We start from the raw sequence: 115,343 nt of genomic DNA, 5'->3' as shown, positions 1-115,343 counted from the left end.
GGGCATCATTGGCGGCGTGGACAACGGCGTGCCAGGACTCGATGATCTTTTGGAACGTCTGCACGTTGTCGCGTTGCCGATGCGCGTGCGCTTCCGCGGCATCACGGTGCGGGAACTGGCGCTGATCGACGGGCCGGCCGGCTGGGGTGAGTTCGGGGCGTTCGTCGAATACGAGCCACCCGAGGCGGCGGCCTGGCTGGCCTCGGCGATCGAGGCCGCCTATCAACCTGCGCCTTCAGTTGTCCGCGACCGCGTTCCGATCAACGCCACCGTGCCCGCGGTGGCCGCCGCGCAGGTGCCCGAGGTGCTGGCCCGGTTTCCCGGGGCGCGCACCGCCAAGGTCAAGGTCGCCGAGCCCGGTCAGACGCTGTCCGACGACGTGGCCCGGGTCAATGCGGTGCGGGCGCAGATTCCGGTGGTGCGGGTCGACGCGAACGGTGGCTGGACCGTCGAGCAAGCGGTGGCCGCGGCCACCGCGCTCAGCGCCGACGGTGCGTTGGAGTACATCGAACAGCCCTGTGCCACAGTGGAAGAACTCGCCGAGCTGCGACGCCGGGTGCAGGTTCCGATCGCCGCCGACGAGTCCATCCGGAAGGCATCCGATCCCCTGCGGGTGGTGCGTCTCGGGGCCGCGGATGTCGCGGTGCTCAAGGTAGCCCCGTTGGGCGGAGTGTTCCCGATGCTGAAGATTGCCGCCGCGATCGACATCCCCATCGTGGTGTCGAGTGCGCTGGATTCGGCGGTCGGCATCGGCCGGGGTCTGCTGGCCGCGGCCGCGCTACCGCAACTCGGGCATGCCTGCGGGCTGGGCACCGGTGGGTTGTTCGTCGAGGATGTCGCCGAACCGCGGGTCCCGGTCGACGGCGCTCTACCCGTCACCCCGCTCACTCCGGATCCGGCGCGGTTGGCGGCATTGGCTGCCCCGGCGTCACGCCGACAATGGTGGATCGACCGCGTGCGTGGCTGCTACCCGCTGCTAGTGGGGTAGTCGCCTACGCTATCGGCGCGCGAGGCCCGGCGCCACGCTGGATGCATGTCTGCAATCCGTGTCGGCCTGTTGGATCCGATTCTCGCATCGCGGCCTGCGGTGGATTCATTCACCAGGGCAAGCTATTTGAGCGCAGTGGCGACCGGAATCGACTCGTTCTGGGTGCCCGATCACCTCAACGGTCTGTTTCCCCGTGCGTTGTGGCAGCCGAAGTACATCGGCGCGGCGAAGATCCTGCCGTCGGCCGATGCATATCTGGAGCCGTGGGCCATGCTCGGCAACCTTGCCGCGCGTAATCGGCTCGGGCGGTTGCGCTTCGGGGTGGGGGTGACCGACGCCGGTCGACGCAATCCGGCGGTGACCGCTCAGGCCGCCGCGACGATGAATCTGTTGACGAAGGGCCGCTTCATTCTCGGCATCGGGACCGGGGAACGTGAGGGCAATGAGCCGTACGGGGTGGACTGGTCCAAACCGGTGGCCCGTTTCGAAGAGGCCATGGCGACAATCCGGGTGCTGTGGGATTCCGAAGGCGAACTGGTGAACCGGGATTCACCGTACTTCCCCCTACGCAACGCTCTCTTCGATCTGCCCGCCTACCGCGGAAAGTGGCCGCAGATCTGGGTGGCCGCGCACGGACCCCGCATGCTGCGCGCGGTCGGCCGGTACGGCGACGGCTATTTCCCGGCGTTCCCACACACCCCGCAGGACTATGCCGATCGGTTGGCCGCGGTTCGGACGGCGGCATCGGATGCCGGCCGTGATCCCATGGCGATCACCCCCGCGGTCTGTCTGTCGGTGTTCACCGCCGCGAGCCGCAGTGAAGTGGACGAGGCGCTCGGCTCCGAAATCGCGCGGGCCGGCGCGCTGCTGGCCCCCGACGAGTTCTTTGCGCGTCACGGCGCGCAGCATCCGTTGGGTGTCGGCTTCGCGGGCGCGCAGGACGTGTTGCCCCAGGAGTGGGATGAGCAGACGGTGCTGTCGCACATCAAAGGCATCGACCGCGAGATCGTGCGGGATACGGGGTTGAACGGCACCCTCGCCGAGGTACTGGAACGGGCCGCGGAGTGGCGGGATTGCGGGGTCCGCTACATGGTCCTGATCAACAGCACGGTGCTGCGCCCGAGCCTGCGCCGGGGCATCGCGGCGCAGCGACTGTTCTACCGCATCGTCCGCGGCATCAAGAAGCTTTGAGCGGGACCTCTCCAGAAAAGTGGTACCGCCGGTGGTACCACTTGTCCAGGGCACATGCCATCCCGGCAAGACGTTGCGGAATTCCATCCGCCGAAGTCGGGGCACCACTCGGCGCGGTACGTGTACTCGGTCATGCCGTCGATCATTGCCGCGGCCGCCGACATGTCCTGATATGTGGGATGCATGGCGTAGACGCCATGGGCCTGGTGCTCAACACTGAAGAAGTGACGCGCAAGGTGGTGATCCTGGGCTACTCCGGCGTGCAGGCACTCGACGTCGCCGGGCCGTTCGACGTCTTCACCGGCGCCACGCTGGTCATGGGCAGCCAGGGGCGCACGGACGGATACTCCGTCACCCTCGTCTCGGCCGACGGCCACCCCGTCAGCACGCTGAGCGGATTGGAATTCGTCGCGCATCCTCTGCCCGATCCGTACGCGGAGATCGACACCGTCGTCATCCCCGGTGGCGTCGGGGCGGATACGGTCCGGCACAACCGGTCGGTCATGGACTGGATCAAAACCACGCGGGCGCGCCGCATCGTGAGCGTATGTACCGGCGCCTTCGTGATCGCCCAGGCCGGACTGCTCGACGGTTGCCCCGCCACCACCCACTGGGCTTCCGCGGGCCGGCTCGCCGCGGAATTCCCCGCGGTCACCGTCGATCCGGAACCGATCTTCGTACGTGGCTCAGAGCGGGTCTGGACGTCGGCCGGGGTCACCGCGGGCATCGACCTCGGATTGTCTTTGGTCGAAGACGATTACGGCACCGACGTCGCGCAGACCGTGGCCCGCTGGCTGGTGCTCTACCTGCGCAGGCCCGGTGGGCAGACCCAGTTCGCCGCGCCGGTGTGGATGCCCCGTGCCAGGCGCGAACCCATCCGGAACGTTCAGGAGATCATCGAGTCCGAACCCGGTGGGGCACACAGCATTGCCGAGCTGGCCCGGCGGGCCGCGATGAGTCCACGGCATTTCACCCGACTGTTCACCGACGAGATCGGGGAGGCTCCCGGCACGTATGTGGAACGGATCCGCACCGACGCCGCACGGCGGCAACTCGAGGAAACCGATGACACCGTGACCGCCATCGCTGCCCGCTGCGGATTCGGCACCGCCGAGACCATGCGCCGCAATTTCATTCGGCGACTGGGCATTTCACCTGATCAGTATCGAAAGACTTCTGCGCACGCGAGGAGCGGAAGTGCTCACGTCTAGAGGAGACATCATGCAAATCGCCATCGTGTTGTACCCCAGCTTCACCGCGCTGGATTTCATCGGCCCTTACGAGGTGTTGCGCAACCTGCCCGATGCCGAGGTCCGGTTCGTGTGGCATGAGCCCGGACCCGTCACCGCGGACTCCGGGGTACTGATGGTCGGCGCCACCCACTCGTTCGACGAGACTCCGTCGCCCGACGTCGTACTGGTGCCAGGGGGACCGGGCACGATGGCCGCGGCGCGCGATGAGAAGGCGCTCGATTGGCTCCGCCAGGTGTATCCCGGCACCACCTGGACCGTGTCGGTGTGCACCGGGTCGGTGCTGCTGGCAGCGGCCGGACTGCTCGACGGTAAACGCGCCACCTCGCACTGGTCGGCACTCAGCGCACTCAAGATGTTCGGCGTCACCCCCGTGAGCGACCAACGGATCGTGCGCGAAGGCAACGTGGTCACCGCGGCGGGCGTGTCGGCGGGCATCGACCTGGGCATCTGGCTGGCCGGGCAGATCGGCGGGGAAGCCAAGGCCAAGGCCATCCAGCTGCTGATCGAATACGACCCGCAGCCACCCTTCGACTCCGGGCACGCCTCCAAGGCCTCAGCCACCACCAAGGCCGGCGCAACGGCGCTGCTCAGCAGGGATGTGATGAAGCCCGAACCGTTGAAGGCGACGGTCGCGCTGGCCTGGGAACAGGGTCTGCGCAAGCTCCGCGGTCGCGGGAACGTCGCCGTCCAGTAGCGTCGGCCGGGTGAATCTGGCTTTCGACGACCGAGGAAAAGGCGACCCGGTGCTGTTCATCGCCGGTCGCGGCGGCGCCGGCCGCACCTGGCATCTGCACCAGGTGCCGGAGTTCCAGCGGGCCGGCTACCGCGTGATCACCTTCGACAACCGCGGGATCGGCGCCACCGAGAACGCGAGTGGCTTCACCACCGAGCAGGTGGTGACCGACACCGCCGCACTCATCGACAAGGTGGTCGGTGGGCCGGTCCGGGTCGTCGGGGTGTCGATGGGCTCGTTCATCGCCCAGGAGTTGATGGTGGCCCGGCCGGAACTGGTCACGCACGCGGTGCTGATGGCCACCCGGGGCCGCCACGACAAGGCTCGCGAGTTCTTCCACAACGCCGAACGGGCACTCATCGACGCCAATGTCACGCTGCCGCCGAGCTATGACGCGAAAATCCGTCTGCTGGAGAACTTCTCACCGAAGACACTCAACGACGACCGTGCTGTCGTCGACTGGGCGGAAATGTTCACCATGTGGCCCACCAAGGACACCCCGGGTTTGCGCAGCCAGCTCGCGGTGGCCCCGGAAGGCAACCGGCTGCCGGCATATCAGCACATCAAGGTCCCGGTACTGGTGATCGGCTTCGCCGACGACGTGGTGCTGCCGCCGCACCTGGGCCGTGAGGTGGCCGACGCCATTCCCACCGGGCGGTTCCTGGAGATACCCGACACCGGTCACCTGGGGTTCATCGAGAAACCGCAGGAAGTCAACGCCGCGATCCTCAAGTTCTTCGCTGAATAGGGCGACGAATAAGGTGGTGTGGTGAACCCATCGACGGCACAGGCCCGCGTCGTCGTCGACGAACTGATTCGCGGCGGTGTCCGCGACATCGTGCTGTGCCCGGGCTCGCGCAACGCGCCGTTGGCCTTCGCGCTGTCCGACGCCGACCGGGCCGGGCGTATCCGGCTGCATGTCCGCATCGATGAGCGCACCGCCGGTTACCTGGCGATCGGGCTGGCGGTGGCCGAGCGCGCCCCGGTCTGTATCGCGATGACCTCGGGCACCGCGGTCGCCAACCTGGGCCCCGCGGTGGTGGAGGCCAACTACGCCCGGGTGCCGCTGATCGTGCTGAGCGCCAACCGGCCCTATGAACTGCTCGGCACCGGGTCCAACCAGACCTTCGAACAGCTCGGCTATTTCGGCACCCAAGTGCGGGCGAACATCAGCCTCGGGCTGGCCCCCGAATTCAGCGGTGCCGCGCCCGTCGACCTGACCACACTCAACGCCCAGTGGCGCTCGGCGACGTGCCGGGTTCTGGTGGCCGCCACCGGCGCCCGCACCGCCAACGCCGGACCGGTGCAGTTCGACATCCCGCTTCGCGAGCCCCTCGTGCCCGATACGGCGGACGCGTCGTTCCCGCCGGGTCGCCCGGACGGCAAACCGTGGACCCACACCCCGCCGGTGACCTTCGACCAGCCCCTGGACATCGACCTCACCCCGGACACCGTCGTCATCGCCGGACACGGCGCCGGCGCGCATCCCAACCTGGCCGAGCTGCCCACGGTGGCCGAGCCGACCGCGCCGCCCGCGGCCAATCCGCTGCACCCGATGGCGCTGCGGCTGGTGCATCCGAAGCAGGTGATCATGCTGGGCCGCCCGACGCTGCACCGCCCGGTGTCCACGCTGCTGGCCGATCCGGCGGTGCCGGTGTACGCGCTCACCACCGGACCCCGCTGGCCGGATGTGTCGGGGAACTCGCAGGCCAACGGCACCCGGGCGGTCACCTCCGGCACACCGAACCCCGCCTGGTTGCAGCGCTGCGCCCAGGTGAACCGGCAGGCGGTGGCCGCGGTACGCCAGCAGCTCGCGGCCCACCCGTTGACCACCGGTCTGCACGTCGCCGCGGCGGTGGCCGACGCGCTGCGGCCCGGGGATCAGCTGGTGCTTGGCGCGTCGAACCCGGTGCGGGACGCCGCCCTGGTCGGGCTGGACCCGCAAGAAGTGAAGGTGCGCTCCAATCGTGGCGTCGCGGGCATCGACGGTACGGTGTCGACGGCGATCGGCGCGGCCCTCGCGCACACCGGTCGGACCATCGCGCTGATCGGCGACCTGACGTTCGTCCATGACAGCTCCGGGCTGCTGATCGGCCCCACCGAGCCGACGCCGCGCAGCCTGACCATCGTGGTGTCCAACGACAACGGCGGAGGCATCTTCGAACTGCTCGAGCAGGGCGATCCGCGGTTCTCCGACGTGTCGTCACGGGTCTTCGGCACCCCGCACGATGTGGACGTCGGCGCGCTGTGCCGGGCCTACCACGTGGAGAGCAGTCAGGTGGAGGTCGACGCGCTCGGTGCGGCCCTCGACGAACCCTTCGATGGCATGCGGGTGTTGGAGGTGAAGGCCGACCGGTCATCGCTGCGTGCTCTGCACGCATCGATCAAGGCCGCCCTGTGAAGGTGTCGGGCCTGGTCAACCGGTTGAAAGCGTGGGTGCAGCCTGTCCTGCCGCATCTCTACGGTGAGCCGGGGGAGAGCCGGTCCGAGCGCATCATCCGGCGCGTCCGGATCGGCATCGTGCTCGCCGCCTGCCTGGTGACGCTGCAGTCGGCACTGTTGGTGATGGGCGCGTGGCGCAATGACCGGCAGATCGAGCGCAACATGGGCGTGGCGGCCGCGGAGGTGCTCAGCGCCGGCCCACGACGCTCGACGATCGAGTTCGTGACGCCCGACCGCGTGACCTACCGTCCGGAGCTCGGGGTGCTGTATCCGTCCGAACTCGATACCGGGATGCGGATCTATGTCGAGTACGACAAGAACGACCCGGACCTGGTGCGGGTGCGGGACCGTAACGCCTCGCTGGCAATCGTTCCGGCCGGATCCATCGCGGTGGTGGGCTGGCTGGTGGCCGGTGTGGGGTTGGTCGGGTTGTCGCTGTTCCAGCGACGGCTCAATTCCTAGAACGCTTCATCAACTGCGACAGCCAGTCGTCGTCGATGTCCACCTGCTCGTCGTCGACCAGGTTGTAGATGGTCGGGGTGCCCACATCGAGAACGAACTCACGGAGCAGGTCGACATTCTGCTCCGACATCAGTTCCGCGTCGACGCCCTCGGTGCCCGCGGCGATCTTGTCGATCTGATCGGCGCCGACACCGCTTTCGCGCGCCATGTCGGCCAGCTCGTCATCGGTCGGTCCGGGTGAGCCCTCGGGCTGCTGGTGGCCCCACAGGTCCTCGACGAAAGCCTGGAACGCCGCACCTTTCGTGCCGTCGCCTGCGGCCAGGAACATGGCGTTGCTGACCCGGGCCGAATAGTCGGTGCCACGGTCGAGGAAGGTCAACGGGCGGTAGGTCACGGCGAGCTCGCCCTGACCGATGTAGTCACCCATCGCCGCCCCGAAATCCTCCTGCAGCCGGGCGCAGGCCGGGCACTGCGGCTCGGTGAACACCTCGATGCGGACCGCGGCATCCGGGTAGCCGATGAGGATCCCGGCGCCGTCCTCGGTGATCTCGCTGGGCGGTGGGGCGTGGTTCGCCTGGGCCGCGCCGTCGATCAGTCGGGTGCAGCCGCCGGTGGTCAGCGCTACCGCCGCCAACACCACGCCCAGGGTTCGCGATAACCGCATGTCGGCAACCCTAGTCGGGCGTATCAGGTTTTTGCGTGTCGTATCCCCGGCGGCAACCTAGTCGACAGCTGTGACTGGGAGCATCGTGACGTGCGCGTTGCAATCGTCGCAGAGTCGTTCCTCCCGAATGTCAACGGCGTCACCAACTCGGTGCTTCGGGTGCTCGAGCATCTCCGCCGCACCGGTCACGAAGCGCTCGTCATCGCGCCGGACACGCCGCGCCAGCAGCCCCCTGCCGAGCGGATATACGAGGGTATCCGTGTGCACCGGGTGCCCTCGCGGATGTTCCCGAAGGTCACGTCGCTGCCCCTGGGGGTGCCGCGGCCCCAGATGGTCCGGGTGCTGCGCGGATTCGCGCCCGACGTGGTGCATCTGGCATCCCCGGCGTTGCTGGGATACGGCGGGTTGCACGCGGCCCGTCACCTCGGTGTGCCGACCGTGGCGGTGTTCCAGACCGACGTGGCCGGTTTCGCCGAGAGTTACGGCATGGGCGTCGCATCGCGGGCGGCGTGGGCGTGGACGCGCCATCTGCACAGTCGCGCCGACCGCACCCTGGCGCCGTCCACGTCGGCGATGGAAAACCTTGCCGCCCATCATGTTCCACGGGTGTTTCGGTGGGGGCGTGGCGTCGACATCACGGGCTTCGCCCCGTCGGCCCGTGATGAGCGGTTGCGCGCGGCGTGGTCGCCGGCCGGTAAGTCGATCGTCGGTTTCGTCGGACGGCTGGCGCCGGAGAAGCATGTGGAACGCCTGGCTGCGCTGGGGCGACGCGAGGATTTGCAGCTCGTGGTCGTCGGTGACGGCATCGACCGTGCCAAGCTTGAATCAGTGTTGCCCTCAGCGGTTTTCACCGGAGAGTTGCACGGTCCGGCGCTGGCTGCCGCCTACGCGAGCATGGACGTGTTCGTCCACCCCGGTGAGCATGAGACGTTCTGCCAGGCAGTGCAGGAGGCGATGGCCTCGGGGGTGCCGGTGATTGCCCCGGACGCCGGTGGTCCGCGAGATCTGGTGAGCCCGTACCGCACCGGGCTGCTGCTCCCGGTCAACGAGTTCGAGGCCGGCCTGCCCGCGGCTGCCGAGCATCTGATCGCCGAGCGGCCCCGCTACGCACGTGCCGCCCGCCGCAGCGTGCTCAGTCGGACCTGGCCTGCCATCTGTGACGAGCTGATCGGCCACTACGAAGCGGTGCAGGGCCGGTACCGGCTCCAGGCGGCCTAGTTTTCCTGCGCGAGCAGACGCTGCGGTACCTCGGAATGCGCGTTCCACGGTACGTAACTGTCTGCTCGCCCGGGGAAAGTTACGGGTGTTGCGTCGCAAGCCAGGGGATCAGGCCACCGGCCAACACGTGTTGGACCTGGCGCTCGGACAGCCGGTGCCGCACCGGAAATGACGTGTCCCGGGTGGTGTTGCGGACCGTGATCGGTTCGCCGTCACCGAGTGCCCGGCGGAGCCCGGTGAGGGCCAGCACGTCGTCCTGCGCCACGGTGTCGTAGTCGGCGGCGTCGGCGAACTCCAGGGCCAGCACACCGAAGTTGGCGAGGTTCTGCCAGTGGATACGGGCGAACGACTTCGCGATGACCACCCGAAGCCCGAGGTGGCGTGGCGCGATGGCCGCGTGCTCACGAGAGGAGCCCTGCCCGTAGTTGTCACCGCCGACGATGATGTGGCCGGTCTCCGGCGCGGCCTGCGCGCGCTCGGGATACGACTCGTCGATCTGGGTGAAGCTGAACATCGCCAGCTTCGGAATGTTGGACCGGAACGGCAGGGCCCGTGCGCCCGCGGGGGAGATCTCGTCCGTGGAGATGTTGTCGCCCACCTTCAGCAGCACCGGGGCCTCGATGTCGTCGGGCAGCGGACTGAGTTCGGGCAGGCTGGAGATGTTGGGGCCCTTGACCATTTCGACTGCGCGGGCCTGTTCAGGCTCGAGCGGCGCGACCAGCATGGCGGTGTTGACGCTGTGCCGCGCGGGCAGATTCAGAGTCGGGTACGGAACGCCCTGGTCGTGCGCCCACTGTCGCGGGTCGGTGATGACGCCGGTGATGGCCGACGCCGCAGCAGTTTCCGGCGAGCACAGCCACACCGAATCTTCGCGGGTGCCCGAGCGGCCGGGGAAATTCCGTGGCATGGTGCGCAGCGAGTTACGACCCGTCGCCGGGGCCTGACCCATGCCGATACAGCCCATGCAGCCCGCTTGGTGGATCCGCGCGCCGTTGATCACCAGCTCGGTCGTCGCACCCATTTTCGTCAGGTCGGTCAGGATCTCGCGGGACGTCGGATTGACATCGAAACTAACCTCGGGCGCGCTCTGGCGACCACGCACCATCGCCGCCGCGATCGCGAAGTCCCGCAGGCCGGGGTTGGCGCTGGAGCCGATCACCACTTGCGCGACCGGTTCACCCGCCACCTCGGCCACCGGCACCACATTGCCCGGCGACGAGGGCTTGGCGATCAGGGGCTCGATCTGCGAGAGGTCGATGACCTCCTCGATGTCATAGTCGGCGCCCTCGTCGGCGACGAGCTCGATCCAGTCGTCGCCGCGCTCCTCGGCGATCAGGAAGTCCCGCACCACCTGGTCGCTGGGGAACACCGTTGTGGTGGCTCCGAGTTCGGCACCCATGTTCGCGATGACGTGGCGGTCCATCGCCGAAAGGCCGTCCAACCCTGGGCCGTAGTACTCCATGATCCGGTTGACGCCGCCCTTGACGTCGTGGCGGCGCAACATTTCGAGGATCACGTCCTTGGCCGAACACCATTGCGGCAGCGTGCCTTCCAGACGAATACCCCACACCTGTGGCATCCGTACGTGCAACGGCTCACCGGCGATGGCCAGGGCCACCTCCAAACCCCCGACGCCGATCGCCAACATGCCCAACGACCCGGCGGCCGGGGTATGCGAATCGGAACCCACCATGGTCTTGCCCGGGATGCCGAACCGCTGCATGTGCGTCGGATGTGAGACCCCGTTGCCCGGCTTGGAGAACCACAGGCCGAAGTGCTGCGCGGCGGTGCGCAGGTACTCGTGGTCCTCGGCGTTCTTCTCGTCGGTCTGCAACAGGTTGTGGTCGACGTATTGCACGCTCAGTTCGGTACGGGCGCGGTCGAGCCCGAGTGCCTCGAGCTCCTGCATGACCAACGTGCCTGTCGCATCCTGCGTCAACGTCTGGTCGATGTGGATGGCGATCTCGTCACCGGGTGTCATCGCCCCGGACACCAGATGCGAACCGATCAGCTTGTGGGTGACTGTCTCGGGCATGCCATGGGAGTTCCCCGGCTGGGATCCGGCAAACGCGTCTGCTACTTCTTGGTCTCCAGCGCGAACACCGGAATCATGCGGCCGTCGGTTTTCGCCTGGAAGCCGGCAATATGCGGAATTTCACGCAACAGTTCCGCCCACACCTGGTTTCGCTCCAATTCCGGCAACTCTCTTGCCGTCACTTCGTACGTCACCACCGCAGTCCCGGTGCCGACCTCAACCGTTGTTTCAGGCTCCGCCCGCAGATTGTGCACCCAGGCGGGGGTTTTGGGGTTTCCTCCGTCTGCGCCGATGACATACCAGCTACCTCTGAAGTCGAACCTGTACAGGGGGTTCACTCTGAGCTTGCCCGACCTTGCCCCTTTCGTGTGCAGAAGCAGGCCGGGCATCCCTGCGAACAACCCGCTCTTGATCACCCCGTTATTCGCCACGTACTGCTGAACAACATCGGCGTTGACCGTTGGCATCTCGTCAAGCCCAGTCTTGCTGAGCCGGCTGATTTCCTCGGCGTCGGCGCCCAGGCCCCATGCGCCGGCCGACGGCGCACCCTCTGCGGACACAGAATTCCCTTTTCGCTCAGAGTTGGGTCGGGCTCTCAGCCCTGGGCTTCGACCGAGACCGGCTGCCACTGTTCCCACGTCGCGAGCCGGCTCTCGTAGTCGGCCTTGGCCAGCTGCAGCGGCAGTTCACCGAAGAACACCCGCAGCGGTGGCTGCTCGGCGTCGACGATCTTGAGCACCGCGGCCGCCGACGCCTTCGGGTCGCCGGATTTTGCGGTGCGCTGGCTGCGGGCCCGCTGTGCGGCCTCGCGGGCCTCGTCGTAGTCCGATAGCGGTGTCGTGTGCCTGGACGAGGACCCGGCCCAGTCGGTGGAGAACCCGCCCGGCTCGATCAGCGTCACGTGGATACCCCACGGCGCCACTTCCTGCGCCAGCGATTGGGAAAGGCCTTCCAGCGCCCACTTCGAGGCGTGGTACATCCCCACCAGCGGGAATGCGGTGATGCCGCCGATCGAGGACACCTGCAGGATGTGCCCGCTGCGCTGCGCCCGCAGGAACGGCAGCGCGGCCTGGGTGACCCACAGTGCACCGAAGACGTTTGTTTCGATCTGATCGCGGGCGTCGGCCTCCGACAGCTCCTCGATGAACCCGAACTGTCCGTAGCCGGCGTTGTTGACCACGATGTCCAGCCGCCCGAACCGGTCGTGGGCCTGCTTGACCGCCGCGAAGTCGGCCTCCCGGTCGTTCACGTCCAACTGCAGCGGCAGCAGCGCGTCGCCGTACTTCTCGGCCAGGTCGGCCAGTGTCGCGGTGTCGCGTGCGGTGGCCGCCACCTTGTCTCCCCGTTCGAGGGCCGCGATCGCCCATTCCCGGCCGAAGCCACGTGACGCACCAGTGATGAACCAGACTTTTCCACTCATGTCGGGCTACAGCGAGTCGCGGGCCGTCCCCATTCCCGGATTACGGAAGTTCACAGGTAGCGTCGGCTGCGTGAGCCGAGCGAGCCTGGAGAAGAACCCCCACGAAGTCGCGTCGATGTTCGACGCCGTGGCCCGGCGTTACGACCTCACCAACACGGTGCTGTCGCTGGGGCAGGACCGGTTCTGGCGCCGTCAGACCAAGTCGGCCCTTGGCATCGGCCCGGGCGACACGGTGCTGGATCTGGCAGCGGGCACCGCGGTGTCGACGGTCGAGCTCGCGAGTTCGGGCGCGTGGTGTGTGGCGGCGGACTTCTCTGTCGGGATGCTCGCCGCGGGTGCCGGGCGGCCGGTGCCCAAGGTGGCCGGTGACGCCACCCGGCTGCCGTTCGCCGACGGCGTCTTCGATGCGGTCACCATCAGCTTCGGGCTGCGCAATGTCGTCGACCATGTGGAAGGCCTGCGGGAGATGGCGCGGGTGACGCGGCCGGGTGGGCGGCTGGTGGTGTGTGAGTTCTCGACGCCGACCAATCGACCGTTCGCGACGCTGTACAAGGAGTATCTGATGCAGGCGCTGCCGCGGATGGCGCGGACGGTGTCGAGCAATCCGGACGCGTATGTCTATCTTGCGGAGTCGATCCGGGCCTGGCCCGATCAGGCTGGGTTGGCAGCACAGATCGGCGCGGCCGGCTGGTCACAGGTGCGCTGGCGCAACCTGACCGGAGGCATCGTAGCGTTACACGCCGCGACCAAGCCGCTCTGAGCGGCCCGCCTGACCCTACGATGACCGGGTGAAGACGACCGGATCAGTGCCCGTGCTGGCGGTCGCGGGCCATCTCGGCGCGGGGAAGACGACACTGCTCAACCATCTCCTGCGTAACAGCCGCGGGGTGCGGATCGGCGCCCTGGTGAACGACTTCGGTGCGGTGAACATCGACGCGATGTTGATCGCAGGCCAGGTCGACGCGATGGCCTCGCTGTCCAACGGGTGCATCTGCTGTGCGGTGGACGCCGATGAGGCCGGCGAGATGCTCGGGACGCTGGCGGCGGTCAAGCCCCGGCTGGACCTCATCGTGGTGGAGGCCAGTGGGGTGGCCGAACCCGCGGCGCTGGCCCGCACCATCGCAACCGCCGACGACAAGCGGTTCCACTATGCGGGGCTGGTGCTGGTGATCGACGCAGTCGAATCCGGGCACGCCGACCTCGGTCACAGCGCACGGGTCGCCGATCTCGTCGTGCTCAACAAGGCCGACGAAGTCGGGCCGGCCGAACTGGACGCGGTGCGTGACAAGGTGGCCGCAATCAATCCACGAGTTCCCGTGCTGCCCACCGAGTTCGGCCGCCTCGACCCGACCCTGCTGATCGATCCGCCGCAGCGGGCCCCGCAGGCCGCGCAACTCAGCCTCGACGAAATGCTGTGGGACACCCACGATCACGATTCCCACGAGCATGCCACCTACCAGAGCGTCGAGTTCAGCTCCGAGGTTCCGGTGAATCCCCGCCGGCTGATGGGCTTCCTGCAGGACCGGCCTGCCGGGCTCTATCGGGCCAAGGGTTTCGTCGACTTCGGCGCGGCCGGGTCCGGCCGGAAGTTCGTGATGCAGTTGGTCGGTAGCTCGCTGCGGTTCGAGCGGCAGCGGTGGGACGCGGCCGAACCGCGCGGTACCACGCTGGTGCTGATCGGCACGGATATGTGCGCCGAGAGTGTGCGGGCCGCGTTGACCGAGTGCACGAGCCAGGACAAGCCCGACGACCAGGCGATGCTCGGGGTGCTGCGCTACGTCGTCTGATCGGGCGCGGAGCCGTTCAGGTGCTCGAGCAACCGCTGTTCGGCATGTTCGAGATGTTCGTCGCCCAATCGTGCTGCCCGCTGACCGTCTCCGTCGGTGATGGCCGCCAAAATTCCGGCGTGTTCGCGGTGGATGATCTCCGGGTCGAGTAGGTGACGGCTCTGCACCTGGGCCAGGCACAGTCGCATCTCGTTGATGAGCAGTTGGTGTGCCCGCTCCAGGTGCGGGCTGGCGAGGCCGCGCACCAACTCGGTGTGCAGACGGACGTCGGCTTCTACGACGGTGACCAGGTCTTCGCTGCCGGCGGCGCGGTGAAACGCCTCATGCGCCTCGCGGACTGCTTGGGGCAGTTCTCTTTTCCGCGCGAGTAGTTCGTAGGCGCGGCTCTCGAAGAATCGGCGCGCGTAGTACAGGTCCTGCACGTGTCCGATGTCGAGAACCGGAACCCGCGCGCTGCGGTGTGCGGTGCGTTTCAGCAGACCCTCAGCGACCAGATGCTCGATCGCGGCTTTGGCCGTCTGCCTCGCCACGCCGTAGTCGCTCGCGACTGCGGCCTCGGTCACCGGAACTCCGGCGGAGATGTCCTCGGTCAGGATCCGTTCGCGAAGTGAGGCGACGAGTGCCTCGCCCACCGACTGGGTGCTGAGCTCGATCGGCATAACCGACAGTCCTTCCGGCGGGGAGATCTCAGTGTATCCGCAGATTGTTCGGCAGACGGGCAACCCATTTTATCGTTGTGATAACTTGACGAACAATATCCAATGACGGAGGACACGTGAATTCCGACCGCGCCCGCATTGTGCTCGCGCCCGACAAGTTCAAGGGCAGCCTGACCGCCGACGAGGTGGTCGCGGCGATGACCCTCGGCTGCGCCGATGTGGGGCTGGATGCGCGATGCGTGTCGCTGCCAATCGCCGATGGCGGAGACGGAAGTGTCGAGGCGGCATTGCGGGCCGGCTGGACTGCGCGCGATCTGCCCACCGTCGATGCGTGGGGCCAACCGATCGAGGCCACGACGGCAATCCAGGGCGACCACGCGATCGTCGAGATCGCGTCGATCTGCGGGATGAGTGGCGTTCAGTTGACCCCCGAGCATGCGCTCACCGCCTCCAGCCACGGTGTGGGAGTGGTGATCCGGTCCCTGCTCGACGAGGGAATTCACCACATCATCGTGGGACTCGGTGGCAGCGCCACGACGGACGGTGGCGCAGGCATGCTCGCAGCGCTCGGCATGACGCTGCGAGACGCTGCGGGCAATCCCGTTGAACCGACCGGAATCAGGCTGCTGTCGCTGGCCGACGTCGATGCCACCGGCCTCGACCCCCGGCTGTCCTCCGCGCACCTGACCATGGCCTGTGATGTCGACACTCCCATGGTCGGAATCGACGGCTCAGCAGAGGTGTTCGCCCGGCAGAAGGGGGCCGACGACGATGGGATCCGGTTACTCTCAGCGTCTCTCGCGCACCTGGCGGCAGTCGTAGAACCGGCCGTCGACCGTGTCGGACTGCACCGCGCCCCCGGGTCCGGTGCGGCGGGAGGTCTGGCCTGGGCCGGCCTTGCGCTCGGCGCCGAACTGCGCTCGGGCGCAGACCTGTTCCTGGACATGCTTGGCGCGCGCGGACATATCGCCGGTGCCCGGCTGGTGTTGACCGGTGAGGGCAGCCTCGATGCCCAGAGCCTGCGTGGCAAGGCGCCGGTGGCCGTGGCGAGATCGGCGGCCGAACTGGGGGTGCCGACCATGGCGATCGTCGGAACCAATCGACTGACGCCGACCGACATCGGCGATCCGTTCGTGGACGTCGTCGCGCTCGACCGAATCGACTCCCGCTGCGCCGACGACCCCGCGATCACCCGCACGCTGCTGCGGCAGGCGACCGCGGACCTGCTGACGCGACACCTCGGGCTGGGTCATACCTGAACGTATGGCGCCCAACGTTTGTCGAAGCCGGCTTTGCGCGCGTCGAGTTGTGCCTGACGTTGCGCGGGTGTGACGAAGTCCTCTGCCGGCAGGTACTCGCGTAGTTCATCGTGCGTCATCACCTGCTGGTCGACGATGCGGGGCGCGTTCGCCGGGTCGCCGCCGATGTTCTGGAATCGGATGGAGACCAGTCCCTGGTTCAATCCACCCGTTGAAACCCAGTTCGCCGCACCGGGATCCGTCGGGGAGATCACCACGGTGTAGGTCCCGTCGGCATTCCTCACCGCCATCTGTTCGTTGTTCAGGCTCGTCGGCCGGTCCCAGTAGTTGTCGGTGATCGTCCAGTCGTTGTACGTCGGAACGATGAAGTATCCCGCGTCGCCCGGGTCGATGGTGACGACCAGGGCTTCGTCGTCCGCGAGCTCATAGTGGCCGTTGCTCTGCTTCTGGTTCGCCAGGAACTCGGCGTTGCTCGCGGGCTGACTGATCACGTTGGGCGCCCCGGCCGTGGCCAGGCCCATGTACTTGGCCTGCTGGTTGACACCCCTGACGATCAGGATCAACGCGGTGAACGTGCCGCGGACCACCGGCGGCATGTTGGGCACCGGCGGGATGATCGAGACGAGAGAGGTCAACGCCTTGTTCCCGTTCACCACCGGGCCGAGGAAGGTGAAGCCGCCCAACTGGGCGAACAGGCTGTTGGGTGGGCCCGCGACCCGCTCGATCGACAGGCTCATCGGCTGTTCTTCGTTCCAGTCACCCAAGGTGTTTCGCGATGCGATGAGGGTCGATCCGGGGGTGAGCTGCAAGTGGTTCTTCTGTCCGGGTGCGGCCGGTTCGGCACTGACGGTGATTTCGAACGTGCCGTCCTCGTTGATCTCGAAATCGTCGTCCACCGTCAGGATCTGCGTGGTGGTGCCGCCGATGCCTTCGAGCACGCTGAAGCTGGTGTCGGCCGGCATCTCGTTCTCGTCGATCTGCCCGTTTCCGTCGACGTCGTGGAACTGGCCCCTGATCACATACTCCGAGGAGGCGCTGATCCCGGTGAAGCGATAGATGGTGTCAGGGTTGTCGTAGAGGATGCGGGTGCCACCGGCAGACTGCCCGAACCAGGTGTGGGGCGGCGCCACCTGGGTCACGAAGGCCGGCGTCAACGGGTTGAGTATCTGCTGCTGAAACGCTGCAGCCAAGGCGAATTCGTCGACGGCATTGTCCAGCTCGGCAAGGTTCTGGGCATTGGGTCCGCCCGGGAACTGCTGGTGGGCGGCGAAGAGGAATCCCACCTTGAGAACACCCTTCATCAGCTTGACCGGCAGGGTGTTCACAGTTTGGGCGGCCACCTTCTCGGCGGCGAGCTGCTCTGGAGTTGCGAGCGGACTGTCGGTCGCGGCCATGGTGTCCATTGTGGCCGAGACGGTTTGAGCGTGGACGGTTGTTGTCGGGGCTGACTTCGCAATCGCAGCGGGGGTGTCGGCGTGCCCGATCTCCCGGCGCGCCCACCCCAACATCGCCCATGCCGCCGGCGACGGCGCGGGGGCGACCGGATCGCGTTCGGCCCGGGTCGCCGGTTTCCGTGCGCGCGGAACGTTGAGCGCAGCCAGCGCTTTGGACACGGCAGGCTTGATGGACCGTGGCACGGTCGTTGCCGCAGTGCGGATCTCGCCACCGTTCTCGGGCGCGCTCTCGGGTGCGGTGTGGCGCGCCTTCGTACGGCGGGTGGGTTCTGAGGTCGAACTCCGTCTCGGCGTCCGTTCGGTTCGTTCCCGAACTGGTTTCCTATGCTTGGCTTTGGTTGTTTTCGCAGCTGTCTTCGCCGCCGGTCCGGCGTTCGTCGAGGCGTTCGACGCCGCCGACGAAGTAGACGACGAGGTAGACGACGTGGACGACGGCCCGTCATCGGCCGACGCGATCGCCGATCCGTTCGCCAAGGCGATGCCGATGCCCAGCGCGACGGCCAACCCGCCGACCCTGCCGATGTACCGGCTGCCGGAGTGATTCCGGTTCGCGAGCAGGAGATCACGACTCATTGCCATCGACGGATCCTTCGTCAGGGCCGGCCGGTGCCGACCGCCCACGGGTTGACACACGTTAGATCGCCGGCAGGTGTGCGCGCGGCGAATTCGGGGTAACCCGTCGGCCATGCGACCGATCAGCTTGGCCAAGACCGCATCCGCAGCGTTGAGCACCGCCCTGGTTGGCGGGCTGGCGAGCCGCCACAGCCAATCCGCCTGGTACGCGTCCTTGCGTAAGCCGTCATTCCAGCCGCCGCCGCAGTCCTTCGGGATCGTCTGGCCGATTCTCTACGCCGATATCGCTGCGGTGTCGGCATCCACGCTCGACAAGCTGGACGCCGAGAACCGCAGCGATCAGGCGCGCGCGTTCACCGCGGCGTTGGCCGCCAACCTGGTGATGAACGCAGGCTGGTCGTGGGTGTTCTTCTCGCAGCGGCGCCTCGGTACGGCCGCGGTGACTGCCGCGGCATTGACGGTCAGCAGTGCTGACCTGACCCGGCGCGCGGTGCAGGCACAGGGCCCGTCAGGCGCGGTGCTTGCGCCGTACCCACTGTGGTGTGCGTTTGCGACGCTGCTCTCGACCCGCATCTGGATGCTGAACCGCTGACTGCCGCATGGCATTTGTCATTTCGCCGCGGGCACCATCGGATCGCATAGGTCGTCGAACTCCGCCACCAGGGCAGCGACCTCGGCTCGACGTTCGCGGCCCCAGGTCTCCGGGGTGGCCAGGGCGGAACAGAACCCGAGAAGTCCGAATGCGGCGTACAGCAGGGCAGGACCGATCCATCCCAGCGCGCCGTACAGCGCGACGGCGATCAGCGGTGTGAAGCCGCCGATGACCGCCGCGAACTGGTAGGCCATCGAGATGCCGGACGCCCGGGTGGCCACCGGGAACAGCTCAGAGAACCACGGGGCTTGGACTGCCGCCATACCGTTCTCCACGAAGCAGAACGTGATCAGGAAGACGACGATGATGACGCCGACGATTCCGGTGTTGAGCATGATGAAGATCGGGACGGCGAACACCGCCATACCGGCTGAGACGATGAGATAGACGGTGCGCCTGCCGATCTTGTCCGCGAGATTGCCCCACAGCAGGACCGCGACGCACCCGACGCCCGCCGCGATGGCGATGGCCATGACGGCAGTGGAGCGCTCGCCGAGGTCGCGCTGGACGAGATATGAGCTGATGTAGGTGATCCCGATCGCGTATCCCGCGTTCTCGGCGGCACGGAGGAACAACGCTCGAATGAGGTTCCGCCAGCTGTGGCGCAGCATCGACGTGACGGGGTTGCGTTCCACGGATCCGGCTTCTTTGGCCTCGGTGAACGCCGGTGACTCCTGCACCCGCATCCGAAGGAACAGGCCGACCGAGACCAGCACGATGCTGGACAGGAATGGCACGCGCCAGGCGAGGTCGCCGGGCAGGGCGACGGTGGCCAGGAACACCAGGCTCGCGGCCATGTTGCCGAACGGGACTCCCGCTTGGGGGATTGCGGTGTACAAACCGCGGTGTTTCCACGGAGCGTGCTCGTAGGTGAGCAGCACTGCACCGCCCCACTCGGCGCCATAGGCGAGCCCCTGAATGAGCCGGCAGACCGTCAGCAGCACGGGCGCCAGGGCGCCGACGGACGCATAGGTCGGCAGCAGGCCGATCGCGGCTGTGGCCAGACCCATCACGATGAGGGCGACGATCAGAACCGGTCGTCGTCCGATGCGATCGGCAAAGTATCCACCGAGTAGTCCGCCGAGCGGACGCACGACGAAGCCGAGCGCGAAGGTGCTGAACGACAGCAGCGTCCCGACGAGGGGGTCCTCGTTCGGGAAGAACACGTCCCCGAAGTAGAGCGCAGCCGCTGTGCCGTAGGCGACGAAGTCGAAATTCTCGACGGTTGTGCCCGCGGCGCTGCCGAACGCCGCGCGTAGTCGGTTCGGCGTGCCGTGTGGGTTGCCGGTCAATCCGGCCATGTCGGGCGTGGATGTACCTGCATTGGTACTCAACACAATCTCCTTCGGGCATGTGGGGTGCCGGGGCGTCTCGGCGATTTGATGCGGCATCAGATCCGCGTTACAGTATATGTATACATATACCGGTGTCTGTCAACCCTCGTTTCGCAAAGGAGCACCCTGTGGCGGCTGAACAGGTGACCAGTAGCTACGACATTGAAGCCGTGCCAGTAGCGGGTCCCAGCCGTCACGTCGACGTGCAGTCGCTGCGCACGTTGGTGGCCGCCGTTCTGCTGGGCTCCGGATATCCGGCCGATCGCGCCGATCTCGTCGCGGACTCGCTCGTGCATGCCGATCGCCGCGGAGTGGGGAGTCACGGTGTCACCCGAACGCGCATCTACAGTCGTCGCGCGCGGGCGGGCATGGTTGATCCGAATGCCCAGCCGGAATGCAGCGGTCCGATGGCCGCCAGGATGGTCGACGCGCACAACGCGCCGGGCCAGGTCGGCGCAGACATCGCAACCAGAACCGCCATCGAGGTCGCGGGCGTCTACGGAATCAGTGTGGTGGGCGTCGTCAACAGTAACCACTGCGGGACATTGGCCTACTTTCTCGAGCGGATCGCCCATGCCGGGCTGGTCGGGCTTGCCGCCACCAACGGGCCTGCCGTGATGGCCTACTTCGGTGGTCGTACCCGTGCCGTCGGCACCAATCCGCTCGGCTACGCGATACCGCGCCCCGATGGGCCGCCGATCGTTCTGGACATGGCGACCAGCAATGCCGCTCGCGGCAAGATCATCTCGATGGCGCGGTCAGGGGAGGGCCAGGTACCGGAAGGGTGGGCGGTCGACGTCGAAGGTCGGCCGACCGCAGATCCGGTCGCCGCGCTCGAAGGGGCCGTCCTGCCGTTCGCAGGGCCGAAGGGATCCGGGCTCGCGATGGGTATCGAGTTACTCTGCGGCACCATGCTTTCCGGCATCACCGGGCCACAAGTCGGTGACATGTATGAGCAGTGGGACCGTCCGCAACGCGTCGGTCACGTGTTCATCGCCGTGGCACCGGAGAGCTTCGGGAGTCGTGCTGCGTTTGACGACAACGTGCGACGGTTCGTCACCGAGGTCGGTGCACTTCCCCCTGCCGAGGGGTCGAGTCGCGTCATGCTGCCAGGTGAGCGCGAGGACATCGCCGGCATCGCGGCTGACCGTGACGGACTGCTGCTGTCGGGAGCGGTGATTGCCGATCTCGAAGCGCTCGCCGACGAACTGGGGCTGCCTGACCGGCTGGTACGGAAAGATGTAAGCGTATGACCCTCCGTACCATCCCCACCGTCGTATTGAGCGATGTCACGCTCGAGCGGATTCAGAACGCCATCATCTCCGGTGAACTCAAGCCGGGGCAGGCACTCAGGGAGCCGACTCTTTCCGAACAACTCGGCGTCAGTCGCACCCCGGTTCGTGAAGCGCTGCATCGGCTTGAATCAACCGGCCTGGTGTCGCCGCGTGGACGCGGTTGGGAGGTAAGTCAATTCACCGAACGGGACGTGCGTGAACTGTTTCAGCTACGCAGGCTGTTCGAGCCGGAGGCGTTACGTGAGCTGGCAGGCAGCCCCGATCCGCAGGCGACCGCTGACCTCGCCCACTTCTTCGACGACTACTCACAACCGATACCTGCCGAGCAGTACGGCGAGTACTTCGCGCGCGACAACGCATTTCACTCGCGCATCGTCGCGTGCAGTGGCAACGAGCGGCTGCGGCACATGTACGGCGTGCTCGAGAAGCAGATCGATCGCGGTCGCCACTTCCTCACCACCTCGGCCGAGGGCCGTGCCGACGCCACCCTCGCCGAACACACTTCGATCGCCGATGCCATCGCCGCCGGCGACTTCACCGGGGCCGAGCGGGCGCTCATCACACACCTGCAGACCGGCGAAGACCTGATGATCGACCAGCTCAGACGCACCAACCCCTGAACTCGGAAGGATTCCGATGCCCGTCGAATGCCGTATCCACCGCAGCCTCGAACTGCCTGGCCACGAGACTCTGGCCCGGCTCAGTGCCCTGGCCACCTCACTTGTTTCCGACGTGTTCGGGAGGTGGGCGGGCGCGCCCGGCATCTTGCCCATCGCGGGATTGGCCGCCGGGACCACGATGGTCGGGCCCGCGCTCACCGTGCACACCCGGCCGGGGGACAACCTCGTCGTCCACAAAGCGCTCGACATCGCCCGGCCCGGAGAGATCCTCGTGGTCGCCGCGGGCGGCGCGACCGATCGGGCCATCCTCGGTGGACTCATGGGCAGGTACGCGGCTGCCCGCGGAGTCGCAGGCATCGTCGTCGACGGCGCGGTTCGGGACCGCAGCGAATTGGCGATGGCTGCACCGCCGGTCTTCGCCAGGGGACTCTCACACCTGGGGCCGTACAAGGACGGACCCGGTGAGATCCGTGGATCGGTTTCCGTCGGCGGCTTAGTGATCAGCGACGGCGATCTGATCATCGGCGACGAAGACGGCATCGCGGTAATTCCGCGCCACAGAAGCGAAGAGATCCTTGCCGCGGCCGAACGCAAACGTGCCGCGGAAACCGCCGAACACGATGCCATCGCCTCAGGTACCTGGGATCGCCGGTGGATCGACCAGGCACTGACCCTGATCGAGGCGAACCCCGGCCGTTGATCACCACCGCGCGAAGGAGAATGCCCAAACCATGACCGACCTCGCCACCCCCACCGCCCGAGTCCGCGACCCGCTCCGTCCAGTGACATACAGTCTCCCGACGACCATCGTCTTCGGCCGTGACGTGCTCACGCAATTGCCCGACATCACCCGCGAGACCGGTATCCGGTACCCACTGATCGTCACCGATCGCGGGTTGGCTGCCACCGATATTCCCGACCGCGTCACCGCCACGCTCCGCGAGGCCGGATTCCGCTATGAGCAGTTCACGGACGTCGAATCCGATCCGTCGACCGAGCTCGTCGACAGAATCGGGACGCTGCTCGTGCAGAACTCGCATGACGGGGTCATCGGCCTCGGCGGGGGCAGCGCGATGGACGCGGCAAAAGCCGCTGCCGCTGTCGCAACCAACGGCGTCGGCGCGGCTGAACTGACCGGCCCCGAGAAGGTGCGCGTCGAACCCTTGCCGGTGATCGCGATTCCCACCACCGCCGGCCCCGGAAGTGAGGTCACGAAGTTCGCCGTACTGACTGACCATGCTGCGGGAGCGAAGCTTTCGATCGCCTCGATGGCGATCATGCCGAAATGGGCGATCCTCGATCCCGCGCTCACGGTGGGACTGCCGCCGAAATTCACCCTCGCCACCGGCTTGGATGCCCTCTGCCATGCTATCGAGTCCTACGGCAGCGCATGGAACAATCCGATCTCGGAAGGTATGGCGCTGCAGGCGATCAGCCTCATCGGAGCCAATCTGCGGTCGGCGTACCACGTTCCGGGAAACCTGGAGGCTCGAGCCGGCATGCTCGCTGCCAGTTGCATCGCCGAACTCGCCGCCAACACCACCCGGCTTGGACTCGGGCACGCGCTCGGGGTTCCGATGGGCGCTACCCACGGCGTGCCGCACGGCCTTGCCGTCGGCATGATGCTGCCACCGATGTGCCGGTTCAACGCGGAGGTGGAGCCGCAACGATACCAACGTGTGGCCGCGGCGTTGGACCCCACGGCCGGCGATCTGAACGCTGCACTCAGCGCGCTCTACCGCGATATCGACATGGACTCCCGGCTGTCCCAATTCGGGGTAGCGCCTGGTGATTTCGATCGGATCATCGACCTCGCAGTCCGCAGCGACAACGTCCTTGCCAACCCGCGTGAGGCCCGCAGGCAGGACCTGGCTGCACTGTTGCAGGAAGCGCTCTGACACAAATCTCCGACACGAGAGAGGAAAGCGGCCGAGCCGCCCACATCGTTATGACTGTTGACAACATCTCCTCCGGCACGGTGCACGGTAATCGCATCGGGGGAACCACCGTGACGACGACGCGTACCCAGCCCGTCATCAATCCGGCCACCGGCGAGCGCATCGGTGAAGTGCCACTGTCGGAGTCGGCCGATGTCGACGCTGCAGTACAGGCGGCACGATCTGCGCAGCCCGGGTGGGCCGCACTGGCACCGCAGCAGCGCGCCGAGATCTTGGCGCGGTGGGCCGATCTGCTCGCCGACAACCGTGAAGACCTGGCTGCCACTGCGACAGCAGAGATGGGCAAATTGATCAAGGAAAGCCTTGGTGAAGTTGACCGCGCGATCGCCGAGATTCGGTTCATGGGCGGCGAGGCACTGCGCGCAGACGGGCAGACGTTCCCCAGCACGCGTTCGGGCACACTCGTTTACACGACGCGGGTACCGGTCGGCACTGTTGCTGCGATCACCCCGTGGAATTTTCCGATCGTGTCACCCGTGCGCAAGATCGCCCCTGCCCTCGCCGTCGGTGACGCGGTGGTGGTCAAGCCGGCCGAGCAGTCCCCGTTGAGCGCGTTGCTGCTCATCGACCTGCTCCTGGAAGCCGGGCTGCCCGCGGGCGTGGTCAACGTCGTCTGCGGCAGTGGCGCCGAAATCGGCGACGTCCTCGTCGCACACCCTGGAATCGACGCAATCTCGTTCACCGGATCCACCGCCATCGGTCGTCGCATCTCCCGGTCCGCCGGAGAGCGCCTCATCCCGGTGCAGCTCGAACTCGGCGGGAAGAACGCGGCTTACGTGGATGCCGATGCGGATCTCGACCGTGCGGTTGCGGAGATTGTCAGCGCGTCGATCCAGGCGACCGGGCAACGCTGCACCGCCATCAGCAGAGTCGTCGCACACGAATCGATCGCCGACGAACTGACCGCGCGGATTGCGGCCGAGTACGACGCCCTCAGCGTCGGTCCGGGAACGGATTCGGTGGACGTCGGGCCATTGGTGTCCGAATCCGCCCGCGACAAAGTGGTGAATTACGTCGAAGGCGCGATCGCCGCGGGCGCCGTCGCGGCCACGAGCGGGAGGCAGACCCCGGACGGGCCCTATCTGGCGCCGACGGTGCTCGACCACGTGCGACCTGAGATGACAGTGGCCAGGGAGGAAGTGTTCGGGCCGGTGCTGTCGGTCATCCGGGTACCTGACGCCGCCACCGCGATCAAGGTGGCCAATGAATCCGAATATGGGCTTGCGGGTTGCATTTTCACCAAGGACCTCGCCGCAGCGTTGGCTTTTGCCGAACAGTTGGACACCGGCATGGTCCACGTGAACCACGGCACGGCCAGTCAGCCCCACGTGCCGTTCGGCGGTGTCCGGGCAAGCGGGCTCGGGGCGTACTCGATCGGACATGTTGCCCAGGACTTCTTCACCAAGCTGAAGGTGGTGTACGTGGCGGCCTGAGCCGCCGTTCGAACCATCCGACTCAGCTGAACGGCTTGCGCTGATCCACCCGTCGTGACGCCAACCCTGCGGTGCGCCACACCCGTGCGATCCAATCGTCGTCCTCGTCGGTCACCAGGTTGCCCATCACCCGCACCGCGATCTGCATCAGCGTCGTCGACCGCATCGCCACCGGACCCGTCACCGGCAGGAACCGCGGCAACGTCAACAGCAGTGCCAACCGGCGTGCCACCGAGAACCCGCGGGCGTAATGCTCGGTCAGCAGCGTCGGCCACGCTTGAGAGAGATCTCCGGAACCGAGCAGTTCGGCGGCCAGCCGGCCGGTCTCCAGGCCGTAGTCGATGCCCTCGCCGTTGAGCGGGTTGACGCACGCCGCGGCGTCACCGATCAGCATCCAGTTGGGCCCGGCCACCCCGGACACCGCGCCGCCCATGGGCAGCAGCGCCGACAACGCCAACCGCGGCTCACCGACGAAACCCCACTCCTCGCGCCGCAGGCCCGCGTAATACGACATGAGCGGTCGCAGCGCCGCGTCGGCAGGACGTTTGGCGGTGGCCAGGGCCCCGACGCCGATGTTCACCTCACCGTTGCCCAGCGGGAAGATCCAGCCGTAGCCGGGCAGGACCTTGCCGTCGGGGGAGCGCAGTTCCAGGTGTGAGGTGATCCACGGTTCGTTGGCGCGCGGGCTGGCGATGTAGCCGCGGATGGCCACGCCGTAGACGGTTTCCTTGTGCCAGCTGCGGCCCAGGATCCGGCCCAGGGTGGAGCGGGCGCCGTCGGCCACGATCAGTTCCCTGCAGCCGATGGTGCCGCCGTTGTCGAGCTGCACCGATTCCACCCGGCCGTCTGAACCATGGCGAACCCCAACGGCTTTGACGCCAAGCAGCATTTTGGCGCCGTCGTCGGCGGCAACCGAACGGATCCGGTCGTCGAGCTCCGTGCGCGGTACCGCGCTGCCGGTGGCAGGGAACGACGGGCCGGGCCACGGCACTTCCACGTCGGCTCCGAAGCCCGACATCCGTAAACCGCGGTGCCGGATGCGGGTGTCCAGCCACGGTCCCATGCCCAGCCGTTCGAGCTCGGCGACCGCGCGCGGGGTCAAACCGTCGCCGCAGGCCTTGTCGCGCGGGAACTGCGCGGCGTCGATCACCAGCACGTCGCGGCCGCTGCGCGCAGCCCACGCGGCGGCGGCCGATCCCGCCGGGCCGGCGCCCACAACGACCACATCTGCCTTGGAGTCCATCGGTCCCAGTATGTTGGACGAATGAGGACACCAGCGACTGTGGTGGCGGGCGTTGATTTCGGCGATGAAAGATTCGCCGCCGACGTCCGCGACGGCGTGGCCCGGATCGAAGAGCTGATGTCGACTGAACTGGGCAAAGCGGACGAGTTGATGGCCGAAGCCGTCCAGCACCTGTTCCAGGCCGGTGGGAAACGCTTTCGGCCGCTGTTCACGGTGCTGTCCGCGCAGCTCGGACCGGATCCCGATGCGTGGCAGGTCACCGTGGCCGGTTCGGTCATCGAGCTGGTGCATCTGGCGACGCTGTACCACGACGATGTGATGGACGAGGCGCAGATGCGTCGCGGTGCGCCCAGCGCCAACGCCAGGTGGGGCAACAACATCGCGATCCTGGCCGGTGACTACCTGTTCGCGACCGCGTCGCGGTTGGTGTCCCGGCTCGGGCCGGACGCCGTGCGCGTGATTGCCGACACGTTTGCCCAGCTGGTGACCGGCCAGATGCGGGAGACCCGTGGTGCGGCCGATCATGTGGATTCGGTCGATCACTACCTCAAGGTGGTGTACGAGAAGACGGCGTGCCTGATCGCGGCGTCGGGGCGGTTCGGTGCCACGTTCTCCGGTGCCGACGACGAGCAGATCGAACGGCTTTCGCGGCTCGGCGGGATCGTCGGTACCGCGTTCCAGATCTCCGACGACATCATCGACATCGACTCCGATCCCGACGAATCGGGCAAGGTTCCCGGCACTGACCTGCGCGAAGGCGTGCACACCCTGCCGGTGCTGTACGCGCTGCGCGAAACGGGTCCCGAGGCCGACCGGTTGCGGCAACTGCTGGCCGGGCCGGTGGAAAAGGACGAGGATGTGGCCGAGGCGTTGGGCCTGCTGCGCGCATCGTCCGGCATGGCACGGGCCAAGGAGACAGTGGCTTCCTACGCGGCTCAGGCGCGGGAGGAGTTGGCTGTCCTGCCGGACGGTCCGGGTCGTCAGGCGCTCGCCTCACTGGTGGACTACACGGTGAACCGGGACGGCTGACCGGAACCTTGGAGGGTTGCTGAGCGTTCAATCGGCGAAGACTCTCTCAGTTCCCGAAGGAGGAAGCTGCGATGACGTGGAATCCGCACGCCAACAGGCTCAAGACATTCCTGTTGCTGGTGGGCATGTCGGCGCTGATCGTGTTCGTCGGGGCGCTGTTCGGCCGCAACATCATGTTCCTGGCGGTGGTGTTTGCCCTGGGCATGAACGCCTATGTGTACTTCAACAGCGACAAGATGGCGCTGCGCGCGATGCACGCCCAGCCGGTCACCGAACTGCAGGCGCCTGCGATGTACCGGATTGTGCGGGAGCTGGCCAACACCGCCCATCAGCCGATGCCGCGCCTCTACATCTCGGACACCGCCAACCCGAACGCGTTCGCCACCGGCCGCAACCCGCGCAATGCCGCGGTGTGCTGTACCACCGGCATCCTGCAGCTCCTCAATGAGCGGGAACTGCGAGCGGTGTTGGGTCACGAGCTGTCCCACGTCTACAACCGCGACATCCTGATCTCCTGTGTGGCCGGCGCGATGGCCTCGGTGATCACGGCCCTGGCCAATATCGCGATGTTCGCCGGCATGTTCGGCGGCAACCGCGGAGGCGCGAATCCCATTGCCATGCTGCTGGTTTCGCTGCTCGGGCCGATTGCGGCCACGGTGGTGCGGATGGCGGTATCCCGGTCGCGGGAGTACCAGGCCGACCAGTCGGGCGCCGAGTTGACCGGTGATCCGCTGGCGTTGGCCTCGGCGCTGCGCAAGATCTCCGGCGGTGTGGAGGCAGCCCCACTGCCTCCACAGCCCCAGTTGGCCGACCAGGCACACCTCATGATCGCCAGCCCGTTCCGCGCCGGTGAGCGCATCGGCAAGCTGTTCTCGACCCACCCGCCGATCGAAGACCGGATCCGCCGCCTGGAAGACATGGCAGGCCGCGGCCCGGGCCATTACTGAACAGCCTTAAGCCGCGTCGGCGAGGGTCTCGACGAAGGTCGGCGTCACGCGCAGCACACCGGCGCTCGGAATGTCGTAGAACAGCCCGATCACGTTGACCCCACGCACAAGTGGGTGTTCGGTCAGGGTTTGCACCTGCACGGCGATGTTGACCATGGACAGCTGGTCGACAGTGCCGAATCCGGCGGCCGCGGCCGATTGTGCCACCGGATGCCTGCCTTCGTCGAACGCCTCCAGCGTCGGGTTGCCTTCAGCCAACCAGGTTTTCAGATACTCATCGCCTGGACCGCGGGGCGCCAGCGTGCCGAGCAATGCGTTCATGGCGCCGCAGCTGGAATGACCGCACACCACAATCGAACTGACGTCGAGCCGGTCCACGGCGAATGCGATCGCCGCCTCCATCGACGCATCGGTCTGGCCGGCCGGGATCATGTTGCCGACATTGCGCACCGTGAACAGATCGCCGGGCCCGCTACTGGTGATGACGTTGGGCACGATGCGCGAGTCGGTGCACGTGATGAACAGCGTCTCGGGACGTTGTGCGTGCTCGAGTTCTTTCATGTGCGGACGCAGCACCGGCGCGGTGCGGCGCTGGTAGGCGGCCAGGCCGTTCAGCACCGACGGCGCGGGCTGCTGCTGCCACGAACTCCACGGCACGATGCCCGAGCGCTTGTCGAACGGGGTGAACCCACGGATCGGCGGACCGGCGAGCGCACTGCCCATCTCCACCGCACCCACGTCATGGACCGAGACCGTGCCGCCGGTGGCCACGTGCTGGCGCTGCCATTCCTCGATGCTCTCGTGCGCGGCGTGGTCGAGAAAGTCGACCGACAGTTCCACGGTGACGTGGGAGCCCTCGGGGACGGTCGCCAGGGCGCTGGTCAGGCGGGGCAGCGACAGAAATGTGCAGGAGCCTTCGATGGCGACGCGCCAGGTGTCCTCTCCGGTGGACTCGGCCACGATCTTGGTGCGCACCACCCGCCACACCGTCATCGCGACCGCCAGCGCCAGGCCGATCAGCACACCTTCGAGCAGGTTGAGGAAGACCACGCCGAGCACCGTCACCGCGTACACCGCGAAATCGCCGGTGAGACGGGCGGTTTTGATGTGTGCGCGCTTGACGAGCTGGCAGCCGATGACGATCAGCAGACCGGCCAGTGCCGCGGTCGGGATCAGCTGGGCCAGACCGGCGAACGGCAGCGCGAACACCAGGATCCACACGCCGTGCATGATCGCCGAGGCCCGGGTCCTGGCACCGGCAGCCACATTGGTGGAGCTGCGGACGATGACGCCGGTGACGGGTAGGCCGCCGATCGCACCCGAGGCCATGTTGGCTGCACCCTGACCGATCATCTCGCGGTCGAAGTTCGTTCGCGGCCCGGTGTGCATGCGGTCCACCGACACCGCCGACAGCAGGCTCTCGACGCTGGCGATCAGCGCCACGGTGAGCACACCGGTGGCGAAGGCGCCCCAATTGCCGTCGGGCAGGCCGGGCAGGGCGATCGCATCGAGCAGGGAACCGTTGAGTTGGATGCGGGTCACGTCGAACGGCGCCAGCACGCTCAGGGCCGTCACCCCGACGATCGCGACCAGCGGCCCGGGCACCTTGCGGACCGCAGCCGGCATCCGGCCCCATCCCACCAGGATCGCGATGACCAGGACGCCGAGGAACAGTCCGGCGCCGTGCACCGAGGCGATCTGCGCGGGCAGTTCGGTGACATTCGCCCAGGCCGAGCTGTTCGAGCTGCCGCCCAACAGCACGTGCACTTGCTGCAGCGCGATGGTGATGCCGATTCCGGCCAGCATCGCGTGCACGACGACGGGGGAGATGGCCAGTGCGGCGCGCGCCACCCGGCTCAGCCCGAACAGCACCTGCAGCACGCCGGCGCACACCGTGATCGCACACGTCACCGCCCACCCGAACTGGGAAACCAAGCCCGCGACCACCACCGTCAGGCCCGCCGCGGGGCCGCTTACCTGCAGCGGGGATCCGCCGAGCGCGCCGGCGACGATACCGCCGCCGACGGCGGCGATGATCCCGGCCAATACCGGGGCGCCGGAGGCGACGGCGATGCCCAGGGACAACGGCAGTGCGACCAGGAACACCACCAGCGAGGCCGGCAGGTCATAGCGCAACACCGCCTTGACTCTGTCTTCAGTTGTTTGCTGCATGAAAGGTCTCCCATCCGGAGCGGGTGGTATTTCCGGACGCGCAGCACCGCACGCCCGGTCATTTGGTCGACATCGTTGTCTGTGAAAGGTGTTGTAAGGCAGCGCGTCACAAGTCGACTTATGGAGCTGCGCTGCAGGCCATCACCCAATTGCTATGGGCGAGCGTATTTATCGCCGAGTCAGTGCGTCAAGGAAGTTTGGCCGACGCATAGAGAACCCAAATCTTTGGCGGCGCAGTTGTATAGACCAATCACGCAGCCCGCCTGATAAATTGACGCGAGTGTTCGAAAAGGACTGTATTGCAACAATTCTGGCCTGAGTCACGTGGCGCTACAACCGTGATGCGCGTCATAGTCGAAGCGGCGGAATAAGCTTGCCTTAGAACTCGCTATGAACTCCGTGACATCTCCCTGTGTGCTCCGCACAATGGTTTTATGACGGCGATGTCGATTTCTCCACGTACGCAACAACCGCGTCAGGCAATTCTGGGTCAATTGCCGCGGATCCATCGCGCTGACGGCTCACCGATCCGGGTGTTGCTGGTGGATGATGAGCCTGCGCTGACCAACCTCGTCAAAATGGCTCTGCACTACGAGGGGTGGGATGTCGACGTCGCGCACAACGGTCACGATGCGGTGTCCAAGTTCGACGAACTGGAACCCGATGTGGTGGTGCTCGACATCATGCTTCCCGACATCGACGGGCTGCAGATCCTGCAGCGCGTCAGGGAAGCCGACGGCTACACGCCGACTCTGTTCCTGACGGCGCGGGATTCGGTGCTGGACCGGGTTTCCGGACTGACCGCCGGGGCCGACGACTACATGACCAAACCGTTCAGCCTGGAAGAACTGGTGGCCAGGCTGCGTGGGTTGCTGCGCCGGTCAAGCCACACCACCCCGCCGGCCGACGAGGTGCTCAAGGTCGGCGACATGGTGCTCGATGGGGCCAGTCGTGAGGTGACCCGCGGCGGCGAGCCGATCGGCTTGACCGCAACGGAATTCGAGTTGCTCCGGTACCTGATGCGTAACCCGCGTCGCGCACTGAGCCGCGCCGAGATCCTGGACCGCGTGTGGAACTACGGGTTCGGCGGCAAGTCCAGCATCGTCGACCTTTACATCTCGTATCTGCGCAAGAAGATCGATGCCGGCCGCGTCCCGATGATCAACACCGTGCGGGGCGTCGGATACATGCTGCGGCCCGGAGATTGACGCGGTGACGCGCGGCGGGCCGTGGTGGCGGCCCCGCTCATTGCGCAGGCAGTTGGTGCTCGGGGTGACCGCGATCGTGACGGTGGTGCTGCTCGCGGTCGGCGCTGTTTCGGTCTACAGCCTGCACACCTACGTGTCCTCGATGGAGTCGCTGGAGGTGTCGCGGTCGTTGGCCGCGTTCAGTCATTCCTTCGAAAAGCTGCGAGACAACCGCGACGGGCCGGGTGTCGATGACCTGTCCAACGACGCCAAAGCGCTGACGGCATTCGTCGGGCAGGCGCCGGGCAACCTGATCGCCGTCCTGCACGACGGTGAGGTGGTGCAATCGGCGGTCTTCTCCGACGGGGAGCCGCGTCCGGCGCCGCCTGCGGTGGTCCGCGCGCTCGACGAACGGTCGTGGGACGACGGCGAATCCGGCACCGTCAAACTGCCGGTGCTCGGCTCCTACCGGCTGGCCAGCCAGCCCGCCGGGGACGGGCATCTGCTGGTCTCCGGGGTGTCGCAGGACAACGCCAACCTGTTGATCGCCCGCAAGTCGGTGACCACGGCGGTGATCATCGTGCTCGCGCTGATCGTGACCGCGGTGGGCACGATCCTGGTGGTGCGGTTCGCGCTGCGGCCGTTGCGCCGGGTGGCCGCGACGGCGGCCAAGGTCGCGACATTGCGGCTCGACGGGGGTGCCCACCGGATCACCGCGCGGGTACGCGACCAGGACACCGACCCGGACAACGAAGTCGGCATCGTGGGGGAGACGCTGAACCAGCTGCTGGCCAACGTCGACAGCGCGTTGGCCGCGCTGGCGGCCTCCGACCGGCGCACCCGACAGTTCCTCACCGACGCCAGCCATGAACTGCGCACGCCACTTGCCGCGATCCAGGGCTACGCCGAACTCACCCGGCAGGACAGCGCGAACCTGCCGCCGACCACCGAGTACGCGCTCGCCCGCATCGAGGCCGAGGCGCGCCGGATGACGGTGCTCGTCAGCGACCTGCTGCTGCTGTCGCGACTCGGGGAGGGGCAGGACCTGGAGACCGACGACGTCGACCTCAATGATCTGGTGGTCGACGCGGTGAACGACGCGGCCGTGTCGGCGCCCACCCACCAGTGGGTGGCGCGGCTCCCCGACGATCCGGTCTGGGTGCGTGGTGACCTGGCCCGGCTGCATCAGGTGGTCAGCAATCTGTTGAACAATGCCAGGGTGCACACCCCGCCCGGGGTCACGGTCACCATCACGTTGACGGTCGACGGCGGGAACGCGGAATTGACCGTATCCGACAACGGCCCCGGCATTGAAGCGGAATTGTTGCCCAACTTGTTCGGACGTTTTGTGCGGGCCGATAAGGCGCGATCGCGGGAATTGGGTAGCACCGGGCTGGGATTGGCCATTGTGGCCTCGATCATGGAAGCGCACGGCGGTTCTGTCACCGTTGCGTCGCAGCCTGGTGTGACGGTGTTCACGGTGCGTATGCCGGTGTCGGTGCCGGTTTCCGAGCCGGTTTCCGACGTTGTGGTGCCCGTTCATTGAATGATATGAATTCGGCCTCAATATGTTGTCGAATAACCGTATGCGTTCGATATGAGTTCATGGACTCAAGCGAATTCCCTACTTAGGCTGAAAGAAAGATCAGCCAAATAAGAAAGGGAATTATCACATGCGAAAGCCATTTATTGCCACAGTCACCGCCGGCCTGGCGATCACCGGACTGGCACTCGCCGGTCCGGCCGCCGCGGCGCCGAGCGGTCCGAGTTCGGCCCAGCAGACCATCAAGCAGCTGGAGTCAGAGGGTTACCGGGTCATCCAGACCAGGGTCGGCAGCGGGTCGCTGGACAACTGCCGCGTCAGCGCGGTGCGTCCGGGCCGTGCGGTCACCGAGTTGACGGCGGCCCCGCGCGGCAACACCGAGGAAAGGGTCCGCTACACCACGGTCTACGTCGACCTGAAGTGCGGCTAGAGGTGGCCCGGTCGTAGCGGCCAGGTTAGGGTTACGGCGTGCTGAGCAGAATGCTGATTGGCCTGGTGGGCGCCGCGGGAGCGGCAGTGATGAGCGTGCCGGGCACCGCGGCGGCCGATGATCCGCCACCGCTGCCGAACATCAACGCCTTCGCTCCGGTGAAGACGTCGGAGTACGCGGTGATGGACAACAACTGGTACGCGTTCAGCACGCCGGACGGGCTGACGTGCGTATTGCAGCGCACCGGCAGCTACGGCTGCAGCGGCCCGATCCCGGCCGCCCCCAACGGGGCGAACCTCGTCAGCGGTGGGCCGGGCGCGCCGTCGTTCGCCAACAGCCCGGCCCCGGTGTTCGCCGTGGTCAGCGACGCCAAGCCGCTGCCGGCGAACTCGCGGATCAGCTACCAGACCATCAGCTGCGGTACCGACGGTGTGATGACCTCCTGCATCGACGGGCGCACGCAGGCCGGCTTTGTGATCAGCCCGTCCGGCAGCTTCGCCATCGGCGACCGGCCCTCCGAAATCAAGCCGAGCGTCACCATCGGCTGAGGCGTCAGCCGATCCCTTCGAGCGTTTCCACCTCACTGGTGCCGATGCCGGCGATCACGTGCGGCGCCCGGCGGCTCAGCACCCAGTACCAGACCAGCGCGGCGGCCACCGTGGCCAAAAACAGCCACGGGATCACGTTCAACGGATAGGCCGGGACCGGATACACGTTGGCGTAGAACACATATCCCATCGACAGGATGGCCACGGCCGCGGCGGGCCAGACCAGCGGCACCCGGGCGTTGATGCCGCGCAGGAACACCACCGCGGCCAGTGCGGCCGCCGCATACGCCACCATGTAGCCGTATGTGCCGTAGGTGTCCACCCAGGTGACGACGTCCATCGGGTCGACGCCGCGGAAGTACATCACCACCGGCACCGCGATCACCAACGGGCTCACCGAGAGCAGGGCCCGGTGCGGGGTCAGATGCGTCGGGTGCGTGCGGCCGATGGCCGACGGCACGACGCCCTCCTTGCCCATCACGTACAGGATGCGCCCGATGACGTTCATGGGTGCGACGACCACGGCGAAAAACGATGCGGCGATACCGAAGTTGAGGATCGGGTTGAACCACGTCGGCATGCCGACCAGCGTCGCGATGTCGTCGAGCGGTTGTGCCGATTCCCCGAGATCCGGGCCCAGCGCGGCCACCTGCGTGTAGGCGGCGAACACATAGAGCACCCCGACACCGGCTGCGCTCCACATGATCGCCCGCGGCACGGCGCGGTAGGGGTCCTTCGCCTCACGGGCCAACGCGTCGGCACTGGAGAAGCCGACGAAGCCGAGGATCGCGAGCACCATTCCCACCACGATGCCCGACGGCTTGGCGTTGCTCAGGTCGAACTGGTCGGCGTCGAACGCGTCGGAGCCCAGGTGGACCAGCGTCACCACCAGCAGCAGGGTGATGATGGACACCGAAACCAGCTCCAGCACAAGCGAAACGCGGGCCGAGAGCCGGATGCCACGGATGGTGAACAGCGTGGCCAGCGCGCCGAGGATGATGGCGAGTACCACCTGTGCGGCCAATCCGTGCACCGGTATGCCGAGTTGGTTGAGCAGCGTGGCGGCATAGGCCACCGAGCCGCTGAGCGATCCGGCGGCGATGCCGAAGCAGCCGATCAGCAGGCTGATGCCGGTCAGGTAGGCGCCGAACGGGCCCAAAGCTGTTGCGGCGTAACTGTAGAGCGATCCGGCGCTGGAGCGTCGCTTGGCGAACTGGGAGATGCAGTAGCCCACCGAGAGGATCACCACGGTCGCCAGTGCGAACGACATCCAGGTGCCGCTGCTGGCCGTGGTGTAGATCGCGGCGGCGGTGAATGCGATGACCGCGCTGGGAGCGATATTGGCGATCGCCTGGGCGGCCAGCTCGCCTCCGCCCATCACGCCCCGCCGCAATCCGGCGTCGTCGCTGCCGGGTTCGGCCGTTTGAATGTCCTCGGACACTACCGTTCTCGTTTCTTTCAGGCGTTCGGGATGAGTAGTTGGCGTAACGCGTGTCCGGCCGCGAGGTCATCGAGTGCCTGGGCGGCTTCGGCCAGCGGGCGGCGGCCGGAGATCATCGAGGCCAGGTCGAGGTTGCCCGCCATCACCTCGTCGACCAGTTGGGGTATGTCGCGTTGGGGGACCGCCGATCCGTAGTTGGAGCCGAGGATTCGTTGGTCGGCCTCGGCCAGCGCGAGGGGGTCGAAGCTCGCGCGTTCACCCTGCGGGGGCAGGCCCACGATGACGGCGGCCCCGCCGAGTCCGAGTGCGGCGATGGCCTGCTCGGTGGTGGCGATCTTGCCGATGGCGTCGAAGATGTAGTCGTAACCGTCGGCCACCACGTCGCGCAGCGCTGCCACCACGTCGTCGACCGCTCCGGCGTCGACGGTGTCGGTCGCGCCGAGTTTGCGTGCCAGGTCGAGCTTTTCGGTGACGACGTCCACCGCCACGATGCGTGACGCGCCGGCCAGTCGGGCGCCCTGCACGCAAGCCAGGCCGACGCCGCCGCAGCCGATCACCGCGACCGTCGAATCAGGCTGTACTCCAGCGGTATTGCGCACCGCGCCGACGCCGGTCGCGATGGCGCAGCCGACGATCGCGATGTCTTCCAGGGGCGCGTCCTTGCGGACCTTGATCGCGCCGCTGCGGGGGACCACGACCTCCTGGGCGTAGGACGACACTCCGAGGTAGTGGTGGATGAGCCCACGTTCGTTGGACAGCCGGCTCGTCCCGTCGTACAGCGTCCCGTTCGGCGCGACCACCGATGCCACCAGTGAGCACTGGGCCGGGCGTTCGGCGCGGCACGCACGGCATTCGCCGCAGCCGGGCACCCAGCTGAGCACCACGTGGTCACCGATCTCCAGCTCGTCGACGCCCCGGCCCACCGCGGTGACCACACCGGATCCTTCGTGTCCGAGCACCACCGGCGCGGGAACGTCCCAGGCGCGGGTGGTGACGTGCAGGTCGGAGTGGCACACGCCGGCCGCGGCGACCTTGACCCGTACCTCGCCGGGTCCGGGTGCGGCGAGGTCGACGTTCTCGATGCTGATCGTGTCGGCGCCGTCGAAGACCGCAGCCTGAATCCGGATGGGGCTGTCCGTTGGGGGCATCGCTGTGCCTTTCTGTGCGCGAAGTGGGTCGTCACCGCATGTAGGGTTCAATGCCATAAAACGCTTGGGGTGTTTTATACCACTAAACGACGGGCCGTCAACATCATCGGGAGGCACAGCAGTGACGGACAGCGGGGGCGAGACCGGCATGGGTCGTGCCGGTGCCCGGTTGCGGGAATTCCGGCGCGAGCGCGGCCTGAGCCTGAGCGCGGTGGCGGCCGAGGCCGAGGTGACCAAGGGCTTTCTCAGCCTGGCCGAGCGGGGCATGACCAACGTCTCGGTTCCCGTGCTGATGCGCATCTGTGCGGCCTTGGAGATCGGCATCGGTGACCTCTTCGAATACCCGGTCGCGCCGATCGTCCGCAGCGGTGCCGGGGCGCCGCTGCAGATGGGTGGCGTCGATGTCCGCGAGGAACTGCTCACCCCGAAGTCCGAGCGTCATGTGCAGGTCATGCACACCGTGATGCGGCCCGGCGGCGGATCGGGCGGTGCGTACCGACTTGATGCGGCAACGGTTTTCGTCTACGTGCTGCGCGGGGAACTGGCCATCACCGTCGACGGCGACGCGACGAGACTGCAGACCGGGGACAGCATGACCTTCGGCGCAACCCAGCTGCACGACTGGCACAACCCGACCGCCGGTGAGGCCGAGGTGCTCTGGACCATCGCGCCGCCGGTCGGCGCCGAGGATTTCAGTGCCGCGGTCCGGGGCGGCTGAGCGCACGCGATCACCCCGCGAAAGCGACGCAATGGTCGACGCCGGCGTGTGAGAGCAGCCATACCGTTGATCTCAGCGAGGGCGGGCGGGAATGGCAATACGCCTGGTAGTAGTGCATGCCAGGGTGTGACACCTTAGGGTGACGTGATGCGCAGGAGAATGTTGATGGCACTGGTGAGCATCGCGGTCGGTGCCGGCCTGGGTGTGCCGGGCGTGGCCGCGGCGGATCCACCGCCACCACCTCCTCCGCCTCCTCCGCCGCTGAACCTCAATACTCTTGCGTCGGTGAAGCCGTCGGACTTCGCGATGGCCGACGGCCAGTACTACGCCTTCGCGGTCCCTGGAGATATTGCGTGCGGTATCAGCCGCGGGACGGGCCGATACGGATGCAGCGGCCCGCTGCCCGCAGCACCGGAGGGCGCCAACGCCGTGACCGGTGCACAGCAGGGGCTGCCCACGTTCGTCAACGACAACCGGCCGCTGTTCGTGTTCGACGGGCTGCCCAACCGGTTGCCGCCCGGATCGCGGATCAGCTTCCGCAACGTGACGTGTGGGACCGACGGCACGGTGACGATGTGCAGCAACTCCTTTGACGGGGCGGGTTTCGTCCTCAGTCCGGGAAGCAGCTATGTCCTGGACCCGAACAATCCGCTGCTGCTCAACACCGGCGAGGGCCGCAACCCCTACTTCAACTAGCGCAGCTCAGAACCCCGAGCCGTGCACCTCATGGCCGGGCTTCTCGGCGGCCAAACCACGGTAGGCGTCCTCGACCGTGCAGCCGTGGTTGATCACGCCGTCCACCTCACGCGCGATCGGCATGTTGAGCCCGTACTTATCGGCGAATTCCATGATCACGCTGGCGGCCTTGACGCCCTCGGCGACCTGGTTCATCGAGGCGATGATCTCGTCGATCTTCTTGCCCTGCCCCAACTGTTCGCCGACGTGCCGGTTGCGGCTGCGCTGGCTGGTGCAGGTGACGATGAGGTCGCCCATGCCGGCCAGCCCCGCGAAGGTGTCGCGGTGCCCGCCCATCGCGACACCCAGCTTGGCCATCTCACTGACCGCGCGGGCCATCACCATGGCGCGGGTGTTCTCTCCGATGCCCAGCGAGTAGCCCATGCCGACGGCGATCGCGTAGACGTTCTTGAGTGCCCCGGCCATCTCGACGCCGACCACATCGTCAGTGGTGTAGGTGCGGAATCGTTTGGTGCGGAACAACTGTCCGAGATTCGCCGCCAGATGCTGGTCGGGCATCGCGAGCACGGCAGCCGCGGCGTAACCCTCGGCGACCTCGCGGGCGATGTTGGGGCCGGCCAGGATGCCCGCCGGATGGCCCGGCAGGACTTCGTCGACGATCTGGCTCATCCGCATGTTGGTGCCCTGCTCCAGGCCCTTGACCAGTGACACCACCGGGACCCACGGCCGCAGTTCGCGTGCCAGTTCGGTGAGCACCCCGCGGAAGCCGTGCGAGGGCACGCCCATCACGATGACGTCGGCGCAGTTGGCCGCCTCGGAGAAGTCGTTGGTGGCCTTCAGTCCGTCGGGCAGAGCGACCTCGTCGCCCAGGTAGCGCGAGTTGCGGTGATTGTCGTTGATGTCCTTGGCTGTTTCCTCCGACCGCACCCACTGCAGCGTCGGGCCGCGCCGGGCGCAGATCGAGGCGACGGTGGTGCCCCAGGAGCCTCCGCCGAGGACGACGACGTTGGGTTCGCGTTGCGCTGGTGCCATGGCGATCAGAGTATTGCCGGGAGGCCGCCGTTGGCCGCAAGTTGCTGAACTGGCTCAGCCGCGTTGGGCGATGCGCATGCTGCGGGCCCCGACGGCGGCCGCGGCGAGGCAGGCCAGCGCCACCGCGCCGGCGAACCACGGAAAGACGGTGGCCAGGTGCCAGCGGGTGGCGGCCCAGCCCGCCACCAGGGTCGGGACGGCCATCGCGGTATAGGCGAGCAGGTAGAACGCCGACATGGTTTCGCCCCGCTGGCCGGCAGGCACCACGTTTGACAGATGCCGTAGCGAGCCGCCGAACCCGAGCCCGAAGGTGGCGCCGAGCAGGGCTGCGGCCACGAACACCAGCGGCCAGGAGTGGGTCAGCAGTACCGGCACGGTCAGCACGAGCGTGACCGCCATGCCGATATCGCCGAGGATCGCGGCACGATGGGCCGGCACTCGCGTGGCGGCCAGCTGCACCAACGCGGCCGAGAATGCGGTGATGCCGACGACCCCGCCACCGAACAGCAGGTTGTCGATGTGGGTCTGGTGCGCGGCCAGCGACGGGTAGAGCGACAGCAGCACCCCGAGCACCGACCACGAGGCCATCACGCCCAGCGCGGCGAACCAGAAGTCTGACCGGATCTCCGGGGCGACAGCGGGTTTCGAGATGCGTATCGGCCCTGTCGACCGCTCGGTGTGCGTTTCCCGCAGGGCCACGACGCCGACCCCGATGATGACGCAGATGACCGCGACCGCGGCGTAGGGCGTGCGCAACGGATGCGGGGCGTACTGCGCAAGGAAAGCCGAGCCGACGATCGCCACGGTCATGCCGATGTTGAAGCTGACGCCGCTGAGTTGCCCGGAGCGGACACCGTGGTGCGGACGTAGGTCCAGCAGCGCCGCGGCCGACACCACCACGATCGAGCCAACCGCCGCGCCGTGGATGGTCCGGGCCAATAGCAGCAGTGCCATGTTGTCGGCGAGCAGAAAGACGCCCAGTCCCACGATCATTGCGACCAGCGCACCCAGCAGTACGGGTTTGCGGCCGACGACATCGGAGATCCGTCCGGAGATCAGCACGGCGCCCAGGGCGGCAATGGCATAGACGGCGAACACGAGCGTGGTGGACAACGGGGTGAGGTGCCACACCGATTCGTAGATGCCGTACAGCGGGGCCGGCACGCCAGAGACGCCGAGCGCCACGCCGCTGAGAATCAGCAGGAGTGGGTATGCCCACCGTTGCGCTTCGGTGCCGAACGTGCGGTCGGCCGCGGCCGGTGTCATCGACACTCCTTGTGCGCTAGGTTTGATGTTCATCGAACCTCGTCGACCCTACGCGGGGTTAGATCAACATCAAACCCATTTAGCCCGTGATGGAGGGCACATCATGTCGGACGACGCGCCCCGCCCGGTCGGATCGGTGCACCAGGTGCTCGCCGCACTGCAAGACCCGGTCCGCCTCGAGATGGTCCGCCGACTGCGCAACGCCGGTCAGCCCGTGCGGTGCGGCGCGCTGTATGACGGCATCAACAAGTCGACGGCTACCCATCACTTCCACATCCTGCGTGACGCCGGCCTGATCGAACGCGTCGTCGCCGACGGCCACACCAGTCAGCGCCTGCGCTTCGACGATGTCGACGCCGTCATTCCGGGTCTGCTGGATTCGGTTGTATCAGGTGTGAATCAGGAAGCCGGCTGACGGGCTTGGTGCCCAACGTGAAGACGATCGCGAGATTTTCGAGGAATCTCGCGATCGTCTTCACGCTCGGCGCTAGCGGTAGTTGACGAACTGCAGCGCCACATCCAGGTCGGCACCCCGCAGCAGCGCCTGAACGGCCTGCAGATCGTCCCGCTTCTTGGAGCTGACCCTGATCTCCTCGCCTTGGATCTGCGCCTTGACGCCCTTGGGGCCGTCGTCGCGGATGAGCTTGGTGATCTTCTTGGCCTGGTCGCTGTCGATGCCCTGCTTGAGCGTGCCGCTGACCTTGTAGGTCTTGCCGCTGGCCTGCGGGTCGCCTGCGTCGAACGCCTTCATAGAGATATCCCGACGGACAAGTTTTTCCTTGAACACGTCAATCGCGGCCTTGACGCGTTCCTCGGTGGTGGAGGTGAGCTCGATCACCTCGTCGCCCTTCCAGGCAATGCTGGTGTCGGTGCCCCGGAAGTCGAACCGGGTGGCCAGTTCCTTGGCGGCCTGGTTGAGCGCGTTGTCGACTTCCTGACGATCGACCTTGCTGACGACGTCGAAGCTGGAATCCGCCATTGGACGCTTCTCCTCTTCCCTCGGTGGTGCTGCCGGTTTGGAACTTAGGTACATCCTCGTTGTACCCTGCTAGTCGCACCAAACCGGAAACGGGGCGGGGCACCAACCAGGCAGATTGCCCGAGCGGCCAATGGGAGCGGACTGTAAATCCGTCGGCTTACGCCTACGCAGGTTCGAATCCTGCATCTGCCACCCAAGACAGGCCCCCTTTCGAGGGGGCCTGTTTGGTTTCCGGGCCGCGCTCAGGCCGGCAGCAGGCACAACTGGACCATCGCCAACGCCCGCGGGCTGCGGAGGCTGATGCCGGTGGCCTCTTCGAATCTGCGGATCCGGTTCATCACGGTGTTGCGGTGGCAGTACAGCGCCGACGCGGTATCGGCGACGGAGCCACTGTCGGCGAATTCTTGGATCGTCTCGACGATCAACTCGCAGTCGTGCACGTCGTGCAGCGGACCGAGAACGTACCCGCGGAGGTCCTCGATCACTTCCGACAGCTGGGTGATCGACAGCTGCGCCCAGGACCGGCGCAGGGTGGTGGCCTCGACATCCAGATCGACCAGCATCCGGACCGTGGTGGCTGCCCGGTGCACCTCGGGTAGCAGCACCGCCCGGGGTGCGACGGCGCCCTGCAGCTCGGGTAGCAGGTCGGCCATCACCGCCTCATCGTCGGGCCAGCGTCCGTCGGCAGCCACCAGGATGAGTGCCACCCCGCGGTTGACGTAGTCGAGCGCCGTCAGGTGTTTGGCGAGCAGCCGCCGCGTGACGGTGCGCCCGGCCTCCTCGCCGCAAACTCCGATCACCCAGTAGCTGGCCGCCTCGTCGAGACCCAGGATCTGCGCGGCGCGCCGCACGGTGGTCGGACCAGGCTCCCCGGAGAACAGTTCGGACAAGCTGTGTTGTTGTTCCAGCGTGCTGGCCCTGGCCATCGACAGCCGCTGGTCCAGATAGCCGCGTTGCACCTGGATCGCGAAGTCGTCGACGGCTTTCCACAGCACATCGACGTGCAGCGCCAGCACGGTCATGTCGTCGTCGCCTGCCAGCTTCAGCAGGGCCGACCACGCCACCAGGAAGTCGGTGCGCACGGCAGCGGTGAGGTTCTCCAACGCGATGCCCTGGGTGGCGCGCAAGGCCCCGACCGCGGCGGGAAACTCCGCGAGTTCGGCGCTCATCGGCCGCTCCAGCAGGGTCGCCAGAAGATAGCGGAACGCAAGCCGTGCCGCGTCGAGCAGATCTTCTTCGTCCGGGACGCTGTCGTAGAACCGGGCACCCCGGTCGATCTGGACCAGATACTCGGCGGCGAGGTCGTCGTCGAGGTTCCCGAGCGCCTGCAGCAGCCACCGCCAGCGAAGGCGGGTGTCTTCGCGGCGAGCCGTCAGGTTGAGCATCACCCGGCACGGTACTGCACTCCAGACGGGTTTGCGGGGTGACTGATCGCAATGGTCGACGCGTGGCGTGTGGTTACCGGTGCCCAATTCGGGGCCCGAAATCGGTTCGGATACCGGCCGTGGGTGTGCTCATGCACAATGTGTGCGCGGCAACGCGTTGCACCATGGCTATGGGCTCGATCACGTTGTCAGCCATACGATCTGTTGCCATGTCCACGACGTACATCCGCGGCGGCACCGTCGTTTCGCCCACCGGTAGCCAGCAGCTCGACGTGCTCATCGACGGTGAGCGCATCGCGGCCCTGGTCGATCCGACACTTGCTCCCTTCGGGGATCCTGACCAGACGTTCGATCGGGTATTGGAGGCCGCCGGCCGCTATGTCATCCCCGGCGGCGTCGACGCGCACACCCATATGGAGATGCCGTTCGGTGGCACCGTCGCCGCGGACACCTTCGAGACCGGCACCCGCGCGGCCGCCCACGGCGGCACCACCACGATCATCGACTTCGCGATCCAGCGGCAGGGCGAGCGCGTCCAGGACACCTTGGCCACCTGGCACGCCAAGGCCCAGGGCAACTGCGCGATCGACTACGGCTTTCACCAGATCCTGGGCGGCGTCGACTCCGACGCCCTCAAAGCGATGGACGAACTGGTCGCCGAGGGCGTGACGAGCTTCAAGCTGTTCATGGCCTATCCGGGGGTGTACTACTCCGACGACGGGCAGATCCTGCGGGCCATGCAGCAGTGCGCGAGCAACGGCGCGTTGACGATGATGCACGCCGAGAACGGCATCGCCATCGACCAGCTGGTGGCCCAGCACATCGAACGCGGCGAGACCTCGCCTTATTACCACGGGGTGTCCCGGCCGTGGGAGCTGGAAGAGGAGGCCACCCACCGCGCCATCATGCTGGCGAAGGTCACCGGTGCCCCGCTGTATGTGGTCCACGTGTCCGCCAAGCAGGCGATGGAGCAGATCGCCACGGCCCGCGGCGCGGGGTCCAACGTCTTCGCCGAGACCTGTCCGCAGTACCTGTACCTGTCGCTGGAGGAGCAACTGGGCGCGGCGGGATTCGAAGGCGCCAAGTGGGTGTGTTCGACGCCGTTGCGCTCCCGCGAGGAGCGCCATCAGGACGAGCTGTGGCGCTACATCCGCACCGGTGATGTGGCGACGGTATCCACCGACCACTGCCCGTTCTGTTTCAAGGGACAGAAGGAGATGGGTCTCGACGACTTCTCCAAGATCCCCAACGGCATGGCCGGCGTCGAACACCGCATCGACCTGATGTATCAGGGTGTGGTCAACGGCAACCTCAGCCTGCAGCGCTGGGTCGACGTATGCGCCACCACCCCCGCCCGTATGTTCGGGCTCTATCCGCGCAAGGGCATCATCTCGCCGGGGGCCGACGCCGACGTGGTGATCTATGACCCGAACGCGCACACATCGATCGGCCTCGACAAGACCCACCATTCGAACCTTGACCACTCCACCTGGGAGGGCTTCGAGATCGACGGCGGCGTGCAGACGGTGTTGTCGCGCGGCACGGTCGTCGTCGACCGTGGCCAGTACCTCGGCCGAAAAGGCCACGGCGCCTACCTCAAGCGCGGGCTGTCGCAATACCTGGTCTGAGCCGGATCGACCGCGTCCGGACCAGCCGCACAAGACCACGAGTCGCGCATCGAGGCGACCCGCCATTCATCATGCCTGGAGGAAAGTCATGACAGCACAAGCGAACAAGGCCAATCTGCGCATCAACCTCAACGCGGCCCGCGACCGTGAGTTCCTGGACTCGTGGGCCGAACTGGAGGTCATCGGTGCCACTGCGGCCGGCGGTGTCGAGCGCCAAGCCGCGACCGCCGAAGACGGCCAGATGCGGGAGTGGTTCTCCCAGTGGTTGCGCGATCGTGGGTTCACCGTTGAGGTCGACCGGGTCGGAAACCTGTTCGGGCTGTTGGAGTTCCATCCCGGCGCGCCGTACGTGCTGGTCGGTTCACACCTCGACAGCCAGCCTCGCGGAGGTCGGTTCGACGGCGCCTACGGCGTGCTGGCCGGTGCCGTCGCCGCCGACCGGATCCGCCGTCAGGCAGCCGAATCCGGTGAGACGCCTGCGTACAACATCGCCGTGGTGGACTGGTTCAACGAGGAAGGCTCGCGGTTCAAGCCATCGCTGATGGGTAGTGCGGTGTTCACCGGCGCCGCAGATCTCGAGGACACCCTCAACATCACCGACCACGACGGCATCACGGTCCGGGAGGCGCTGAGGGCCATCAACAGTATCGGGACAACAGACGTGTTCCCCGAGGGCGATGTCACCCGGCGCCTGGCCGCCTACGCCGAGATTCACATCGAGCAGGGCCGCGAGCTGGAGAAGCACAACGTCGCCATCGGGTTGGTGGACCGCACGTGGGCGGCGAACAAGTACGAACTGAATGTCGTTGGATACCAGGGCCACACCGGTGCCACGGCGATCGATGACCGCCAGGATGCGTTGCTGGGCGCGTCGCTCATCGTGGTGGCGCTGCGCGACATCGCCGACGAGTTCGGCGAGGAGCTGCACACCAGTTGCGGGCAGATGACCGTGCTGCCCAACTCGCCGGTGGTCGTACCGCGTGAGGTCCACATGCACCTGGACCTGCGTTCGGACAACGATGAGCTGCTCGCGGCCGCCGACGTCGCGCTGCGAAAGCGCATCGCCGAGGCCGAGATCCGTGCCAAGGTCACGGTCGAGCACCGCAAGGCCCACGTCTGGCCCGGCCACCATTACCAGCCGCAAGGGGTGGAGCTGGCGCGCACCGTTTCCGATGACCTCGGGGTGTCGAGCATGCTCGTGCAGACCCGAGCCGGTCACGACTCGACCAACATGAAGGAAATCGTGCCATCGGTGATGCTGTTCGTCCCCAGCGTGGAAGGGATTTCGCACGCCGAAGCCGAATACACCTCGGACGAAGACCTGTGCACCGGTGTGGACCTGCTCACCGAGACCCTGGCACGCATGCTCGACGGCGCACTCGACTCGGCCACCGCGGGCGCCTGAGCCGGCCGATACCGACTGAACCTCAACAACACTCGTATCTCGACAGGAGACAACATGGACCTCGGACTGCAAGGAACTCGGGCACTGATCTCCGGTGCCAGCGACGGCATCGGACTGGCGACCGCTGAACTGTTGGCCGAAGAGGGCGCCGATGTGGTTCTGGTGGCGCGCCGCGCCGACGCTTTGCAGGAGGCCTGCACCGCGATCTCGGCCAAGAACGGCGTCAAAGCGGTGCCCGTAGCCGCAGACCTCAGCGACAAGACCGTGTTCGATTCGGTGATCACCAGTGCCGTTGACGAACTCGGTGGCCTGGACATCCTGATCAACAATGCCGGCGCCTCATCGTTCGGCGGCTTCAACGACCTCACCGACGAACAGTGGGTCGCCGACATCAACCTCAAGTTGTTCGGCTTCATCCGCATGACGCGGGCGGCATTGCCGCATCTGCTCAAGAACGGCAGCGGACGGATCGTCAATGTCGCGGGGAACTCCGGTAAGCAGGCGTTGGAGTACCACATGCCGGGAGCCGCGGCCAACGCCGCGATCCTGAACTTCAGCAAGTCGCTGTCGCTGCAGGTCGGCGCGCAGGGCGTGATGATCAACACGGTGTGTCCGGGCCCGGTCCGGACCGCCCGGCTGGTCAAGCAGTTCGCCACCAACGCCAAGGACTGGGACTGCACCCCCGAAGAGGCCGAGGAGCGTTACCTGGAGAACCTGCCACTGTCCTACATTCCCAGCGCACGCGATATCGCCTACTCGATCGTGTTCCTGGCCTCGCCGCGGGCCGCGTACCTCAACGGAACGACTATCACCAACGACGGCGGAATCACCCGTGCCGTCTGACGATCCGCGCGCTTCGGCGCCGCGGATCGGGATGATCGTGCCGTCGTCGAATACGTGCCTGGAGCCCACGACATACCGGATGCTGGGCGACCGGACCGACGTGAGCGTGCACTTCACCCGGATTCCGGTGGGCCGGGTGGGGCTCGATGACAGCTCTGACGCCCAATTCGACACGGCAGCAATGCAAGCGGCGGCAGCGCTGCTGGCCACCGCAGGGGTCGACGTGATCGCGTGGAACGGCACGGCCGGGTCGTGGCTGGGCGTCCCGCACGACCGCGCCATCACCGACGCCATCACCGCGGCGACCGGAGTGCCTGCACTGACCACCACCCAGGCCTACCTGGCGGTGTTCGGCGCGCTGGGCGTGCGCAACGTCGGCCTCGTCACCCCGTACCCCGACGATATGAACGCCAGGATCGGTCAGTGCTACCGCGACGAGGACATCACCGTGGTGGCGGCCCACGGTTTCGGGCTCACCGAAACCACCCATATCGCCAGGGTTCGGCCAGAGGACCTCCTGGCGCCCAGCAGGCAGGTCGCACAGAGCAAGCCCGACGCCATCGCCTACGTGTGCACCAATCTGCTCGGCGCCGATGCCGTGGAGGCCGTCGAAACCGAACTGGGCGTGCCGGTCCTGGATTCGGTGGTAATCACACTCGCGGCGTGCCTGGCGGTCGTGGGAGCCGACCCGGTGCACCCGCGATGGGGACGTCACCTGGCGGGTGCCTCCGGGTTGAGCAGTGCGACCATTGCCGGCCGTTGACGAAGAGCACCGGCGGTGGCAGGCCCTGCTCGAGGAACTCGCCGGCATCGATGACCAACTCGCCGCAGAGTACCTCGAACAGATCGACGGCGGCGCGCGCTACTACGACAGCGTTCCCGACGAAGGTGATCTGAAAGAAAGCGCCCGCAAGGCATTCCGCTATCTACTCGCCCGCCTGCGGACACGGCCACTGTCGGCCGAGCTCATCGCGTTCCCGGCGGCGGTCGGCGCGCTGCGGGCCCGCCAGGGCATCGCACTGGAGAATCTGAGCGCGGCCGTGCGAAACGATTTTCTGGTGGCATGGTCGGCACTGTTACGGCTGGCCGATGAGGCCGACATGGCCGTGCTCGCCATGCATGTCGGCCAACTCTGGAAAGTCGTCGACGACTTCGCCGGCGCGGTCCAATGGGGCTATCTGGACCAGCGGCTCCAGATGGCGCGCACCGACATCATCGAACAACAGCAGAGCCTGTCCGACCTGTTCTCCGACGAACCGAGCCCGACGTTGGTGCACCGCGCGGCGGAGGTGCTCGGTCTCGACGAGTCTGCGTCCTACTGGGTGGTGGGGCTCGGATCGGAAGCAGCCACCGAGGCGGTGACCCGACGGCTTTCCGGTCTCGATGTGGTGGCTTTGGATCACGCGAGTAAGGGAGTCACGCTGATCCTGCTGTCTGCCGGTCACCGCTGGCCTGATGACGAGGCACTGGCGGCGGACCTCCTCTCGGGTGTGACGGGTGCCGTCGCACCGCGAGCCGTGCAGCTGCAGAACGTCTTCCGGGCGGCGGCGACGGTCCGGACGCTTGCGCAACTGGGCGCCGAGGCGGTCACTCTTCGCCGTTCTTGGCCACGACTGTCGATTTCGCAACTGTGCACGGTGATCGAGGACCTGCGTAGCTATGTGGACGCACCGCTGGCCGCGATGAACGATCGGGACATCCTTGTCGAAACGTTGCTGGTATTCGCCGACAGCGGGTCGGTCACCACGACAGCCGCCACCATGTACTGCCACCGCAACACGGTGCTCAATCGGATCCGCAAGTTCGAAGAGGCCACCGGCATCAGCCTCCGGACACCCCGTGCGCAGGCCATGGTGCAACTGTGTCTGCTCCGGTCGTGATTGTGCAGACGCACACCGGGTGAGCTGTATCGCGTTGCATCGAGACTATGGGTGCGCTCACCTTGCCGCTCTAGCATTTTCGCTATTACCTGCAACTATCAGAGGACTATATGAATCCTTCAGTTCCTGCTGCAGCCACTGACACTGCGGCCGCGAAATCGCGTCGTCGACGCACGATCGTCGCGAGCATGGTCGGCACCACGATCGAGTGGTACGACTTCAACATCTACGGAGCCGTCGCCGCGCTGGCGTTCGGGAAGATCTTCTTCCCCGACGTGGATCCGGCGGCCGGAACCCTTTTGGCGCTGGCCACATTCGGGGTCGGGTTCGCTGCCCGTCCCGTCGGTGGAATCATCTTCGGGCACATCGGTGACCGGGTCGGGCGCAAGGCAGCCCTGATCGCGACCATCATGATGATGGGTGTCGCCACCGTGGCCATCGGCCTGCTGCCGACCTACGACTCCATCGGCATCTGGGCGCCCATCCTGCTGGTGTTGTGTCGCCTCATTCAGGGCATCGGCCTCGGCGGCGAATGGGGCGGTGCCGTGCTGATGGTGGTGGAGCAGGACGAATCCGAAGACAGTCGTGGACGGGCAGGCAGCTGGATGCAGTCCGCCTCACCCATGGGCTTTCTCCTGGCCACGGCCACGCTGGCGGCGGTGAGCGCGCTCATGACCGAGGAACAGTTCATGTCGTGGGGCTGGCGCATACCCTTCCTGCTCAGTGCGCCACTGGTGTTGGTAGGCCTGCTGATTCGAGTGAAGATCATCGAATCCACCGTTTTCGTCCGAAACCAGCAGCAGCTCAAGGACAAAGAGGTCAAGGCCCCGATCCTGCAGGTGCTGCGTCACGCGCCGAAGATGATCCTGCTGGTCGTGCTGCTCGGGCTCGGTCAACAGGTCGCGTACTTCGTGATCAACGTGTTCTCGTTGTCCTACGTGACACAGCACACCGACATCTCGAAGGCGACCGTGCTCAACGCCGTCGCGGTCGGCGCTGTCGTGCAACTTCTGTCGATTCTGTACTTCGGCCGCCTCAGTGACCGGGTGGGACGCCGTATTCCGTTCTTCATCGGCGCCATCGGGATGGCGGTATGGGCCTTCGCGGTGTATCCGCTGATGGCTACCGGCAACTTTGCGCTCATGGCGCTGTCGGTGTCGGTCGCGATGGTGTTCCAGGGCGCGATGTACGGCGTTCTCGCGGCCTTCATCGCCGAGCTGTTCGACACCAGTTACCGCTACACCGGCGTCTCCCTGGGCTACATGCTCATCGGCGTGGTGGGCGGCGGGTTCGCCCCGCTGATCGCGTCGTCGCTGTTGGACATGACCGGTTCCGTGACGTCGGTCGCGGTCTACATCTCGGCGTCCTCGGTGTTGACGCTGCTTGCGGCCTACTTCGCCCCGGAAACCTCGAAGCGCAACCTCGACAACATCGGCAACGACGTCACCGATCCCACCACCGGGCAGAGCGCGAGCGTGGCGCGCACCGGGTAGGGAACCCGCGGGTGAAGTCACCTCTGCCGTTGCCTGGCCGAACATGGTCAGGCAACGGCAGAGGTGTTTCAAGGCCTAGGGGCTGGCGGGCATCGTCGTCATCGGTGAGTCGCCCGAGCTACCCGAGCTACCGGAGCTACCACTGTCAGAACTACCGCTCCCGTAGCTGCCGCCGCCATAGGACCCGCCGCCGTACGACCCACCGTCGCTGTCTGATGACCCGCCGGACGGGTACTGCGTTGTCACCGGTGCCTGGGATGCGGGCTCTTCGACCGGCGGTGTGTAAGCCGGTTCGGTGTAGGTCGGCTCAATCGGGGGCACCGTCTGCTCGGCGGAGGTACGGGTCGGCGCGACGGTCGTCGACGTGGTCGGGGGCACCGTCGTGGTCGGGGGCACCGTCGTTGTCGGCGGTGCCGTGGTGGTCGGGGGTGCCGTTGTGGTGGTCGGCGGTGGAGTTGTGGTTGTCGGCACGGTCGTCGTCGTGGTCGGCACCGTGGTCGTGGTGGTCGGCGGCGGGGACGTCGTGGTGGTGGTCGGTCGGGTCGTCGTCGGCGTGGTCGGGGTCGGGATCCACGGCGACGGCAGCGTCGGCCACACCACCGGCGGGATCGGCACAGGCAGGGGCACGGGAACCGGAACCGGGATCGGCACCGGCGGCTGGATCGGCGGGGGAGGCGGCGCGGCCGGGGGCACGGCGGGCGGCGGCAGATTGACCGGTGGCGCCGGGTTGGCGGGCGGGTTTCCGGTGCGCACCTTCGGTGCGGCGGGAGCGGCCGGCGGTGGTGTCAGCACCGCGACGGGCAGCGCCACCGGATCCGGCTCGTGCGGGACGGGCGGAAGGTAGCGTCCCGGCACCGTGTCCGACTGGATGGCCGGGGCGGGTTGCGCACTCACATCGGCCGTGGGCCGGATCGTGATTGCGACCGTGACGGCCAGCGTGGCGAGACTGACCACCAGGAACGTCAGGGCACTGCCCATCAGCAGCATCCGCGGCGGCGGGGGCGCGATGACGGTCGTGTATTCCGCATCGTCGTTCTGTTCGGGGACGAACTCGCTGAGCGGGTCCATCGGCATGTCATCCTCGGACCACGGCTGCGCCTCGGGTTCCTGGGAGTACGCCAATTCCGGTCCCACCAGGTCCGCCGCGGCGGCGTTCGTCGGAGCCATCTGGGTGGCGTCGGCGGCGGCGGGTGCCAGTTGCGTCGCCTCCGCGGCCGGTGCGAGCTGCGTGGCCTCCGATGCGGGCGCCAGCTGCGTCGCATCCTGTGGCACGTCGACGACGGGCGCGAGCTGTGTCGCCGCACCGGCAGGTGCGAAACCCGACTCGTCAGCGGTCTGAGCGGTGCCCCGCGCGATCGCATAACCCACATCCGCCGGCACCTGGACCGGTGCGGTCGAACGCAGCTCTGCCGCGACAGACTCAAGATCGAGGCGCTGCCCGACCAGCATCACGTGCATCGGCGCGGCACCGCTGGGCACCCGCTGCAGTACCTCGGCACACGCGACGGCCGCCCCGGCCGCACCGATCGGCACGGATGCCAACGTCGAGGTCGATTCTTCATCGGCGCCGACCACGGTCAGCGACACGGTGTCGTCGTCGGCGAGCAGCAGCGCCGCATCCGCGCCCACGCTGCGGGCCAGCGCCGCGGCGGCCTCGGCTTCGGCGACCACTTCGACGTTCTGTACGCCCGCATTGGACACCGTCTGGCGCAGGGTGTCGGCCTGCGCATCGTCGGGCAGGCACAGGCGGGTCGCCGCGACCCGGTTGCCGGATTCGGTGACCGCGCGATAGGTGCCGACGATGGTGTCTGCCAGGTCGGTCATGGCGGCGTCGGACAGGTCGAGCGCGTACTGGTCCAGCACCTGGCCGCCGCTTGCCGGCGCACCGATCATGGCCAGGCGCGCCACCTGCCCGGTAACCGCCACCCCGAGGACTACGTCCACGGTTTCAACTCCTTGCCTCACACATGGTCACGGGCTCCGACGGACGATTCCAAGCTACCGCACAGTCTTCGGGTGCTCTTGGGCGTCGAACCCGGCCGGAGCTGCTTGTGCGTCAGAGCAAAAGTGAGCACCCTGGTGCATTCGCCAGGATTGTCACTCTCAGAGAGGATCGGTACGTGAGCGACGAACGTTACGACACGTCGGCCACCGCCCAGGTGGCGACGACGGCCGCGCCCGCCGTGGCGCGGTCCGGTGTCGGATACGTGCCGGCCTGGACAAACAAACTGCGCGACGGGTTCGCGATCGTGCTGCTCCTCCTCGCGTTGCTGCTCCCGTGGAGCCTGGAATTCGGTGTGGGAGTGCCGGGCAGCGGCGGATCGCTGTTCGCCGTGCTGTCCGTGGTGACACTGCTGGCCGTGATCGCCGCGCTGGCGCCGCACCTCGGTCCGCTGCGGCTCAGCGGCCCCGCCCCGGACGTCCGGCGTACCGCCCGGGTCCGGCTCCTGCTGTGCGTGGCGTATCCGGTCGTGGTCATCGGATTCGTGGGCCATCATCTGATGCAGACCGTCGGTGACGGCGGGACCGGCGCGGTGGCGCCCGGCGTCGGACCGGGCCTGCTTCTGGGCATCGCCGGGGCGCTGTTGGCGGCGCAGCCACCCATCACCTCGATCACGATCGAGGACAACAAGTTTCGCCGCTGGTATGCGGTGGCCCGGGTGGTCGGCTTTCTGTCGATCGCGCTGGCGACGCTGTCGGTGGCCTTCAACCTGTACTGGCGCCTGCGGTACCTGTTCGTCACCGATGTCGACTTCGGCGGTCACGACATCGCCGTCATCGCCACCACCCTGCTCTACGGCGCCGAAGCGCTGATCGCACTGGTCATCGCCTCGCGCTGGCTCACCGAGCGGACCGCGGCGGCCCGGCTGGCAACGACCGCGCTCGGTGTCTCGGGCGCGGTCGCGGCGACCCTGGTGTGGGTCGCGGGCATCGGCCGGGACATCGACGCCTTCCACGGCATCGCCCAGAACACCTCGACGGCCGCGGTCGGTTATGAGGGCTATCTCGCCTGGGCGGTCGCGGCCGCGATCGTGGCGCCGACGACGTTGTACGCGGTGTTTCTCATCAAGCCGCCGACCATCGGCGCGTACCGCGGCGCCGCCCAGAAGTGCTTGACGCTGATCGCCTTCTGGGCCTTCGCGTCGGCGGCTCTGCGGGTGGCCGACTACCTGATCGCGCTGTCGCTCGACCTGCCCCGCGCGCTGTACGACAGTGCCGCGATGACCGCGTTCAGCCTGGTCACGGGGTTCATCGCAGGGTGGCTGCACCGCCAGCTGGGCAAGGGGGTGGCCGCACCGAGCGTCGCCGCCGCGTTCAGCGCGGTGCTGTTCGTGTTCACCGTCGCCGATGTGGCCATCGGTGTGGCCCTCGCGCCCCGGTACGCCGCCCCGGCACCTGCGGCGATCTATGGCAACAACCTGGCCCAGCAGATCACCAGCACCTTCGACGTCGCGGTGTGCGCACTGAGCCTCACCGTGCTGGCGGCCCTGTTGTTCACCGGTCCGCTGGCGGGCTATCTGGTTCGCCGTGAGGCCCGGGCAGCCAAGCCGGTGACCGCCCCGCCGTCGCGACCGCAACCGCAGCCGCCCAGCGAGGAGGACTCGGCGCCGCCGACCATCGTCCGGCGTCCCCGCGCCGCGGCCGTCCCCAAAATTGTTCGTCTCAAAGAGGATTCGACGACAGCGCTGCCCGCACCGCCCACCGCCGGCATCGAGGTACCCACCACCACGCTGCGAATCCAGCGACGCCCGCAGCGACCACCGGGCAACCAGGACGGGTGATCGGGCGTCGCGGCACGGCGCACCTGGGCCGCCAATGGCACTGCAAATAATGAGAATTCTATTTGGTTCTTGTGGAAACTCTATGTCTCTTCCTTACGATGAGCGGCCAATGCCAAGCTGTGTCAGCATGATTCGGTGGGGAGATTCAGAATCGCCGGGGTGGTTGCTGTGCTGGCAGCGTCGGCTTCTGTGATGCCTGCTGTGACCGCACCTTCTGCCGAGGCGGCACCGTGTGCGGATGCCGAGGTGATCTTCGCCCGTGGCACCACCGAACTTCCAGGCGTCGGCCCCACGGGGCAGGCGTTCGTCGATTCGCTGCGGTCCCACGTCGCCCCGAAATCGGTGGAGGTGTACGGCGTCGATTACCCGGCCACAACGGATTTCCCGACAGCCGTCCAGGGCATTGCCGACGCCAGGGAACGCGTGATCACCACCGCCGCGAATTGCCCCGACACCAAAATGGTGCTCGGCGGGTTCTCCCAGGGCGCCGCGGTGATCGGGTTCCTCACCTCGAGTGTGGTGCCCGACGGCGTCTCCCCGCTGGATGTGCCCGCGCCGATGCCCGCCGAAGTTGCCGACCATGTGGCCGCGGTTGCGCTGTTCGGCACACCGTCGCCCCGGTTCATGAAGGTGCTGAACGACCCACCGGTCACGGTCGGGCCGAACTACGTGGCCAAAGCGATCGATCTGTGTGTGGACAACGACCTGGTCTGTGACCCCACGGGCAGAAGCTTCGCGGTACACAATCAGTACGAACAGGCCGGAATGGTCGACAAGGGCGCCGGGTTCGTGGCCCAGAAACTGCAGGCCGGGTGGGCGGCGGAGGAGCGGGACCCCGATCGACCCGCTCCGCCGACGCAGCCACAGCCGACGCAGCCGCCGCCGACATTCTCGCCGGTGTCCGGGCCCGCGGCCACGCCGCCGGTACAGCACATCGGCGCCACGCCGGATACCGCGCCGGGCCCGACGCCGCTTCCCGGGCCTGCCGCCCCGCCGTCAGCGGCACCCGTCGCTCCGCTGGCCTGACGCAGCAGGCCGCAGGCCGGAACCTGAGGTGCATTAGGATGGCCGGATCACGTCTCGTGGCGTAGGAACCCGGTGCAATCCCGGGGCGGTTCCGCCACTGTGAGGGTCGCTGGATGGGCAACGGCCTCGAGCCAGATACTGGCCACGAGACATCCCACGATAAGGGGCGAGAACCCCGAGTAGGAGCCGACCATGTCGCATGCTTCGTCCGAAGCCCGCCGCATCGCGCTGCTGTCCACGTCCGACACCGACCTGCTGTCCGCGCGCGCCAGTGGTGCGGCCTATCAGCTCGGCAATCCGTCTCGCCAAGACCTCGGGCCGGTCATTCGCGGTGCCGATGTCGTGGTGCTGCGGGTGCTCGGATCCTCCGCGGAGATCGAATCGGAGCTGGCCGAACTGCGAGGCAGTGGGCTGCCTCTGGTCGTGCTCGGCGGAGAGCGTCAGCCGAGCGCGGAACTGATGGAGTGTTCCACCGTTCCGATCGGCCTGGCCGCCCAAGCGCATCGCTATCTCGCCGAGGGCGGCCCGACCAACCTCGGCCAGTTGCACGCATTCCTCTGCGACACAGTGCTTCTCGCCGGTGAAGGGTTCGATGAACCCGTGGTCATCCCCGAGTGGGGCTATGGCCGCCGGGACGCCCGTCCCGTCTCGGCGCCGGATAAAGCGCAGGTCGGCGTGCTGTATTACCGCGCGCACGAAATCAGCGGCAATGCCGATTTCGCGCATGCCCTCGTCGACGCGATCGACGCGACGGGCGAGGCGACCGGCGTACCGATCTTCGCGTCATCGCTGCGCAGCGCCCCGCAGGAGTTGTTCGACGCGATGGGCGCCCTGGACGCCCTCGTGGTCACCGTGCTCGCCGCGGGTGGCTCCAAACCGGCCGAAGTCAGCGCAGGCGGGGACGACGGATCGTGGGACATCGAGCGCATCGCGGCCCTCGACATTCCCGTGTTGCAGGGCTTGTGCCTCACGTCGTCACGCGCGGACTGGGAGGCCAGCGACGACGGCGTGACGCCGCTCGACTCGGCCACCCAGATCGCGATACCGGAGTTCGACGGGCGGATCATCACCGCGCCGTTCTCGTTCAAGGAAATCGATCCCGACGGGCTACCGCACTACGTCGCCGACCCCGAACGCTGCGCCCGTGTCGCCACCATCGCGGCGAAACATGCACGCCTGCGCGGCATCCCGAACAGCACGAAGAAGTTGGCGCTGGTGCTGTCGGCGTACCCGACCAAGCACTCGCGGGTCGGCAACGCGGTCGGTCTGGACACGCCGGCCTCCGCGGTGCGGTTGTTGCGGCGGCTCGCAGACCACGGGTACGACGTCGGCGACGGATTCGGCGTGCTCGGCATCGACGACGAGACCGAAGCGGGCGACCGGCTGATCCACACTCTCATCGCCGCAGGCGGACAGGATGAGGAGTGGCTGACCACGGCCCAGCTCACCGACGCCCACGTGCGGGTCACCACCGAGCAGTACGCCACCTGGACAGCTGATCTGCCTGCGGGCCTTCGTGACTCGATGACCGAAGCGTGGGGGGCCGCGCCCGGCCGGCTGTTCGTCAACGATGCAGGCGAGATCGTGGTTGCGGCACTGCGATCCGGAAACATCGTGCTGATGATCCAGCCGCCTCGCGGCTTCGGCGAGAATCCGGTCGCGATCTACCACGATCCGGACCTGCCGCCCAGCCACCACTACCTCGCGGCGTACCGGTGGCTGGAGCAGGGTTTCGGCGCGCATGCGGTCGTGCATCTGGGAAAGCACGGCTCGATGGAATGGCTGCCGGGGAAGAACGCCGCGCTGTCGGCCGCGTGCGCCACGGACGCGACGATCGGTAACCTGCCGCTGATCTATCCGTTCCTGGTCAACGATCCGGGGGAGGGTGCGCAAGCCAAGCGACGTGCCCACGCCACCATCGTCGACCACCTCATCCCGCCGATGGCCAGGGCCGAAACCTACGGCGACATCGCCCGCCTTGAGCAACTGTTGGACGAGTACGGCAATATCTCGTCGATGGACCCGGCGAAACTGCCGGCCATCCGCGGCGAGATCTGGAGCCTGATGCGTGCCGCGGAGATGCATCGCGACCTCGGTCTCGAAGACCGGCCCGACGACGAGGAGTTCGACGACTTCCTGCTCCACGTCGACGGCTGGCTGTGCGAGATCAAGGACGCCCAGATCCGCGACGGGCTGCACGTTCTCGGCGGTGCACCCGAGGGGCCCGCCCGCGTCAACCTGGTGCTGGCGATCCTGCGCGCGGCACAGGTCTGGGGCGGTCACGACCGCGCGGTACCCGGATTGCGTGCGGCCCTCGGGCTGAAGGAGGGCGCCGAGACCACCGCTGTCGACGAAATCGAAAGACAGGCACGGTCATTGGTCGAGGCGATGGAGGCCGCGGGCTGGGACGACGGCGTCGTCGACACGCTGCACCACGACCCCGGGGTGCAGAACGTGCTGCGGTTCGCCGCTACGGAGGTCGTCCCGCGCCTGGCGGGGACAGCAGACGAGCTCGATGCCCTGATCCGCGCGCTGGCAGGCCGTTTCATCCGTCCGGGACCGTCCGGCTCGCCGTTGCGCGGCCTGGTGAACGTGTTGCCGACCGGCCGCAACTTCTACACCGTCGATCCGCGGGCAGTGCCGTCGCGGCTGGCCTGGCAGACCGGTCAGGCGATGGCCGATTCGCTGGTGCAGCGCTACCTGGACGACACCGGAAGCTACCCGGAGTCGGTCGGCCTGTCCGTGTGGGGCACCAGCGCCATGCGGACCTCCGGTGATGACGTGGCCGAGGTGCTCGCCTTGCTCGGCGTACGGCCCGAGTGGGATGAGGCGTCGCGGCGGGTCAGCCGGCTCGCGCTGATCTCGCTGGAGGAACTCGGCCGCCCACGCATCGACGTCACGGTGCGCATCTCCGGGTTCTTCCGGGACGCTTTCCCACACGTGGTGGCGATGCTCGACGATGCGGTACAGCTCGTGGCCACCCTCGACGAGCCCGATGACCAGAACTTCGTCGCCGCCCATGCCCGCGCCGACCTGGCAGCACACGGCGATCACCGCCGGGCCACCACGCGCGTCTTCGGTTCCAAGCCGGGCTCTTACGGCGCGGGCATCCTGCAGGTCGTGGAGAGCGGAACCTGGCGCGATGACAAGGATCTCGCCGAGGTCTACACCGCGTGGGGCGGGTTCGCCTACGGCCGTGGCCTCGACGGGGTGGCCGCCGCCGATGACATGCGCACCAATTACGCGCGAATCAAGGTGGCCGCCAAGAACATCGACACCCGTGAGCACGACATCGCCGACAGCGACGACTATTTCCAGTACCACGGCGGCATGATCGCCACGGTACGGGCGTTGACCGGGTCGGACCCGGTGGCCTACGTCGGCGACTCGACCACGCCGGATGCGATTCGCACCAGGACGCTGTCGGAGGAAACCGCGCGGGTCTTCCGCGCCCGCGTGGTCAATCCCCGGTGGATCTCCGCGATGCGCCGGCACGGATACAAGGGTGCCTTCGAACTCGCCGCGACCGTCGACTACCTCTTCGGGTTCGACGCGACCGCCGGTGTGGTGCACGACTGGATGTACGAGAAGCTGGCGCAGGAGTACGTCCTGGATCCCGAAACCCGCGAGTTCCTGGACAACTCCAATCCGTGGGCGCTGCACGGCATCGTGGAGAGGTTGCACGAGGCCGCCGACCGGGGCCTGTGGGCCGAACCGTCGCCGGAGACCATGGCGGCCCTGCAACAGGCCTACCTCGAGGTCGAGGGCAACCTGGAGGACCGCGACGGCGGTGCCGGCCATTGAGTCGCGACGGCGGTGCCGTCCATTGAGTACCGTGAGAGTCCGCATTCTCGGGGTCGGGATGGGACCCCACCACGTCACACCCGAAGTGGCCGAAGCGCTGCGGTCGGTGGACTACGTGCTGGCCGCGGACAAGGGCGGCAACGGCGAGGATGACGGCCTGCTCGCGCTACGGCGCGAGATCGTCACCGTGCACGCCGGGCCCGCCGGGCCGGTCGAGATCGTGTCGGTGCGTGACCCCGAACGCGACCGTTCGACCGGTTTGACCGGTGCGGGATACGAGACCGCCGTGTCCGACTGGCACGACGCGCGCGCCGCGGCGTACGCGGCGGTGATGCGTGAACGCGGCGGCACCGCCGCGTTCCTGGTGTGGGGCGATCCGTCGCTGTACGACTCGACCATCCGCATCGTCGAGAAGGTGAAAGCCCTTGGCGTCGAACTCGAATACGACGTCCTGCCGGGAATCGCCGCGCCGCAACTGCTCGCCGCCCGGCACCGCATCGTGTTGCACGACGTGGGACGGCCGGTGACGGTGACCACCGGCCGCAGGCTGCAAGAGGCCGTCACGGCCGGGTTGGACAACATCGTGTCGATGCTGAATCCGCCGCCGCAGCGGTTGGATCTGACCGGACTCGACGACTGGACCATCTGGTGGGGCGCCAACCTCGGTGCGGCCGGCGAGCGGCTGGTGTCCGGCCGCCTCGGTGACGTGATGGGCGAGGTCGCCGACGCAAGGGCCGCGGCCAAGGCCGACGCCGGCTGGGTGATGGATCTCTTTCTCGTGCGGAAGGGACGAGCCTGATGCCGGGCATCCTGATCGCCGGTACCACGAGCGACGCGGGCAAGAGCGTGGTGACCACCGGCCTGTGCCGCGCGCTGTGGCGGCGTGGTGTCAAGGTGGCACCGTTCAAAGCCCAGAACATGTCGAACAACTCGATGGTCTGCACCGACGCCCACGGCGCGGAGGCGGAGATCGGGCGGGCGCAGTGGGTGCAGGCGATGGCCGCGCGGGCGACACCGGAGGCCGCGATGAACCCGGTGCTGCTCAAACCCGGCAGCGACCGCCGCAGCCACGTGGTGCTGATGGGCCGCCCGTGGGGTGAGGTGTCGTCCTCGGACTGGCTCCACGGCCGGCGAGCGCTCGCGGCGGCCGCGTATGAGGCATTCGCCGATCTGGCCGGGCGATTCGATGTGGTCGTCGCCGAAGGCGCCGGTAGCCCCGCCGAGATCAACTTGCGGGCAGGCGATTACACCAATCTCGGGCTGGCCCGGCAGGCGAATCTGCCGACTGTGGTGGTCGGCGACATCGACCGGGGCGGGGTGTTCGCCGCGTTCCTGGGCACCGTCGCATTGTTGTCACCGGAAGACCAGGCGTTGATGGCGGGCTTCGTGGTGAACAAGTTCCGCGGCGAGCAATCACTTCTGGATCCCGGACTGGCCGACCTCGAGCGGGTCACCGGACGGCGGGTGTACGGCACCCTGCCGTGGCATCCCGACCTGTGGCTGGACTCCGAGGATGCCCTGGATCTCGACGGCCGGCGGTCGGCGGGGACAGCTGCGCACCGTGTCGCGGTGGTGCGGCTGCCCCGGATCAGCAATTTCACCGACGTGGACGCGTTGGGCCTGGAACCCGAGCTCGACGTGGTCTTCGTCTCCGACCCGCGCGGGCTGGCCGACGCCGACCTGGTGGTGCTTCCCGGCACCCGCGCGACGATCGCCGATCTGGCCTGGCTGCGGTCGCGCGGACTGGATCAGGCACTGGCGGCACATGTTTCGGCCGGAAAGCCGGTGCTCGGCATCTGCGGGGGCTTCCAGATGCTCGGCCGGGTGATCCGGGACCCGGACGGCGTCGAGGGCTCGGTGCCGCAGGTCGAGGGGCTGGGTCTGCTTGACGTCGAGACCACCTTCGCCGCGTCGAAGACGTTGCGGCTGCCGCAGGGTTCGGCGCTCGGCGCCGACGCGTCGGGATACGAGATCCACCACGGGCGCATCACGCGCGGCACCGATGTCGACGATTTCCTCGGCGGCGCCCGCTGCGGGCAGACCTTCGGCACCATGTGGCACGGATCGCTGGAAGGAGATGCGTTGCGCGCGGCCTTCCTTCGGGAGACGCTCGGTCTGCCACCCTCCGACGTGAGTTTCCCGGCGGCCCGCGAGCGCAGGCTCGACCTGCTTGGTGAGTTGGTCGAGCGGCATGTCGACGTGGAGGCGCTCATGGAACTCGTCGACAACGGGGCCCCGGCAGATCTGCCCTTCCTTCCTCCTGGAGCACCCTGATGTCCCTTCGGGTTCTGGTGTTGGGTGGCACCTCAGAGGCCAGGGCGCTGGCGGCGCGACTGGTCGCCGACGGTATCGAGGTGACCAGCTCGCTGGCAGGCCGGGTCGCCGATCCGCAACTGCCGGTGGGAGCGGTGCGCATCGGCGGGTTCGGTGGCGTGGCAGGGCTGCGGTCGGCGTTGGCGGACTACGACGTCGTGGTCGACGCCACGCATCCGTTCGCGGCGACGATCTCGGCGAACGCGGTGGCCGCCTGCACCACCGGTCCGACCGTTCGTCCGCTGCTGAGGTTGGAACGTCCGGGTTGGGCCGACCGGTCGCAACCGTCCTGGCATTGGGTGGACACCCACGCGCAGGCCGCCGACGTCGCGGCCGGACTGGGGCAGCGGCCGCTGCTCACCGTGGGCCGGCAACAACTGACCGAATTCGTACCGGCGCTGCGCGAGCATTCGGTGCTGGCGCGGGTCGTGGACGAGCCTGTGCTGCAACTACCTTCGTGCTGGCGGATCCTCCGCAGCCGCGGACCCTACGCGCTGCCGGGCGAGCTGGCGTTGCTGGCGGAGCATCGATCCGATGTGCTGGTCACCAAGGACTCCGGTGGTGAATACACCTGGCCCAAGATGCTTGCCGCCCAGCAGCAGGGGATACCCGTGGTGATCGTGCGCCGCCCGGCAGTTCCCGGTGAGCTGCCGGTGGTCCACGATGTGGACGATGCGCTGACGTGGGTGCGTACCCGCTGAATTGCTAAGCTGGGCGGGCCAGTCAACTCCGTGTGGAGAAGCCTGATGCGAAGGATCGCGATTCGCAGAATCGCGAGAAGCTTCTCACTACTGACGAAATATAGATACGTCAACTAGATTTCGAAGCGGTTCTGTGGTGTGAGTCTGGTCCGGGGCTTTCGAGATCCGGATCGCCACTGAGGCTGCGATTTTCGCTTGCAGGATCGGTGGTTGCCGCCGCTCGTCGTCGCCGAACACTTCCAGCGGAGTTTTCTCCGTCGCCGCGCTGTAGGCGCCGAAGATTTCATCGACCAGTCCAAACCATCGAAAAATTCGAACGATCAAGGCGGACAAATTGCGCTGGACCGGCCGTTTGAAGTCGTCCAGGCTGTAAGCAGACGAGCCCGAAGTGAGCTCGGGATCGACAAAATTACTGCGTCAGTGCATCTTTGGCCTGACAGAACGACTGAGAGGTGCTGGTGATTGTGCGCGCCATTTTCGACCTGATTCGAAACCCGCCTGTTGCCTTGAGCCGATGCGGCACCCCACTGGACGATCGTCAACGTCCGTCGATCGTGATGTTCGGATTCGAGGAACTGCGATGATGGCTCACACCGAAGCGTTGGGACGGCTTCTCCATCTCCAGTTACACCCCGAAACCGGTGGCACTGCAAGCGACGTCCGCATCAGGATCCTGTGCGACCGACTCCCGCCATTGTCGCTGCTCCTACCGCCATTCGCCGACTTTGGACTCGAAGTAGTCGACGAGCGGACCGGTTCACCGGTAGAAGGCGGCGCTGCCTCGCACGAGATCGACCTGGGTCTGCGCGCCCACACCGGACTCTGGTGGAATGAGTCATCGGCGGGGCGCTCGGAGCAGCGGGACCGCTTCCTTGACGCAGTGAGGGCCGTTTGGGCCGGCCACTGTGAATCAGATCCGCTGAACAGCTTGGTGCTCACCGCCGGACTCACGTGGGTTCAGGTGACCTGGTTGCGAGCGGTGGCAGCGTATTTACGCCAGACGCAGGCTGCGTTCTCGCTGCCGTACATCTGCGAAGCTCTTGCTGGACAACCTGTTTTCGGCGCTCTCGCGGTGCAACTCTTCGAGGAACGTTTCGATCCGGACCGCCACGACGACGACGATCAACGTGCTGCGGCCCAAGCTGAGGTTGCCGAGCGGTTCACCCGCGGCCTCGACTCGGTTGCCAATCTCGACGAAGACCGGATCCTCCGGTCCGTTCTGGGCATCATCCAGGCGATCGAGCGCACCAACGCATTCCAACGCAGTGACGACGGGCAAGCGCCGCCGACCCTCAGTCTAAAGATCAGTCCGCAACGAATTCCTGCGATCCCGCGGCCCACACCCGTGGCTGAAATCTGGGTGTACAGCCCAAGAGTCGAGGGCATGCACATGCGCTTCGGCAAGGTTGCGCGAGGTGGCATCCGCTGGAGCGATCGTCGTGAGGATATCCGGATGGAGGTCCTCGCGTTGACCAAGGCGCAGGTCTCCAAGAACGCTGTCATCGTGCCCACTGGCGCCAAAGGCGCCTTCCTGCCGAAGCAGTTGCCCGACCCTTCGGACCGCGAGGCCTGGCTAGCCGACGGTCTGAGGTCGTACCGTGAATTCGTCGCCGCACTCCTGGACGTCACTGATAACCGCGTGGGTGAGGCGATTGTCGCTCCAGCTCGCACAGTGCGCCACGATCACGATGACCCTTACCTCGTTGTCGCCGCCGACAAAGGCACCGCTACCTTCTCCGACAACGCCAACGAGATTGCCCGAAAGTACGGATTCTGGCTCGGCGACGCTTTCGCGTCGGGTGGGTCAGTAGGCTACGACCACAAAGCGATGGGCATCACCGCTCGTGGCGCGTGGGTGTCGGTGGAACGTCATCTCCGTGAGGCCGGCATCAATCCCACAGGCGACCCGTTCACAGTGATCGGCATCGGCGATATGAGTGGGGATGTCTTCGGCAACGGAATGCTGCTGGCCGAAAACGCGCATTTGGTTGCAGCATTCGATCATCGCAACATCTTTCTCGACCCCAGTCCGATCGCTTCGGCCGCGCTGACGGAGCGGCGCCGACTGGCGTCTCTTTCACGATCGACGTGGGCCGATTACGACCCTAAAGTTCTCAGCGACGGGGGAATGATCGTCGACAGATCGGCGAAGTCGGTCGTCGTCGGCCCTGTGGTCGCCGAACTGCTGGACCTCGAGCCAACTATTCATCGGCTCACGCCAACGGAATTGATCCGCGCGATTCTGTCCATGCGAGCTGACCTGCTCTGGAATGGCGGCATCGGCACCTATGTAAAAGCCAGCTCCGAGAGTCATGCCCAGGTCAACGATCGCACCAACGACGGCGTGCGTATCGATGCCGATGCCCTCCGCGTCAAGGCGATTGGAGAGGGCGGCAATCTAGGTCTGACTCAGGCTGCCCGCGTCGAAGCTGCACGCCGAGGCGTGAGGCTCAACACTGATGCCGTCGACAATTCAGCAGGCGTGGACACCAGCGACTACGAAGTGAATATCAAGATCGCGCTGGCGGGCGGTCAAGAGGAACTCGAGTCCAGCGGACACGACAGGATCGAAGTCTTGAGATCGATGACCGGCGACATCGCTGACACGGTCCTTCGACACAACCATGATCAAAATGTGCTTCTGGCAATGGAAACGCGTCAATCCGCCGAGAACCTGCCCGCGCTGAGATTGCTGATGCGGGCACTGACCGAATCCGGTCACCTTGACCCTCCCCGGGACTGCCTGCCAGATGAGTCGGAACTGACGGTGCGGGAAGCCGCCGGCCAAGGAATGGTGTGCCCTGAGTTGGCTGTCCTGATGGCGAGCACCAAGAATGCGATCAAGGACGAGCTTCAAGGGACGGCGGTCGCAGAGGATCCATGGTTCATTCACATTCTCCGCGGCTTCTTCCCGAAGCGCCTTCAGTCTGTGGTGCCCAAATCCATCGACACCCACCCGCTGGGCGCCGAAATCATCATCAACGAAGTTGTCAACGAGGTCGTCAATCAGGCGGGAATAACCGCGGTCAGTCGCGCGGCAGGCGATACCGGCGCTTCCGTGGAACTGGTAGTAAAGGCTTATGTCGCAGCCATCGAGGTGTTCGACCACAGGAGCGTCACCCATAAGCTGGACGCTGCCGCAGCCCAACTGCCCCTCGACCCGGTGGCTGAGATCCGATACGAAGGTCGAAGGCTGCTCGATCGCGCCGCGCGATGGTTCATCGAAAGGCATCCCAGCGGTTTCGGGATTGCAGAGGTCGTCGAAGCTCTGGCGCAACGGATCAGCTCGCTGTCGGCGGATGAGCCCGAGCGGCTGTGGGGGCAAGAGAAACGGCGATTCGAGACGAATGTCAGCGCCTTGGAAGCCCGCGGGGCTACAACGGAACTGGCCCGGCTCGGGGGCTCCTATCTCGATAGCTATGTCCTCCTCGACGTCATAGAAATCGCCGACGACCTTGAGATCGGGGCCGAAGAAGTGGCGGACCTGTATCACTACGTCTCCGATCAGTTCGGAGTCGACTACCTACTCACCAGGGTCAGCCTTTTGCCGCGTCGGACATACTGGGACCGGCTGGCGCGCACAGCGCTCCGGGATGAGCTCTATGCCGTGCTGTCGAAGCTCACTCGTACCGTGGCCAGTGGGTGGATCAGCACACCATCTGACCGCGACGTACGAGGGGTTTTCGAGGAGTGGCAGGCCAACACGACACACCTCGCTGTACGCGCCCGAAGAACAGTTGCCACTGTGTCCATCGACGAACGCCCTCAGCTCAACGCCCTCACGGTAGTCGTGCGCGCACTGCGTGCTCTCACCCAGGATGCTTGAGGCGCGGGCCGCTGCGCTCCCGGGACGACATCGGAGACGGCCGAACTTGACGTCGTGTCGCGGCCGGCGCCGATGTCTCAGACAATCCGACGGTATGGAGGCGACACCCTCACGTAGCAGTCTTTAACCGCTCAGTCGGTGCGCGTAGGTTGATGTTCGAGCGACGCGTCACCGGCAAAAGTCAGTCGGAGCCCGAGGCGCGGAGGACGGACATGTCGAACAACAGGTGGGCCCAGCTTTCCGCCGCGTATCTGGCGCTTGTCGGCGCGTTCCTGCCGTACGTCGGATGGAGTCCAAGCCTGGGCGCCATCAGCGAAGACCTTGGGTTGAGCTATGCCCAAGCGGGAGGAATCTCTTCTGTCACCGGTCTCGTGGCGGGCTTGATGATCTTGGTGGGTGGTGTTCTTGCTTCTCGCTGGGGCAGCAAGAACGTGATTGTCGCCGGTCTGGCCGCAGGTGTCATCGCGCAAGTGGTATTCGCGATGTCGGATGGATTCGAGATGGTCGTGATTGCCCGGGTTTTCGCCGGACTGGCGGTGGGGTTCCTCTGGGTTGCGACGTACACCATGGCGGTCGGATGGTTCAGAGGCAGCAGACAGACCGGACGAGCAGTGGGCATCATGATGTCGGGCGACGGAGTCGGCGCTGTCCTGAGTCTCTTCGTTTTCTCCGCCATCCTGGCAGCCTTCGGCTGGCGAATGGGTTTGGGCGTGCAGGCTGTGTGTCTGGGTGCGGTGCTCATCGTTGTTCTCTTCGTCTCCAAGAACGCACCGTCGGCAGGTGACGATCTGGATCGGCTCGACGACCCAACTGCGGATCGGCGGGGAGTGCGAGCTGCAGAGCCACCCGCTCGGCCTGTATTCAATCGAAATGTTCTGTCAGCCACAGTCTTTTGGATCGGCGGCGTCGGCTTGTTCTCGGCAATCGCCAGCTGGATGCCTGCCATTCTTGTCGAGAACGCCGGGTTCTCGGAATCGATGGCCGGTCTCGTCACTTCGCTGTTCTCCATTGCCGGTATGGCAGCCGCATTCGGAGGCCCGATCGTCGCCGAACGTGTCGGCAGCAAGAAGCGGGTCGTGTTGCTGGGGGGGACCGCGACGACAATCGCCGTTGCAATCATGACACTGTGCGTTGCGACGGACAATTACCTCTTGGTCGCTCTCTGCATTCCGTTGCTCGGGCTCGGCGTATATGCGGGAGAGCCGCTGATTCTGGCAGAGGCGGTTGAGTCAGTCCGTGAAGAATATTCGGGTGTGGTGAACGGCATCGTCCTCGGCGTTCCCTGGATCGTCAGTGGGTTCGCCTATCCGTACGTCCTCGGTTTGGTGAAGGACGCAACCGGCAGCTTCACGGGGGGGTTCGTGGCGGTCACCGTCGCGACCCTTGTTCTGTGCGCCGTATCGCCACTGTTTATCAAGGAATTTGAACCGGCCGTGGTGGCCAAAAACAGCGCTTGATGCCCGGCCTCAGGGCAGGAGGCCAACATAGCGGCGCTGACCGCCGTGAGTTGTAGTGCCATAGCGGCCTAGAAGGTCAGCCGGAGATTCATCGTCTTCCATTGCCGCGCATGCTGAATGCTGTAATATTCGGGTCCGCCGATGGGCTCGATGCGCGCGCAGCGCTCCGTCACCGCAGTCAGGATGGTCTCGGCCTCCTGACGCGCCAAGATCTGCCCAATGCACGTATGCAGCCCAGCAGCAAAGGCCAGATGCTGGCGTCCTTCGGTTGAGCGGGTGTAGTCGAAGCGGTCGGGGTCTGCAAAGACACGCTCGTCGCGGTTGGCCGATGCGAGGACCACGTAAACCGTGGAGCCAGCGGGCAGAATAGTACCCGCGGCCTCCACGTCCTCGAGTACCAGACGCGTCACTCCGACTTCCGGAGTGACGAATCGGAGCAGCTCGTTGATCACCTTGGGTCGAGCTGCGGGATCGTCTCGAAAAGTGGCGAAAAGCTCAGGGTCCGCGGCCATGCGCTCCAAGCCGTGCGCTGTGAGATTAGTCGGCGAAAACTGGCCGGCTGCTAGGAAAAGCAGCATGTTGCCCGTGATTTCACGCCGCGTCATGTCGCCGCGCTGTTCGGCCTCGATGTAGCCGGCGATGATACCTGGCTGGGGCTCTCGGCGTACCTGCTCTATCGCATCGGCACAGTAGTTCTCCAGCCATGCACTGCCCTCGGTGCCGGCCCGCAGGTCGTCCTCACTGGCTACCAGGCCGAACCCACGAGCAAACTGATAGGTGTAGTGGCGTACCTCATCGGCATGCTCGGCAGGTATACCCAGGATGGAACACGCCGTTGCATGGATCGGGACAAGGCACAGTTCACGGACCGCCTCGATCTGCCCCGTCGTTTCCGCATCGGACAGCGCGCGTTCGACGATCGACGCCGTGGTTGCCATCCAACTGCGCACCGACTTGGGCGTGAACAGGTTGTTGACGAGTCTCTTGTGCCGGGTGTGCTCAGGCGCATCCATTCCAACGAGGGAAGAGTGGAGGATGTCGAAGGCCCCGAAATCCAGCTGCTGCACAGAACTTTTCGTGTGCCGCAACAGTTTGGAAACATCGTCGTACCGCGACACCACATACCTGCCGTCCTCGAGTTGGAGGACGGGAAATTCATCGCGGAGCCGGCGGAAATGGGGGTACGGCTCGTCCAGGAACTCCTCATGATAAAACGGTAAGAGTTCCGCCAGATCCGGCACGGTGGGCGAGCCTGCGCTGGTTCGCGCCTCGTGCGGCGGTGTGATGGGGATCATGTAGAAAGTCTCCAATCCGCCGCGCGCGGACGCACTAGACGAAATGGCATGGCCCGACCGGATGAACTTGACGTCTTGTCACCGCTGGGCCTTGTCACGGACACGTAGATGCGGCCAGCGGGCGGAGGCCCGCCAAACACGCTCTGCAGCAGACCGATAGCGGCGGAGTGTCGATAGTTCGCCTCAAGCGTGTGACAGTAAGTTGCTTCGGCTCGACAGAACCCGCAACTACCGTGGTCACGGACGAGCCACGGCATCCACTTCGGCGGAATGGGCGGGCAATTCACCACAACGGTTCGATCCTGAGCGGTTCTTGGATGTGAATGTTCTGTGCTGAAGTTGTGACCCGATGACGCACCGGCTCAAGCTCCTCCTGCAAGGGGGGCATATCCGATGCGCGAATATGTCTGGGGAGTAGGGCATTCGACGATGCCAGCCTGACCGGATGCGTGTGCCACAGTGACTCGTCCGGACGACCTGGATGGCGGCTTACCGATGGTGGCCGTGGACCGGGAACAGGAGAGAACCGTAGTGACCATTTCCGATAATCAAGGAGAGAATAGATTGAGCACTGCACCGGTCTTACGCGAACTGGCCTTGGCTTTCAATGCCGGCGACTGGTCCAAACTACGACAGATGGTGAGCGAGGACGTTGTCGTTGTGGATATCGCATCAGGCAGCGAAATCAGCACGGGTGCAGACGCTTTTGTACGCGGCGACCAGAATTGGCGTAATGCATTCACAGATTTCGCAGTCGAGATACTGTCGATAGTGGGGGATTCCACCCACGCGGCAGGAGACTTCATCTTACGCGGCATTCACACTGGTCCGATGCCGACACCGTGGGGTGACGTTCCTGCCACGGGTCGAAAGGTCGAACTTCCCTTTGCGATGTTCTGTGAGGTCGCCGACGGCAAAGTCGCAGTGATTCGGGACCATTACAATCCCGCAGTGGCGATGTCGCAGATCGGGGTTGAACCCAAGTCAATCTGACCGGCGGGCTACGCCAGCGGCCTCGGAACTCGGTGGAGTCGGTGGAATGGTGGCGCCGACCGCGGATGCCGGCCACCAGTACGGGCTGTCCGTGGTGGTGGCATTTGCGACCAACCGGGTGGGGGCTGGGGTACTCGGGGTCTGCCGCCCCGACGACCCGACTCAGGCGCGTGGACCAGGCACTTTACGTAGTGTCGGTGGGGGTGTCTGAGCACTTGACACTTCGCGTGTGTGCCGGCGACGCGATATCTAGCAATGTTTGTCACCACGGCAGTTTCACCCTGTTCATCTCGGCTCGCGGAGCCGTGTGGACAGAACGCCCGGCCCGGCAAAACTGACGCCGAAAGTAACCAGATCGACGGGTTTACCTGCAGAAATCTGCCTGATGGGCAGGATGGAGCCAGGGACAACAGCACGCGTCGGGTTGGCACTATACGAAGAAACCCAGAGGATGGTGATCACGGTGATGGATCCGCGGCACGCGATCTTGTTCGAACCCATAACGATCGGCCCAAAGGTTCTGCCGAACCGCTTCTATCAGGTGCCGCATTGCACCAGCTTCGGTGTCATCCGACCGCGCGCGCAGGCGAGCTTCCGCGGAATGAAGGCCGAAGGTGGATGGGGTGCGGTGTGCACCGAAGAATGTTCGATCCATCCCGAGGCCGATCAAATGCCGATGGTGCTGGCCCGCCTCTGGGATGACGATGACGCTGCCAACCTCTCCCTCATGAGCGATGCCGTCCGCGAGAACGGCGCCCTGGCAGGTATCGAGTTGTGGTACGGCGGAATCCACGGACTGAGCATGGAGTCCAGGGCGGTGCAGCGGGCGCCGTCGCAGATCGCCAGCGATCTTGTCCCCATGTCACCCTGCCGCGAGATGGATCTCGACGACATCAAAGCCGTACAGGGGTTCTACGTTGATGCGGCGTTGCGCTCACGCGACGCGGGTTTCGACATCATCTGCATCTACGGCGGGCACGAAGGCCTGCTCGAACAGTTCCTCTCGCCGCACTACAACAAGCGCACCGACGGATACGGCGGCTCGTTGGCCAACCGCGCGCGCATGTGGCGCGAGGTTGTTGAGGGGATTTCCGCCGCCGTCGGATCGGATTGCGCCATCTCCGTGCGGCTCTCAGCCGACACCATGCGCGGTGAAGACGGCGTTCTGCTCGAACGAGACGTGCTGCCCTTCGTCGAGATGTGTGACGGCGTGGTGGACCTGTGGGATGTGCACATCGGCGGCAGCGACTGGGGGGATGACGCGACACCATCGCGGTTTTTCAAGAGTGCCCGAGCAATGGAATGGGTGAAATCGGTCAAGGAGACGACGCGCAAACCGGTCGTGGCCGTCGGACGCTTCACCGATCCGAACGAGATGTGCCGTGTCATCAACGAAGGTGTGCTCGACATCATCGGTGCCGCGCGGCCGTCGATCGCCGACCCGTTCCTGCCCGCGAAGATCAAGGCCGGCCGGCTCGAAGACATCCGTGAATGCATCGGCTGCAACATCTGTGTCTCACGTTTCGAGCACGGCGGGCCGCCGATCGTGTGCACACAGAATGCGACTTCCGGCGAGGAATACCGCCGCGGCTGGCACCCCGAGCGCTTCTCCAAAGCCGCCAACGCCGAGAATGACGTGCTGATCGTCGGTGCGGGTCCCGCGGGCATGGAATGTGCTCGGGTGCTGGGTGAGCGCGGTATGCGCAACGTGCATCTGGTCGACGCGGATGCGGAACTCGGTGGACACCTGAAGTGGATGGCCAATCTGCCGGGACTTCGTGAGTGGAGTCGTGTGATCGACTACCGGTTGACGCAGTTCGACAAGCTCGACAATGTCACCGTCATCACGAACACCCGGATGACCGCCCAGGATATCGTCGACTATGGCGCCAGCCTGGTTGTCATCGCCTCGGGAGCACACTGGTCGGGCCAGGGACTGGGACCGGTCACCCGCAACGGCATTCCCGGTGCGGACACCCAGTTGCCGTACGTACTCACCCCCGAGCAGATCATGGCGGAGAACAAGCCTGTTCCCGGTGAGCGTGTGGTGATCATTGAAGCAGAGGGATACCACGTCGGCGCGGCGTTGGCCGACCGGCTCTCGGCCGCAGGCAAGTCGGTGACGGTGCTGACACACCTCGGTGAGCTCGCGCCCTACACGCACTACACGCTGGAGGCGACCCATCTGCGGAAGAAGCTCTATGCGCAGGGAGTCAGCATCGCCGCCTCGATGGTACCTACCCGCATCACCGCGGAGGGGGTGTGGGCGCACTACGCCTACGCCGAAGCTCATGACGCCAAACTCTTCGAAGCAGACGCAGTCGTCCTTGTGACCCAACGAGTCTCCGACACCACGCTCTACCGCACCATTGTCGACGGCTTCGGCGCGGAAAAGCTTGCCGAAGAGGGCATTACGGGGGTGTACCGGATCGGGGACTGTGTGGCGCCCCGGATCGTGGCGGAGTCGGTCTTCGACGGACACCGACTGGCGCGCGAGATCGACTCGGCAGATCCGTCGATGCCGTTGCCCTACCTGCGTGAGCGTCCCATTGCGCGGGAGTTGCCGCTGTTGACCGTTCAGCGCGCTTGACGAAATGCCTTGGTAGAAACCAGAAACCCTGACAGGCAGGGTCTGGCGGCAGGATGCCGTCCGGACGCAGGATTGCTTAAGTAAGCCACTTCCGGCGTTCGACCATCGAAAGGGTATGCCAAATGGAACCGACCTCCCTGGGGCAGGTGTCACACGACGGAACGACCGAGGTCGACGCTGTCGTCATCGGCGCCGGCATCGGTGGTCTCTATGCCGTGCGGCGGCTCGCTGCCGACGGGCTGAGTGTCATCGGGTTCGACAGCGCCGCCGACGTCGGTGGGGTGTGGCGACACAACGGGTATCCGGGGGCGCGGGTCGATATCGAGGCGTACTACTACTGCTATTTCGACCCGGAAATCTACGGCCAATGGAAGTGGACGCAGCGCTATCCACCTCAGGCGGAGCTGTTGGCGTACTTGCAGCACTACGCAGACCACTACGGGTTGCGGCGGTACTTTCACTTCAACACCCGGGTGGAGGAGCTGCACTGGCAGCCCCAAACCAATCGGTGGCGGGTGCGCACCGATACCGGTGCCACGGTGTACGCCCGCCACGTCGTGATGGCTACCGGTCAGCTGTCGAAATCGCGTCAGCTGCCGTTCGACGGTGTCGAGGATTTCGCCGGTCAGTGGTTGGAGACGTCGCACTGGCCCGCCGAGCCGGTCGACCTGACGGGTAAGCGGGTCGCGGTGATCGGCACGGGATCCTCAGGTGCGCAGGTAATTGCAGCGATCGCCGGACAGGTCGAAAGCCTGCACGTGTTCCAACGCACCCCCAACTACGTGGTCCCGTCGCAGAACGCTCCGATGGACCAGGATCGATACCGTCAGTACAGCGAGAACCTTGGCGAGCTGTGGGACCAGGTGATGCGCACTGGGGTGGCCTACCTGGGTCCCAACACCGACGTGCCGGCGTCGGCGATGACCGCTGAACAGCAGCAACAGCGCCTCGAAGACCAGTGGTCCTTCGGTGGACTGTCGATGACCTTCGCCTTCCCTGATCAGAAGACGGACTGGAACACCAACGACCTGGTGTCTGACTTCGTGCGTGCAAAGATCAGGGCTGCCATCAAAGATCCTGCGTTGGCGGACAAGCTCGAACCGCGTGATTATCCGATCGGAACCCGACGGTTGGTTGTCTGCAATGGTTACTATGAGGCGTTCAACCAAGATAACGTCCATCTGGTGGACCTGCGTACCGAGTCCATCAATCGTGTCACCGCAACCGGAATCGAAACCAGTGCCGGATTCGTCGAGGTCGACGTGATCATCTCGGCCCTGGGCTTCGATGCGTTCACCGGTGCTCTGGACGCCATCGATATCCGTAATGCGGACGGCCAGAAGCCGACCGATGGCTGGGAGCGCGGCCCGCACGCCTACCTCGGCCTGATGGTGCACGGATTCCCCAACCTCTACACCCTCACCGGTCCAGGCTCGCCGTCGGTGCTGGTGAATTTCAACGTACACAACGTCTTTCACGCCGACTACGTGGCAGACCTCATCTCCTTCATGGCGCAGCGCGGTTACGACGCGGTACAGGCAACTCGCGAGGCCCAGGACCTGTGGCACATCCAGACGCAGCAGGCGGCCGACGGTTTGTTGCGCAAGCAGGTGAAGAATTACATGGTGCACGTCAACGATGACGGCTCCCGCGTTTTCATTCCGTACGCCGGGGGCTGGTCAACTTACGTCGATATCGCCAACCGCATTGCCAGCGAGGGATACCCCGGCTTCGCGTTCACCGGGCAGTCTCAGTCCGCTTCAACGGCGGCGCAGAAATACCCAGCAGCACTGCCACTGTAGAAGCGGCGCGGGCTTGCCCATGCGGCGCTGCCCAGGTTCTCGGCGAAGGCGACGCAGCACGGGACTTCGCCGATACGACGTCTACGTCCCACAGGCAGGGCAACCGCCGTCCGTCACGCGAAGGAACGGTATGTCGAATAGCAGGTGGATCAATCTGTCCATTGCCTACGTAGCGTTGGTCAGCGCGTTCCTGCCCTTCGTAGGCTGGGCGCCGGGTCTCACGGCGATCACGGGTGAGTTGGGCTTGAGTTACGCGCAGGCCGGCACTATTTCGTCGGCCACGGGTCTCGTGGCAGGCGTGATGATCATGGCAGGCGGAGTACTGTCAGCCCGCTACGGCAGCAAGGTGATCATTCTCGTCGGGCTGGCGGTCGGCATACTCGGACAACTCATTTTCGCCGGGGCCGACGAGTTCGGAGTCGTGCTCACCGGCCGCCTGCTTGCCGGGGTTTCTGTCGGATTTCTCTGGGTCGCTACGTACACCATGGCGGTCAACTGGTTCCGACTCAGCCGACAGACCGGGCGTGCGCTCGGGATTATGGCCTCCGGAGACGGCATAGGCGCGTTGTTGAGTCTGTTCGCCTTCGCTGCTGTCCTGGCCGCTTTGGGTTGGCGAATGGGTCTTACGGCGCAGGCCGTGCTCATGTCCGTGGTACTGATCGTGGTTCTGGTCGTCTCGAAGAACCCACCTACTCCAGTGGACGCACCCGGTGATTTAGGCGACCGAATGCAGATCCTTTCTGGGCATGCGGCGGGCTCAGTGTCGATGGTGAGAAGCATTTGCACCCGGAATGTTCTGGTAGCCATCGTGTTCTGGACTGGTGGCGTCGGGTTGTTCTCTGTACTGGCCAGCTGGATGCCGGCAGTGCTGATTGAAGGGGCGGGGTTTTCGGAGTCGCGTGCCGGGTTCCACACTTCCTTGTTCTCCATCGTGGGCATGGCGTCGGCACTTGCAGCGCCGTGCGCTGCCCGTCCTTTACTGAACGAATCCGTCGATCCTCGATGCCGGCCGGTGTTCAGACGCCTGTGGGCATTGAGCTGTTTCGGGCCGATCCGGCACGTCCAGGATGTGGACACTATGTCGACCTCTGCGGTGGCATTCCCGACGTTTCGCCCTTCGACGTCGCTAGCATGGTTGACGACACTTATGCCATGAGTTCGTCACTGAGAGATGTCACTTCCGTACTCACGAGCACGCCGAATGCCGCGGACCTTGCTGCTGCGGATTCGCGGCACGTCATCCACGGCTTCAGTCCATTCGGTGACCGAACACCCGGCCCGATCTTCAAGTCGGGACGTGGGATCACGCTGACCGACGTGGAGGGCCTGGACTGGCTCGACGCCTGCGCCGGCCAGGCGAACGTCGCCCTCGGGTACGGCCGTACCGATATCGCCGATGTGGTCGCCGACGCGCTACGCGAGCTCACCTTCGGCACGCACTTCTACCAGCGTCGGGGCCACGTGGGAATATCCATGCTGGCTGAACGCCTGGCCGAGATCACTCCGGCCGGACTCGATCAGTTCGTATTCATGCTCGGCGGATCCGATGCGGTGGAGACCGCTATCAAGATTGCCCGGTTTTCCAATGCCGCCGCGGGACGCCCGGAGAAGATGCACATCATCGGCCGGTGGAACAGTTATCACGGCGTCACCTACGCCGGATCCAGCATGACCGGCGATCGTGCGATGTGGCGCAACATCGGGCCGAGGCTGGAAGGGTTCTCTCACATCGACCAGCCGGAGACCGACTCCGTCGGCGCCGCGCGTCTGCTGGAAGACGAGATCCTGCGCATCGGCGCCGACAAGGTCGCCGCATTCATGGCCGAGCCGATCTCGACCCCGAACGGTATCGTCGTGCCGCCGGACGACTACTGGCCCCAGATCCGCGAGATCTGCGATCGCTACGACATTCTGCTCATCAGCGATGAGGTGCTGACCGGATTCGGGCGCAGCGGAACGATGTTCGCGGTGGAGAACTGGAATCTGCGCCCCGACATCCTGACCATGTCCAAGGCCATCACCGCCGGGTTCTTCCCGCTGGCGGTGGTGGCGATCAGTGGTGAACTCCGCGAGAAGCTGTCGGCCAGCAGCGACGCTTTCGTCCACGGCGTGACCGCCGGCGGACATCCGGCGGCCTGCGCCGCCGCCCTGGCCACCCTGGACATCTACGAACGCGAGAACATCCTGGCGAACAGCATCGTCGCCGGGAAATACCTTTCGACGCGGCTGGATGCCCTCGCCGATAGCTACCCGGTGCTCGACAAGAGCAGCGTCCGTGGAATCGGGATGATGCACGCGGTCGACATCGCCGCCGGCGTCGACCCCGAGTACGGCGCGGCCCTACACGCCGAGTTCCTCAAGCAGCGCGTCTTTGTGCGGACCTACCGCGCCAATCAGACCATCGGGTTGTTGCCCTCGTTAACTCTGAGCACCGAGGATGTGGACGCCATCACGGGGCGTATGGCGGCGGCGCTGGAGGTCACTCGGCCGCAGGCCGGCTCCGGCAACTGATCTTCCGACCCGAGCAAGGTTCCCTAGGAAACGAAAAGAAAGATCCATGACGCAAACCATCAAAAGCCCGCTCGCCGAACGCGTTCCCAGTCTGGAGCGTCTGACGCGGCCGTTCATCGACGGTGCCTACGTAGACGCCCGTTCCTCCGGGACCTTCCAGAACATCAGCCCCGTCAACGGCGAGCGGTTGCCGGATCTCGCTTCCGGTGATGCCGCCGACGTCGATGCTGCGGTGGCCTCGGCACGCGACAGCTTCGAGAACGGTGACTGGCGGCGGCGCTCGCCGCGGGAGCGCAAGGTCGTTCTGCAGCAGTTTGCGCGCACGCTCCGGAACAACACCGAGGAACTCGCCGCTCTGCAGACCGTTGAGATGGGCAAGCCGATCAAGGACGGGCGTTGGGAAGTCGATTACAGCGCCACCGTTCTGGAGTGGTTCGGCGAGGCTGTCGACCACTTGTACGATGAGGTCGCGCCCATCGGTGAGGTCGGGCACGCCACTATCACTCGCGTGCCCGTGGGTGTCGTCGCCGCGATCACGCCGTGGAACAACCCGGTGCTGATGCCCGCGGTGAAGATCGCTCCGGCACTGGCCGCCGGTAACTCGATGGTCCTCAAACCGGCCGAGCAGTCGCCGGCGATCGCGTTGCGAATCGCCGAACTGGCGCTGGAAGCCGGCGTGCCCGCCGGCGTGCTCAATGTCGTCCCCGGACTTGGCGAAACGGCCGGCAAGGCACTGTCTGAGCATCCCGATGTCGAGGCGATCGGGTTCACGGGGTCCACGACGGTTGGCCGGATGATCCTGAAGGCTGCCGCCGAATCGAACCTCAAGAAGGTCTCGCTCGAGCTCGGCGGCAAATCCCCGGCCCTGGTGCTCGAGGATGCCGCAGACATGCTGGACCTGATCGCGGTCAAGACCGCGGAATCGATCTTCGGCAACGCAGGGCAGATGTGCGACTCGAGCTCGCGCCTGATCGTGCACGAGTCGCTGGCCGATGAGCTGGTCGCCCGGATGGGCGCAGTAGCGGCCAATTGGCAGCCAGGGGACCCCTTCGACGATGCCACCGCGATGGGTGCCATCGTCGATTCCCGCCAGCTGGAGCGGATCATGGGTTTCATCGAGGGTGTCGGACCCGGTGGTGCGTCAATCGCCCACGGCGGCAACCGCGTTCGTCAGGATACCGGCGGATTCTATGTGGAGCCGACCGTCATCCGGGGTGTCACCAACGATATGGACATCGCCCGCAAGGAGATCTTTGGACCGGTGCTCTCGGTCATCACGTTCTCCGATGAGGAAGAGGGTCTGCGCATCGCCAACGACACCTCATACGGGTTGGCGGCCAAGCTGTGGACCGGCAACCTGAAGAAGGCGCACCGTCTCGCCCGTGAGCTGCGCTCGGGCGCGGTCCTGGTCAACGGTGACGAACTCTTCGACGTCACGCTGCCGCACGGCGGCTTCAAACTCTCCGGTATCGGCCGCGACTACTCGCACCACGCCTTCGACAACTGGACCCAGCTGAAGACAACCTTCATCAACCTCTTGTGACATCGTGAAACCGGCTGCCGCCGTGGGCATCTGCCCGCGGCGGCAGCCGGCGTTCGGGGCCGGCGTCAGATCCGCCCTGGTGTCAGAGTTGCCCAGTGGGGATGTGCCTGAGTACCCGCAGCGCGAGGTGCAACCCCAGCCGGACGTCCGAGTCGTCCAGATCGACGCCGAGCAGCGACTGAATGCGCTCCACCCGGTTGTAGAGCGATTGCCGCTCCAGGTGCAGAGCCCGGGCGGTCTCGGTCTTCTGGCCGTGCTGTTCTAGCAGGACCTGCAGGGTCTTGACCAGTTGAGTGCGCCGCTGCGCGTCGTAGGTGACCAAACGTTCCAGCCGCAGTCGGGCGAAAGTTTCCAGATCGGGATTGTCGCGCAGACTCCAGATCAGCCTGTCCAGATCGAGGTCGGTGGCGTCATGCCAGGCGCGTGGCGGGCTGTGCAGCGCGCCGTCCAAGGCATCCACCGAGACGGCCAGACCCTCGATCGCTGCCTGCCACGTGTGCACCGCAGGACCGACCGACAGCACTGCCGCCTGCGAGTCGGCGAGATGGCGCTTGGCGGTGTCTTCAACGACCTGTGCGACCCGATCGGCGATGCGGCTGCGATTGGCGACATCTTCGACACCGATCATGATCAGCGTCGCGTTGGCTGTAGTGGCCTCGTCGATCAGCGCGGGTATGCCGATGTTCTCCAGTTCGGAACGGACATCGCGCCATACCAACCGCCACTGATGATCTTCGGATGCGACAGTCGCTGCCCGATGATGGCGTGCCCGCCGGATGCCGATCGGAATCATTACCTGAGGGGTGAATCCGAATGCAACGGCGCGGGCTTCGGCTGTATACGGTGCGGTCGAGCCGGCCAGCAGTGAGGTCAGAAAACCGCCATGCCGACCGTGATTGGCGAACACCGCGTCGCGTCGCCGGTTGCCGATCATGAGCAGGCTCACCACCTGGGCGGCGCGTTCCAATGCCACGGTGGCCGCCTCGTCGAACTCACCGCCGTCGGCAATGCCGAGACCGAGTGCGACAAGGCGGCCGTCGCGCTTGCCGTCCATGGTCAGATGCTTCTCGATGAACGGTGGTGCGCTGTCGACCGACCTGGTGATCAACTCCCAGCCGGCGGTGACGTCGCGCTCGGTGAACCCGTTGAGCGCTCGATATACGAATCCGCCACCGGCCCGCTCGTAAAGGACGGGCTGACCCAGGACTGCGGCCAGCGCGTCGAGGACCTCGGCGATCCCGCCGCCTTCGAGTACCAGCTCGGTCAGCTGACGTTGAAGTTCCTGCGCATGGTCCAGCAGCGTGATCTTCTGGTTCACGATCTGGGTGTGAATGGCCTCGGTGATGTCGATGAACGCCGCCGGGAGATGCAACGCCACCAGCGTCAGGTGCCGTTTCTGACATTCGTCGATGATGTGTCGGGGCACGCTGTGAAAGTTGGCCCCGAGCTCGAGCACCATGGCGGCGATTCCGCGTTCGGCCAACTCCACGATGAGTCGTCGGTCGGAGGTTTCCGGTCCGTGAAACATGCGTCCCTCGGTGAGCACCAGCTCACCGCCATGTAGTACGGACGCGATATCGCGAACCTCGACGACGTGCACCCACCGGATGGCGCGATCCAGATTCTCTCGACCGGCGACCACTTCGGGGGCACCCCCGCGTAGAGCGGGCAGCTGCAAGGCCGCGCGGACGGTCAAGGTTTCGGACACCTACCGATTGTCTCTGACTCCACGCATATCGCAGCTGAACGGACCAAGCTTCTGACATTCCGTGGCGCCCGCACCCGAGACGCTTGACACCGCGCTCCTTGGGTGGCCCGTAAACATGCAGCAGTATTTCGCGAAGGATCGCCGAACTGTGTTGGGAGCTTGTCCATGAGCATGCCGATCGTCGGTTACACGGATCGCCTCACAGTCGAGCCTGGGCAAACGGTCGACTTCAAGATCAGCTGTGCTGAGACCGACTTCAGCGCATCGATGGTGCGCCTGATCCACGGCGATGCCAATCCGACGGGCCCGGGCTTCAAGGCACAACCCATCCCGTCGAGCATCGACGGTGACTATCCCGGCCACCATCAGGTGCTGCGTGCGGGGTCCTACGTCCGCGTCCCGCACCGCGTCGGGCTGACACCCGCTGCCAGCTTCTCCATTCATCTGTGGATGTGGATCAATACGTCCACAGGTGTCCGACAGACCCTGCTGTCCCAAGGGATGGTCGACGCCGGCGGCTACGCCTTGTGCCTGGAGGCCGGCCGGATCGCCGCTCGGGTCGGTGATCAGGTGGTCACCGCGTCCTGCCCGATTCTGCCTCGGCGGTGGTACTCGGTTGCGGCGGTGTTCGACGCCGTGGCAGGGGAGGTGCGACTCGATGTGGTGCCGAGGGCGATCAACCGGAGCCCGCAGCATGACCGCGCGTGCAGTTCGACCGGCATGCCGGAACCCGGCGCGGCCGATGTCCTCATCGGTGCCGAACAGCTCAGCGATGGGCTGACCGGCAACTTTTACAACGGCAAGATCGACTCGCCCCGCATTTACCCGACGGCGCTCAACGATGCCGTGCTGGAGGTGATCAGGCAGGACACCTCGAATGAGGCTGAGAGTTCGCCGCTGGCGGCATGGGATTTTGCCACCGACATCAGTAACTGGACGGTGACCGATCCCGTTGGTGGATTCCACGGAACCACGATCAACAAGCCGATGCGCGGTGCCACCGGGCACAACTGGGATGGTTCGGAGACGTCGTGGGCGTACGCGCCGGCGCAGTACGGCGCGATCCACTTTCACGATGATGACCTCGCCGATGCGGGCTGGGAGACAACGTTTCAGTGGACGGTTCCCGACGATTTACCCAGTGCTGTCTACGCGGCACATCTCGTTGCCGGTGATGCCGAGGACTATGTCCCGATCTTTGTCCGGCCTCGTCGCGGTGGTCCGACGGCCAAGATCGCGCTCCTCATCCCGACGTTCAGCTATCTGGCATATGCCAACGAACAGCTCCTCAACAATCCGCTGCTCCTCGACAAGGGTGACTACCCGTCGCAGATTCAGGATCGCTACATCGTCGAGAACCGCTTGTTGAGCCTTTACGACAGGCACAGCGACGGATCAGGCGTGTGCTATTCGTCGCGGCTGCGGCCGGTGGTCAACATGCGCCCGAAGTGCAACATGGCCTGGCTCGACAGCGGGAAGGGTTCACCGCACCAGTTCAACGCTGATCTGCACATCGTCGACTGGCTGTATGAAAACGGCTATGAGGCAGACATTTACACTGACGAAGATCTGCATCGCGGGGGACACGCCTTGTTGGCTCCGTACAAGGCGGTGCTGACCGGCTCCCATCACGAGTACTGGTCGGGTGAGATGTTGGACGCTGCACAGCGGTATCTGCAGGACGGTGGCCATTTGTTGTCGTTGTGCGGCAACGGAATGTACTGGGTGACCCAACTCGATCCAGAGACTGGGACCAGCGTCGAGATCCGTCGGCGCGGTCCGGCGACCCGGATGTGGGAACCCGAACCTGGGGAAGCGCATTTGAGCAGCACCGGTGAGCTCGGAGGTACCTGGCGGTTCCGCGGTCGCGGGCCACAGTCGTGGATCGGCGCTGGTTATACGGCCGAGACGGCGGGGCATGGTCGGCCCTTCCGACGCACGGAACACAGCCACGACGAGGATGTCGCGTTCATCTTCGACGGCGTCGAGGGTGACCTGATCGGTGATTTCCCGTGTCTGGTCAACTCGTACGGCGCAGCAGGATTCGAGTTTGACCGTGCCGATCCGGCACTCGGCACCCCGGCCGAGACCGTCATCCTGGCCACCGCCGACGGGTTCGACGATGGCGCTCAGGGAGCCATCGATGACGTCCTGCTGTCCGATTCCAGTCAGGGCGGAACGCAAAGCCCGTTGGTTCGTGCCGATATGACATTCTTGAGGTATCCCGCCGGGGGAGCGGTGTTCTCGGTCGGCTCCATCGCATGGGCTGGCTGCCTGTCCTACAACGGATATGACAACAACGTGTCCAGCATCACCCGAAATGTGCTGGACGCATTCATCTCTGGTGATTTTTGACCGCAAAGACACACACTTGAGCACGCGTTCGCAGACCGTTCGAAATAGAGGAAATGACACATGCCCATCGCCAGCGTCAACCCGGCCACCGGTGAGACGATCGAAACCTTCGCTGCCCACGACGCCGCCGAGGTGCAGCGTCGCATAGCCGAAACAGCCGACGCCGTTGAGGCGCTGCGCGATACGACGTACGCCCAACGCGCCGAGTGGATGAAGGCGGCAGCAGATCTCCTGGAGGCCGATGTCGAGTCGGTTGCCCGGATGGTCACCCGCGAGATGGGCAAGCCCATCGCCCAGTCGCGCGGGGAAGTTCTCAAGTGCGCCAAGAACATGCGCTTCTACGCCGAACACGCCGAATCCTTCCTGGCCGCCGAACTCCTTGCGGATCCCTCGGCCGTCGCCGCATCTGAGGCAGGCTCGATGTGGCAGCCGCTGGGCGTGGTACTGGCCGTCATGCCGTGGAACTTTCCACTGTGGCAGGTCGTCCGGTTCGCTGCGCCGGCGCTGATGGCGGGTAACACCGGGCTACTCAAACACGCATCGAACGTGCCGCAGTCGGCCCTGTATCTCGACGCCCTCTTCGAGAAGGGCGGATTTCCGGTCGGAGCGTTCCGTACGCTGCTCATCGGGTCCACTGAGGTTGCGGCCGTCCTCGAGGACCACCGTGTCAAGGCCGTGACGTTGACTGGTTCCGAGCCAGCGGGCCGCTCAGTGGCCGCAACGGCCGGACGGCAGATCAAAAAGGCCGTCCTGGAGCTCGGCGGGTCCGATCCGTTCATCGTGATGCCTAGCGCCGATCTGGAGGCCGCGGCCGCCACGGCCGTCAAGGCGCGCGTCTCCAACAATGGTCAATCATGCGTGTCGGCAAAGCGTTTCATCATCCACACCGACGTATACGATTCGTTTGCGAAACTGTTCGCCGAGAAGATGGCTGCGCTGACCGTCGGTGACCCGATGGACGAGGCTGTGGATGTCGGGCCGATGGCCACCGAGTCCGGTCGCGACGAAGTGGCCGAGTTGGTGGACGACGCAGTCGCTAAGGGCGCCCAAGTGCTCGTCGGCGGATCGGTTCCGAAGTCCGCAGGCTGGTACTACCCGCCAACCGTCCTTGCAGGCCTGACCGACGACATGCGCGTGGTCATGGAAGAGACCTTCGGCCCCGTCGCGTCGCTCTACGAAGTTGCCGATCGTGACGAGGCCGTCAAGATCGCCAACCAAACCACCTTCGGGCTGAGTTCCGCGGTGTGGACCACTGATGCGGCAGAGCAGGATTGGTTTGTCGATCAGCTGGACGCCGGAGCAGTTTTCGTCAACGGGATGACAGCGTCCTACCCTGAGCTGCCGTTCGGCGGCGTCAAGGCCTCGGGCTACGGCCGCGAACTCGCGGCCGCGGGCATCCGTGAGTTCTGCAACCTCAAGACGGTCTGGAAGGCCTGACCCCTCAATACCCGCCAGACGACCTGCGCGGCTGTGCGGTCTCACCGGAAACCCGTGCTGGGTGAACGGACGAGGCTGCACGGTCGCGCAGTTGTTCTTTCCGCTTCGGGCGTGCGTCAACCATGACTGAATTCAGCAAACGTTCGGCGAAACGGGCGGCGAACGATTGACGAAGTGTGAACGTCCGGGGGCCGGTGCCTGACAGTCCGAGGGGTGTCCGCGCTCACACCAGCGACGAGAATCTTCTGTGAAGGGACCCCTTCCATTGACCAGCCCGGGTCTTCCTAAGGAGCCTGTTCATGTCTGTGATCGATCACGAGAACTATTTCACCAGTTTGCCCCGCGAGTACTACCTCGACGAGGGTCGGTACACCGATGAGCTGGCCCGGGTCTGGGGCCGGCAGTGGATTTACGCCGGGCACGTTTCCCAGATCCCCAAGAGCGGTGACTACTTCACCTTCGAGGTCGGGACCGAGAACATCCTGGTGGTGCGCAACGGCGACGACGTCCATGCCGTCCACAACGTCTGCCGGCATCGCGGGCTGCAGCTGTGCAATCAACCCAGCGGCCGGGTCGGTCGCAGAATCGTCTGCCCGTACCACTCATGGAGCTATGGCCTCGACGGGAAGTTGCTCAAGGCCACCCGCCAGGCCGACGGGGAGTTCTTCGATTACAAGGACTTCAGCCTGTTTCCGATCCACGTGTCGGTGTGGCAAGGGTTCATCTTCATCAGCCTGGCGGAAGTAGCCCCCGCTCCGGTCGCGTCGATGATTGACGAGAAGGCCAACGCCGACATGGCGATCCTCGATCCCACTCGGCTCAAGGTGGCACACGAGATCACCTACTACGCCGACGCCAACTGGAAGCTTCTGCTCGAAAACGGTGTCGAGTGCTATCACTGCACCACGGTGCACCCGGAGTTCTGCGTCTCGCTGGACTCCCAGGAGATGTCGGACTACTACGAAGAGGACTACGTAGGCGATCTTGTTCAAGGTCTGGTCATCCCGGTCAAGCGCGAGCTGGAAACGCTGTCGATGGACGGGCGCTACGTTTCCAAGAAGCTTCTCGGTGAGTTCGGCCGTGGCGCGCCCGTTCCGGACGACTTCGGCGCTGGATTCATGACCCAACCCGGTTACTGTTGGGGAGGTTTCCACCCTGACTACGGCATGGTCGCCAGTACCCTTCCGATTTCGGCGACGCGAACCAAGATGGTGTGTTGGTGGTTCGTGCACGAAGACGCCGAAGAAGGGGTCGACTACGACGTCGACGAACTCGTCAAGCTCTGGGACGTCACGAACATCCAGGACCTGCACATCCAGCAGCGCCAACAAGTCGGCCTGACCTCGCAACGTTACGTTCCGGGCCCCAACTCGCCGTCGCAGGAACCCGGTATCCGCGCCGCACTGCGCAAGTACCTGGAGATGATGGGAGAATCAAACTGAGTACGCAGAACTTACGTCCGGGCCGTCTCGCCGGCAAGGCCGCTGTTGTCACCGGTGCCACCAGTGGCCTCGGCTTGGCAGTGGCGCAAGCGATGTCGGCCGAAGGCGCCGCAGTGGTGCTGGTGGGACGCAACGCCGATCGCGGGTATGAGATCGCGGAATCGATCGCGGCGGCCGGCGACACCGCGGTCTTCGTGCGCGCAGACGTAGCGATAGAGGCAGATATCGCCAGAGCAATCGAGGTCTGCCGGACCGAATTCGGCTCGCTGGACATCATGCACAACAATGCCGCGTTCTTCGTGACGGCGGAATTGCATCAGACCACCAACGAAGACTGGGATCGTTCACTACGGACCAACCTGAGTTCGGTCTTTTGGGGCTGTAAGCATGCAGTGCTGGCAATGCGGGAGCAGGGTCACGGTGGATCGATCATCAACACCGCTTCGGTGGCAGCCTTCACCGCCACAGCCGACACCGCCGCCTACGTCGCAACAAAATCTGGTGTCATGGGCCTCACCCGGTCGGTGGCGCTTGCGTATGCGGCAGCGGGAATTCGGTGTAATGCAGTGTGTCCCGGCGACTTCGAGTCACCGATGTTCGACGCCTTCCTCGCAACTCAGAGTGATCCCGACACCGCCCGAAAGGATTTCGAGGCGTTGTACCCGACCAAGCGCATCCTCAAGCCCGGTGATGTGGCCAACGCCGCCGTCTTCCTGGCCTCTGACGAAGCGGCCGGCGTCAACGGGACCTCACTCGTGGTTGACGATGGGCTCCTGGCCAAGACCTACTGATCGTTGGAGTCTCCTTCCTTGACCCATCTAGTCCAATTCCGAGTCGTCTCGGTCACAGCGGAAACCAACGACGCCAAGTCCTTTCGGCTGCAGGCTTCCGAACCGCTCTCTTACAAGCCGGGACAATTCCTCACCATCGGCATTCCATCCGATCGTGGAACGGTGGCACGGTGCTACTCGATGTCGAGTGCGCCTCACGAGGACGACGTCACTATCACCGTCAAGCGCACACCGCAGGGCTACGCGTCGAATTGGATGTGCGATCATGTGGCGGCCGGGGACACCCTCACCGCACTGCCGCCGTCTGGTAACTTCGTCCCGCCGGCACAGGACGCCGATGTTCTCCTGTTCGCCGCCGGCAGCGGGATCACGCCTGTCATGTCGATCGCGAAGTATGTTCTGACGCAGACCGACAGAAACGTGGCCTTGTTTTACGCCAACCGGGACCCGGCGGCAGTCATCTTCGCCGAACAGCTTCGCGTCATGTCCAAAGACCACCCGGAGCGGCTGCATGTTGTGCACTGGCTGGAGGAGCTGCAATCACTTCCCGGCACAGCTGATTTGCAGCGGTTCGCATCGGTGTACCCGAACTACTCCGCGTACGCCTGCGGGCCGGAGCCGTTCATGAATGCGGTCACTGATGCGTTGAGCTCGCAGGGGTTTCCCGGTGACCGCCTGAAGCGCGAGGTGTTTCAGTCCTTGAGCGGCAACCCGTTCGAGATTGAGGAGATGGTTTCTGAGCCGGGAGCGGACCTTTCCAGCGTCAAGGGCTCCTGTAACGGTGCGAGCTTCGATTTCGACGATTGGCCGTCTGATGTACCTCTGCTGCAGTACCTGCTGTCCAAGGGCGTTGATGCTCCCTTTTCCTGCCGTAGTGGCGAGTGCGGTGCGTGCTGTTTCCAGCTGATCGAGGGCGCCGTTGAGATGGAGCAGAATGACGTGCTCGACGCCGACGAGCTCGCCGACGGCTACCGATTGGCCTGCCAGGCCAAGCCTTCGTCGGAATCGATTGTCATCACCTACGACTAGCGGCGCATCCGCGCACAGGTCGCATCGTGTTCGTGTCGGTTAACAGAGGCGTCGATGATTTGTCGGCCGTGTTTTCTACGTGGGTACGAGCCATCTTCTGGCTACCAGGAGTGGGTGAGGCGGCGCTGTGCGAAATTCTCTCGGCACGGATATTGTGGTGTGCTACAAGATAATTAACGGCTGTCCGCCCGCCTCGACCGTCAGCGATGCGAATCGAACGGAACACCCCAACCGTCACAGTGCTGAGAGAATGTCGCTGACGCGGGGGCTGCCGGGATCTTCGGCGGCGGGGTGGATGCCGAAGCGCACATTTGACGCCGCGTTCCTGCAGCTTGCGGGTCAGGTTGGCCACGCTGTATTGGGCCTGGTTATGGCCATGCCGTAGCCAGGGGTGATGATCACCTGATGACGGCGTCGGAGGCCGGTGTAGCCGACTCCTTGGCGTAGTCGGCTGAGTTCCAGACTTCGGGGCGCATGGTGATCAACACCGCTTTGTCGGTGTAGTTCGCGTCCAGATATTCGTCCATCTCCGCGTCGGAAACGTAGCGGCGGACGATGGGCAGTACGCCCTCGCGGGGGATATCCGTGCGGATCGATGCGGATCCACCGACGGAGACGTAGCGGTACGGTGTGGTTTCCCGTTGCACTGCAAGGGAAAATCGACCAGCGGCTCGGATGAATCGTTCCTTCAACGATCCGAGTTCGGTCCAGATCTCGATACCACCGGTTTCGTCGACGCGGTACCAGATGGGGACGGTCAGTGGCGGTCTGTCCTGCCGCTCGATGGCGATGATGGCGACGTGGCTGTCGGCCAGGAACTCAGTTCGTTCGGCCACCGTCATCTTGAGGTCGGTCATGGTCGCGCTCCTATTCGAAACTGTGTGGGTGCAACTAGAACTTGACGATGGCAGGCACGTCGGCGAGAACACACCCGGGCGTGGTGTCCGCAACCCGCAGTAGGAAGTTGAGTTTTTCGATGCGTTCGCCCGACCGCGGTGCACCGTTCTTCTGGAACGGCACCGATAAACCCACCGATAGGTCCATCACGACATCGTCGATGACGCCGCCGGAACGGCCGGACGGAATGGCCAGCAGGTGGTGATCGACTGCGTAGCGGTAGCAGTCGAGCGCCTCGGTGATCGTGCCGACCTGGTTGGGTTTGAGGATGAATCCGCCGACTGCGGACGATTCCACTGCGCGCTGCAGACGATCGCGGTTGGTGACCACCAGATCGTCACCCAGGATGATCGACTTGTCGATTGTCGCCACCGCCTTGCTGTATCCGGCCCAGTCATCCTCGTCGAGCAGATCCTCGATGAATACGAATGGGAACTCGTCGCTGAGCCGGCGGGTGTAGTCGATCAGATCATCGGAGCTGACACGTTCCCCGTTGAGCTCATAGGTTCCGTCCGCGGCGTCGTACATCTCGCTGGACGCACAGTCCAGAGCGAAGGCCATGGTGTCGGCAACACCGGCGCGCTCCACCGCGGTCATCAGCAGCCGCAGCACTTCCCGCGGATCCGAGGTCGGGCTGGCGAATCCGTACGACGACGCCACCTGCGGCTTATGCCCCAGGTACTCGGTGAGCACTTCTTCGAGCACACCGAACAGTTTCACGCTCTTCTCGACGGCATCTTGAACCGAGGACGCGTTGTACGGCATGACGATGAACTCATTGAAGGGCTGCACGACACTGCCGTAGCGTCCGCCGTTGATCATGTTGAAGCTCGGCACCGGAACCTGTGTCACCGGCCCGGGGCCGAAGTGCTGGGCGATCCACGTGTAGGTGGGCAGGCCTGCGGCTGCGGCGGTAGCGCGCAACAGGGCGATGGACGTCGAGTAGATGGCGTTGCCGCCGAGACGGCTCTTGTTGGGTGTGCCATCGAGGTCGATCAGGAGTCTGTCGTTGGCTTCGAGGTCGAGCTCCGTGCCGACCAGCGCTGGGGCGATCTCGTGGTTTACTGCGTCGACGGCGCGGTGAACGCTGAGCCCGTTGTACTCGGTGGGGTCTCCGTCACGGAGGATGAACGCTTCATGTGCGCCCACGGAGCTGCCTGTCGGTGCGGCACCTCGCCCGATATGACCTCTGTCCGTGGCTATTTCGACCTCAACGAGAGGTCGCGTCTTGCAGTCGAGGAGCTGGCGTGCGGTCACTGAGGTGATTTTCATGATGTCTTTCGAATCCGGGGCGGGTCAGGCTTGGCGCGCGGGGATGTAGAGGATGTTCAGGTCGCACAGGTTGGTCCCGGTGTTACCGGTGAAGACTGCGTCGCCGATGGCGGCCAACGCTTCGTGGGTGGCGTGAGTACGTAGGGCTTCGTGCAGGTTCACGCCGCCCTGTTCGGCGCGGGCCAGACTTGTCGAGTCACACAATCCGCCTGCAGCTGTGGTGGTGCCGTCGGTGCCTTCCGAGTCGAGTGAGATCATGGCAGCACCAAGCGTTTTCGCAGACGCAAGCGCGAATCCGGCCACCAGTTCATGACCGGGCCCGCCATGTCCACCGATGACGCTGTTGTCCGGAATATGGGTGGTGGTCTCGCCGGCCGCGATAAGGACGCAGGGCGGTGCGACCGGGTTTCCGCTGGCTTGGACCTCGCGAGCTATGGAGGCGAAAAATGTTCCGGCATCGCTGCTCTCACCTTCGAGGAAAGAGCTCACGATCAGCGCCCGCAGTCCCATCTGCTCGGCGATTTCCTTGGCGTACAGGCAGGAATCGGGGAGTGTGTTCAGCAGGAAATATGTGTTGTGCGGGAATGCCTTCGGCGTCTCGTCTTCCGCACCGGCAGACCTGAGATAGTCGACAATCGACCGAGGTAACCGGTCCGCGAGGTCGTAGTTGTCGATGGCGGCCCGCGCGTCGGCGAGCGTTGTTCTGTCCGGGCCAATAGGGGTGGACGCGTAATTGGCGTAAGGCCTGGTGATATCACCAGACGGTGGATTGCCCACTGCGTCGGAAATTCCGAAGCCGATCAGTTCCGCACCGGATTGGGCAATGCGCTGGGCGAGGCGACCGCCGTTGGTCTGTGAGATGTGTCGCCGAATGGCATTGATCTCGTAGATCCCTGCGCCGCTCTTGAGTAGGACGTCGGTGGCGTCCATCTCGTCTTGCAACGTGATTCCCTCGATGGGACAACTCATCAGCGCTGACGATCCACCAGAGATGACGGCGATGAACAGGTCATCAGGGCCGGCTTGATCGGCGAGCGCCAGGATCTCAAGCGCGGCTTTATGACCGGTTTCGTCAGGAATCGGGTGCCCCCCGATGTGAACTTCGGTGCGCTGGAACCGATCGCTGTCCTCGGAGATCTTGACGATCGCGATACCGCGGGTGAGACGGTCGCCGAGGATCTCATCGATCGCCATGGCCATGTGGTTACAGGCCTTGCCTGCGCCGACCAGATAAATGTTCTTCTTGGTCGACAGGTCCCAGCTGCGAGTGCCGATGGTGAGAACGTCGCCATCGAGACTCGTGATGTCCTTGATTCGATGGTAGGCGTCCAATCGGGTCAGAACTCTGTCGGCAATGTCCAGGACAATCGACCGTGATTCGCTGTCTCCCAATCGAACGAGATCGCCGTAGTTCTTGATTTTGTTCACTTCGGTGTCTCCATGGGGTGAGTGGTGGTCATTCCGCGAACGGTGTGTCCCAGAGCGTCAGGGGCGTCCCGATGCCTTTGGCGAGCGCCGTGCTGTAGGTTTCGAATCCCCAGCCGAGGTCGAACACCGACATGCCGCAGGCGATGAACACCGTGCGCCGGCCATCGCCGTGATCACGTTCGGCGGGTGTCCGCAGCACCGTGCCGAGGTCGGTGAAATCTCTGAGCGGCGGCAGCCTCTCGTCGTCGATCAAGCGGTAGACCGGGCCACCGATGACACCGTTGTATGCGGCCTGTTTGTCGGGAGACGCGACGGCCTCTTCCACATAAGCCTCGTGCAGGGCAACGTGATCGAGCACGATGCGGTTGTCCAGCCAGAATGCGTCATCTGCCGAGATCGGTCCGGAGATGAGAACGGTTGCCTCGGGAGCGAGCCAGTCATTCTGGATGACCAGGGGTTTCACCCGTGAAGCGGCGACGGTGACGACTTCGGCGTCGGACAATGCCGTCTGCAGATCACTCTCGACGATGGCGTCGACTCCCAGAGTCTGCCGCGCCCAGTCAGCCAGCTTCTCGGCCGCCGCCTCGAAGATGTCGTAGCAATACACCCGCTTGAGGTTCGGCAGCTGACTGGCGATCGCCTTGAGGCAGGCCCGGTTGATCGGCCCGCAACCGAGCACTGCCACCGAACGTGCTGTGGCGCTCGCCAGATGACGTGCCGCGACCGCCGGCACCGCCCCGGTTCTGGCGGAGCTCAACAGGTTGGCCGACATGAGACACAGCGGCTCCCCGGTCTCTTTGTCGTTGAGCATCAACGTCAGGACAGATCGCGGCAGCCCTTTCGCGGTGTTGGCGTGGTTGGAGCCGTACCACTTGTTGCCGCAGATATCGAAGCGGCCTCCGAGGTACCCCGGCATCGCGACGAAACGCCGGTCTGGGCCGGCCACCGGCATGTTCGGGAACGGGCTGGACGTCGGGAAGACAACTCCCATGCCGTGGCTGTTGTGGTTCGTTCCTCCCATCAGGTAGTCGCCCCGAGCGAGAAGTCCGAACACCTCCTCACAGACATCGACGCAGCGTGAGACGTCGAGAACGCCTGCGTCGATGCAGTCCGGTTCGGACAGAAACAGAAAATCGGTGCGTGCACCCATCGGTACTCCTGCGATGTGCGGCGTCCAACTCAATTGAGCTGGTTGACAGAGGATTTCGAGCCGCTGAAAGGTGGCGAACCCGACTGCATCTACTCTCGCATCAAGCTAATGATCGGTCCAGCGATAGATTTCGCCTTATATTGTTCGAGAAAACCGAATTGAAAGGAGTCGCAGTGCTAAACCTGCATCGCATGCGTCTGCTGGTGGAACTCAGTAGGCGCGGCACACTGGCACAAGTGGCGCAGGCCCTGTCATTCAGCACCTCGACCATCAGCCAGCAGCTCAGTCAGCTGGAGACCGAGGCGGGTGTTCGACTCATCGAGCCGGTCGGGCGAGGTGTGCGATTGACCGCAGCCGGCCATATCCTGGTCGAACATGCCGAGCGAATCCTCCAACAGATCGACCGCGCCGAGGCCGCGCTCGCGGCAACACGCTCGGAGATTGTCGGCGTCGTCAAAGTGGCCACATTCCAGACGGCGGCCATCTCGCTGATTCCAGATCTACTGCGTATCATGGGCGAACGCCATCCTGGGCTGACGGTGTACCTGTCGGAGATACAGCCTGATGCCGGAGCGGCCGCCCTCCTGGCCCGTGAGTTCGACCTGGTGCTCGGTGAGCAGTACCCCGGGCATGAGTCACCGCCACCGGCGGGAATCGAGCGGCGGCCGCTGCTGAGTGACGTGTTACGGCTCTACGTGGGTCCGAAGTTGCTACCGAACGCCACACGGGCCGAGTTGGCCGACTTCGCCGATCTGCCGTGGGTGCTGGAGCCGATCGGCAAGCCCGCTCGGGCGTGGGCTGAATCAGCATGCCGAGCAGCAGGTTTCGAGCCTGATGTTCGCTACGAGTCGGCCGATCTGTTGGTGCAGGCGCGACTGGCAGAGACGGATCATGCTGTTGCAGTTCTGCCCGACCTCGTGTGGAAAACTCGCCGAGCCGAGGCCCAGCTCGTCGATCTCCCGGGCCGGCCCGTCCGCCAGGTGTACACCGCCGTGCGAACCGGAGCCGAGACGCGCCCGGTACTCGTCGAGATCAGAAGCGTGTTGGCGACGATCTCTCGCCCTCACGAGAGCAGGTGACTTCGGCGCCTGCGGGTCTCGAGATCAAGGCATGATGACAAGACGTCAGATACATCTCGTCGGGCCACGGCATTTCGTCTAGTGTGTCCGCGCGCGAGGGGCTGGAGAATCTCTCCATGATCCCCACAACGCCGTCACACGACGGCCGCGCCAGCGCAGGCTCTCCCACCGCGCCGGATCTGGCGGAGCTCTTGCCGTTTTATCGCGACGAGTTCCTGGAGGAGCCGTACCCCCATTTCCGCCGGCTTCGTGACGAATTTCCCGTCCTCCAGCTCGAGGACGGCAGGTACGTCGTATCGCGCTACGACGACGTTTCCACACTGTTGCGGCACACGAAAAGTTCGGTGCAGCAGTTGGATTTCGGGGCTTTCGATATCTTCCACTCAGCCGTAATCGGAATCGATGCACCTGAACACACCTGGCACAGAAGACTCGTCAACAAGCTGTTCACGCCCAAATCGGTACGGAGTTGGATGTCCACCACGGCGGCGATCGTGGAACGCGCGCTGTCTGCCGCGGAAGCGACGGGGCAGATCGAGGCGGTCCGTGAATTGTGCCTTGTTCCAACGCATGCAACGATGTGCTCCATGCTGGGCATGAGTGCCGAACATGCCGATGAGGTACGCCATTACACGTATGAGTTTGCCCGGGGCTTCGGTGTCGTGGCGAGCGAGGGCGATCTGCGTGCCGGCGCCGAGGGCAGTGCATGGCTGGAGAACTATTGCAACGATGCGTTAGAGCGGGTACGCCGAGATCCCCAACCTGGCGTCATCTCCGCCTATATCGAGGCTGAAGAGCGCGGCGACATGACCCGGCGGGAGACCACGGCCAACATCATGCTCTTCCTGGCGACCGGCCACTTCTCGACGGTGACGCTTGCCGCGCATGGCTTGGAACGCATGGCCAGGGACGCTGAGCTTTTCGCTGCTTTCCGAGACGATCCCTCAGTTCGGTCGAAGGTGATCAACGAGCTACTCCGGTTCGTCACTCCGGAGACTGGAGTGACGCGTCTGACGCTCGAGGAAGTGGAGTTGTCCGGCACTGTCCTACCGGCTGGCTCGACGGTCTACGTGCTCCTCGCATCGGCCAACCGCGACGAGCGGGTCTTTGCAGACCCTGACCGGTTCGACTACACCCGCGCAACCGAGGGACGCCAGCACCTTGCCTTTGCTGCTGGCTTGCATACGTGCATGGGGCAGATTTTGGCACGCCAATCAGCCGACACAATCATGACTGCGGTGGCGGAGCGCTGCGCGCGAATCGAACTCGCCGGCGAGCCCGTGTACAACAGCATTCAGCACGCGCGCCAATGGAAGACGATGAATCTGCAACTCAGCTTCTAGGATGTCGTTTCAGGCCAACCATATTCACTCTGTTGCAGTCACACGTACGCTTGTCAGTGGCCGCGGGCGACCCAGTCGTCGTAGTTGACGATTTCGTCGCCGATGGTGGTGGTGTCGCCGTGTCCGGTGTAGACAACGGTTTCACCGGGCAGGGTGCCCAGCCGCTTGGAGATCGAGTCCAGGATCGTCGGGAAATCGGAGAACGACCGCCCGGTGGCGCCGGGGCCGCCCTGGAACAGGGTGTCTCCGGAGAACACCGCGCCGAGTTCGGGAGCTGACCAGCAGACTGAGCCCGGGGAGTGCCCTGGGGTGTGCAGGGTGTGCAGCTCGATGCCGCCGACGCGCAGCACGAAATCGTCGGTGACGCTGCGGAAATCCTTGTCGGGATGGGTCATCTGCCACAACATCTCATCGGCGGGGTGCAGCAGCACCGGCGCGTCGAGGGCGGTGCCGAGTTCGGGGGCGACGGTGATGTGGTCGTTGTGCCCGTGGGTGCATACCACCGCAACCACGTTGCGGCCGGCCACGGCGTCGATGATCGGCGCGGCGGTGTGGGCGGCGTCGAACACCACCACGTCTGAATCGTCACCGACGACCCAGATGTTGTTGTCGACTTCCCAACTGCCACCGTCGAGTTCGAAGGTGCCGTGGGTGACGACGCGCTGGATCTGCGCGGGCCCGGTCACAGGATCACCACCGAGCGCAGGACTTCACCGGCGTGCATCTTCTTGAAGGCCTCCTCGATACCGTCCAGGCCGATGCGTTCGGAGACGAACTTCTCCAGCGGCAACCGGCCCTGCAGGTACAGGCTGATCAGGGTGGGGAAGTCGCGTTCGGGCAGGCAGTCGCCGTACCAGGAGGACTTCAATGATCCGCCGCGGGAGAAGAAGTCGACCAGTGGCATCTCCAGGGTCATCTCCGGCGTCGGTACCCCGACCAGGACCACGGTGCCGGCCAGGTCGCGCGCGTAGAACGCCTGTTTCCAGGTTTCGGGGCGTCCGACCGCGTCGATCACCACATCGGCGCCGAAACCGTCGGTCAAGTCCTGGATGGTGGTGACCGGGTCCAGTTCGCGGGCGTTGATGGTGTGGGTGGCGCCGAATTCACGGGCCCAGTCCAGTTTCTTGTTGTCGGTGTCCACGGCGATGATCTTCTTCGCACCCACCAGGGCGGCACCGGCGATCGCGGCATCACCGACACCGCCGCAGCCGATCACGGCCACGGTGTCGTTGCGGTCCACGTTGCCGGTGTTGACGGCCGCGCCGATACCGGCCATCACTCCGCAGCCCAACAAGCCCGCGACCGCCGGATCGGCGTCGGGATCGACCTTGGTGCACTGACCCTCGTGCACGAGGGTCTTGTCCGCGAACGCGCCGATGCCCAAGGCGGGGGTCAGTTCGGTGCCGTCGGTCAGGGTCATCTTCTGGGTGGCGTTGAATGTGTCGAAACACAGCTGCGGGCGGCCTCGTTTGCAGGCCCGGCACTGTCCGCAGACCGCGCGCCAGTTGAGGATGACGAAGTCGCCGGGTGCGACGTTGGTGACCCCGTCACCGACAGCTTCCACCGTGCCTGCGGCCTCATGCCCCAGCAGGAACGGATACTCGTCGTTGATGCCGCCCTCGCGGTAGGTCAGGTCGGTATGGCATACCCCGCAGGCGATCACATCGACCACCACCTCGCCCGGGCCCGGGTCGGGAATGACGATGTCGACCAATTCGACGGGTTGCTTTTTGCTCCGGGAAATCACACCGCGCACTGTCTGAGGCATTGACGACATCTCCATTTCTTCTTTTGGTTTCATCTGTGGTGACGCGCCTGCTCTTACGGCTCTGGTTCTGACGTCCTGCAGCGTGCACCCAGTTGGTTCGCCAGGAAGCAAGAGTCGGCCGACGGTTGGCGCCGGCGACGGACACTCGACGTGAGGTCCGTGGGAGATGGCAGATAGTGAGACCGCAGCAGGACTTCGGCTCTAGCGGTACGCATAAGAACAGTCAGAACACGGTGTACACCTTCAGCACCGTTTCATGAAGTTCCCATACACCGCTCCATCCCGCCGGGAATATCGCGCTGTCACCGGAGGTGAGTTCGAGCGGTTGGCCGCCATCCTCGGTCACCGTCATCCGGCCGGAGAATATCGTGAAGGATTCGTTGGTTCCGAACTTCCAGCGTGACGGACCTGGCTCGCATTTCCATATGCCGACTTCGAGTAATCCGTCGCCGGCCCAGAGCTTCTTGCCTTCAGTGGCCATCGGTGCCCCTGTTCCCTCGGGCAGCGGACCCCAGTCATCGAGTGCCACCGAGTGGGGATCGGGGATGATGGCTGCGCTCAGCGGTGATGTGCGTGGCATGGTTGAGTTTCTCCTCGTATCACGTGTGGCGGTGGTGAGCCTGTGGCCTCACACTTCGACAGATGCAAACATCTCGTGGAGCCATGCCATCGCGGTATCGCAGGGGTCGAGGCCGCTCTCGGCATCGTGGCGACCGGTCTCGCCGATCTGCGTCGCACCTAGATCGGCGACCGCGTCTATAAGTGTTGTGATCCCGTTGTTGTAGGTGTCATAACTGCTGTCGCCCAGGCCGAAGGCGGCGAAACGCATGGACGAGAGATCGGGCTTCCGTTGTTTCAGTGCGTCGAAGAATGGAATGGCGGTATCGGGCAGGTCACCTTCTCCGTAGGTGGAGGTGATGAGGACGACCATCTGTTGCCCGCAGAGATTCTCCACTGGGTACTCCGCCATACTGTGGACATCACCTGTGAAGCCGAAAGAGTCGAACGCCGTGACTAATTCGTCGGCGACCATCTCGGCGTTGCCGGTTTCGGTGCCGAAGAGGATGGTGGCCGCGTTCATTGATCCGACTCCCTGTGAGGTTGTTGTTGTGCTCGGGTATGACCGGCGCTCTGCGCTGTGCGGAGTGCATCGGCCGAGTCAGGTGCTGAGCTTGCGATCGACAGCATGTGCTTTCGATCGGTGATCTTGCGCCGGCATCGGCCGGGCGGGGCTTCTCGCTGTTCGAAGGCCTCGATCCGCTGCCAATCGGCGAAAGTGACCACATTCCGCAGTGACGACTCCACCGCGGTAAAGCCCGCTCTGCCGATTTTGAGCCGCCCGCTTTCCACGTCGTCGGTTATCGTGTCGACCACCCGGCGAGCGTCCTTGCGGTTTTCGGGGATGGCGCCTTGCGGTCCGCGGCTGAGCCAACCGACGCGGTAGACATTGTCCCCCGACCACTCCACGGTCGGACAGCTCCGGTCTTCTGGAGCACCCTGGGTGAATCCGATTGCTGTGATCACAGAGTCGACGACTATTTCGGTCCCACCATTGGGCCCATGGTGCGTGCTCGCCCTCAGGAGGGTCCGACCACCGCTGCATGTTATGGATTCAGGAGTGACTTGGAAGTGGAGGCGCACCTGAGTGCGCGTCCCTTCCGGTGTGAATGAGTCGTTGACGGTGCTGATACGCGGACGCAACAGTTCTGCGGCGGGTCCGTTGTCGTCGTCGGTCAAGCCGCTTGCGGCGACGTCGACATTAGGCAGGGACAGGAGCTCTCGCAACATGGCAAGGTCGAACTTCGCCAGAGACAACCCAGACCGACTGATGACGTCGATGCTGCTGGGCCTGCTGGGGCGGAGTTGCTCGAAGAGCTCATCATCGATGTCCGAACCATCCAGCTCGTGGGGGTCTTTCGACATCAGCCGAACCACATCGATGGCGACATTACCCATGCCGACTACGGCCAGTTGCTGTCCGAGGGCGGTATACCGCCCATCAGGGTTACGCGGAAACACCTGTACCGGATGGCCGTTGAGCGCTCCAAGTAGCGTTCGAGCCCCGATCACGCGAGTCCCTGCTTGTTGCGGGATGCCCAGCGACCGATCTTGGGGAAGCCCCGTCGCGAGCACGACGATATCGAAGCAAGGAGCAAGCTCTGCGAACGCGATGTCGGTGCCGACACAAACGTTGCCGGCAAACCGGACACCGTCTCGCGTGAAAAGTCGGTCGAACTGACGTGTCACATTCTTGGTGCCTTGATGGTCAGCCGCTATTCCGTAGCGAACAAGACCGTAGGGCGTCGGCATCGACTCAAAGACCGTGATTTCGGCTTGCGGCCACTTCTTCGCAAGAAAGGTCGCGACATAGCATCCGGAAGGCCCACTTCCGACCACTGCAACGGTGGGCTGCGGATCGCTCGGGGCATCCAGTAATTGAGTTGTGCTAGAGCGTTTCTCGTCTGTCATTCCTGCACTTTCGCGGTGCGAGACGTGTGTACACGTTGAGGGGCCGAACTACGAGGGCCACCCGCTCGGTGTCATTGCTGGACCGTTTACACAGAAGCAACTACCCATGCAAATTTCAGAATACGGAGGGTGTAGTCAACGTCACGCCATCAAAGTGTCAGATGATCTCAAGCGGCGTGCGGCAGACTGTCAATCATGCTCCCGCTGGTGCACGCGCCGATTCGAGAACGGATCCAGAATCGCGTCGGCTGAGGAGCGGGAGGGTGGAGAAGCCACCCCGCGGCCGGTCAGTGAGCGGCAGCGGGGTGACCGATAGCTCCACGATTCCTCAGCCGGCGGTTGCGGTCTGCACCTTCGCGTAGAACTTCTGGAGCTGTTCACGGATTTCCCACTCGCCCACGAATCCGTCCTCCATGAGGAACGAGACGCCAGGGGCCAGTTCCACGGCAGTGCCATCTGCAGAACGCAAAACTCCGCTGCCACTGATGATGTGAATCACTTCGTCGAATCCGCGTGGTGCTGTGGTGAACCGGCCCGGCGTCACCTCCCACAGGCCGGACTTGAAGCTCTCGCCCGCAACAGTTTCGGCAAGACGCGTTGCGGGATTTCCCTCCGTCACACGCTCCGGCGCCACAGGCGCGAAGGGGGTCCAGTGGGCTTCGAATTTCTTCATTGTTTCCCTGCTCTCCGGGGTGCGGTTGCGTGCGGTCGTCGATCGTAATGGCGTTGTCTTCGCTGTGTCTTCACGAAAGTGCAGTACTTGACGATGTGTCGATGACGGGGAGATCCTCCTTGACACTTCGGCGATGGGTGTGAGCGGCCACACGTTGCAACCTTTAAGGGCACGGTCGGCTCGTGTGGGTTGACTTTTCAGCCAGGGTCGGTCTTTGCACGAGAAGAACTTTGTAAAGCCCGAGTCGCGGAGGAGCGTTATGTCAAGCAGTAGGTGGACAAATCTACTTGTCGCGTACGTGGCACTGGTGGGTGCGTTTTTGCCCTATGTCGGGTGGAGCCCCAGCCTCAGCGCCATCAGCGAGGAACTGAGTCTGAATTACTCGCAGGCCGGCGGGATCTCCTCTATCACCGGCTTGGTCGCGGGTGCGATGATCCTGATCGGCGGTGTCGTTGCTTCCCGATGGGGAAGCAAGAACGTCATCGTGGCAGGTCTGGCCGCGGGCGTGCTCGCACAGGCGGCCTTCGCCATGGCCGACGGATTCGAACTTGTCATCGTCGCGAGGGCTCTCGCCGGCGTTTCGGTGGGGTGCTTGTGGGTCGCTACTTACACCATGGCGGCCAGCTGGTTCCGAGAGAGCAAGAAGACCGGACGTGCGATGGGCATCATGTTGTCGGGAGATGGAGTGGGGGCCATACTGAGCCTCTTCGTCTTCTCGGCGGTACTCACCGCATTCGGCTGGCGCACGGGCCTGGCCATTCAGGCTGTCTGCATGGGTGCCGTCCTCATTGTGGTGCTGTTGGTGTCGAAGAACGCGCCCGTCCCCGAAGAACAAGAGTTGCACGCGCTGTCCGAAGAACCGGTGGCGGGCGTCTCTACTGCGCGTCGGTACCGCTCCGTGATGAACCGAAATGTCCTGATGGCGCTGCTCTTCTGGATTGGCGGCGTCGGCCTGTTCGCCGCGGTCGCGAGTTGGATGCCGGCAATCCTCGTTGAAGACGCGGGTATGTCGGAGTCGCTGGCTGGGTTCTTGACCTCGTTGTTCTCCATCGCGGGCGCGGCGGCGGCGTTGTCAGTACCGATCATCGCCGAACGGCTGGCCAGCAAGAAAAAGCTGATCGTTGTGGGTGGGATCGTGACGGCGAGTTCGGTCGCAGCGATGACACTGTTCCTGGCCACTGGAAACTACGCCATGGTTGCTCTCTTTGTGCCGCTGATCGGAATTGGCGTCTATGCGTGTGAATCGCTGACGGTGGCCGAAGCCATCGATTCAGTCCTGCCGAAATATACCGGTGTGGTGAACGGCATCGTCGTCGGAACGCCTTGGATCGTCAGCGGATTCGCCTATCCCTACCTGGTTGGGGCTGTTAAGGATGTCACCGGCAGCTTTGTCCAGGGATTCGTGATACTGACCGTCTCCACCATCGTGCTGTGCGTTATCGCCCCGTTCTTCATCAAGGAGACTGCGACTGTTGCGGAGCCGAACTCGCCCGCGCTGAACGTGCAGCGCTGACCGGGCAGCGAGGGCGGCGGCGTGCGGTATTGCCTCAACGGGATACCGCACGCCGCTGCGTGACTCACCCCGCATCAGTGATCACGGGCTCATGGCAGTTCGTTCAATCACGACACACAACTAAAAGGCGACAGCTCAGCGTTGAAGAGTCACCATGCGGATCGTCTCGTCATGCAGTTCCAAGGCCGGGTACACCGGCGAGCTCGATCGCGAGCACACCAGAGACGATGAAGGTGATCCCGATTGCCATCTTCATGGTCAGCGGGTCATTGAACAGCAAGTGCGCCACTATCGCGACCAGTGCTACGCCGCATGCTGTCCAGACGCCATACGCAACACCAACCGGCATGCCCAAGCTCAGAGCCACCCACAGCAGATAAAGTGATGTGGCGTAGCCGGATAGCACTGGCACAATCCACCGCTTTCTGCGGAATCCCTCCGAAGCACGCAGGGCCAGTGTTGCCCCCACTTCGATGACGATCGCTGCCCCCAACACAAACCACATCATGTGGACTGCTCCTTCGGTGAGTGCGAACCCAGTTCGACGAACATCACCCCGACGATGATCAGTGCGATTCCACCCATGACGGGCCAAGTCAGTGGTTCATCGAAAAGAATGGCCGCCAAGGCAGCGGTACCTGCGGTGGCGACTGCCCCCCAGATTCCGTACGCCACCCCGATGGCGAGTCCGGCCCGAAGAACCAGCGTCAGCCCCACGAACGCGCAGACGTAGCCGATGACCGCCAAGACCAGCCATCCCTTGTGTTCTTGGGACGCGCGTAGTGCCAGCGTCGCAACGAGTTCGAAGGCGATGGCCGTCCCCAACAGGATCCATCTGTTCACTGCACCGACCTCCTCACCTCACCGCGAAGGAGTTCGAGGAGCAGGCCATTGTGAGCGACAGTTTCGTTCCTGGTCGGGCGAGCGGCCGGCCGCGCTGACGCGCAAGGGTGTGCGGTGCGACGCTCAACAGCACACCGTGTGCAGCTCAAGAACCAGAGGTGGGTAGCTGCTCTGCTACGAATCCTCTGAAGACGTTCTCAGTCAGCCTCGAGACGTTGTTGTCGTAGGAGTTGTACGACAGGCAGGCGCACCAGGTGATGGAACCCACTCCGAAAACAGCCCCGCCGTTGGGATATTCGACCAGCACCATGTCTGCTCGGATCTCTCCGTCCCATATTGCGGACAGCTGAAGCTCTTCGCTGAAAACTGCCCAATCGTCGGTATCGAAGTCCTTAGCGCTCGCCAGGACCATTGTGTGTTCGGGTGTTCCCAGTGCAGCATTGGTCTGGCATATCTCGAAGCCTGCAGCTCCCCAACTGTTTACGAGGCAATCGAACGCCCCGATCTGTTCGTCATCGCCGATGCCGTTGAAGATGAACGCCGCTTTCGGGTCGAAGCTTGCGGGCTGCCGATCGTATGGCCGCCCCACGCTGCCTCCCTCGGCAATGGACCCGATACCAAGGAACCTCTGGGGAGCGCGGCCCCGAAAGCGCCACAGACCCCCTGGCTCACCGGTACTGCTGAGCGACGATTCGCCCGGGGCGGCGTTCCAGGTGCGTTGCGCGGGTCCGCAGCGACGAATCTCCACACCGGTACCGGTCGCCTCGTCGAGCGCGGTAACCCAAAACAGGCCATTGCCCGACAGATACATGAATCGGCCGCCGCCGTTCGTGTACGCCTCGGCGGCGTCGAGCATCGCTTCGGACCAGTACTCGTTGTGGCTCGCCGTCGACACCAGGCGGTAATCCCTGAGCCGTGACACGCCCTCGTGATGCAGCTCGAGGTCGGTGATGATGTCGTATTCGATCCCCTTTTCCTCGAGCCAGTCGATGAGGTGGAGGTCGGCGTTGAACTGATGTGGCGAGCCTTTGCCGAGATCGAGGAACGGCATGTCGTACTTGGGCCGCATGTTCACGATCGGCCGCATCCAGGACGAGTAGCAGACACCGCTACCGTCGGTATGCCTGTCGTACAAGCTCCGCAAACCCGTCTCGACGACGTACTTGTCCTGGGCCTGCCACGGATACTGCGGCAGCGCACCAGAATACGCGCCCGTCGGGCCGAGCATCTGCTCGTTTCCGTATGCCAGGTAGCTGAAGACGGGGAGCAAGATCGCAATCTTCGCGGTTGGCCGGCCCAAAGGGGGAACGACGGAAAACGGCACGTAGTCTTCGTGGTCGCCCGCCGTGAGGTGCACCGCGTAGACCCCGCTACGAAGATCGGAGGGAACCGTCCACTCGAACGAGGGGGTCCAGCCGGCGTCGGAGAGATCGTCGTCGTGGAAGTGGATGGCGCCGTACTCCCCGGGCGCGTGCTTCCAGGCGAGTTCACGGCCCGACCAGTTTCGGCCGGTGACTCCGCGGGTCGGCTTGTTGACGATCTCACCGTGTTGGCCGTTACCGGAAGCGTCGACCGCCGACCAGGTGCTGATGTTCTGCGCGAAGTCCCACGCCGCAGCGGCATCGGTGGGGGCGGATGCGTCATCGTCGCGAAGTGCCGCCAGCTCATCGTCGTTGAGCGCCCGCGAAAAGATCGTGGGGGCGTCGATCTTGCCGTTGTAGAAGTTGCCGATCTCACCGTCGGCCGTAGTTTCCGCGGCGATCAGGAAGTCTCCCGGGCCCCACGCGCGGCCCGCGGGCATCGTTGCGGATGCGTGGTCCTCGAGCCCGGAGGTCACGCCCCAGCTCGGCTCGAGCGCCAGACGCGCGGCTCCCGAAGCGGAGTCGTAGACCGCGGAGACGAAGTACCACTGGCCGGCGCGGACGGTCAGATCGACCGATATCGCAGCGGTCCCCATCCGCAGCGTCAGGCGGCCCTCCTCGAGCCGAAGCGCGAACCCGTCCTCGTCGCCGTTGCCCTTGGCGACGATCGTCTGTACAGGCTTTTCGGGAAGTGTCGGACAGATCCACATCTGGAGTGTGACGTCGCGCGCGGCATCCAATTCTTCTCTGCCGGTCGCCCGGATGTAGGAGCCGGTCCGCAGCTTCTGCAGGGCTCCGTCGTACTCTCCGTCCAGCGTGCTGGGGACAGCCGCGTCCTTGTAGCCCGGGCCCGCCGGGTTGGTATCGCCGTGGATGAGGCGGACCAGTTGAGCCGAGAAGCGACCGGGCTCGGAACTCACCATGAAGGTGATCGATGCTCCAGGCTCGACGCTCAACTTGTCCGCGTATCCGACGACCTTCATGTGGTTCCTCCGCTGGCTGTTGGCTATTGGCTGGCACGCGGGCCCGGCCCGGCACCGCGTTGGACTCCCGTCGCGGGAGCCGACATCGTGCTCTTCATTGAAGAACTCTCAATCTCTCGAACATTGCGTGCGCGGTGCAATCGGCCTCGTGTAAACCATGGGGGACGGAGCCATGACGGACCGTCAACAGTGGCGCATTTTTAGAAGTCGACGCGAGCGGGGAACGAGGGGTTTAGCGTGACTGAGCCCCACCCTCAATTGTCGAGGGACAGCTCGGGGCGACGGGTGGACACGGTGAACCCCCAGGCGAAGGCCGCAGCCAGTGAGCCCAGTACGGCCCATGCCACCAGTTGCGACCCTCCGACGAGATCTCGAAGATTCTGGAGTATCAGAACGAATACTGCGGCAAGGCAGACCAAGGCCAACACGGGAGCCACGATGACTCGGACGACCGACTCATCGAGCGTGCCAGAGTGCAATCGCCGACCGAAGAAGACCAGCGCGGACAGGCTGGTGCCGAGCAGCATCACGATGAATCCGACGGTGGTGGCGCCGGCGAACCAGGCGTAGAGCTCTGTCGCGGGATCTAGGCGGGTCACGATTGCTAGCAGGACGAAGACCGCTGAGATCACGGTGACGACGTGGGAAGCGGTGGAGGGTGACCCGTGCCGATCGTGGCGCGTACCCAGTGCTGCAGGCAGTGCACCGCGATGAGCGATGTTGAACGCGTAGCGGGAGGAAACGTTCTGGATGGACAGCAAGCACGCGAACAGACTCGTCACGTACAGCACCTGGACGACATGTTCCGCCGCGCCACCCAGGTAGTTCGCCACGGCACCGGGAAGCATGGCACCCGGATCCTCGGCGGCAATCCTGACCGCCTCTTGGTCACCCCACGCAGAGATCAGCGCCCAGGTGGATACCACGTAGAAACCCCCGACCAGGGTCACCGCGAGATAGGTCGCAATCGGAATGGTGCGGTTCGGGTCACGGCACTCATCACGAAAGACCGCCGTAGCCTCGAACCCCAAGAAGCTGAGGAAGCAGAACAACAATGCCAGTCCGGGTGCGCCCGAGAGTAGAGCCTCCGGTGCGGTGAAGCCGCGCGACATCCCCTCCTCCCCACCACCATTGACGAAGACGGCCGCGTCGAGCGCGAGTACGATTCCGACCTCGGCGAGTAACAGGACGCCGAGTACCTTTTTGGATAGGTCGATATTGCGGTAACCCAGGAACGCGGCCGCGACCATGCACACGTAGGCGCCCACCCACCACGGAGCGCTGACACCCCACGACGCGAGTAGCGCCGTGATGCCGGAGCCGAGAAGACCGTATACGCCGACCAGGACAGCGAGGTAGGCGAGCAGCGCCAGGAAGGCAGTACCGAACCCAGTCCGGCGACCAAGCCCGGTACCGATGTAGGAATAGAAGGCTCCCGCATTCGGCACGTACGGGGTCAGCGCTGTGAAAGCGACCGAGAACAGCAGTAAAATGACGGTGCTTACGATGAAGGTCGCGGGGAGTCCGATCCCGTTGCCCGCATTGATGCCAATCGGAACCGTACCGCCCATGGCGCCGAGAGGACCCGCGAAGGCGGCGACGATGAAGACGATTCCCCACACCCCCATCGAGCCTCTCAGACGTTGGGTCCCGCTCGGCGTGGACGATTCGCAGGATGAAGTTCGGTCAGACATGGGAAATGCATCCCTTCTTGGAGAATCTGCTCAGCGGCGCGCCGCACCTGCGCCGATCGGCATCCGGCCGGCGGTCTGATTCATCCTGGATCGTGAGGCGTCCGGCACCTAGTGACAGGTTGTCAGGTCCGGCACTCGAAACATGATCACGGTGTCGGGTGGACGACAGTCGGCGACGACTGGGGAGCCGCAGTCGTGGTCGAGGCGTCAACGCGACCGGCCCACGGCGCACGAGCCGATTCAATCGTCGCAAAAACAGGCGCATAGCACTCCTCCACACCATGGGTGGAAGCCCAGACATGGAGTTTCTGGACCATCCGGGCCGGCAAGGGATAGCCATGCTTGGCGGCGATGTGGAGTAGGCGGCCAATGGCTCCCACGTCCTCGCCGCTGCCCAGGTCGACGAAAACGTCCATGCGCTCCTCCTCGCTCAAGCGTCGACCGAGCTGATCCACCAACTCCCAGGCAAGTTGCTTGCTCAATACCAAGTTCACGACGGGCCTTCGCATCAATGAGTTGGTTGCACGGCCGGTGGATCCGCTGACATAGCGCAAGTGTGACCAGACACACCGTGAGAATCGAACGGCTATCTGTCGCTTAACCACTGGATATTCCTGACAGAGTGTCCACCGGCCGCACTCGGTGCCGATGAACCCGTCAATGTATTGATCTGTCGTCGCCGAGAGGCCATACAGATCAGCCTTAGCTGAGGGTTTCCGCCGCTTACGGGCGGAGAATCGAGAACTCAAGCAACCGTCGAGCGACTGATGGTCGAACTCGGCCTGCGCGGAGCCTGCCGGTGGTCCACGATGTGGACGATGCGCTGACGTGGGTGTGTACCCGCTGAATTGCTACGCTGGGCGGGCCAGTCAACTCCGTGTGGAGAAGGGAACCCGGTGCGAATCCGGGACTGACGCGCAGCGGTGTGGGGATGACGAGGCGGGCCTCTCAGGCAACTGAGAGCCACTGGGAGCGTTGCTCCTGGGAAGGCGGCCCGCCGAGGACGACCCCCGAGTCCGAATACCTGCTGGCGTCCGCGGCGCCCGCCGCGGTCAGCTCATCGGGTCTCGCCGATCGGACCCCTGATGCGAAGGATCGCCATGCGCCCGTCTGTCCTTTTCGCCGTTCCGGTATTGGCCTTCGTGGTCGCCGCCTGTGCGCCGCCCGCCGAGCAGGCTTCCGCGCCCGCAGCCGGTTACCCCGTCACCATCGCCAACTGCGGTCGGGACGTGACCGTCCACCAGCGTCCGGAGCGGATCGCCTCGCTCAACCAGGGCAGCACCGAAGTGCTGCTGTCGCTCGGGGTGGGCGACCGGATGGTCGGTGCGGCCGGCTGGACCGATCCGATCCTGCCGTCGTTGGAAGCCGACAACGCCACCGTCGAACGGCTTGCCGAACAGGCTCCGTCATTCGAGGCCGTACTGGACAAGGAACCCGATCTGGTGACCGCATCGCTGCAGGGCACCTTGGGACCGGGCGGGGTCGCCACCTCCGAGGAGCTCGAGCAACTGGGCGTGCCGTCGTACCTGTCGGCCATCGAATGCACGAAAGAGGTCGGCAACTCCGACGGCCCGCGCACCCGCACCCTGGAGATGGACGCCGTCTTCACTGAAATACATGATCTGGCAACCCTCGTCGACCGCAGGCAGGAGGGCGAGGCCATCATCGCGGACCTGCAGCACCGGCTGGGAGCGGTGACGGCGAACACGCCGGCCGAAGGGACGTCGGTGCTCTACTGGTTCGCCAATTCCGAGTCGCCGTACCTGGCCGGCTGTTGCGGCGGACCGGGCATCATCACCAGGGAATTGGGGCTGACCAACGTATTCGACGACTCCCGCGCGGACTGGCCCCAGATCAGCTGGGAGACCGTGGCGCAGCGCGATCCCGATGTGCTGATCCTCGGCGACCTCACCCGCAAGAGCCAGACCGCCGAGTCCGCCGCCGCCAAGATCGCCTTCCTGGAATCCAACCCGGTGACCCGCGAGATGACGGCGGTGAAGCACAAGCGGTACATCAGTCTGGCCGGGGCCGAACTCAATCCGTCGATCCGCATCGTAACCGCCATCGAGAAGGTGGCCGAGGGACTGCGCGAACACGGCCTCACCGTCTGACGATGACGGCGACATCCGTCCGCTCATCCCCGGTGCTGCTGTGGCCTGCCGGGTTTGCGCTGCTGCTCGTCTCGATCGCCGTGGCGACCACGATCGGACCCTCAGATCTCGGCCCGCGCGACGCGTTCGTCGTGGTATTGGAACGGCTCGGCGGCCCGTCGTCGCAGCTGTCGCTGTTGCAGCAGGGCATCATCTGGGAACTGCGGTTGCCGCGCGCCCTGCTGGCCGCCGCCTGCGGGGCCGGCCTGGCGCTGTGCGGCGTGCTGCTGCAGTCGCTGCTGCGCAATCCGTTGGCCGACCCGTTCATCCTCGGCGTGGCCTCCGGCGCATCGACGGGTGCGGTCGCGATCGTGGTGCTCGGGATCGGCTCCGGGGTAATCGGATTGGCGGCAGGCGCGTTCGTCGGAGCGGTCGTGGCGTTCGGCCTGGTGTTGCTGCTCGCGGTGGCGTCCGGCAGCGGCATGGACCGGATGATCCTGGCGGGAGTAGCAGCCACCCAGTTGTTCAGTGCGCTCACGTCGTTCATCGTGTTCACCTCGGCTGACGCGGAACAGACGCGGGGCGTGCTGTTCTGGTTGCTGGGCTCACTCGGCGGTGCGTCGTGGCGCGATGTGGCGATCTGCGGATTCGTGGTCGCAGTCGGTGTGGTGGTCTGCTGGGCGGGTGCGGGCACGCTCGACGCCTTCCTGTTCGGGCAGGACGCCGCGGCAACGCTCGGGGTTTCGGTGGCACGCACCCGGATGGTGCTGCTGGTGGTGACCGCTCTGGTCACCGCGGTGATCGTGTCGATGTCAGGGGCCATCGGATTCGTCGGGCTGGTACTGCCGCACGCGGCGCGTGCGCTGGTCGGCACCCGGCACCGGGTGCTGGTGCCGACAGCCACGATCTTCGGGGCCGTGTTCCTGGTGTGGGTGGACACCGCCGCACGCGTCGTGATCGCCCCTCAGGAGCTGCCCGTCGGCGTGGCCACCGCAATCGTCGGTGTTCCCGCGTTCGTGATGATCCTGCTGCGGCGCAGGAGGAGCGTATGAGCCTGACCGCCGACCGGATCACCTGGAGGATCCGCGACAAACTGATCGTCGACGGTGTGGACATCAACGTCGCCACGGGCAGCACCGTCGGTCTCCTGGGCCCGAACGGCTCCGGCAAGTCGTCGCTACTGCGGCTGTTGGCGGGGCTGCGCACCACGTCGTCGGGGGTGGTGCGTCTCGACGACGCCGACGTGGCCGCCATGAGCCGTCGCGCCCTCGCCCGCCGGCTCGCGGTGGTGGACCAGGAGGCCAGCACCGACCAGGAGCCGACGGTGCGCGACGTGGTGGAACTCGGGCGGCTACCGCACCGCCCGGCGTGGTCGCCGATATCGGCGGCCGACCGCGCGATCGTCGAATCCGCGGCCGTCACAACCGGAGTCGCCGACCTACTCGGCCGGCGCTACTCCACGTTGTCCGGCGGTGAACGCCAGCGCGTGCAGATCGCCAGGGCGCTGGCTCAGGAACCCACCGAACTGCTGCTCGACGAACCGACCAACCACCTCGACATCCGCCACCAACTCGAACTGCTGGAACTGGTGGCCGCGACCGACACCACCACGGTGATGGCGCTGCACGACCTCAACCTGGCGGCCGCGTACTGCCAGGAGCTCGTCATCCTGCACCACGGTCTGGTACACACCGCAGGCCCGCCCGCCGCAGTGTTGACGCCGGCGGTCATCGCGGAGGTGTACGAGGTGGAAGCGACCGTCGTGCTGGAAAACGGCTGCCCTCACGTCAGATTCGGGCGGCCGATCCCCGGCCGCGCATCAGGCTGATGGCGGCCGCGGTGATCGCGGAGCCGAACCCGACGCGTCGGGCGAGCCGGATCGTCGGCGTGATGTCGACGGGCGCCGGTGGACGCCCGGCACCCATCAACGCCCGGTCTTCGCGCCGGTTTCCGTAATAGACGTTGGTGCCCCCCAGGCGGATTCCGAGGGCACCGGCGAAGCTCGCCTCGATCACACCGGCGTTGGGGCTCGGGTGGCGCCGCGCGTCACGACGCCAGGCCGTCAGCGCGGCGCGCCGATTCGGTCCGACGACGAGTGTCAGCACACCGCTCAGCCGGGATCCGGGCAGGCCGATCAGGTCGTCGAGCCGTGCTGCCGCCCAGCCGAACCGTTCGTAGCGGGCATTGTGATGGCCGACCATCGCGTCCAGGGTGTTGGCGGTGCGGTGGCCGACCAGGCCCGGTACGCCCGCCACCGCGGCCCACACATGCGAGGTGACGACAGCGTCGCTGGTGTTCTCGGCGACCGATTCGATCACGGCGCGCGCGATCTCGTCAGGCGTCAGGGTGGCGGTGTCGCGGCCCACCAGGTTGCGCAGCCGACGCCTGGCCCCGTCGAGGTCGCCCGCGGCCAGGAAACCGTTGACGGCCGCTGCTTCCCGTTCCAGCGAGCGGCCGCCGAGCACCGCCCAGGTGACCGCGGCAGTCAGCAGCGTGTGTGCTGCCGGATGGCGCGCGACCCGCTCGGCCACCGCGGCCGTCGCCGTTGCGCCACCGACGAGGATGAGCACGTACGCGGCGCCACGGAGACGACTGTCGGCATACATGTGCCGTTCCAGCTGCGCCGCGGTCCGGCCGAATCCGGCGACGGGGTGGTAGCGCCGCGGGTCGCCGATCATGCGGTCGGCGGCGTGGCCGAGCAGCAGCCCGACGGCGCGGGCGGTCATCGCGTTCATGGCGTGGGGTTCACCCGGTCAGCCCGGCAGGAGATCGCGCAGCAGTGCGGTGTCGGCCAGGACCGCCACGGCGCCACGCAATACCGGCACCGCCGCGACCGCACCCGAACCTTCGCCGAGGCGCATGGTGAGATCCAGGATCGGTTCCAAGCCGAGTTTGTCCAGGGCCAGGCTTTGCGCGGGCTCGGTGGAACGGTGCCCTGAGGCGTACCAGGCCGCCGCGCCGGGTGCGATGCGGTCAGCGGTCAACGCGCAGGCCACCGACATCAGGCCGTCCAACAGCGCGGGCACGCCGAGTCGGGCTGCGGTCAGCAGGTATCCCGTCGTCGCCGCCAGATCGGCGCTGCCGAGCGCGGCAAGGCTCTGGACCGGGTCGGTGGTGCGCTCCCCGGCCCGGGCCAGGGCCGCATCGATGACCGCCGTCTTGTGTCTCAGCGCAGCGTCGTCGATGCCGCTTCCGCGGCCGACCACGTCGCTTGCGGGCACCCCGAGGCCGGCGGCGACGAGGGCCGCCGCGCTGGTGGTGTTGCCGATCCCGAGGTCGCCACTGATGAGCAATTGGGCACCGGCCGCGATCTCCTGGCGCGCGACGGTGGCACCCGCTTCGAGCGCGGCGTGCACCTCCGGCCCGGTCAGCGCGTCCTGCAGATGGATGGCACCGCTGGATCGGCGAATCTTGTACGCCTGCAGGTCGGTCCGGGTGTGCGGTGGCAGATCGTCGAAGTCGTCGTCCACACCGAGATCGAGTACCCGCACGGACACCCCGTGCGCGGCGGCCAGCGCGCAGACACCGAGCTGCCCGTTGAGACCGGCCCGCACCGTGGCGCCGGTGATCGCCGACGGAAAGGCCGATACCCCGTGGGCCGCGACGCCATGGTCGCCGGCGAATACCACCAGCCGCACGTTGTCGAGCGCGGGAGGCGGCACCTGCCCCTGCGTCGCGGCGAACCACACCGCGAGGTCGCCGAATCTGCCGAGTGCCCCCGGTGGGGTGGCCAGATTCGCCAGTCGTTCGGTCGCCTGGGCGCGGGCTGTGGGGGAGGGCAGGGGAATTGCCATGAGTTCTCCTCAGGAGTCCGAGCAGTGGGCGCGGCGGTGCGCGGCGTCCGCGAAGCGCTGGGCCAGCCGCGGGTGGCCCGCCCAGTGAACATGGAGGTACGACGCGTGCAGGGTGCGATTCGCGTACCCGTCCGGCCCGGCGGGCAGATCCCATGCGGCGGTGTAACCGTCGGATTCGCCCGCGCCCGGAGTCACCCGGGTGCGGTGGAACTCGTGGCCGGTGATCTGCTCGCCGCGTCCGGCCACGAGTGAATCGACCGGTGAGGTGGCGGTCCGGTAGCCGAGCGTCAACCGCGGTGTCATGGCGGCGGTCGCGTCGATGACGCCGACGGCGGGTGTGTCATCGACAGTGCGGCACAGATACGCCAGGCCGGCGCATTCGGCGACCGTGGGCACACCCGACTCGATCGCGGTGCGCAGATCAGCCATCAGTGAGCTGTTGCTTGCCAATTCGGCGGCGTGGACCTCCGGGAAGCCGCCACCCAGATAGATGCCCGCTGTTCCCGGTGGTAGCAACGGGTCGGTGAGCGGATCGAAATCCACGACATCGCAGCCCGCGGCGTGTAGCAGCTCTTCGATCTCGGCGTAGCGGAACGTGAACGCGCGGCCGCCGGCCATCGCGACCACCGGGCGCCGCGGTGAGGAGGCGGTGACCTCGGTGGCCGGGTCCCACGCCGCCCCGTCGAGAGGACATGCCTGCCCGGCGATTTCGACGACGGCGTCCAGGTCGACGTGTTCGCTGATCACCTGGGTCAGCCGATCCAGGGTGGCGGCCGATTCGGCCCGCTCCGCGGCGGGTACCAGGCCCAGGTGCCGGGAGGGCATCTCGACGCCGGCATCGCGCGGCAGCACGCCGAGCACCGGAATCCCGGTGGGCCTCAACGCGTCGCGGACTTCATCGGCATGACGTGCGGACGCCGACTTGTTCAGGATCACCCCGGCGATGTGCACCGACGGGTCGAACGCGGCCAGGCCGGCAACGACGGCGGCATGGGTTCTCGACGCGTGTGAAATGTCGACGACGAGGATCACCGGTGACGAGGTCAGCCCCGCGACGTGCGCGGTCGACGACTCGCCTGCGGTGCCGAGCCGTCCGTCGAACAGGCCCATGACGCCCTCGATGACCGCGATGTCGGCCGCGGCGGCGCCATGGCGCAACAGCGGCACGATGCGGTGTTCACCCACCATGAACGGGTCGAGGTTGCGCCCGGGCCGCCCGGTGGCCATCGCGTGGTAACCGGGATCGATGTAGTCGGGACCGACCTTGTGGCCGGACACCGCCAGACCGCGTGCCGTCAGCGCCGCCATCAGACCTGTTGCGATGGTGGTCTTTCCGTGTCCCGATGCGGGAGCGGCGATGACGATCCGCGGCAGCACTCGCCCAGCGGGCGTATTCACCACTCGATGCCTCGCTGCCCCTTCTGGCCGGCGTCCATCGGATGCTTGACCTTGCCCATCTCGGTGACCAGGTCCGCGATCTCGACCAGTTTCGGGTCCGCGCGGCGGCCGGTGACGATCACGTGCTGGCGGCCCGGGCGGTTCCCGAGGGTCGTCACGACGTCGTCGATGTCGACCCAGCCCCAGTTGATGGGATAGGTGAATTCGTCCAGCACGTACACGTCGTGTGTTTCCTCGGCGAGCCTGCGCTTGATCTCCGCCCAGCCCTCCACGGCCGCCGCGGCATGATCGGCCTCACTGCCCGCCTTGCGGCTCCAGGACCAGCCGGAGCCCATCTTGTGCCATTCGACGGGCCCGCCTTCGCCGGTCTCGGTGTGCAGGGCGCCGAGACGTTCCAGCACCGTCTGCTCACCGATGCGCCACTTCGCCGATTTCACGAACTGGAACACCCCGATGGAAAAGCCCTGATTCCAGCCGCGCAGCGCCAACCCGAACGCGGCGGTCGACTTCCCTTTGCCGTCACCGGTGTTCACGATCAACAGCGGCCGGTTTCGCCGCTGCCGGGTGGTGAGGTGGTCGTCGGGAACTGTCAATGGCTGTCCCTGTGGCATCAGGCCGCTCCTTCTCTGCTTCCCCGGGGCGCTGTGCTCCGGCCCGCCGAATCCCGCGTCGCGTCACGGACGATGTCGGTGAGCGCCTGGGCGTTGATGTCGGACAGCGTGACGTGCTCGGCCGCCATGTGCTCAGCGAGCGTTCGCGCCAAACCCATCCGTATCCGCCCGCTTTCGCAGTCGACGACGACGCAGCTGACGTTCTCGGCGGCAAAGTGGTTCGCTGCCAACAGCGATCGGCTCACGGCGTCGGGTCCGGCGGTGGCCCGGCCGTCGGTGACCACCATCAGCAGTGGCCGCCTGCCCGGATCCCGGAGCCGTTCGCGCCGCACCACCTCGGCGGCCTGCAACAGCCCCTCGGCCAGCGGGGTCCGGCCGCCCACCGGCAGGTCCTCGAGGCGTCGGGCGGCGATGTCGACCGAGCGGGTCGGAGGCAATGCGACGTCGGCTCCACGGTCCCGGAACGTGATCAGGCCGACCCGGTCCCGTCGCCGGTAGGCGTCGAGCAGCAGCGACAGGATCGCCGTCTTCACCTGCTGCATCCGCTCACGTGCGGCCATCGAACCCGAGGTGTCCACGACGAACAGGACCAGATTGGCTTCGCGGCCCTCGCGCACCGCCCGGCGCAGATCGCTCGCCTGGAGTATCAGCCGACCTCCGGTGCGTCCGCGGCCGGCCTGGTGTGGGGCCGCGGTGCGGACCGTCTCGACCAGATGGATGCCTGTGCCCGTCGCGGCCGACGGTGTTGCGCCCGTGCGTCGCCCCGTCGTGGTCCTGGCGCGGCTGCGTCGTCCGGCCTGACCCTCACCGAGGCCGGTGACGGTGAACAGCCGGGTCCGGTACGGCTCGCCCGCGCCGACCGGCGCCGGTTGCTGCCCCGGGGAGCTCTCGGCGCCACCGGAATTCGGTGGCGGCGGACCACTGCCATCGGGCGGAGCCTCGCCGCCGTCCGGCCCGTCCGGCCCGTCCGGCCCGTCCGGATCAGGTTCGGGATCGTGCTCGCTGTCGCCGGATTCCGGGGGCAGCAGGTCGTCGAGCTCGTTCTCGTCGAGCCCCGGTGCGTCGAAGGGGTTGCGGCGACGCCGGTGTGGCAGCGCCAACCGGGCCGCCACCCGCAGATCGTCGGCGGTGATCTCGTCACGACCCTGCCAGGCGGCGTGCGCGGCGGCGGTGCGGGCGGTGACGATGTCCGCACGCATCCCGTCGACCCCGAACGCCGAACAGACCTCCGCCACTTTGAGCAGCACCTCAGACGTCGTCTGCACGTGCGGCAGGCGGGCCTGGGCTTCCCGGATCCGCACGCGCAGGCGCTCTTCGGCGTCGGCGTAGTGGGCACGGAACGTCTCCGGGTCGGCATCGAATTGCAGCCGTCGACGCACAACTTCGGCGCGTTGCACGGGATTTCGCGGTGCGGCGACATCCACGGTGAGCCCGAACCGGTCGAGGAGCTGGGGCCGCAGTTCGCCCTCTTCGGGGTTCATCGTCCCCACGATGACGAATTTGGCCGCGTGGGTCACCGATATCCCGTCGCGTTCGACGGTCAGCCGGCCCATCGCGGCGGCGTCGAGCAGCAGGTCGACCAGGTGGTCGTGCAGAAGGTTCACCTCGTCGACGTAGAGGATGCCGCGGTGGGCCTTGGCCAGCAGGCCCGGCTCGAAGTGCACGGCCCCTTCACTCAGGGCGCGCTCGAGATGGATGGAACCCGCAACCCGATCCTCGGTGGCGCCGACAGGTAGTTCGACGAGCCGTACCGGACGGGTTTCGACGGCGGCGTCCGCGGCGAACGGGCCGTCCGGCGACAGCGGATGTGGCTCGGCGGGGTCGGTGGCGAAGCGGTCACCGGCGATCACCTCGATGGGCGGCAGCACCTGGGTCAGCGCCCGCACGAGCGTCGACTTCGCCGTGCCCTTTTCCCCGCGCACCAGCACGCCGCCGATGCCGGGGGAGATGACGCTGAGCGCCAGTGCCAGGGCCATGTCGTCGAGCCCTTCGGGCGCGTCGGGGTCGGCGCCCAGAACGGCGGTAAACGGGTACAGCTGCAACATCAGAGGCTCCGCTCATGATTCGAAATCGGTGTGCGCAAGGCCGGTCTTCGGACTGACCGAGTCCGTCTCCCCGTCGATCGGGAG

General features: G+C 65.6%; 96 protein-coding genes, 1 tRNA gene and 2 riboswitches. Of the genes, 59 read left to right on the top strand and 38 right to left on the bottom strand.

The features are described 5' to 3' along the window. Positions 1–16: 16 nt before the first annotated feature. The 7 genes from M1247_RS11135 to M1247_RS11105 all read left to right on the top strand — a co-directional run bounded on the left by M1247_RS11135 (position 17) and on the right by M1247_RS11105 (position 7,069). Positions 17–988, top strand: coding sequence for an o-succinylbenzoate synthase (locus M1247_RS11135; RefSeq protein WP_317156376.1), 972 nt, complete (start codon positions 17–19; stop codon positions 986–988). Positions 989–1,033: 45 nt separating this feature from the next. Continuing rightward, positions 1,034–2,179 carry an LLM class flavin-dependent oxidoreductase gene (locus M1247_RS11130; RefSeq protein ID WP_317156375.1) on the top strand — a complete coding sequence of 382 codons (1,146 nt, stop codon included), beginning with the start codon at positions 1,034–1,036 and terminating at the stop codon, positions 2,177–2,179. 179 nt (positions 2,180–2,358) lie between these two features. Next, positions 2,359–3,390 (top strand): GlxA family transcriptional regulator, encoded by a 1,032-nt coding sequence (locus tag M1247_RS11125; RefSeq protein ID WP_317156374.1) that lies wholly within the window; start codon positions 2,359–2,361, stop codon positions 3,388–3,390. Between the two features lie 10 nt (positions 3,391–3,400). After that, positions 3,401–4,126, top strand: coding sequence for a DJ-1/PfpI family protein (locus M1247_RS11120; protein WP_317156373.1), 726 nt, complete (start codon positions 3,401–3,403; stop codon positions 4,124–4,126). Between the two features lie 10 nt (positions 4,127–4,136). Further along, positions 4,137–4,913 carry an alpha/beta fold hydrolase gene (locus tag M1247_RS11115; protein ID WP_317156372.1) on the top strand — a complete coding sequence of 259 codons (777 nt, stop codon included), beginning with the start codon at positions 4,137–4,139 and terminating at the stop codon, positions 4,911–4,913. 21 nt (positions 4,914–4,934) lie between these two features. Next, positions 4,935–6,566, top strand: a complete 1,632-nt coding sequence (menD, locus tag M1247_RS11110; protein WP_317156371.1) for a 2-succinyl-5-enolpyruvyl-6-hydroxy-3-cyclohexene-1-carboxylic-acid synthase — start codon at positions 4,935–4,937, stop codon at positions 6,564–6,566. 2 nt (positions 6,567–6,568) lie between these two features. Further along, the gene (locus M1247_RS11105) at positions 6,569–7,069 is read left to right on the top strand and encodes a DUF3592 domain-containing protein (RefSeq protein ID WP_410506861.1); all 501 of its coding nucleotides are present in this window, start codon (positions 6,569–6,571) and stop codon (positions 7,067–7,069) included. Here M1247_RS11105 and M1247_RS11100 read toward each other — a convergent pair. Continuing rightward, positions 7,059–7,733, bottom strand: a complete 675-nt coding sequence (locus M1247_RS11100) for a DsbA family protein (RefSeq protein WP_317156369.1) — start codon at positions 7,731–7,733, stop codon at positions 7,059–7,061. The genes M1247_RS11105 and M1247_RS11100 overlap by 11 nt on opposite strands. Before the next feature lie 90 nt (positions 7,734–7,823). Here M1247_RS11100 and M1247_RS11095 point away from each other — a divergent pair, with 90 nt between their 5' ends. Next, positions 7,824–8,951: a glycosyltransferase family 4 protein gene (locus M1247_RS11095; RefSeq protein ID WP_317156368.1), complete on the top strand. Its 1,128-nt coding sequence runs from the start codon at positions 7,824–7,826 to the stop codon at positions 8,949–8,951. Positions 8,952–9,030: 79 nt separating this feature from the next. Here M1247_RS11095 and M1247_RS11090 read toward each other — a convergent pair whose 3' ends face one another. The 3 genes from M1247_RS11090 to M1247_RS11080 are packed head-to-tail and all read right to left on the bottom strand — an operon-like array spanning position 9,031 to position 12,406. After that, positions 9,031–10,986 carry an aconitate hydratase gene (locus M1247_RS11090; protein ID WP_317156367.1) on the bottom strand — a complete coding sequence of 652 codons (1,956 nt, stop codon included), beginning with the start codon at positions 10,984–10,986 and terminating at the stop codon, positions 9,031–9,033. A gap of 41 nt (positions 10,987–11,027) precedes the next feature. Further along, the gene (locus M1247_RS11085) at positions 11,028–11,546 is read right to left on the bottom strand and encodes a nitroreductase/quinone reductase family protein (protein ID WP_317156366.1); all 519 of its coding nucleotides are present in this window, start codon (positions 11,544–11,546) and stop codon (positions 11,028–11,030) included. A gap of 35 nt (positions 11,547–11,581) precedes the next feature. After that, positions 11,582–12,406: an SDR family oxidoreductase gene (locus tag M1247_RS11080; RefSeq protein ID WP_317156365.1), complete on the bottom strand. Its 825-nt coding sequence runs from the start codon at positions 12,404–12,406 to the stop codon at positions 11,582–11,584. Between the two features lie 70 nt (positions 12,407–12,476). Here M1247_RS11080 and M1247_RS11075 point away from each other — a divergent pair, with 70 nt between their 5' ends. Continuing rightward, positions 12,477–13,166 carry a demethylmenaquinone methyltransferase gene (locus M1247_RS11075; protein WP_317156364.1) on the top strand — a complete coding sequence of 230 codons (690 nt, stop codon included), beginning with the start codon at positions 12,477–12,479 and terminating at the stop codon, positions 13,164–13,166. A 28-nt stretch (positions 13,167–13,194) separates the two neighbouring features. Further along, the gene (locus M1247_RS11070; RefSeq protein WP_317156363.1) at positions 13,195–14,193 is read left to right on the top strand and encodes a CobW family GTP-binding protein; all 999 of its coding nucleotides are present in this window, start codon (positions 13,195–13,197) and stop codon (positions 14,191–14,193) included. Here M1247_RS11070 and M1247_RS11065 read toward each other — a convergent pair. Beyond that, a complete protein-coding gene (locus M1247_RS11065; protein ID WP_317156362.1) occupies positions 14,181–14,852 on the bottom strand; it encodes a GntR family transcriptional regulator in 672 nt (223 codons plus the stop codon). The two genes, M1247_RS11070 and M1247_RS11065, sit on opposite strands and share 13 nt — an antisense overlap. A gap of 116 nt (positions 14,853–14,968) precedes the next feature. Between M1247_RS11065 and M1247_RS11060 the strand changes: the two genes are divergently transcribed. Then, a complete protein-coding gene (locus M1247_RS11060) occupies positions 14,969–16,111 on the top strand; it encodes a glycerate kinase (RefSeq protein ID WP_317156361.1) in 1,143 nt (380 codons plus the stop codon). Here the strand turns inward: M1247_RS11060 and M1247_RS11055 are convergent. Beyond that, positions 16,102–17,724 (bottom strand): DUF1214 domain-containing protein, encoded by a 1,623-nt coding sequence (locus M1247_RS11055; RefSeq protein WP_317156360.1) that lies wholly within the window; start codon positions 17,722–17,724, stop codon positions 16,102–16,104. The two genes, M1247_RS11060 and M1247_RS11055, sit on opposite strands and share 10 nt — an antisense overlap. A gap of 169 nt (positions 17,725–17,893) precedes the next feature. Here M1247_RS11055 and M1247_RS11050 point away from each other — a divergent pair, with 169 nt between their 5' ends. Both M1247_RS11050 and M1247_RS11045 read left to right on the top strand, forming a co-directional pair. Continuing rightward, positions 17,894–18,106, top strand: coding sequence for a hypothetical protein (locus M1247_RS11050; RefSeq protein WP_317156359.1), 213 nt, complete (start codon positions 17,894–17,896; stop codon positions 18,104–18,106). A 144-nt stretch (positions 18,107–18,250) separates the two neighbouring features. Beyond that, complete coding sequence (locus tag M1247_RS11045) at positions 18,251–18,730, top strand: TspO/MBR family protein (protein ID WP_317156358.1); 480 nt, start codon at positions 18,251–18,253, stop codon at positions 18,728–18,730. Between the two features lie 17 nt (positions 18,731–18,747). On the opposite strand, the gene M1247_RS11040 is transcribed toward M1247_RS11045, so the two are convergent. Beyond that, positions 18,748–20,124, bottom strand: coding sequence for an MFS transporter (locus M1247_RS11040; RefSeq protein WP_317156357.1), 1,377 nt, complete (start codon positions 20,122–20,124; stop codon positions 18,748–18,750). Positions 20,125–20,252: 128 nt separating this feature from the next. Here M1247_RS11040 and M1247_RS11035 point away from each other — a divergent pair, with 128 nt between their 5' ends. From M1247_RS11035 to M1247_RS11015, 5 genes are read left to right on the top strand one after another with little or no spacing between them, the layout of a single operon-like run. After that, entirely contained in the window at positions 20,253–21,377 is a 1,125-nt protein-coding gene (locus tag M1247_RS11035; protein ID WP_317156356.1) for an Ldh family oxidoreductase, read from the top strand. Then, on the top strand, positions 21,374–22,039 hold the full coding sequence (locus tag M1247_RS11030) for a GntR family transcriptional regulator (protein ID WP_317156355.1): 666 nt from the start codon (positions 21,374–21,376) through the stop codon (positions 22,037–22,039). The genes M1247_RS11035 and M1247_RS11030 overlap by 4 nt, the downstream gene beginning before the upstream one ends. Positions 22,040–22,055: 16 nt before the next feature. Continuing rightward, positions 22,056–22,739, top strand: coding sequence for an RraA family protein (locus M1247_RS11025; protein ID WP_317156354.1), 684 nt, complete (start codon positions 22,056–22,058; stop codon positions 22,737–22,739). Positions 22,740–22,770: 31 nt separating this feature from the next. Then, on the top strand, positions 22,771–23,937 hold the full coding sequence (locus M1247_RS11020; protein WP_317156353.1) for an iron-containing alcohol dehydrogenase family protein: 1,167 nt from the start codon (positions 22,771–22,773) through the stop codon (positions 23,935–23,937). Positions 23,938–23,987: 50 nt separating this feature from the next. After that, positions 23,988–25,430, top strand: coding sequence for an aldehyde dehydrogenase family protein (locus M1247_RS11015; protein WP_317156352.1), 1,443 nt, complete (start codon positions 23,988–23,990; stop codon positions 25,428–25,430). A gap of 22 nt (positions 25,431–25,452) precedes the next feature. Here M1247_RS11015 and menJ read toward each other — a convergent pair whose 3' ends face one another. Beyond that, the gene (gene menJ, locus M1247_RS11010) at positions 25,453–26,673 is read right to left on the bottom strand and encodes a menaquinone reductase MenJ (protein ID WP_317156351.1); all 1,221 of its coding nucleotides are present in this window, start codon (positions 26,671–26,673) and stop codon (positions 25,453–25,455) included. Between the two features lie 21 nt (positions 26,674–26,694). On the opposite strand from menJ, the gene grcC1 reads away from it, so the two are divergent. Together grcC1 and htpX are read left to right on the top strand one after the other, a co-directional pair. Further along, positions 26,695–27,702 (top strand): nonaprenyl/(2E,6E)-farnesyl/geranylgeranyl diphosphat synthase, encoded by a 1,008-nt coding sequence (grcC1, locus tag M1247_RS11005; protein WP_317156350.1) that lies wholly within the window; start codon positions 26,695–26,697, stop codon positions 27,700–27,702. A gap of 71 nt (positions 27,703–27,773) precedes the next feature. Next, positions 27,774–28,649, top strand: coding sequence for a zinc metalloprotease HtpX (htpX, locus tag M1247_RS11000; protein ID WP_317156349.1), 876 nt, complete (start codon positions 27,774–27,776; stop codon positions 28,647–28,649). Positions 28,650–28,655: 6 nt separating this feature from the next. Here htpX and M1247_RS10995 read toward each other — a convergent pair whose 3' ends face one another. Continuing rightward, positions 28,656–30,821, bottom strand: a complete 2,166-nt coding sequence (locus M1247_RS10995; RefSeq protein WP_317156348.1) for a SulP family inorganic anion transporter — start codon at positions 30,819–30,821, stop codon at positions 28,656–28,658. A gap of 434 nt (positions 30,822–31,255) precedes the next feature. Here M1247_RS10995 and M1247_RS10990 point away from each other — a divergent pair, with 434 nt between their 5' ends. From M1247_RS10990 to M1247_RS10975, 4 genes are all read left to right on the top strand, one after another. After that, positions 31,256–32,029 carry a response regulator transcription factor gene (locus tag M1247_RS10990; RefSeq protein ID WP_317156347.1) on the top strand — a complete coding sequence of 258 codons (774 nt, stop codon included), beginning with the start codon at positions 31,256–31,258 and terminating at the stop codon, positions 32,027–32,029. After that, the gene (locus M1247_RS10985) at positions 32,025–33,554 is read left to right on the top strand and encodes a sensor histidine kinase (RefSeq protein WP_410506860.1); all 1,530 of its coding nucleotides are present in this window, start codon (positions 32,025–32,027) and stop codon (positions 33,552–33,554) included. The genes M1247_RS10990 and M1247_RS10985 overlap by 5 nt, the downstream gene beginning before the upstream one ends. 127 nt (positions 33,555–33,681) lie before the next feature. Continuing rightward, a complete protein-coding gene (locus M1247_RS10980) occupies positions 33,682–33,981 on the top strand; it encodes a hypothetical protein (protein ID WP_317156345.1) in 300 nt (99 codons plus the stop codon). 38 nt (positions 33,982–34,019) lie between these two features. Continuing rightward, on the top strand, positions 34,020–34,529 hold the full coding sequence (locus M1247_RS10975; protein ID WP_317156344.1) for a hypothetical protein: 510 nt from the start codon (positions 34,020–34,022) through the stop codon (positions 34,527–34,529). Positions 34,530–34,533: 4 nt separating this feature from the next. Here the strand turns inward: M1247_RS10975 and M1247_RS10970 are convergent, their stop codons facing one another. Both M1247_RS10970 and M1247_RS10965 read right to left on the bottom strand, forming a co-directional pair. Then, on the bottom strand, positions 34,534–35,970 hold the full coding sequence (locus M1247_RS10970; RefSeq protein ID WP_317156343.1) for an APC family permease: 1,437 nt from the start codon (positions 35,968–35,970) through the stop codon (positions 34,534–34,536). A gap of 17 nt (positions 35,971–35,987) precedes the next feature. Continuing rightward, positions 35,988–37,118, bottom strand: a complete 1,131-nt coding sequence (locus M1247_RS10965) for a zinc-binding dehydrogenase (protein WP_317156342.1) — start codon at positions 37,116–37,118, stop codon at positions 35,988–35,990. 121 nt (positions 37,119–37,239) lie between these two features. Here M1247_RS10965 and M1247_RS10960 point away from each other — a divergent pair, with 121 nt between their 5' ends. Beyond that, the gene (locus M1247_RS10960; RefSeq protein WP_317156341.1) at positions 37,240–37,836 is read left to right on the top strand and encodes a helix-turn-helix domain-containing protein; all 597 of its coding nucleotides are present in this window, start codon (positions 37,240–37,242) and stop codon (positions 37,834–37,836) included. A gap of 165 nt (positions 37,837–38,001) precedes the next feature. Continuing rightward, positions 38,002–38,532 carry a hypothetical protein gene (locus M1247_RS10955; protein ID WP_317156340.1) on the top strand — a complete coding sequence of 177 codons (531 nt, stop codon included), beginning with the start codon at positions 38,002–38,004 and terminating at the stop codon, positions 38,530–38,532. A 6-nt stretch (positions 38,533–38,538) separates the two neighbouring features. Here M1247_RS10955 and M1247_RS10950 read toward each other — a convergent pair whose 3' ends face one another. Further along, positions 38,539–39,564: an NAD(P)H-dependent glycerol-3-phosphate dehydrogenase gene (locus M1247_RS10950; RefSeq protein WP_317156339.1), complete on the bottom strand. Its 1,026-nt coding sequence runs from the start codon at positions 39,562–39,564 to the stop codon at positions 38,539–38,541. 54 nt (positions 39,565–39,618) lie between these two features. Beyond that, positions 39,619–40,830 (bottom strand): MFS transporter, encoded by a 1,212-nt coding sequence (locus tag M1247_RS10945; RefSeq protein ID WP_317156338.1) that lies wholly within the window; start codon positions 40,828–40,830, stop codon positions 39,619–39,621. A gap of 103 nt (positions 40,831–40,933) precedes the next feature. On the opposite strand from M1247_RS10945, the gene M1247_RS10940 reads away from it, so the two are divergent. Beyond that, positions 40,934–41,245 carry an ArsR/SmtB family transcription factor gene (locus tag M1247_RS10940; RefSeq protein WP_317156337.1) on the top strand — a complete coding sequence of 104 codons (312 nt, stop codon included), beginning with the start codon at positions 40,934–40,936 and terminating at the stop codon, positions 41,243–41,245. Between the two features lie 72 nt (positions 41,246–41,317). On the opposite strand, the gene M1247_RS10935 is transcribed toward M1247_RS10940, so the two are convergent. Beyond that, entirely contained in the window at positions 41,318–41,809 is a 492-nt protein-coding gene (locus M1247_RS10935; RefSeq protein ID WP_317156336.1) for a YajQ family cyclic di-GMP-binding protein, read from the bottom strand. A gap of 109 nt (positions 41,810–41,918) precedes the next feature. Between M1247_RS10935 and M1247_RS10930 the strand changes: the two genes are divergently transcribed. Beyond that, positions 41,919–42,001, top strand: a tRNA-Tyr gene (locus M1247_RS10930). Positions 42,002–42,051: 50 nt separating this feature from the next. On the opposite strand, the gene M1247_RS10925 is transcribed toward M1247_RS10930, so the two are convergent. After that, complete coding sequence (locus M1247_RS10925; protein ID WP_317156335.1) at positions 42,052–43,194, bottom strand: helix-turn-helix domain-containing protein; 1,143 nt, start codon at positions 43,192–43,194, stop codon at positions 42,052–42,054. 209 nt (positions 43,195–43,403) lie between these two features. Between M1247_RS10925 and hydA the strand changes: the two genes are divergently transcribed. From hydA to M1247_RS10895, 6 genes are all read left to right on the top strand, one after another. Then, entirely contained in the window at positions 43,404–44,822 is a 1,419-nt protein-coding gene (gene hydA / locus M1247_RS10920; protein WP_317156334.1) for a dihydropyrimidinase, read from the top strand. An 88-nt stretch (positions 44,823–44,910) separates the two neighbouring features. Beyond that, positions 44,911–46,227 (top strand): M20 family metallo-hydrolase, encoded by a 1,317-nt coding sequence (locus M1247_RS10915; RefSeq protein WP_317156333.1) that lies wholly within the window; start codon positions 44,911–44,913, stop codon positions 46,225–46,227. Between the two features lie 54 nt (positions 46,228–46,281). Beyond that, entirely contained in the window at positions 46,282–47,070 is a 789-nt protein-coding gene (locus M1247_RS10910; RefSeq protein WP_317156332.1) for an SDR family NAD(P)-dependent oxidoreductase, read from the top strand. Beyond that, positions 47,060–47,833, top strand: a complete 774-nt coding sequence (locus M1247_RS10905; protein WP_317156331.1) for a maleate cis-trans isomerase family protein — start codon at positions 47,060–47,062, stop codon at positions 47,831–47,833. Before M1247_RS10910 ends, M1247_RS10905 begins: the two co-directional genes overlap by 11 nt. Further along, a complete protein-coding gene (locus M1247_RS10900) occupies positions 47,811–48,950 on the top strand; it encodes an RsbRD N-terminal domain-containing protein (RefSeq protein ID WP_317156330.1) in 1,140 nt (379 codons plus the stop codon). The genes M1247_RS10905 and M1247_RS10900 overlap by 23 nt, the downstream gene beginning before the upstream one ends. 110 nt (positions 48,951–49,060) lie before the next feature. Beyond that, positions 49,061–50,443 (top strand): MFS transporter, encoded by a 1,383-nt coding sequence (locus M1247_RS10895; protein WP_317156329.1) that lies wholly within the window; start codon positions 49,061–49,063, stop codon positions 50,441–50,443. A gap of 75 nt (positions 50,444–50,518) precedes the next feature. Here M1247_RS10895 and M1247_RS10890 read toward each other — a convergent pair whose 3' ends face one another. Beyond that, positions 50,519–52,387: a DUF7159 family protein gene (locus M1247_RS10890; protein ID WP_317156328.1), complete on the bottom strand. Its 1,869-nt coding sequence runs from the start codon at positions 52,385–52,387 to the stop codon at positions 50,519–50,521. Between the two features lie 176 nt (positions 52,388–52,563). Here M1247_RS10890 and M1247_RS10885 point away from each other — a divergent pair, with 176 nt between their 5' ends. The 8 genes from M1247_RS10885 (at position 52,564) to M1247_RS10850 (ending at position 67,352) form a co-directional block, all read left to right on the top strand. Beyond that, positions 52,564–54,225, top strand: a complete 1,662-nt coding sequence (locus M1247_RS10885; protein ID WP_317156327.1) for a DUF7937 domain-containing protein — start codon at positions 52,564–52,566, stop codon at positions 54,223–54,225. A 192-nt stretch (positions 54,226–54,417) separates the two neighbouring features. Continuing rightward, positions 54,418–55,251, top strand: coding sequence for a cutinase family protein (locus tag M1247_RS10880; RefSeq protein ID WP_317156626.1), 834 nt, complete (start codon positions 54,418–54,420; stop codon positions 55,249–55,251). A 19-nt stretch (positions 55,252–55,270) separates the two neighbouring features. After that, a riboswitch (cobalamin riboswitch) is annotated at positions 55,271–55,412 on the top strand. A 31-nt stretch (positions 55,413–55,443) separates the two neighbouring features. Next, complete coding sequence (gene cobN, locus M1247_RS10875; RefSeq protein ID WP_317156326.1) at positions 55,444–59,055, top strand: cobaltochelatase subunit CobN; 3,612 nt, start codon at positions 55,444–55,446, stop codon at positions 59,053–59,055. Positions 59,056–59,086: 31 nt separating this feature from the next. Further along, positions 59,087–59,854, top strand: coding sequence for a precorrin-6A synthase (deacetylating) (gene cobF / locus M1247_RS10870; protein ID WP_410506859.1), 768 nt, complete (start codon positions 59,087–59,089; stop codon positions 59,852–59,854). Continuing rightward, the gene (locus M1247_RS10865; RefSeq protein ID WP_317156324.1) at positions 59,854–61,329 is read left to right on the top strand and encodes a cobyric acid synthase; all 1,476 of its coding nucleotides are present in this window, start codon (positions 59,854–59,856) and stop codon (positions 61,327–61,329) included. The genes cobF and M1247_RS10865 overlap by 1 nt, the downstream gene beginning before the upstream one ends. Further along, complete coding sequence (locus M1247_RS10860) at positions 61,329–62,069, top strand: cobalt-precorrin-6A reductase (RefSeq protein WP_317156323.1); 741 nt, start codon at positions 61,329–61,331, stop codon at positions 62,067–62,069. Before M1247_RS10865 ends, M1247_RS10860 begins: the two co-directional genes overlap by 1 nt. Positions 62,070–62,649: 580 nt before the next feature. Continuing rightward, positions 62,650–65,895, top strand: a complete 3,246-nt coding sequence (locus tag M1247_RS10855) for an NAD-glutamate dehydrogenase domain-containing protein (RefSeq protein ID WP_317156322.1) — start codon at positions 62,650–62,652, stop codon at positions 65,893–65,895. 212 nt (positions 65,896–66,107) lie between these two features. Beyond that, positions 66,108–67,352, top strand: coding sequence for an MFS transporter (locus tag M1247_RS10850; protein WP_317156321.1), 1,245 nt, complete (start codon positions 66,108–66,110; stop codon positions 67,350–67,352). Between the two features lie 68 nt (positions 67,353–67,420). Here M1247_RS10850 and M1247_RS10845 read toward each other — a convergent pair whose 3' ends face one another. Next, on the bottom strand, positions 67,421–68,647 hold the full coding sequence (locus tag M1247_RS10845) for a cytochrome P450 (protein WP_317156320.1): 1,227 nt from the start codon (positions 68,645–68,647) through the stop codon (positions 67,421–67,423). A 531-nt stretch (positions 68,648–69,178) separates the two neighbouring features. Between M1247_RS10845 and M1247_RS10840 the strand changes: the two genes are divergently transcribed. From M1247_RS10840 to M1247_RS10815, 6 genes are all read left to right on the top strand, one after another. After that, positions 69,179–69,640 (top strand): ester cyclase, encoded by a 462-nt coding sequence (locus M1247_RS10840; RefSeq protein ID WP_317156319.1) that lies wholly within the window; start codon positions 69,179–69,181, stop codon positions 69,638–69,640. 307 nt (positions 69,641–69,947) lie between these two features. Then, entirely contained in the window at positions 69,948–72,230 is a 2,283-nt protein-coding gene (locus tag M1247_RS10835; RefSeq protein ID WP_317156318.1) for an oxidoreductase, read from the top strand. A gap of 122 nt (positions 72,231–72,352) precedes the next feature. After that, a complete protein-coding gene (locus tag M1247_RS10830) occupies positions 72,353–74,032 on the top strand; it encodes a flavin-containing monooxygenase (protein ID WP_317156317.1) in 1,680 nt (559 codons plus the stop codon). Positions 74,033–74,207: 175 nt separating this feature from the next. Beyond that, positions 74,208–75,188 carry an MFS transporter gene (locus M1247_RS10825; protein ID WP_317156316.1) on the top strand — a complete coding sequence of 327 codons (981 nt, stop codon included), beginning with the start codon at positions 74,208–74,210 and terminating at the stop codon, positions 75,186–75,188. Beyond that, positions 75,185–76,543 carry an aminotransferase family protein gene (locus M1247_RS10820; RefSeq protein ID WP_317156315.1) on the top strand — a complete coding sequence of 453 codons (1,359 nt, stop codon included), beginning with the start codon at positions 75,185–75,187 and terminating at the stop codon, positions 76,541–76,543. The genes M1247_RS10825 and M1247_RS10820 overlap by 4 nt, the downstream gene beginning before the upstream one ends. Before the next feature lie 46 nt (positions 76,544–76,589). After that, entirely contained in the window at positions 76,590–78,086 is a 1,497-nt protein-coding gene (locus M1247_RS10815) for an aldehyde dehydrogenase family protein (RefSeq protein WP_317156314.1), read from the top strand. 82 nt (positions 78,087–78,168) lie between these two features. Here the strand turns inward: M1247_RS10815 and M1247_RS10810 are convergent, their stop codons facing one another. After that, on the bottom strand, positions 78,169–79,794 hold the full coding sequence (locus tag M1247_RS10810; protein ID WP_317156313.1) for a PucR family transcriptional regulator: 1,626 nt from the start codon (positions 79,792–79,794) through the stop codon (positions 78,169–78,171). A gap of 165 nt (positions 79,795–79,959) precedes the next feature. Between M1247_RS10810 and M1247_RS10805 the strand changes: the two genes are divergently transcribed. The 5 genes from M1247_RS10805 (at position 79,960) to M1247_RS10785 (ending at position 86,848) form a co-directional block, all read left to right on the top strand. Next, positions 79,960–82,149, top strand: a complete 2,190-nt coding sequence (locus M1247_RS10805) for a N,N-dimethylformamidase beta subunit family domain-containing protein (protein WP_317156312.1) — start codon at positions 79,960–79,962, stop codon at positions 82,147–82,149. 60 nt (positions 82,150–82,209) lie between these two features. Further along, positions 82,210–83,586, top strand: a complete 1,377-nt coding sequence (locus M1247_RS10800; protein ID WP_317156311.1) for an NADP-dependent succinic semialdehyde dehydrogenase — start codon at positions 82,210–82,212, stop codon at positions 83,584–83,586. Between the two features lie 299 nt (positions 83,587–83,885). Beyond that, the gene (locus tag M1247_RS10795; RefSeq protein WP_317156310.1) at positions 83,886–85,028 is read left to right on the top strand and encodes an aromatic ring-hydroxylating oxygenase subunit alpha; all 1,143 of its coding nucleotides are present in this window, start codon (positions 83,886–83,888) and stop codon (positions 85,026–85,028) included. Then, positions 85,019–85,819, top strand: coding sequence for an SDR family NAD(P)-dependent oxidoreductase (locus tag M1247_RS10790; RefSeq protein WP_317156625.1), 801 nt, complete (start codon positions 85,019–85,021; stop codon positions 85,817–85,819). Before M1247_RS10795 ends, M1247_RS10790 begins: the two co-directional genes overlap by 10 nt. 3 nt (positions 85,820–85,822) lie before the next feature. After that, positions 85,823–86,848: a 2Fe-2S iron-sulfur cluster-binding protein gene (locus M1247_RS10785; RefSeq protein ID WP_317156309.1), complete on the top strand. Its 1,026-nt coding sequence runs from the start codon at positions 85,823–85,825 to the stop codon at positions 86,846–86,848. Between the two features lie 398 nt (positions 86,849–87,246). Here M1247_RS10785 and M1247_RS10780 read toward each other — a convergent pair whose 3' ends face one another. From M1247_RS10780 to M1247_RS10765, 4 genes are read right to left on the bottom strand one after another with little or no spacing between them, the layout of a single operon-like run. Continuing rightward, positions 87,247–87,705 carry a pyridoxamine 5'-phosphate oxidase family protein gene (locus M1247_RS10780; protein WP_317156308.1) on the bottom strand — a complete coding sequence of 153 codons (459 nt, stop codon included), beginning with the start codon at positions 87,703–87,705 and terminating at the stop codon, positions 87,247–87,249. A gap of 34 nt (positions 87,706–87,739) precedes the next feature. After that, entirely contained in the window at positions 87,740–89,020 is a 1,281-nt protein-coding gene (eno, locus tag M1247_RS10775; RefSeq protein ID WP_317156624.1) for a phosphopyruvate hydratase, read from the bottom strand. Positions 89,021–89,041: 21 nt separating this feature from the next. After that, positions 89,042–90,445 (bottom strand): glycerate kinase type-2 family protein, encoded by a 1,404-nt coding sequence (locus M1247_RS10770; RefSeq protein WP_317156307.1) that lies wholly within the window; start codon positions 90,443–90,445, stop codon positions 89,042–89,044. Between the two features lie 28 nt (positions 90,446–90,473). Then, positions 90,474–91,595 carry a tyramine oxidase subunit B gene (locus M1247_RS10765; RefSeq protein ID WP_317156306.1) on the bottom strand — a complete coding sequence of 374 codons (1,122 nt, stop codon included), beginning with the start codon at positions 91,593–91,595 and terminating at the stop codon, positions 90,474–90,476. Between the two features lie 191 nt (positions 91,596–91,786). Between M1247_RS10765 and M1247_RS10760 the strand changes: the two genes are divergently transcribed. Continuing rightward, the gene (locus tag M1247_RS10760; protein WP_317156305.1) at positions 91,787–92,674 is read left to right on the top strand and encodes a LysR family transcriptional regulator; all 888 of its coding nucleotides are present in this window, start codon (positions 91,787–91,789) and stop codon (positions 92,672–92,674) included. A 116-nt stretch (positions 92,675–92,790) separates the two neighbouring features. Next, the gene (locus M1247_RS10755) at positions 92,791–94,017 is read left to right on the top strand and encodes a cytochrome P450 (protein WP_317156304.1); all 1,227 of its coding nucleotides are present in this window, start codon (positions 92,791–92,793) and stop codon (positions 94,015–94,017) included. A 53-nt stretch (positions 94,018–94,070) separates the two neighbouring features. Here M1247_RS10755 and M1247_RS10750 read toward each other — a convergent pair whose 3' ends face one another. From M1247_RS10750 to M1247_RS10725, 6 genes are all read right to left on the bottom strand, one after another. Next, positions 94,071–94,703, bottom strand: a complete 633-nt coding sequence (locus M1247_RS10750; RefSeq protein ID WP_410506853.1) for an MBL fold metallo-hydrolase — start codon at positions 94,701–94,703, stop codon at positions 94,071–94,073. Continuing rightward, positions 94,700–95,785, bottom strand: a complete 1,086-nt coding sequence (locus M1247_RS10745; RefSeq protein ID WP_317156303.1) for an S-(hydroxymethyl)mycothiol dehydrogenase — start codon at positions 95,783–95,785, stop codon at positions 94,700–94,702. The genes M1247_RS10750 and M1247_RS10745 overlap by 4 nt, the downstream gene beginning before the upstream one ends. Before the next feature lie 223 nt (positions 95,786–96,008). Beyond that, complete coding sequence (locus tag M1247_RS10740) at positions 96,009–96,365, bottom strand: cupin domain-containing protein (protein ID WP_317156302.1); 357 nt, start codon at positions 96,363–96,365, stop codon at positions 96,009–96,011. Positions 96,366–96,413: 48 nt separating this feature from the next. After that, the gene (locus tag M1247_RS10735) at positions 96,414–96,866 is read right to left on the bottom strand and encodes a flavodoxin domain-containing protein (RefSeq protein ID WP_317156301.1); all 453 of its coding nucleotides are present in this window, start codon (positions 96,864–96,866) and stop codon (positions 96,414–96,416) included. Continuing rightward, a complete protein-coding gene (locus M1247_RS10730; RefSeq protein WP_317156300.1) occupies positions 96,863–98,254 on the bottom strand; it encodes an NAD(P)-binding protein in 1,392 nt (463 codons plus the stop codon). The genes M1247_RS10735 and M1247_RS10730 overlap by 4 nt, the downstream gene beginning before the upstream one ends. Positions 98,255–98,582: 328 nt before the next feature. Then, positions 98,583–98,927 carry a cupin domain-containing protein gene (locus M1247_RS10725; protein ID WP_317156299.1) on the bottom strand — a complete coding sequence of 115 codons (345 nt, stop codon included), beginning with the start codon at positions 98,925–98,927 and terminating at the stop codon, positions 98,583–98,585. A gap of 298 nt (positions 98,928–99,225) precedes the next feature. On the opposite strand from M1247_RS10725, the gene M1247_RS10720 reads away from it, so the two are divergent. Next, the gene (locus M1247_RS10720; RefSeq protein ID WP_317156298.1) at positions 99,226–100,440 is read left to right on the top strand and encodes an MFS transporter; all 1,215 of its coding nucleotides are present in this window, start codon (positions 99,226–99,228) and stop codon (positions 100,438–100,440) included. Positions 100,441–100,609: 169 nt separating this feature from the next. Here M1247_RS10720 and M1247_RS10715 read toward each other — a convergent pair whose 3' ends face one another. From M1247_RS10715 to M1247_RS10695, 5 genes are all read right to left on the bottom strand, one after another. Continuing rightward, positions 100,610–100,945 (bottom strand): DMT family transporter, encoded by a 336-nt coding sequence (locus M1247_RS10715; protein WP_410506858.1) that lies wholly within the window; start codon positions 100,943–100,945, stop codon positions 100,610–100,612. After that, a complete protein-coding gene (locus M1247_RS10710) occupies positions 100,945–101,283 on the bottom strand; it encodes a DMT family transporter (RefSeq protein WP_317156296.1) in 339 nt (112 codons plus the stop codon). The genes M1247_RS10715 and M1247_RS10710 overlap by 1 nt, the downstream gene beginning before the upstream one ends. Positions 101,284–101,428: 145 nt before the next feature. After that, positions 101,429–103,627 carry a N,N-dimethylformamidase beta subunit family domain-containing protein gene (locus tag M1247_RS10705; protein WP_317156295.1) on the bottom strand — a complete coding sequence of 733 codons (2,199 nt, stop codon included), beginning with the start codon at positions 103,625–103,627 and terminating at the stop codon, positions 101,429–101,431. Positions 103,628–103,881: 254 nt separating this feature from the next. Then, the gene (locus tag M1247_RS10700; protein WP_317156294.1) at positions 103,882–105,255 is read right to left on the bottom strand and encodes an APC family permease; all 1,374 of its coding nucleotides are present in this window, start codon (positions 105,253–105,255) and stop codon (positions 103,882–103,884) included. A 212-nt stretch (positions 105,256–105,467) separates the two neighbouring features. Further along, positions 105,468–105,737 (bottom strand): hypothetical protein, encoded by a 270-nt coding sequence (locus tag M1247_RS10695; RefSeq protein WP_317156293.1) that lies wholly within the window; start codon positions 105,735–105,737, stop codon positions 105,468–105,470. Positions 105,738–106,170: 433 nt separating this feature from the next. Beyond that, positions 106,171–106,367, top strand: a riboswitch (cobalamin riboswitch). Positions 106,368–106,421: 54 nt separating this feature from the next. On the opposite strand from M1247_RS10695, the gene M1247_RS10690 reads away from it, so the two are divergent. Genes M1247_RS10690 through M1247_RS10680 form a run of 3 tightly spaced genes read left to right on the top strand, consistent with a single transcriptional unit; the run spans position 106,422 to position 109,239 of the window. Then, a complete protein-coding gene (locus tag M1247_RS10690; RefSeq protein ID WP_317156292.1) occupies positions 106,422–107,432 on the top strand; it encodes an ABC transporter substrate-binding protein in 1,011 nt (336 codons plus the stop codon). A 2-nt stretch (positions 107,433–107,434) separates the two neighbouring features. After that, positions 107,435–108,463 carry a FecCD family ABC transporter permease gene (locus M1247_RS10685; protein WP_317156291.1) on the top strand — a complete coding sequence of 343 codons (1,029 nt, stop codon included), beginning with the start codon at positions 107,435–107,437 and terminating at the stop codon, positions 108,461–108,463. Beyond that, a complete protein-coding gene (locus M1247_RS10680) occupies positions 108,460–109,239 on the top strand; it encodes an ABC transporter ATP-binding protein (protein ID WP_317156290.1) in 780 nt (259 codons plus the stop codon). The genes M1247_RS10685 and M1247_RS10680 overlap by 4 nt, the downstream gene beginning before the upstream one ends. Here M1247_RS10680 and M1247_RS10675 read toward each other — a convergent pair. The 5 genes from M1247_RS10675 to M1247_RS10655 are packed head-to-tail and all read right to left on the bottom strand — an operon-like array spanning position 109,199 to position 115,259. Next, positions 109,199–110,146 carry a cobalamin biosynthesis protein gene (locus M1247_RS10675; RefSeq protein ID WP_410506852.1) on the bottom strand — a complete coding sequence of 316 codons (948 nt, stop codon included), beginning with the start codon at positions 110,144–110,146 and terminating at the stop codon, positions 109,199–109,201. The genes M1247_RS10680 and M1247_RS10675 overlap by 41 nt on opposite strands. An 18-nt stretch (positions 110,147–110,164) precedes the next feature. Further along, positions 110,165–111,205, bottom strand: a complete 1,041-nt coding sequence (gene cobT / locus M1247_RS10670) for a nicotinate-nucleotide--dimethylbenzimidazole phosphoribosyltransferase (RefSeq protein WP_317156289.1) — start codon at positions 111,203–111,205, stop codon at positions 110,165–110,167. A 9-nt stretch (positions 111,206–111,214) separates the two neighbouring features. Further along, positions 111,215–112,603 carry a cobyrinic acid a,c-diamide synthase CobB gene (locus M1247_RS10665; RefSeq protein ID WP_317156288.1) on the bottom strand — a complete coding sequence of 463 codons (1,389 nt, stop codon included), beginning with the start codon at positions 112,601–112,603 and terminating at the stop codon, positions 111,215–111,217. After that, positions 112,600–113,214: a cob(I)yrinic acid a,c-diamide adenosyltransferase gene (cobO, locus tag M1247_RS10660; protein ID WP_317156287.1), complete on the bottom strand. Its 615-nt coding sequence runs from the start codon at positions 113,212–113,214 to the stop codon at positions 112,600–112,602. Before cobO ends, M1247_RS10665 begins: the two co-directional genes overlap by 4 nt. Beyond that, positions 113,214–115,259, bottom strand: a complete 2,046-nt coding sequence (locus M1247_RS10655) for a VWA domain-containing protein (RefSeq protein WP_317156286.1) — start codon at positions 115,257–115,259, stop codon at positions 113,214–113,216. The genes cobO and M1247_RS10655 overlap by 1 nt, the downstream gene beginning before the upstream one ends. Positions 115,260–115,343: the final 84 nt, after the last annotated feature.

The organism is Mycobacterium appelbergii (assembly GCF_032883035.1).
In the GTDB taxonomy this organism is placed as follows: Bacteria; Actinomycetota; Actinomycetes; order Mycobacteriales; family Mycobacteriaceae; genus Mycobacterium; species Mycobacterium appelbergii.
The sequence above is the reverse complement of the archived record's forward strand: the minus strand, read 5'-3'. Positions and strand labels throughout refer to the sequence as shown.

What these genes read in the sequence shown, in the direction of transcription:
- M1247_RS10880 (WP_317156626.1), top strand. Translation starts at nt 54,418, where the DNA reads ATGCCTGCTGTGACCGCACCTTCTGCCGAGGCGGCACCGTGTGCGGAT.
- M1247_RS10910 (WP_317156332.1), top strand. Translation starts at nt 46,282, where the DNA reads ATGGACCTCGGACTGCAAGGAACTCGGGCACTGATCTCCGGTGCCAGC.
- M1247_RS10820 (WP_317156315.1), top strand. Translation starts at nt 75,185, where the DNA reads ATGAGTTCGTCACTGAGAGATGTCACTTCCGTACTCACGAGCACGCCG.
- M1247_RS10955 (WP_317156340.1), top strand. Translation starts at nt 38,002, where the DNA reads ATGGCACTGGTGAGCATCGCGGTCGGTGCCGGCCTGGGTGTGCCGGGC.
- M1247_RS10935 (WP_317156336.1), bottom strand. Translation starts at nt 41,809, where the DNA reads ATGGCGGATTCCAGCTTCGACGTCGTCAGCAAGGTCGATCGTCAGGAA.
- M1247_RS10675 (WP_410506852.1), bottom strand. Translation starts at nt 110,146, where the DNA reads ATGAACGCGATGACCGCCCGCGCCGTCGGGCTGCTGCTCGGCCACGCC.
- M1247_RS10855 (WP_317156322.1), top strand. Translation starts at nt 62,650, where the DNA reads ATGATGGCTCACACCGAAGCGTTGGGACGGCTTCTCCATCTCCAGTTA.
- M1247_RS10680 (WP_317156290.1), top strand. Translation starts at nt 108,460, where the DNA reads ATGAGCCTGACCGCCGACCGGATCACCTGGAGGATCCGCGACAAACTG.
- M1247_RS10860 (WP_317156323.1), top strand. Translation starts at nt 61,329, where the DNA reads ATGTCCCTTCGGGTTCTGGTGTTGGGTGGCACCTCAGAGGCCAGGGCG.
- M1247_RS10895 (WP_317156329.1), top strand. Translation starts at nt 49,061, where the DNA reads ATGAATCCTTCAGTTCCTGCTGCAGCCACTGACACTGCGGCCGCGAAA.
- M1247_RS10705 (WP_317156295.1), bottom strand. Translation starts at nt 103,627, where the DNA reads ATGAAGGTCGTCGGATACGCGGACAAGTTGAGCGTCGAGCCTGGAGCA.
- cobT (WP_317156289.1), bottom strand. Translation starts at nt 111,205, where the DNA reads ATGGCAATTCCCCTGCCCTCCCCCACAGCCCGCGCCCAGGCGACCGAA.
- M1247_RS11100 (WP_317156369.1), bottom strand. Translation starts at nt 7,733, where the DNA reads ATGCGGTTATCGCGAACCCTGGGCGTGGTGTTGGCGGCGGTAGCGCTG.
- M1247_RS10700 (WP_317156294.1), bottom strand. Translation starts at nt 105,255, where the DNA reads ATGGGGGTGTGGGGAATCGTCTTCATCGTCGCCGCCTTCGCGGGTCCT.
- M1247_RS10745 (WP_317156303.1), bottom strand. Translation starts at nt 95,785, where the DNA reads ATGCCTCAGACAGTGCGCGGTGTGATTTCCCGGAGCAAAAAGCAACCC.
- M1247_RS10915 (WP_317156333.1), top strand. Translation starts at nt 44,911, where the DNA reads ATGACAGCACAAGCGAACAAGGCCAATCTGCGCATCAACCTCAACGCG.
- M1247_RS10965 (WP_317156342.1), bottom strand. Translation starts at nt 37,118, where the DNA reads ATGCCCCCAACGGACAGCCCCATCCGGATTCAGGCTGCGGTCTTCGAC.
- M1247_RS10685 (WP_317156291.1), top strand. Translation starts at nt 107,435, where the DNA reads ATGACGGCGACATCCGTCCGCTCATCCCCGGTGCTGCTGTGGCCTGCC.
- M1247_RS11080 (WP_317156365.1), bottom strand. Translation starts at nt 12,406, where the DNA reads ATGAGTGGAAAAGTCTGGTTCATCACTGGTGCGTCACGTGGCTTCGGC.
- M1247_RS11090 (WP_317156367.1), bottom strand. Translation starts at nt 10,986, where the DNA reads ATGCCCGAGACAGTCACCCACAAGCTGATCGGTTCGCATCTGGTGTCC.
- M1247_RS10805 (WP_317156312.1), top strand. Translation starts at nt 79,960, where the DNA reads ATGAGCATGCCGATCGTCGGTTACACGGATCGCCTCACAGTCGAGCCT.
- hydA (WP_317156334.1), top strand. Translation starts at nt 43,404, where the DNA reads ATGTCCACGACGTACATCCGCGGCGGCACCGTCGTTTCGCCCACCGGT.
- M1247_RS10765 (WP_317156306.1), bottom strand. Translation starts at nt 91,595, where the DNA reads ATGGGTGCACGCACCGATTTTCTGTTTCTGTCCGAACCGGACTGCATC.
- M1247_RS10995 (WP_317156348.1), bottom strand. Translation starts at nt 30,821, where the DNA reads ATGCAGCAAACAACTGAAGACAGAGTCAAGGCGGTGTTGCGCTATGAC.
- M1247_RS11130 (WP_317156375.1), top strand. Translation starts at nt 1,034, where the DNA reads ATGTCTGCAATCCGTGTCGGCCTGTTGGATCCGATTCTCGCATCGCGG.
- M1247_RS11030 (WP_317156355.1), top strand. Translation starts at nt 21,374, where the DNA reads ATGACCCTCCGTACCATCCCCACCGTCGTATTGAGCGATGTCACGCTC.
- M1247_RS10780 (WP_317156308.1), bottom strand. Translation starts at nt 87,705, where the DNA reads ATGACCGACCTCAAGATGACGGTGGCCGAACGAACTGAGTTCCTGGCC.
- M1247_RS10740 (WP_317156302.1), bottom strand. Translation starts at nt 96,365, where the DNA reads ATGCCACGCACATCACCGCTGAGCGCAGCCATCATCCCCGATCCCCAC.
- M1247_RS10800 (WP_317156311.1), top strand. Translation starts at nt 82,210, where the DNA reads ATGCCCATCGCCAGCGTCAACCCGGCCACCGGTGAGACGATCGAAACC.
- M1247_RS11125 (WP_317156374.1), top strand. Translation starts at nt 2,359, where the DNA reads ATGCATGGCGTAGACGCCATGGGCCTGGTGCTCAACACTGAAGAAGTG.
- M1247_RS10730 (WP_317156300.1), bottom strand. Translation starts at nt 98,254, where the DNA reads ATGACAGACGAGAAACGCTCTAGCACAACTCAATTACTGGATGCCCCG.
- menJ (WP_317156351.1), bottom strand. Translation starts at nt 26,673, where the DNA reads ATGGACTCCAAGGCAGATGTGGTCGTTGTGGGCGCCGGCCCGGCGGGA.
- M1247_RS10830 (WP_317156317.1), top strand. Translation starts at nt 72,353, where the DNA reads ATGGAACCGACCTCCCTGGGGCAGGTGTCACACGACGGAACGACCGAG.
- M1247_RS10655 (WP_317156286.1), bottom strand. Translation starts at nt 115,259, where the DNA reads ATGTTGCAGCTGTACCCGTTTACCGCCGTTCTGGGCGCCGACCCCGAC.
- M1247_RS10980 (WP_317156345.1), top strand. Translation starts at nt 33,682, where the DNA reads ATGCGAAAGCCATTTATTGCCACAGTCACCGCCGGCCTGGCGATCACC.
- M1247_RS10715 (WP_410506858.1), bottom strand. Translation starts at nt 100,945, where the DNA reads ATGTGGTTTGTGTTGGGGGCAGCGATCGTCATCGAAGTGGGGGCAACA.
- M1247_RS10690 (WP_317156292.1), top strand. Translation starts at nt 106,422, where the DNA reads ATGCGCCCGTCTGTCCTTTTCGCCGTTCCGGTATTGGCCTTCGTGGTC.
- M1247_RS11045 (WP_317156358.1), top strand. Translation starts at nt 18,251, where the DNA reads ATGCGACCGATCAGCTTGGCCAAGACCGCATCCGCAGCGTTGAGCACC.
- M1247_RS10945 (WP_317156338.1), bottom strand. Translation starts at nt 40,830, where the DNA reads ATGACACCGGCCGCGGCCGACCGCACGTTCGGCACCGAAGCGCAACGG.
- M1247_RS10850 (WP_317156321.1), top strand. Translation starts at nt 66,108, where the DNA reads ATGTCGAACAACAGGTGGGCCCAGCTTTCCGCCGCGTATCTGGCGCTT.
- cobN (WP_317156326.1), top strand. Translation starts at nt 55,444, where the DNA reads ATGTCGCATGCTTCGTCCGAAGCCCGCCGCATCGCGCTGCTGTCCACG.
- M1247_RS11120 (WP_317156373.1), top strand. Translation starts at nt 3,401, where the DNA reads ATGCAAATCGCCATCGTGTTGTACCCCAGCTTCACCGCGCTGGATTTC.
- M1247_RS10845 (WP_317156320.1), bottom strand. Translation starts at nt 68,647, where the DNA reads ATGATCCCCATCACACCGCCGCACGAGGCGCGAACCAGCGCAGGCTCG.
- M1247_RS10760 (WP_317156305.1), top strand. Translation starts at nt 91,787, where the DNA reads ATGCGTCTGCTGGTGGAACTCAGTAGGCGCGGCACACTGGCACAAGTG.
- M1247_RS10865 (WP_317156324.1), top strand. Translation starts at nt 59,854, where the DNA reads ATGCCGGGCATCCTGATCGCCGGTACCACGAGCGACGCGGGCAAGAGC.
- cobO (WP_317156287.1), bottom strand. Translation starts at nt 113,214, where the DNA reads ATGCCACAGGGACAGCCATTGACAGTTCCCGACGACCACCTCACCACC.
- htpX (WP_317156349.1), top strand. Translation starts at nt 27,774, where the DNA reads ATGACGTGGAATCCGCACGCCAACAGGCTCAAGACATTCCTGTTGCTG.
- M1247_RS10755 (WP_317156304.1), top strand. Translation starts at nt 92,791, where the DNA reads ATGATCCCCACAACGCCGTCACACGACGGCCGCGCCAGCGCAGGCTCT.
- M1247_RS11025 (WP_317156354.1), top strand. Translation starts at nt 22,056, where the DNA reads ATGCCCGTCGAATGCCGTATCCACCGCAGCCTCGAACTGCCTGGCCAC.
- M1247_RS10725 (WP_317156299.1), bottom strand. Translation starts at nt 98,927, where the DNA reads ATGAAGAAATTCGAAGCCCACTGGACCCCCTTCGCGCCTGTGGCGCCG.
- grcC1 (WP_317156350.1), top strand. Translation starts at nt 26,695, where the DNA reads ATGAGGACACCAGCGACTGTGGTGGCGGGCGTTGATTTCGGCGATGAA.
- M1247_RS11020 (WP_317156353.1), top strand. Translation starts at nt 22,771, where the DNA reads ATGACCGACCTCGCCACCCCCACCGCCCGAGTCCGCGACCCGCTCCGT.
- M1247_RS10815 (WP_317156314.1), top strand. Translation starts at nt 76,590, where the DNA reads ATGACGCAAACCATCAAAAGCCCGCTCGCCGAACGCGTTCCCAGTCTG.
- M1247_RS11065 (WP_317156362.1), bottom strand. Translation starts at nt 14,852, where the DNA reads ATGCCGATCGAGCTCAGCACCCAGTCGGTGGGCGAGGCACTCGTCGCC.
- M1247_RS10990 (WP_317156347.1), top strand. Translation starts at nt 31,256, where the DNA reads ATGACGGCGATGTCGATTTCTCCACGTACGCAACAACCGCGTCAGGCA.
- M1247_RS10925 (WP_317156335.1), bottom strand. Translation starts at nt 43,194, where the DNA reads ATGCTCAACCTGACGGCTCGCCGCGAAGACACCCGCCTTCGCTGGCGG.
- M1247_RS10735 (WP_317156301.1), bottom strand. Translation starts at nt 96,866, where the DNA reads ATGAACGCGGCCACCATCCTCTTCGGCACCGAAACCGGCAACGCCGAG.
- M1247_RS11015 (WP_317156352.1), top strand. Translation starts at nt 23,988, where the DNA reads ATGACTGTTGACAACATCTCCTCCGGCACGGTGCACGGTAATCGCATC.
- M1247_RS10695 (WP_317156293.1), bottom strand. Translation starts at nt 105,737, where the DNA reads ATGGACGTTTTCGTCGACCTGGGCAGCGGCGAGGACGTGGGAGCCATT.
- M1247_RS10940 (WP_317156337.1), top strand. Translation starts at nt 40,934, where the DNA reads ATGTCGGACGACGCGCCCCGCCCGGTCGGATCGGTGCACCAGGTGCTC.
- M1247_RS10795 (WP_317156310.1), top strand. Translation starts at nt 83,886, where the DNA reads ATGTCTGTGATCGATCACGAGAACTATTTCACCAGTTTGCCCCGCGAG.
- M1247_RS10950 (WP_317156339.1), bottom strand. Translation starts at nt 39,564, where the DNA reads ATGGCACCAGCGCAACGCGAACCCAACGTCGTCGTCCTCGGCGGAGGC.